Origin of the sequence: Pseudomonas sp. SWRI92 (genome assembly GCF_014268685.1) — a bacterium.
Classification (GTDB): domain Bacteria; phylum Pseudomonadota; class Gammaproteobacteria; order Pseudomonadales; family Pseudomonadaceae; genus Aquipseudomonas; species Aquipseudomonas marvdashtae.
Genome location: NZ_JABWQY010000002.1, coordinates 228926 through 344268, shown reverse-complemented (window position 1 = coordinate 344268; position 115343 = coordinate 228926). Strand labels below are relative to the sequence as shown.

At 60.7% G+C, this 115343-nt stretch carries 98 protein-coding genes (1 of these 98 cut by a window edge); 54 read left to right on the top strand and 44 right to left on the bottom strand.

Going from position 1 to position 115343, the window contains the following annotated elements; genetic code table 11:
* Positions 1 to 118: 118 nt before the first annotated feature.
* The 6 genes from exbB to HU762_RS04820 all read left to right on the top strand — a co-directional run bounded on the left by exbB (position 119) and on the right by HU762_RS04820 (position 7037).
* Positions 119 to 1096, top strand: a complete 978-nt coding sequence (exbB, locus tag HU762_RS04845; protein ID WP_186633658.1) for a tonB-system energizer ExbB — start codon at positions 119 to 121, stop codon at positions 1094 to 1096.
* Positions 1097 to 1102: 6 nt separating this feature from the next.
* Positions 1103 to 1531 (top strand): TonB system transport protein ExbD, encoded by a 429-nt coding sequence (gene exbD, locus HU762_RS04840; protein ID WP_186615187.1) that lies wholly within the window; start codon positions 1103 to 1105, stop codon positions 1529 to 1531.
* On the top strand, positions 1528 to 2283 hold the full coding sequence (locus HU762_RS04835) for an energy transducer TonB (protein ID WP_186633655.1): 756 nt from the start codon (positions 1528 to 1530) through the stop codon (positions 2281 to 2283). Before exbD ends, HU762_RS04835 begins: the two co-directional genes overlap by 4 nt.
* 271 nt (positions 2284 to 2554) lie before the next feature.
* Positions 2555 to 3475: a hydrogen peroxide-inducible genes activator gene (locus tag HU762_RS04830; RefSeq protein WP_186615182.1), complete on the top strand. Its 921-nt coding sequence runs from the start codon at positions 2555 to 2557 to the stop codon at positions 3473 to 3475.
* Positions 3476 to 3484: 9 nt separating this feature from the next.
* The gene (gene recG, locus HU762_RS04825) at positions 3485 to 5560 is read left to right on the top strand and encodes an ATP-dependent DNA helicase RecG (RefSeq protein ID WP_186633652.1); all 2076 of its coding nucleotides are present in this window, start codon (positions 3485 to 3487) and stop codon (positions 5558 to 5560) included.
* Positions 5561 to 5639: 79 nt separating this feature from the next.
* On the top strand, positions 5640 to 7037 hold the full coding sequence (locus tag HU762_RS04820; RefSeq protein ID WP_186633649.1) for an aminoacyl-tRNA deacylase and HDOD domain-containing protein: 1398 nt from the start codon (positions 5640 to 5642) through the stop codon (positions 7035 to 7037).
* A gap of 230 nt (positions 7038 to 7267) precedes the next feature.
* On the opposite strand, the gene HU762_RS04815 is transcribed toward HU762_RS04820, so the two are convergent.
* A complete protein-coding gene (locus HU762_RS04815) occupies positions 7268 to 7645 on the bottom strand; it encodes a helicase (protein ID WP_186633646.1) in 378 nt (125 codons plus the stop codon).
* A gap of 461 nt (positions 7646 to 8106) precedes the next feature.
* On the opposite strand from HU762_RS04815, the gene HU762_RS04810 reads away from it, so the two are divergent.
* Positions 8107 to 8490, top strand: coding sequence for a DUF6124 family protein (locus HU762_RS04810; RefSeq protein ID WP_186633643.1), 384 nt, complete (start codon positions 8107 to 8109; stop codon positions 8488 to 8490).
* A gap of 365 nt (positions 8491 to 8855) precedes the next feature.
* Here HU762_RS04810 and tagQ read toward each other — a convergent pair whose 3' ends face one another.
* The 12 genes from tagQ to tagH all read right to left on the bottom strand — a co-directional run bounded on the left by tagQ (position 8856) and on the right by tagH (position 26120).
* On the bottom strand, positions 8856 to 9794 hold the full coding sequence (tagQ, locus tag HU762_RS04805; RefSeq protein ID WP_186633641.1) for a type VI secretion system-associated lipoprotein TagQ: 939 nt from the start codon (positions 9792 to 9794) through the stop codon (positions 8856 to 8858).
* An 85-nt stretch (positions 9795 to 9879) separates the two neighbouring features.
* On the bottom strand, positions 9880 to 11622 hold the full coding sequence (locus tag HU762_RS04800; protein ID WP_186634424.1) for an SUMF1/EgtB/PvdO family nonheme iron enzyme: 1743 nt from the start codon (positions 11620 to 11622) through the stop codon (positions 9880 to 9882).
* On the bottom strand, positions 11600 to 12796 hold the full coding sequence (locus HU762_RS04795) for an ABC transporter permease (protein ID WP_186633638.1): 1197 nt from the start codon (positions 12794 to 12796) through the stop codon (positions 11600 to 11602). The genes HU762_RS04800 and HU762_RS04795 overlap by 23 nt, the downstream gene beginning before the upstream one ends.
* Positions 12796 to 13512, bottom strand: coding sequence for an ABC transporter ATP-binding protein (locus HU762_RS04790; protein ID WP_186634427.1), 717 nt, complete (start codon positions 13510 to 13512; stop codon positions 12796 to 12798). The genes HU762_RS04795 and HU762_RS04790 overlap by 1 nt, the downstream gene beginning before the upstream one ends.
* Entirely contained in the window at positions 13512 to 16595 is a 3084-nt protein-coding gene (locus HU762_RS04785; RefSeq protein ID WP_186633635.1) for a serine/threonine-protein kinase, read from the bottom strand. The genes HU762_RS04790 and HU762_RS04785 overlap by 1 nt, the downstream gene beginning before the upstream one ends.
* A complete protein-coding gene (locus tag HU762_RS04780; RefSeq protein ID WP_186633632.1) occupies positions 16592 to 17323 on the bottom strand; it encodes a protein phosphatase 2C domain-containing protein in 732 nt (243 codons plus the stop codon). Before HU762_RS04780 ends, HU762_RS04785 begins: the two co-directional genes overlap by 4 nt.
* The gene (gene tagF / locus HU762_RS04775; RefSeq protein WP_186633629.1) at positions 17324 to 17977 is read right to left on the bottom strand and encodes a type VI secretion system-associated protein TagF; all 654 of its coding nucleotides are present in this window, start codon (positions 17975 to 17977) and stop codon (positions 17324 to 17326) included.
* A complete protein-coding gene (tssM, locus tag HU762_RS04770; protein WP_186633626.1) occupies positions 17974 to 21474 on the bottom strand; it encodes a type VI secretion system membrane subunit TssM in 3501 nt (1166 codons plus the stop codon). Before tssM ends, tagF begins: the two co-directional genes overlap by 4 nt.
* Positions 21471 to 22781 carry a DotU family type VI secretion system protein gene (locus HU762_RS04765; RefSeq protein ID WP_186633623.1) on the bottom strand — a complete coding sequence of 437 codons (1311 nt, stop codon included), beginning with the start codon at positions 22779 to 22781 and terminating at the stop codon, positions 21471 to 21473. The genes tssM and HU762_RS04765 overlap by 4 nt, the downstream gene beginning before the upstream one ends.
* A 6-nt stretch (positions 22782 to 22787) precedes the next feature.
* Entirely contained in the window at positions 22788 to 24122 is a 1335-nt protein-coding gene (gene tssK, locus HU762_RS04760) for a type VI secretion system baseplate subunit TssK (RefSeq protein ID WP_186633621.1), read from the bottom strand.
* A 15-nt stretch (positions 24123 to 24137) separates the two neighbouring features.
* Complete coding sequence (gene tssJ, locus HU762_RS04755) at positions 24138 to 24644, bottom strand: type VI secretion system lipoprotein TssJ (RefSeq protein WP_186633618.1); 507 nt, start codon at positions 24642 to 24644, stop codon at positions 24138 to 24140.
* Between the two features lie 69 nt (positions 24645 to 24713).
* A complete protein-coding gene (tagH, locus tag HU762_RS04750; protein ID WP_186633615.1) occupies positions 24714 to 26120 on the bottom strand; it encodes a type VI secretion system-associated FHA domain protein TagH in 1407 nt (468 codons plus the stop codon).
* 402 nt (positions 26121 to 26522) lie between these two features.
* On the opposite strand from tagH, the gene tssA reads away from it, so the two are divergent.
* The 16 genes from tssA to HU762_RS04670 all read left to right on the top strand — a co-directional run bounded on the left by tssA (position 26523) and on the right by HU762_RS04670 (position 46546).
* Positions 26523 to 27548, top strand: a complete 1026-nt coding sequence (gene tssA / locus HU762_RS04745; protein ID WP_186633612.1) for a type VI secretion system protein TssA — start codon at positions 26523 to 26525, stop codon at positions 27546 to 27548.
* An 80-nt stretch (positions 27549 to 27628) separates the two neighbouring features.
* On the top strand, positions 27629 to 28144 hold the full coding sequence (gene tssB, locus HU762_RS04740) for a type VI secretion system contractile sheath small subunit (RefSeq protein WP_186633609.1): 516 nt from the start codon (positions 27629 to 27631) through the stop codon (positions 28142 to 28144).
* A gap of 12 nt (positions 28145 to 28156) precedes the next feature.
* Positions 28157 to 29653: a type VI secretion system contractile sheath large subunit gene (gene tssC / locus HU762_RS04735; RefSeq protein WP_186615148.1), complete on the top strand. Its 1497-nt coding sequence runs from the start codon at positions 28157 to 28159 to the stop codon at positions 29651 to 29653.
* Between the two features lie 155 nt (positions 29654 to 29808).
* Positions 29809 to 30297 carry a type VI secretion system tube protein Hcp gene (locus HU762_RS04730; RefSeq protein WP_186633606.1) on the top strand — a complete coding sequence of 163 codons (489 nt, stop codon included), beginning with the start codon at positions 29809 to 29811 and terminating at the stop codon, positions 30295 to 30297.
* Positions 30298 to 30378: 81 nt separating this feature from the next.
* Complete coding sequence (locus HU762_RS04725) at positions 30379 to 30834, top strand: type VI secretion system amidase effector protein Tae4 (RefSeq protein ID WP_186633603.1); 456 nt, start codon at positions 30379 to 30381, stop codon at positions 30832 to 30834.
* Positions 30831 to 31280: a hypothetical protein gene (locus tag HU762_RS04720; protein ID WP_186633599.1), complete on the top strand. Its 450-nt coding sequence runs from the start codon at positions 30831 to 30833 to the stop codon at positions 31278 to 31280. The genes HU762_RS04725 and HU762_RS04720 overlap by 4 nt, the downstream gene beginning before the upstream one ends.
* The gene (gene tssE / locus HU762_RS04715; RefSeq protein WP_186615140.1) at positions 31274 to 31786 is read left to right on the top strand and encodes a type VI secretion system baseplate subunit TssE; all 513 of its coding nucleotides are present in this window, start codon (positions 31274 to 31276) and stop codon (positions 31784 to 31786) included. Before HU762_RS04720 ends, tssE begins: the two co-directional genes overlap by 7 nt.
* Positions 31783 to 33642, top strand: a complete 1860-nt coding sequence (gene tssF / locus HU762_RS04710) for a type VI secretion system baseplate subunit TssF (protein WP_186633596.1) — start codon at positions 31783 to 31785, stop codon at positions 33640 to 33642. Before tssE ends, tssF begins: the two co-directional genes overlap by 4 nt.
* Positions 33606 to 34658 (top strand): type VI secretion system baseplate subunit TssG, encoded by a 1053-nt coding sequence (gene tssG / locus HU762_RS04705; RefSeq protein WP_186633593.1) that lies wholly within the window; start codon positions 33606 to 33608, stop codon positions 34656 to 34658. Before tssF ends, tssG begins: the two co-directional genes overlap by 37 nt.
* Entirely contained in the window at positions 34651 to 37341 is a 2691-nt protein-coding gene (gene tssH, locus HU762_RS04700) for a type VI secretion system ATPase TssH (protein WP_186633591.1), read from the top strand. Before tssG ends, tssH begins: the two co-directional genes overlap by 8 nt.
* A gap of 90 nt (positions 37342 to 37431) precedes the next feature.
* Positions 37432 to 39369, top strand: coding sequence for a type VI secretion system Vgr family protein (locus HU762_RS04695; protein ID WP_186633588.1), 1938 nt, complete (start codon positions 37432 to 37434; stop codon positions 39367 to 39369).
* 18 nt (positions 39370 to 39387) lie between these two features.
* Complete coding sequence (locus HU762_RS04690; RefSeq protein WP_186633585.1) at positions 39388 to 39825, top strand: DcrB-related protein; 438 nt, start codon at positions 39388 to 39390, stop codon at positions 39823 to 39825.
* Positions 39826 to 39834: 9 nt separating this feature from the next.
* The gene (locus tag HU762_RS04685; RefSeq protein ID WP_186633580.1) at positions 39835 to 44313 is read left to right on the top strand and encodes an RHS repeat-associated core domain-containing protein; all 4479 of its coding nucleotides are present in this window, start codon (positions 39835 to 39837) and stop codon (positions 44311 to 44313) included.
* Between the two features lie 33 nt (positions 44314 to 44346).
* Complete coding sequence (locus tag HU762_RS04680) at positions 44347 to 44934, top strand: hypothetical protein (RefSeq protein ID WP_186633578.1); 588 nt, start codon at positions 44347 to 44349, stop codon at positions 44932 to 44934.
* Positions 44935 to 44971: 37 nt separating this feature from the next.
* Positions 44972 to 45637, top strand: a complete 666-nt coding sequence (locus tag HU762_RS04675; protein ID WP_186633575.1) for a hypothetical protein — start codon at positions 44972 to 44974, stop codon at positions 45635 to 45637.
* Between the two features lie 549 nt (positions 45638 to 46186).
* Positions 46187 to 46546, top strand: a complete 360-nt coding sequence (locus HU762_RS04670) for a DUF6124 family protein (RefSeq protein WP_186633572.1) — start codon at positions 46187 to 46189, stop codon at positions 46544 to 46546.
* An 11-nt stretch (positions 46547 to 46557) separates the two neighbouring features.
* On the opposite strand, the gene HU762_RS04665 is transcribed toward HU762_RS04670, so the two are convergent.
* Positions 46558 to 47208 (bottom strand): HAD family hydrolase, encoded by a 651-nt coding sequence (locus HU762_RS04665; protein ID WP_186633569.1) that lies wholly within the window; start codon positions 47206 to 47208, stop codon positions 46558 to 46560.
* 28 nt (positions 47209 to 47236) lie between these two features.
* Positions 47237 to 47782, bottom strand: coding sequence for a gamma carbonic anhydrase family protein (locus HU762_RS04660; RefSeq protein WP_186633566.1), 546 nt, complete (start codon positions 47780 to 47782; stop codon positions 47237 to 47239).
* A gap of 99 nt (positions 47783 to 47881) precedes the next feature.
* Here HU762_RS04660 and prlC point away from each other — a divergent pair, with 99 nt between their 5' ends.
* From prlC to HU762_RS04645, 3 genes are all read left to right on the top strand, one after another.
* Positions 47882 to 49933 carry an oligopeptidase A gene (prlC, locus tag HU762_RS04655; RefSeq protein WP_346656828.1) on the top strand — a complete coding sequence of 684 codons (2052 nt, stop codon included), beginning with the start codon at positions 47882 to 47884 and terminating at the stop codon, positions 49931 to 49933.
* Positions 49930 to 50208, top strand: coding sequence for a YheV family putative zinc ribbon protein (locus HU762_RS04650; RefSeq protein ID WP_186633560.1), 279 nt, complete (start codon positions 49930 to 49932; stop codon positions 50206 to 50208). Before prlC ends, HU762_RS04650 begins: the two co-directional genes overlap by 4 nt.
* A 115-nt stretch (positions 50209 to 50323) precedes the next feature.
* Positions 50324 to 52339, top strand: a complete 2016-nt coding sequence (locus HU762_RS04645) for a M3 family metallopeptidase (protein ID WP_186633557.1) — start codon at positions 50324 to 50326, stop codon at positions 52337 to 52339.
* Here HU762_RS04645 and HU762_RS04640 read toward each other — a convergent pair.
* The gene (locus HU762_RS04640) at positions 52315 to 52989 is read right to left on the bottom strand and encodes a tyrosine-protein phosphatase (protein WP_186633554.1); all 675 of its coding nucleotides are present in this window, start codon (positions 52987 to 52989) and stop codon (positions 52315 to 52317) included. The two genes, HU762_RS04645 and HU762_RS04640, sit on opposite strands and share 25 nt — an antisense overlap.
* Positions 52990 to 53168: 179 nt before the next feature.
* Here HU762_RS04640 and HU762_RS04635 point away from each other — a divergent pair, with 179 nt between their 5' ends.
* From HU762_RS04635 to HU762_RS04625, 3 genes are all read left to right on the top strand, one after another.
* A complete protein-coding gene (locus HU762_RS04635) occupies positions 53169 to 54227 on the top strand; it encodes a PA0069 family radical SAM protein (protein ID WP_186633551.1) in 1059 nt (352 codons plus the stop codon).
* 212 nt (positions 54228 to 54439) lie between these two features.
* On the top strand, positions 54440 to 55171 hold the full coding sequence (locus HU762_RS04630; RefSeq protein ID WP_186615599.1) for a carbonic anhydrase: 732 nt from the start codon (positions 54440 to 54442) through the stop codon (positions 55169 to 55171).
* Positions 55172 to 55262: 91 nt separating this feature from the next.
* Positions 55263 to 56792 (top strand): SulP family inorganic anion transporter, encoded by a 1530-nt coding sequence (locus tag HU762_RS04625; RefSeq protein ID WP_186633548.1) that lies wholly within the window; start codon positions 55263 to 55265, stop codon positions 56790 to 56792.
* Between the two features lie 64 nt (positions 56793 to 56856).
* Here HU762_RS04625 and HU762_RS04620 read toward each other — a convergent pair whose 3' ends face one another.
* Positions 56857 to 57507: a hypothetical protein gene (locus tag HU762_RS04620; RefSeq protein ID WP_186633545.1), complete on the bottom strand. Its 651-nt coding sequence runs from the start codon at positions 57505 to 57507 to the stop codon at positions 56857 to 56859.
* 374 nt (positions 57508 to 57881) lie between these two features.
* On the opposite strand from HU762_RS04620, the gene coxB reads away from it, so the two are divergent.
* The 4 genes from coxB to HU762_RS04600 all read left to right on the top strand — a co-directional run bounded on the left by coxB (position 57882) and on the right by HU762_RS04600 (position 62187).
* Positions 57882 to 59009 carry a cytochrome c oxidase subunit II gene (coxB, locus tag HU762_RS04615; protein ID WP_186633542.1) on the top strand — a complete coding sequence of 376 codons (1128 nt, stop codon included), beginning with the start codon at positions 57882 to 57884 and terminating at the stop codon, positions 59007 to 59009.
* 82 nt (positions 59010 to 59091) lie between these two features.
* Positions 59092 to 60684 carry a cytochrome c oxidase subunit I gene (gene ctaD / locus HU762_RS04610; RefSeq protein WP_135843045.1) on the top strand — a complete coding sequence of 531 codons (1593 nt, stop codon included), beginning with the start codon at positions 59092 to 59094 and terminating at the stop codon, positions 60682 to 60684.
* 39 nt (positions 60685 to 60723) lie between these two features.
* Positions 60724 to 61275 (top strand): cytochrome c oxidase assembly protein, encoded by a 552-nt coding sequence (locus HU762_RS04605; RefSeq protein WP_186633539.1) that lies wholly within the window; start codon positions 60724 to 60726, stop codon positions 61273 to 61275.
* A 24-nt stretch (positions 61276 to 61299) separates the two neighbouring features.
* On the top strand, positions 61300 to 62187 hold the full coding sequence (locus HU762_RS04600; RefSeq protein ID WP_186633536.1) for a cytochrome c oxidase subunit 3: 888 nt from the start codon (positions 61300 to 61302) through the stop codon (positions 62185 to 62187).
* Positions 62188 to 62211: 24 nt separating this feature from the next.
* On the opposite strand, the gene HU762_RS04595 is transcribed toward HU762_RS04600, so the two are convergent.
* A complete protein-coding gene (locus HU762_RS04595) occupies positions 62212 to 62415 on the bottom strand; it encodes a twin transmembrane helix small protein (RefSeq protein ID WP_186633533.1) in 204 nt (67 codons plus the stop codon).
* 70 nt (positions 62416 to 62485) lie between these two features.
* Here HU762_RS04595 and HU762_RS04590 point away from each other — a divergent pair, with 70 nt between their 5' ends.
* From HU762_RS04590 to HU762_RS04570, 5 genes are read left to right on the top strand one after another with little or no spacing between them, the layout of a single operon-like run.
* Complete coding sequence (locus HU762_RS04590; protein ID WP_186633530.1) at positions 62486 to 63223, top strand: SURF1 family protein; 738 nt, start codon at positions 62486 to 62488, stop codon at positions 63221 to 63223.
* The gene (locus HU762_RS04585; RefSeq protein ID WP_186633528.1) at positions 63189 to 63782 is read left to right on the top strand and encodes a hypothetical protein; all 594 of its coding nucleotides are present in this window, start codon (positions 63189 to 63191) and stop codon (positions 63780 to 63782) included. Before HU762_RS04590 ends, HU762_RS04585 begins: the two co-directional genes overlap by 35 nt.
* Before the next feature lie 10 nt (positions 63783 to 63792).
* Positions 63793 to 64872, top strand: coding sequence for a COX15/CtaA family protein (locus tag HU762_RS04580; RefSeq protein ID WP_186633526.1), 1080 nt, complete (start codon positions 63793 to 63795; stop codon positions 64870 to 64872).
* A complete protein-coding gene (cyoE, locus tag HU762_RS04575; RefSeq protein ID WP_186633523.1) occupies positions 64860 to 65759 on the top strand; it encodes a heme o synthase in 900 nt (299 codons plus the stop codon). Before HU762_RS04580 ends, cyoE begins: the two co-directional genes overlap by 13 nt.
* Complete coding sequence (locus HU762_RS04570; protein ID WP_186633520.1) at positions 65756 to 66391, top strand: SCO family protein; 636 nt, start codon at positions 65756 to 65758, stop codon at positions 66389 to 66391. Before cyoE ends, HU762_RS04570 begins: the two co-directional genes overlap by 4 nt.
* A 523-nt stretch (positions 66392 to 66914) precedes the next feature.
* Here HU762_RS04570 and HU762_RS04565 read toward each other — a convergent pair.
* The 4 genes from HU762_RS04565 to HU762_RS04550 form a co-directional block, all read right to left on the bottom strand.
* The gene (locus HU762_RS04565; protein ID WP_186633517.1) at positions 66915 to 67727 is read right to left on the bottom strand and encodes an alpha/beta hydrolase; all 813 of its coding nucleotides are present in this window, start codon (positions 67725 to 67727) and stop codon (positions 66915 to 66917) included.
* 43 nt (positions 67728 to 67770) lie between these two features.
* Complete coding sequence (locus tag HU762_RS04560; RefSeq protein ID WP_186633514.1) at positions 67771 to 68661, bottom strand: alpha/beta hydrolase; 891 nt, start codon at positions 68659 to 68661, stop codon at positions 67771 to 67773.
* 211 nt (positions 68662 to 68872) lie between these two features.
* Positions 68873 to 70186 (bottom strand): ATP-binding protein, encoded by a 1314-nt coding sequence (locus HU762_RS04555; RefSeq protein ID WP_186633511.1) that lies wholly within the window; start codon positions 70184 to 70186, stop codon positions 68873 to 68875.
* Entirely contained in the window at positions 70183 to 70923 is a 741-nt protein-coding gene (locus HU762_RS04550; RefSeq protein WP_018600898.1) for a response regulator, read from the bottom strand. The genes HU762_RS04555 and HU762_RS04550 overlap by 4 nt, the downstream gene beginning before the upstream one ends.
* 285 nt (positions 70924 to 71208) lie before the next feature.
* On the opposite strand from HU762_RS04550, the gene HU762_RS04545 reads away from it, so the two are divergent.
* The gene (locus tag HU762_RS04545) at positions 71209 to 71475 is read left to right on the top strand and encodes a DUF2790 domain-containing protein (protein ID WP_186633508.1); all 267 of its coding nucleotides are present in this window, start codon (positions 71209 to 71211) and stop codon (positions 71473 to 71475) included.
* A gap of 50 nt (positions 71476 to 71525) precedes the next feature.
* Here HU762_RS04545 and HU762_RS04540 read toward each other — a convergent pair whose 3' ends face one another.
* From HU762_RS04540 to HU762_RS04530, 3 genes are all read right to left on the bottom strand, one after another.
* On the bottom strand, positions 71526 to 72689 hold the full coding sequence (locus HU762_RS04540) for an ATP-binding protein (protein ID WP_186633505.1): 1164 nt from the start codon (positions 72687 to 72689) through the stop codon (positions 71526 to 71528).
* A 308-nt stretch (positions 72690 to 72997) separates the two neighbouring features.
* Positions 72998 to 74983 (bottom strand): M10 family metallopeptidase C-terminal domain-containing protein, encoded by a 1986-nt coding sequence (locus tag HU762_RS04535; protein WP_186633502.1) that lies wholly within the window; start codon positions 74981 to 74983, stop codon positions 72998 to 73000.
* Between the two features lie 62 nt (positions 74984 to 75045).
* Positions 75046 to 75288, bottom strand: coding sequence for a hypothetical protein (locus tag HU762_RS04530; RefSeq protein WP_186633499.1), 243 nt, complete (start codon positions 75286 to 75288; stop codon positions 75046 to 75048).
* Positions 75289 to 75789: 501 nt separating this feature from the next.
* Between HU762_RS04530 and HU762_RS04525 the strand changes: the two genes are divergently transcribed.
* Positions 75790 to 76152, top strand: coding sequence for a DUF6124 family protein (locus HU762_RS04525; protein WP_186633496.1), 363 nt, complete (start codon positions 75790 to 75792; stop codon positions 76150 to 76152).
* Positions 76153 to 76243: 91 nt separating this feature from the next.
* Here HU762_RS04525 and HU762_RS04520 read toward each other — a convergent pair whose 3' ends face one another.
* The 9 genes from HU762_RS04520 to def form a co-directional block, all read right to left on the bottom strand.
* Positions 76244 to 77059, bottom strand: coding sequence for a hypothetical protein (locus HU762_RS04520; RefSeq protein WP_186633493.1), 816 nt, complete (start codon positions 77057 to 77059; stop codon positions 76244 to 76246).
* Positions 77060 to 77197: 138 nt separating this feature from the next.
* Complete coding sequence (locus tag HU762_RS04515) at positions 77198 to 77947, bottom strand: hypothetical protein (protein ID WP_186633491.1); 750 nt, start codon at positions 77945 to 77947, stop codon at positions 77198 to 77200.
* 111 nt (positions 77948 to 78058) lie between these two features.
* Positions 78059 to 80476: a helicase-related protein gene (locus tag HU762_RS04510; protein ID WP_186634416.1), complete on the bottom strand. Its 2418-nt coding sequence runs from the start codon at positions 80474 to 80476 to the stop codon at positions 78059 to 78061.
* Between the two features lie 437 nt (positions 80477 to 80913).
* On the bottom strand, positions 80914 to 83154 hold the full coding sequence (locus HU762_RS26680) for a hypothetical protein (RefSeq protein WP_238340350.1): 2241 nt from the start codon (positions 83152 to 83154) through the stop codon (positions 80914 to 80916).
* A 672-nt stretch (positions 83155 to 83826) separates the two neighbouring features.
* Positions 83827 to 84138, bottom strand: a complete 312-nt coding sequence (locus tag HU762_RS04495; RefSeq protein ID WP_186633488.1) for a tetratricopeptide repeat protein — start codon at positions 84136 to 84138, stop codon at positions 83827 to 83829.
* Between the two features lie 164 nt (positions 84139 to 84302).
* Positions 84303 to 85676 carry a Trk system potassium transporter TrkA gene (trkA, locus tag HU762_RS04490; RefSeq protein ID WP_186633485.1) on the bottom strand — a complete coding sequence of 458 codons (1374 nt, stop codon included), beginning with the start codon at positions 85674 to 85676 and terminating at the stop codon, positions 84303 to 84305.
* A gap of 22 nt (positions 85677 to 85698) precedes the next feature.
* Positions 85699 to 87009, bottom strand: a complete 1311-nt coding sequence (gene rsmB, locus HU762_RS04485) for a 16S rRNA (cytosine(967)-C(5))-methyltransferase RsmB (RefSeq protein ID WP_186633482.1) — start codon at positions 87007 to 87009, stop codon at positions 85699 to 85701.
* Positions 87006 to 87965 carry a methionyl-tRNA formyltransferase gene (gene fmt / locus HU762_RS04480; protein ID WP_186633479.1) on the bottom strand — a complete coding sequence of 320 codons (960 nt, stop codon included), beginning with the start codon at positions 87963 to 87965 and terminating at the stop codon, positions 87006 to 87008. Before fmt ends, rsmB begins: the two co-directional genes overlap by 4 nt.
* 71 nt (positions 87966 to 88036) lie before the next feature.
* Complete coding sequence (gene def, locus HU762_RS04475; protein WP_053126951.1) at positions 88037 to 88543, bottom strand: peptide deformylase; 507 nt, start codon at positions 88541 to 88543, stop codon at positions 88037 to 88039.
* Between the two features lie 169 nt (positions 88544 to 88712).
* On the opposite strand from def, the gene HU762_RS04470 reads away from it, so the two are divergent.
* The 3 genes from HU762_RS04470 to HU762_RS04460 all read left to right on the top strand — a co-directional run bounded on the left by HU762_RS04470 (position 88713) and on the right by HU762_RS04460 (position 91551).
* Entirely contained in the window at positions 88713 to 89738 is a 1026-nt protein-coding gene (locus HU762_RS04470) for a LysM domain-containing protein (protein WP_186633476.1), read from the top strand.
* 80 nt (positions 89739 to 89818) lie between these two features.
* Positions 89819 to 90919, top strand: a complete 1101-nt coding sequence (gene dprA, locus HU762_RS04465; protein WP_186633473.1) for a DNA-processing protein DprA — start codon at positions 89819 to 89821, stop codon at positions 90917 to 90919.
* Positions 90920 to 90993: 74 nt separating this feature from the next.
* Positions 90994 to 91551 carry an L-threonylcarbamoyladenylate synthase gene (locus HU762_RS04460; RefSeq protein ID WP_186633470.1) on the top strand — a complete coding sequence of 186 codons (558 nt, stop codon included), beginning with the start codon at positions 90994 to 90996 and terminating at the stop codon, positions 91549 to 91551.
* A gap of 48 nt (positions 91552 to 91599) precedes the next feature.
* Here HU762_RS04460 and HU762_RS04455 read toward each other — a convergent pair whose 3' ends face one another.
* Positions 91600 to 92577, bottom strand: coding sequence for an NADPH:quinone reductase (locus tag HU762_RS04455; RefSeq protein ID WP_186633467.1), 978 nt, complete (start codon positions 92575 to 92577; stop codon positions 91600 to 91602).
* A gap of 165 nt (positions 92578 to 92742) precedes the next feature.
* Between HU762_RS04455 and hemF the strand changes: the two genes are divergently transcribed.
* On the top strand, positions 92743 to 93657 hold the full coding sequence (gene hemF, locus HU762_RS04450) for an oxygen-dependent coproporphyrinogen oxidase (RefSeq protein WP_186633464.1): 915 nt from the start codon (positions 92743 to 92745) through the stop codon (positions 93655 to 93657).
* A 12-nt stretch (positions 93658 to 93669) separates the two neighbouring features.
* Positions 93670 to 94500: a shikimate dehydrogenase gene (gene aroE, locus HU762_RS04445; protein ID WP_186633461.1), complete on the top strand. Its 831-nt coding sequence runs from the start codon at positions 93670 to 93672 to the stop codon at positions 94498 to 94500.
* Here aroE and HU762_RS04440 read toward each other — a convergent pair.
* The 3 genes from HU762_RS04440 to betC all read right to left on the bottom strand — a co-directional run bounded on the left by HU762_RS04440 (position 94490) and on the right by betC (position 98610).
* Positions 94490 to 96058, bottom strand: a complete 1569-nt coding sequence (locus tag HU762_RS04440; RefSeq protein ID WP_186633458.1) for a SulP family inorganic anion transporter — start codon at positions 96056 to 96058, stop codon at positions 94490 to 94492. The genes aroE and HU762_RS04440 overlap by 11 nt on opposite strands.
* 98 nt (positions 96059 to 96156) lie before the next feature.
* Positions 96157 to 97077 carry a choline ABC transporter substrate-binding protein gene (gene choX / locus HU762_RS04435; RefSeq protein ID WP_186633455.1) on the bottom strand — a complete coding sequence of 307 codons (921 nt, stop codon included), beginning with the start codon at positions 97075 to 97077 and terminating at the stop codon, positions 96157 to 96159.
* A 15-nt stretch (positions 97078 to 97092) separates the two neighbouring features.
* Entirely contained in the window at positions 97093 to 98610 is a 1518-nt protein-coding gene (gene betC, locus HU762_RS04430; protein WP_186633452.1) for a choline-sulfatase, read from the bottom strand.
* Between the two features lie 114 nt (positions 98611 to 98724).
* Between betC and HU762_RS04425 the strand changes: the two genes are divergently transcribed.
* Positions 98725 to 99672, top strand: coding sequence for a LysR family transcriptional regulator (locus tag HU762_RS04425; protein ID WP_186633449.1), 948 nt, complete (start codon positions 98725 to 98727; stop codon positions 99670 to 99672).
* Between the two features lie 5 nt (positions 99673 to 99677).
* Here the strand turns inward: HU762_RS04425 and HU762_RS04420 are convergent, their stop codons facing one another.
* Positions 99678 to 100337, bottom strand: coding sequence for an NAD(P)H-binding protein (locus tag HU762_RS04420; protein WP_186633446.1), 660 nt, complete (start codon positions 100335 to 100337; stop codon positions 99678 to 99680).
* Between the two features lie 86 nt (positions 100338 to 100423).
* Between HU762_RS04420 and HU762_RS04415 the strand changes: the two genes are divergently transcribed.
* From HU762_RS04415 to HU762_RS04390, 6 genes are all read left to right on the top strand, one after another.
* Positions 100424 to 100762 (top strand): DOPA 4,5-dioxygenase family protein, encoded by a 339-nt coding sequence (locus tag HU762_RS04415; protein ID WP_186633444.1) that lies wholly within the window; start codon positions 100424 to 100426, stop codon positions 100760 to 100762.
* Between the two features lie 642 nt (positions 100763 to 101404).
* Complete coding sequence (locus tag HU762_RS04410) at positions 101405 to 102712, top strand: CitMHS family transporter (protein ID WP_186633441.1); 1308 nt, start codon at positions 101405 to 101407, stop codon at positions 102710 to 102712.
* 79 nt (positions 102713 to 102791) lie between these two features.
* Positions 102792 to 103559 (top strand): TerC family protein, encoded by a 768-nt coding sequence (locus HU762_RS04405; protein WP_186633438.1) that lies wholly within the window; start codon positions 102792 to 102794, stop codon positions 103557 to 103559.
* 248 nt (positions 103560 to 103807) lie between these two features.
* Positions 103808 to 105466: a Na/Pi cotransporter family protein gene (locus HU762_RS04400; RefSeq protein WP_186633433.1), complete on the top strand. Its 1659-nt coding sequence runs from the start codon at positions 103808 to 103810 to the stop codon at positions 105464 to 105466.
* A gap of 168 nt (positions 105467 to 105634) precedes the next feature.
* A complete protein-coding gene (locus HU762_RS04395) occupies positions 105635 to 107023 on the top strand; it encodes an insulinase family protein (RefSeq protein ID WP_186633431.1) in 1389 nt (462 codons plus the stop codon).
* Between the two features lie 55 nt (positions 107024 to 107078).
* Positions 107079 to 108086 (top strand): DUF5924 family protein, encoded by a 1008-nt coding sequence (locus tag HU762_RS04390; protein ID WP_186633428.1) that lies wholly within the window; start codon positions 107079 to 107081, stop codon positions 108084 to 108086.
* A gap of 10 nt (positions 108087 to 108096) precedes the next feature.
* Here the strand turns inward: HU762_RS04390 and HU762_RS04385 are convergent, their stop codons facing one another.
* From HU762_RS04385 to HU762_RS04365, 5 genes are all read right to left on the bottom strand, one after another.
* On the bottom strand, positions 108097 to 109326 hold the full coding sequence (locus HU762_RS04385; RefSeq protein WP_186633425.1) for a spore maturation protein: 1230 nt from the start codon (positions 109324 to 109326) through the stop codon (positions 108097 to 108099).
* A gap of 119 nt (positions 109327 to 109445) precedes the next feature.
* On the bottom strand, positions 109446 to 110777 hold the full coding sequence (gene gltP, locus HU762_RS04380; RefSeq protein WP_186633422.1) for a glutamate/aspartate:proton symporter GltP: 1332 nt from the start codon (positions 110775 to 110777) through the stop codon (positions 109446 to 109448).
* A gap of 698 nt (positions 110778 to 111475) precedes the next feature.
* On the bottom strand, positions 111476 to 111940 hold the full coding sequence (locus HU762_RS04375) for an inhibitor of vertebrate lysozyme family protein (protein WP_186633419.1): 465 nt from the start codon (positions 111938 to 111940) through the stop codon (positions 111476 to 111478).
* A gap of 2 nt (positions 111941 to 111942) precedes the next feature.
* Positions 111943 to 112107, bottom strand: coding sequence for a DUF1328 domain-containing protein (locus HU762_RS04370; protein WP_003177151.1), 165 nt, complete (start codon positions 112105 to 112107; stop codon positions 111943 to 111945).
* Positions 112108 to 112187: 80 nt separating this feature from the next.
* Positions 112188 to 112475 (bottom strand): hypothetical protein, encoded by a 288-nt coding sequence (locus HU762_RS04365; protein ID WP_186633416.1) that lies wholly within the window; start codon positions 112473 to 112475, stop codon positions 112188 to 112190.
* Between the two features lie 439 nt (positions 112476 to 112914).
* Here HU762_RS04365 and algB point away from each other — a divergent pair, with 439 nt between their 5' ends.
* Together algB and HU762_RS04355 are read left to right on the top strand one after the other, a co-directional pair.
* Positions 112915 to 114261 (top strand): sigma-54-dependent response regulator transcription factor AlgB, encoded by a 1347-nt coding sequence (gene algB, locus HU762_RS04360; protein WP_186614204.1) that lies wholly within the window; start codon positions 112915 to 112917, stop codon positions 114259 to 114261.
* Positions 114262 to 114271: 10 nt separating this feature from the next.
* Positions 114272 to 115343 carry the 5' portion of an ATP-binding protein gene (locus tag HU762_RS04355; RefSeq protein WP_186633413.1) on the top strand. It continues 719 nt past the right edge of the window, so 1072 of the gene's 1791 nt are visible here — the first part of the coding sequence; the start codon lies at positions 114272 to 114274; the stop codon falls past the right edge of the window.

The window sequence follows — 115343 nt, the reverse complement described above, 5'->3', positions numbered from 1 at the left end:
AGTTACTGTATTACTTTTGTTAACAAGAATTACTTGCAATAATGCGTACCACTTTTGTTCTCGGCCTCACGAGGCCTGGAAGAGCATCAACCTTCTTTTTTTCTCAGGTCCGGCCAGCATGACACGCTCACTCTTCTCCGCTTCGCCAACCAACCGCCCTCGCGCCTGGAGCGCCACGGCGGCCTTGCTGCTTAGCCTGCTGTTGGCGCCCGGCGCTTTTGCCGACGCGCAAACGCCGGCCACCGCTCCCGCCACGGGGCCAGCCGCTACCCAGGCGCCGACCGATGCTGCCGCTCCCGTAGCGACGCCAGCAGCCACCGACCCGACCCAGGCCGTGGAAGCCAGCGCCGCAGACGCCCCTCAAGTGCTCGAAGCCGATAACACCTTGGGCATGGCCCACGACCTGTCGCCTTGGGGCATGTACCAGAATGCCGACATCATCGTCAAAGCCGTAATGATCGGCCTCGCCATCGCCTCGATCATCACCTGGACCATCTGGATCGCCAAAGGCTTCGAGCTGCTGGGCGCCAAGCGTCGCCTGCGGGGTGAAATCGCTGCGCTGAAAAAAGCCACCACCCTCAAGGAAGCCAGCGCCACCGCTGCGAAGGAAGGCACCCTCGCCAACCTGTTGGTGCACGACGCGCTCGAAGAAATGCAGCTATCGGCCAACAGCCGCGAGAAAGAAGGCATTAAGGAACGCGTGAGCTTCCGCCTCGAGCGCCTGGTCGCCGCCTGCGGCCGCAACATGAGCAGCGGCACCGGCGTGCTTGCCACCATCGGCTCCACCGCACCGTTTGTCGGCCTGTTCGGCACCGTCTGGGGGATCATGAACAGCTTCATCGGCATCGCCAAGACCCAGACCACCAACCTCGCCGTCGTAGCCCCCGGCATCGCCGAAGCCCTGCTGGCAACGGCACTGGGCTTGGTCGCGGCAATCCCGGCCGTGGTCATTTACAACGTTTTCGCCCGCTCCATCGCTGGCTACAAGGCGCAGGTGTCCGATGCTTCGGCCGAAGTCCTGCTGCTGGTCAGCCGCGATCTGGATCACCTGCCGCCCGAGCGCGGCGCGCAACCGCACATGGTGAAAGTGGGGTAATCGGCCATGGGCCTGCATTTGAAAGAAGGCGCAGACGACGATCTGGCCGAGAACCACGAAATCAACGTCACGCCGTTCATCGACGTGATGCTGGTGCTGTTGATCATCTTCATGGTGGCCGCCCCGCTCGCCACCGTGGACATCAAGGTTGATCTCCCCGCGTCGACGGCCAAGCCGTCGCCACGCCCTGAGAAACCGGTGTTCTTGAGCGTCAAGGCCGACCAGCGCCTGTTCCTGGGCGAAGACGAAATCAAGGTCGAAAGCCTCGGCGCGACCCTGGATGCCAAGACCCAGGGCAAAAAAGACACGACGATCTTCTTCCAGGCCGACAAAGGCGTCGATTACGGCGACTTGATGAGTGTGATGGACGCCCTGCGCGGTGCCGGCTACTTGAAAGTCGGCCTGGTCGGACTCGAGACGGCGCCGAAGAAATGATCACGACGCGCCAAAAGCTGACGCGTTACAGCGGTAGCCTGGCCGTGGTGCTGGGCGTGCATGCGCTTGCCATCGCGCTGGCGCTGAACTGGACGACACGTGCGCCCATCGAATTGCCTCCCCAGGCGATGATGGTCGAACTGGCGCCAGTTCCCGCGCCACCACCGCCTGCGCCACCGAAAGTCGTCACACCGCCGCAACCTCCTGAGCCGGTCGAAGAATTGCCGCTGCCTAAACTGGCCGAAGCACCGAAGGCGGAAATCGCCGTGCCCAAGCCGGTCAAGCCCAAGCCCAAGCCACAACCGCCCAAGCCCAAGCCAGTGGAGAAAAAGCCGGAGCCGCCCAAGGAACCGCCGTCGGAGCAGAAACCCAGCGACACTCAGCCAACCCAGGCCCCGACCGAAAAATCCGCGCAACCTGCCCCTGGCCCGTCCCCGGCACAGATGGCGGCCAAGGCCAGTTGGCAAGGCACGCTGCTCGCGCATCTGGGCAAATACAAGAAATACCCGGCCAGCGCCCAGGCACGCGGTAAAGAAGGCATGAACCGCCTGCGGTTCGTGGTGGATGCCGAAGGCAACGTCGTGTCTTTCGAACTGGTGGGCAAGTCAGGCAACGCCGATCTGGACCGGGCCACCCTGGAAATGATCCGTCGCGCCCAGCCGCTGCCCAAGCCACCGGCCGATCTGCTGACCAACGGCACGGTGGAACTGACGGCACCGTTCCTCTATTCCATCGACAAGCGCCGGCGCTGATTTCAAATTGCAAGCCCCTGTTACAGGGGCTTCTTGTTTTGTGGCGAGGGGATTTATCCCCGCTGGGGTGCGCAGCCCTAAAAACAGCTGACATTACCTTCCGGACGGCCTGCCGACAGTCCTATTTTGGGGGGGCTTCGCACCCCAACGGGGATAAATCCCCTCGCCACATCAGGCATTCGCCAGTGTCACACCGCGCCCGCAGTCTGATAACGTGCGTCTATCGATTGCAGCCGGTATGCTTGGCTCGCAACTTCACGGACGTTTCGCCATGACCCTCACAGAATTACGCTACATCGTGACCCTCGCCCAGGAGCAGCACTTCGGCCATGCGGCCGAGCGTTGCCACGTCAGCCAGCCGACGCTCTCGGTGGGTGTGAAAAAGCTTGAAGACGAACTCGGTGTGCTGATTTTCGAGCGCAGCAAAAGCGCGGTGCGCCTGACGCCGGTTGGCGAAGGCATCGTCGCTCAAGCGCAGAAAGTGCTGGAGCAGGCCCAAGGCATTCGCGAACTGGCCCAGGCCGGCAAGAACCAACTGACTGCCCCGCTGAAAGTCGGCGCGATCTACACCGTCGGCCCGTACCTGTTCCCACACCTGATCCCGCAACTGCACCGGGTCGCCCCGCAGATGCCGTTGTACATCGAAGAAAACTTCACGCACGTACTACGCGACAAGCTGCGCAACGGCGAACTGGACGCGATCATCATCGCCCTGCCGTTCAACGAAGCCGATGTCCTGACCCTGCCGCTCTACGACGAGCCGTTCTATGTCTTGATGCCAGCGCAACATCCGTGGACTCAGAAAAAAACCATCGACGCTGCCCTGCTCAACGACAAGAGCCTGCTGTTGCTCGGTGAAGGCCACTGCTTCCGCGACCAGGTGCTCGAAGCCTGCCCTACACTGACCAAGGGCAGCGAAGGCGCTAAGCACACCACCGTGGAATCCAGCTCCTTGGAAACCATTCGCCACATGGTCGCCTCGGGCCTGGGCATTTCGATCCTGCCGCTGTCGGCGGTGGACAGCCATCACTACGCCCCAGGCGTGATCGAAGTCCGTCCGCTGACCGCCCCCGTGCCGTTCCGCACCGTTGCCATCGCCTGGCGCGCCAGCTTCCCGCGACCCAAGGCCATCGAGATCCTCGCCGACTCGATCCGCCTGTGCTCCGTGGCCAAGCCCCCCGCCGCCAAGTAAGCCGCTGCCATGACTGAGCTGTCGAAAGTGCCGGTGACGACACTCAAGGGTGTCGGTGAAGCCATGGCCGAGAAACTGGCCAAGGTCGGCCTGGAAACCCTTCAGGACGTGCTGTTTCACCTGCCGCTGCGTTATCAGGATCGCACCCGCGTGGTGCCCATCGGTCATTTGCGGCCGGGGCAGGATGCAGTGGTGGAAGGCACCGTCAGCGGCGCCGATGTGGTCATGGGTCGCCGGCGCAGCCTGGTGGTGCGCCTGCAGGACGGCACCGGCGGGCTCAGCCTGCGCTTCTATCATTTCAGCAACGCGCAAAAGGAAGGTCTCAAGCGCGGCACCCGCGTGCGCTGCTACGGTGAGGCGCGGCCCGGTGCCTCCGGGCTGGAGATCTATCACCCGGAATACCGCGCCATCACCGGTGACGAACCGCCGCCTGTGGCTGAAACCCTGACGCCGGTCTACCCGCTCACCGAAGGCCTGACCCAACAACGCCTGCGCCAGCTCTGCCAGCAGACCCTGACCCTGCTCGGCCCCACCAGCCTGCCCGACTGGCTGCCCAAGGAACTGGCGCGCGATTACCATTTGGCGCCGCTGGCCGACGCGATTCGCTATTTGCACCACCCGCCCGCCGATGCCGACGTCGAAGAACTCGCCCTCGGGCATCACTGGGCCCAGCATCGCCTGGCTTTTGAAGAATTGCTGACTCATCAACTGTCGCAACAACGCCTGCGCGAAAGCCTGCGTTCGCTGCGCGCACCGGCCATGCCCAAGGCAAAAAAGCTGCCGACCCGATACCTGGCCAATCTCGGTTTCACCCCCACCGGCGCCCAGCAACGGGTCGGCAATGAAATCGCCTATGACCTGAGCCAACCCGAGCCGATGCTGCGGTTGATCCAGGGCGACGTCGGCGCTGGCAAGACCGTGGTCGCCGCCCTAGCCGCGTTGCAGGCCTTGGAGGCCGGTTATCAGGTGGCGTTGATGGCGCCCACCGAGATCCTGGCCGAGCAGCATTTCATCACCTTCCAGCGCTGGCTCGAACCCTTGGGCATCGAAGTGGCCTGGCTGGCCGGCAAGCTCAAGGGCAAGAACCGCGTCGCCGCCTTGGCGCAGATCGCCGCAGGCGCGCCGATGGTGGTCGGTACCCACGCCTTGTTCCAGGACGAGGTGCAATTCAAGAACCTGGCCCTGGTGATCATCGACGAACAGCACCGTTTCGGCGTCCAGCAGCGCTTGGCCCTGCGGCAGAAAGGCGTGGGCGGACGCATGTGTCCCCATCAGTTGATCATGACTGCGACACCGATCCCGCGGACCCTGGCGATGAGCGCCTACGCCGACCTCGACACCTCGATCCTCGACGAACTGCCCCCCGGTCGCACGCCAGTCAACACCGTGCTGGTCACCGACACCCGACGGGTCGAAGTAATCGAGCGCGTGCGCGGCGCCTGCGCCGAAGGCAGGCAAGCCTATTGGGTGTGCACGTTGATCGAAGAGTCGGAAGAGCTGACCTGCCAGGCGGCCGAAACCACTTACGAAGACCTGACCGCCGCCCTCGGCGAGTTGAAGGTCGGGCTGATTCATGGCCGCATGAAGCCCGCCGAGAAAGCCGCGGTCATGGCCGAATTCAAAGCCGGAGCCCTGCAATTGCTGGTCGCCACTACAGTGATCGAGGTTGGTGTCGATGTGCCCAATGCCAGCCTTATGATCATCGAGAACCCCGAGCGCCTGGGCCTGGCGCAGCTGCATCAGCTGCGTGGTCGGGTTGGCCGGGGCAGCGCCGCCAGCCATTGCGTCTTGTTGTACCACCCGCCGCTGTCCCAGATCGGTCGCCAGCGGCTGGGGATCATGCGCGAAACCAACGACGGTTTTGTCATCGCGGAAAAAGACCTTGAATTGCGCGGTCCCGGCGAAATGCTCGGCACGCGCCAGACGGGTCTGCTTCAATTCAAGGTGGCCGACCTGATGCGCGACGCCGATCTGCTCCCGGCAGTACGCGACGCCGCCCAGGCATTGCTCGAACGCTGGCCCGACCACGTCAGCCCGCTGCTGGACCGCTGGCTGCGTCACGGGCAGCAATACGGCCAAGTGTGAGCACGCGCTCAGTTTTCTGGACGCGCCCGCTGGACAAGCTGGTTATACTGACCAACTTGTAGGAAAACGGATACAGACCATGACTGAAGCTGCCCTCGTCCCCGAAACTCCGCACGCTCCGTCTGTTATTCGGCAGTTGCTCGAGAAATTGGGCATCGCCTTTGACGAAGTCATCGAGCGACCGGGCCTCAACCCCGCTCGCAAAGTGCAGGCCGTGCTGTTGCACGATGCCGTGGGCGCGCTCATGGTCCTGTTTCCGCAAAACCAGCTGCTGGACCTCAACCGGCTGGCCGAGCTTACCGGTCGTAAACTCACGGCGGTGCCAACCGAACGCCTGGAACGGATGCTCGGCAAGCACAGCCTGAGCCTGCTCCCCGGCCTGCCAGCGCTGACCAGCTCCCCTTGCCTGTACGAAGAAGGCCTGCTGCGCGAACCGAAGCTGCTGATCAACTCGGGCGAGCCGGGGTTGCTGCTGGAAGTCACCAGCGAAGCCTTCAAGACCATGCTCACCAAGGCCAGCGCCGCAACATTCGGCGAGCCTGTGAGCAACATCACTCCTAACCTGGACCGCCCGGACGACGACCGCAAGGAAATCACCCTGGCCGTGCAGGCATTCACCGCGCGGCGCATCCAGCAGCGGCTGGAAGAAACCATTGAGATTCCGCCGCTGGCCGAAACCGCGCAGAAGATCATCAAGCTGCGGGTCGACCCTGACGCGACCATCGACGACATCACTGGCGTGGTGGAAACCGACCCTGCGCTGGCCGCGCAAGTGGTGAGCTGGGCTGCGTCGCCTTACTACGCCTCCCCGGGCAAGATTCGCTCGGTGGAAGACGCCATTGTCCGGGTGCTGGGCTTCGACCTGGTGATCAACCTGGCGCTGGGCCTGGCCCTGGGCAAGACCCTGAGCCTGCCCAAGGATCACCCGCAACACACCACGCCGTACTGGCAGCAGTCGATCTACACCGCCGCCGTGATTGAAGGCCTGACCCGCGCCATGCCGCGCGCCCAGCGCCCCGAAGGCGGCCTGACCTACCTGTCGGGCCTGCTGCACAACTTCGGTTATCTGCTGCTGGCCCACGTGTTCCCGCCGCACTTCTCGTTGATCTGCCGGCACCTGGAGGTCAACCCGCACCTGTGCCACAGCTACGTGGAACAGCATCTGCTGGGGATCAGTCGCGAACAGATCGGCGCCTGGCTGATGCGCTACTGGGACATGCCCGACGAACTGGCCACCGCCCTGCGCTTCCAGCACGACCCGCACTACGACGGCGAATACGCCGCCTACCCGAACCTCGTCTGCCTGGCCGTGCGCCTGCTGCGCTCACGCAGCATCGGCTCCGGCCCTGACGAAGACATCCCCGACGCGTTGCTCGAACGCGTGGGGCTGACTCGGGAAAAGGCCAATGACGTGGTCAGCAAAGTGCTTGAAGCTGAAACGCTGCTGCGGGAACTGGCTTCGCAGTTCAGCCATTGATCTGACCAGAAGCGGAACGCGGAGCGTCCCTGGCGACATTCCCACGCAGAGCGTGGGAACGATCGAGGTTGTAGGCTGGCTGATGGGCTTTTGTGGCGAGGGAGCTTGCTCCCGCTCGGCTGCGCAGCAGTCGCAAAACCTGCAGACGCGGTCCGCCTGGAGCACCGCGTCAATCCCATGGGTCGCTGCGCAGCCCAGCGGGAGCAAGCTCCCTCGCCACTATGGCTTCACTAGGCTTTAGGCTTCCTCGGCTTCAAATATTTCATCAGCCCCTGAAACCAGATCACCAGCGCCGGGTTGCCTTTGATCTGGATCGACTTGTCCTGAATCCCCGTCATGAATGCCAGTTGCTTGTTCTTCGCCTGCATCGTGGCGAAACCGTAGCCTGCATCCTTGAATGCGATGGCGAAGGCCGGCGTTGGGTAAACACCCGACTGGCTGGTGATGCGCTGGTTCTTCACGGTGAAGTGGCGGGCGACCCTGCCGTCCAGGGTTTGCAGCTGGAACACCAATTCCTTGTCACCCAATTGCTGCTGGAAAGCAGGGTTGGTGCGGCTGGCCTTGCCCATCAACCACCCCAGCATCCACAACAAGAAACGAAATTTCATCGGCACAGCCTCGTGAGAAAAATGAACGGCTGGCGCAGTTTAGCGATTCCCCAGCGGAACGCCATCATCGAATCAGTTTAGCGGGAGATAGGCCTTATTTTGCGCATGATGACCGCCAAGTCACGTTTAGAAGTGGCATTCGCTGACCTTCAACTTCTTCGGACATTTCCTTCAAGACGCCGGGCTGTTCATGAACTAGGCAGCACTTCGAAGCAGGGCTAACCTCTGTTCGTCACCGCAAAAAACGGTGACCCGGACGTGCAAGTCCGATCTCAGGTGCATTCGGTTATGGCTATTCGTCGTGCATTTTTCTATGCTCGCCGATCGTTATGGCGGCTGCGCGTGGGAGACCTTCGGGTCTGCCGGGTACCTGAGACCGGTCTTGCACACCTACGTACAGCTGCCACCTTTATTCGAAGTGCAATCGAATGGTGTCGGCTCCATCTCTCAGGAGCTTCACTATGTTCAAGGCAACTCCGAATCCCCCGCAAAACGAACACAAATCCCGCGTCGAAAAACTCGAAGAAAAACGCCTCGAAGACGCCACCAACCGCGCCCTCGACTACTACCTAAAACCCCAGCCCGCCCCGCCGCCGGAACCCGACAAAGACCAGCTCTTCATCGTCTCCCCGCACATCGACACCGAAACCCTGCTCGCCAACGCCTCCGAAGACCTGCTGTCGATCAGCACCATCGCCGCCGACCTGGCCGACGACATCGACGACTCACGCCGCTGCGTCGCCCTGGCGATCAGCCGCATGGCCGACGGGGTTAAGTTGTTGGTTGAGCGAGCGTTGGATCATTTGGAAACAAGGGAAACAGTGGCGCCTGGCGCCGAGGGATAGTGCTTGCGACGCCTTTGGGGGAAACCCCCGCAATTGGATCGAAGTATGACAAGAGAGACAGGTCGGCTATAAGGCCGCCTCGCGGTGGACGTTGATCTCGGCGCCCCGTTAACCACGCTGGCCGAACGCAGGTATTGCGCAGTGGGCATCCCGGCATGGATGCCGGGATAGCCGCGCTGGACCATGGATGGTCCTTCGCGGCGGGCCCACGGAGCAATGCCTGCGTTCGGGCACACCGAGCCTAGGCGAGGTGCCGAGTGGTGGGGCAAGACCTTTTGGTTACTTTTGGGGCGTCTGCCAAAAGTGACACGCCGTAAGGGCGTAACCGCCAGCCGCCATCACCGCAGCAATGGATATGCTCTCAATCAAACATTCGGGCAAGGCACCGGTGCCCAATCACCCAGGTCCGGGCTCTTGCACATGCTGTTCACCTGAGTGGTGCCGGCATTGGCGATCTGCTTGCTTTGATCCTGCTTAGCCTTGGCGTCCTGCAAGGTCTTCTCAGTAGCGACCGCTTCTTTCGGAACGGTTGGCAAATCCTTCTTCTTCGCCGGCTGTACGATCTTCTTTTTCTTGTTGGTGGTCTGAGCCACAACCTGGGTAGTGTCAGCCGTCGCTACGGTCACCACGTCAGTACGCTGCACACCCACTTGCTGCAGATCTTTCTCATAAGCCTGGGTGTAGTTGTTCAGGTCTTCGGACGCCTTGCCGTTCACCGCGACGATCAGGTCATTCGACTCTTTCAGGCCAGCAACGATTTCTGCCAGGCGCTTGCGGCCCTCAGTGTCATTGACGGTCTTGGCCTTGCGGTCGGCAACCAATTTGCTGAACGCGTTCTGGTAGCACTGCTGCGAGGTCCTGGCGTAGGCGGTGCTGCGGTCAATGTCCGAAGCGCTTTTGCTGACGTCGGCAGCGTAAGAGGCGATGCGCATGTTGTCATCGGCGATCTGCTTCTGGCGCTCGGTGTAGTAACCGGCTGCACCGCCGGCCAGTGCGCCGCCAGCAGCACCGATGGCGGCGTTGCGACCACGGTCTTCCTTGTCAGCGGTCAGGGCGCCCAACAGTGCACCGCCAACAGCGCCAACGGCTGCGCCGGTGACGACCGACTTGGTCATGCTGCCTTCGGTTGCACGCAAGTGCTGCACCGGCTCGTAGCAGTTCGGGTAGTACTCGACCTTGGTGCTCGAGGCGACCTTGGAAGTCGGCGACGTGGCGCAACCGGTCAGTACAGTGCTGAAGCCGACAGCGACCATCAGCAAGTGACGCTTGGAAACCGAAGCAAAAGGTTTACGGGAGAAAAGCATAGTTGTGTTCTCTTTTAAGTGTTGACCAGCTCAGCACGGCGCTATCGCCGCCTGAGTCCCTTCCAAGCTCGCTGACAACGAACACTCAAGACCGCTGAGCGCTCGATGCGAGCAATTCCTTCAATATCGCCGCCGGGTCGGCTCGTTTTTGCTGACGATAATCCCCGACATGACGAACGAATAACGTTGCACGCGCCACCAGGCTCTTGCCCAGTACCGGTTTGCGCTCCAATTCTTCCTTGATGCGCTGGAACTGCGCCTGGATCACGGCATCGGTGTAGCGCGTGCCGGTTGCCAGGTTGTCGATGTAGATCGCCACCGCGCCATCCAGCGCGCTACGGCCGTTGTCGATGGCCGTGGCAAACAGTTGGGCGCTGGCCTCATCCTTGGCGTCCAAGGCGATCTGCCGACTGTTCTGCAAATTGGTCAGGCGAATGTTGTAGTTGTTGATCGTCTCGGCCACCAGGGCCGAAGACTGGATCAGGTTGCCCGCCGCTTCCTCGCGCTGCTGGGCGATAAGCGAGACGTTGCGCTTGAGTTCTTCGTTGACCAGCCCGAGTTCGGCTTGCAAGCGCGGATCGGCGCTGGCGGCAATGATGCTGTCCAGGCGCTTGGTCGGGTCGTCGGCGTCGTCGATGGCGTCGGTCAGTGAGGCGAGCCGCCCCTCTTTCTGCCATTGGGCAAACAGTTCCTTGTAGCGCGAGCGCGGTGCGGACAAGGCACCGACGGCCACGCGGAACCCGGTGGTTTCGTTGCTTTGCTCGGTGCCATCGGCGGCGAACAACGGGTACTCGCGGCGCATGCCGGTAAACAGCGTGCCCTCGCCTTCCAGGTAATTGCCGCCCTTGACCACGAAGCCGCCATAGGCGCCCTGGCGGCGACCGGCGTGCACCAATTGAAAGGATTCCTGGACCATCTCGGCTGCGTTACCCACCACGTCGAACAAACCAATCGGGTTCGACAATTTGGTGCCGATGGGCATCAGCCGCGCTGCCTGGCCGGTGCCGCCGGCGACTTGGTTGAACACCGCCCAATCGGCCAGCGGTCCGTCGCTTTCACTGCCTTCCAGGCGCCGGGGGAACAGGCGTCCTTCCAGGTCCTGGCGGCTGACGGCGTGGCCGCCACGGGCGGCGAACTCCCATTCCACTTCGGTAGGCAGGCGCACGAAGCCCAACCCGCCGTCTTCCGCGGAGCTGCCGCGCCCGCTCACTGGCAGCAAGTCCTTGTGGTATTTCATCAGCCAGGCGCTGTACACCGCCGAGAAACGCTCGGCCTCGAACTTCGACAGTTTCACCTTGGGCAACCGCCCGGCCATGCCTTGGGGCAGCTCGGCCAGCAGCGCCTCGCAGGCCGGCGCGGGCTCACCGCTGGCCAGCGATTGCGCCTGGGCCATGACCTGGGCGTACTGGCGGGCGGTGACTTCGTATTTGCCGATGAAGTACAGCATCGGCTTGAGCGGCGTCTTGGCGTCGGTCTTGGGCATCAACGGCGTGATGGTCTTGTTCCAATCCTTCGGCAAGTCCTTGAGGGTGAACTGGCCGTTGATGAAATCGCGCCGGTAGCCGGAAATGAACGACTGCTGATAACCCGCCTCGCCTTCGCTGAACGGGTAGCCGAGGCTGATCTCGCGGTCGTCCAGGGTGCCCTGGGCGAGGATGTAGACGTAGCGGAACACCATCTGCCCTTCGCACGGCAGCGGCAGGCTGACGTCGTCGGGCAATGGCTTGGGGTTGTCCAGCTTGTCCGTGGCCTCATCAGCCCATGTCAGGCTGGCCAGGCTCAGCGCCACGGCGGCGCCCAATAACTTATACATCGCGAATTCCTTCAGACGCCTGGATGCGCGCCACCCGCCAGCCACCGCAGGCCGCCGCGACGGCGCTGATGCCGAGCACGGCCACCAGGGCCAAGGTGTAGTGACGCACCAGCAGATGGCTGGCGTATTCGCCGGGCATCTGCGCAAATAAATGATTCAGGCCCGACTGTGCCAGGCCATACAGGCCGGCACTCAGCAGGGCGGCAAACGTGGCGCTGTAGAGCGCCTGCAACACCACGAACAACAACAGCGCCGCCGTGGACACACCCAACAGGCGCAACACCGACAACTCCCGGCGCTTGCGTTCGACTGCTGCGAGGGCACCGGCAAAAATCGCCGCGAACGCGCCAGCCAAGGCCAACCCGGCGATGATCCAAAATACGATCGACAGATTGCGGCTCAACGATTGCACTTGTGCGATGGTCTGGGCCTGGGTCGATACCAGCAGGTTCTGCCCAACAAAATACTGGCGCAGCGGCTCGACATCGCCAAGGCTGCGGGCATACAAGCGAAACGCCGGATAGACCCGCTGCCCGGCCTCTCCCACCGCGTCGCCCGGCCAGCCGAACGCGGGCACGGCGCGACCGTCGCGGTAATCCTCGGCAGCCTCCAGCAATGCCAGCGGGGCAAACAGGCCGTCCCGGGCGAAGGCTTCCAGTGGCAGCACATGCAGCACTTGCACGCGGGTACGCTGCGCCTCGCTGCGGCCGGCCACTTGCCGACCGAAGCTGGCCTGCAACCAATCGCCGGCCTTGGCCCCGAGTTTTTCCGCGGCGGTCTGGCTGAGCACCACTTGTTCCAAGCCTTGAGGCACCGGCCGTTGATCGAACAGAGGATCACCCGCCGCCGTTGGAATCATCTCGACCGTGACGACCGTCGCCTCGGTGGACAAATCTGCCGTGGCCGCGATCTGCCGGGTGCGCGGCAAGGCGAAGGCGACGTCGCTGCGCTGCCCCAACTGCTCGACGAGTCCGGCGCTGAAACGACCGCCGCCCAACGGGATGATTTCCCGGGTGGCCGGATCGTTCTGCAAGCGTTCGGTCAAGCTACTGACCAGGCCGAACTTGAGGCCGAACAACACCAGCAACGGCGCCACCACGGCCACCAACGCCAGCACCGAACAGGCCGACAGCCAGGCGTCGTTGCGATAGTCCTGCCAGGCCAGGGAAGCCACCAGCGCGCCGCGCATCAGCAAGCCTCCCCGAGTGTGGCGGTGACGCCGCCGTCCGTGTCGCGACGGCAACTGATACGCCGCACCTGCAAACCGCTGGCGCGGGCCAGCGCCTCGTCGTGAGTGGCGACCACGCAGGCCACGCCGTGTTCGCGGGCCTGGCTCACCAGCAGTTGCATGACACGCTCGGCATTCAGCGGATCCAGCGCGGCGGTCGGCTCATCCGCCAGCAGCAGGCGCGGCCCGTGGGCCAAGGCACGGGCGCAGCTGACCCGCTGGCGCTGGCCGACGGAAAGGTCCGCCGGTTTCTTGTCCAGTTGATCGGCAATGTCCAATTGTCCGGCCAGGCGCTTCACGCTGCCGTCATCCTTCAAACCCAGCAGTTTGCGCGACAACTCGATGTTCCCGCGTACGTCCAGGAAGCCCAACAGGCCACCGGCCTGCAGAACATAACCCAGGTGACGACTGCGCAGCTCGGCCAAGGTGTCCTGTTGCGACGCACGCCACAATCTGGCGATGTCCAGCGGCGCGCTGGCGGGGGTGAAGTCGAACTGAGCGGCCTGATCCGGCGCCAGCACCAATGCCAGTAAATCGAGCAACGTGCTCTTGCCGCACCCGCTAGGGCCGACCACCGCCAGATGTTCACCGCCGCGCAATTGCAGCCGTGGAATCACCAGGCTGTAGCGCTGGCTGCCGGCGCCCCGGCTTTTGTGCACTGCGCTCAGGTTCAGCATCACGGCAGCGTCGACAACGGAACGCGGTACAAGGCATCGCCCGGCTCGGCATCGCCGAAGCGCACCCAGTTGGCGAGGTCATTGTGGAAGGTTTCGTAGAGGCGGATTTTCGATTCCAGCTCGTCGATAAAGTCTTCCTGCTCGGCCACGCTCAAGGACAGCCACAAGTCCTGGGTCATGCTCAGCGATTTGCTGCGGTACGGCAGCCCCTCCAAGTACTCGCCGAGAACTCCGCCGTTGGCGAGGTTGCCGCCCTTGCGCAAGGCCGATGGGTCGCGGCTCATATAGGCGCTGGCGCTGGCGATTTCCTGGAAGAAATCCTTGGGCGAACTCTGGGTCTTGCGGGCCGCATCGACGATCAGCTTCAGCGACTGCTGCAGGTCGTTGAGTTGCAGCTTGGTGAGCATCACGCAGACCTGGAACGCCGGCAGCGCCGGGTTGGTCAGGTCGCGGTCGGCGGTCCAGGCGCTGACCAGCTGCGGCGCCTGGCTGGCGGATTTGCGCCCGAGAAAATCCATGTGCATCGCGTAGCCGACCGCTGCCGATTTGTCGGCCAGGCTTGGCGCGGCGCTGAGTAACGGTACGCTCTGCGGCTTGTTGCTGCGCACTTGATGGACGAGGTCGGCGAACACCGAGCCGATCTCGTCGACGCGTTCGCCGAACTTGCGCACATCGGCGCCCGGCACCGGAATGTACAGGTCACCGATTTGCGGGTTGGCGTCGGCGGTCAGTGTGCGGTACTGGACCTGCGCGCCGGCATGGGTTTTCTTGCCGGCGTCGCTGAGCAGGTGCAGGGCGTAGATCTTGATCTGCTTGCCCAACGCCGCCTGGCGCACTTCGGCTTCGTTCATTTGCGTGGCGGCAAACGGGTCGTTCTTGCGCAGCGCACCGGCGTCGGTGACCAGCAGGATCAAACGGCCGCCGTAACCGGACCAGTCCATGCCCTCCACCGCTTCCATGACGCCGGCAAACGCATCTTCGTTGAACGAATGACTCGACACGGTGGAGGCCTTGACCTGCCGCGCCATTTCCAGGAAGCGTTGTGGGTCGCGACCCTGTTCCAGGGTGATCAAGGTTTTGGCGGTGTACTCCAGGCCCGGGGTTTTCTTGGTACTGCTGCGAAAACCCACCATGGCGAAGCTGACGCTGTCCAACTCGCCACGTTCGCCGATGCGGGTTTGCAGTTGATGCACCACGTCGCGGACCTGATCGATGTAGGGCTGCATCGACACGGTGGTGTCCACCACCAACACCACGGCGGTGCGGAACGCATCGGCATTGGCGGCGGTGATCGGCGTGTTGGTCGCGGCTTTTTGCGCACTGCCGGGGTCGATGGAGGCCACGTTCAGCAACTGCACCGGCTGGCCGTTATCGTCGAAGCTTTCGCGGGAATCGAAGATCGGCAACAGGTAGAACTGATTCTGCGGTACGGCGCTGGCGGCCGGCTCCAGGGCCAGCACTTGCTGATTGTCCTGGGGATTGTGCTGGGCTTTGAGCAGCGCATTCTTGGCGGCTGACGGGTTCGCCAGCAGCTTCTCCACTTCGCCGGGCTGGCGCAGGAACATCACCGGCGCACGGCCGGAGCGCTCGGTGAACTTGAGCACCAGGCTCTGCTTCCAATCGCTGACCTGGGCGGCGGGCAGCCAGCCGTCGCTGCGCCCGTCGGTGGCCGCGCCGACCCGCACCCACGCGCCGCCGTCGACGTCCTTGCGCTGGTAGACGTACAGCACCGAAAACGCCGGCAATGCCTTGCCCGGCGCGGCGCCCGGTTCGGCGGCCAGCTTGGCCCCCGGTTTGCTGAGCACGCGCTGGAACAGGGTTTTCTTGCCGGCCATCAACAGCGGGCGCTGGCCACCGTCGGCCTCGGGCGCCACGGGCGGCGTCACCGGTGGCGCCACGGGAGGTTTGGCCGGCGGCGCTTCAGGTGTTTTTTCGGCTGTCTTGTAGACGGGAGGCGTTGAAACCACGGGCGGCTTCGTCGCTTTTGCGTCATCACCCGACAACCACCAATAACCCGCGCCACCCAACGCCAGGGCTACCGCCACCGCAACGGCAGCGAGGGCGAACACCGGGCCTTTGCGTTGCTCCGAGACCGTGGAGTGCGGCGTCGGTTTGATCGGCGGCGGGACAGGCTTGGGTTGTGGCTGTGATTGCGGTTGCGCCGGGCCGCTGGGAATGTCGATGGACATCGGCGTCAGGCCCGCCAAGTCGTCCACGGCAGGCGGCGTGGCCGGCAGTTCAAACGACAACGGCCGGATCAGCGTCGCTTGCACCGATGCCTCAGGCAGGTTATCCAACGCCCGCAACAACGCCGTCGCATCCGGGAAGCGCTCCGCCGGGTCCTTCGCCAGCAACTTGCGCAACACGTCCTGATAGCGACCGTGGTGCACCGGCAATTCCGGCAAGGGCTCGGTCAGGTGCGCCAGGGCCGTGGAGAGTGCGTCGTTGCCAGTGTACGGCAGTTTGCCGACGAGGATTTCGTAGAGCACCACGCCCAGGGCATACAGGTCGGCGCGGCCATCGATATCCTGCCCGCGCGCCTGTTCCGGGCTCATGTAGCTGGGCGTGCCGACGGCAAAGCCGGCCTGGGTGAATTGGGTGCGGTCATCCAGGGACTTGGCGATGCCGAAGTCCGAGAGCACCGCCGTGCCGTCGGCGCGGAAGAGGATGTTGGCCGGCTTGACGTCCCGGTGCACCAGCCCCAAACCGTGGGCATAACCCAGGGCCGAGGCGATCTGGCGGATGTAGGTCAGGCCCTGCTCCGGCGTCAGGCCCGCGGCGATGCGTTCCTTGAGCGTGCCGTTGGGCAGGTATTCCATCGCCATGTAGTACAGCTCACCGACATTGCCGATGTCATGGATGGTGACGGTGTGCGGATGCGACAAACGCGCCAGGGTCTTGCCCTCGCGCAAAAAACGCTCGCAGAAGGTCGGGTCGGCGGCCAGGGCGGCGGCCATGACTTTCAACGCCACCTTGCGCTCCAGCGAACGCTGGGTCGCCAGGTACACGCTGGCCATCGCGCCTTCGCCGATCGGCCCTTCAATGTCGTAGCCGGGGATGACAATGTTCAGGGTCAAGCTCATGACGGCACCTTCACAACGACCACGGTGATGTTGTCCGGCGCACCGCGCATCAAGCCCAGGGACACCAGGCTGCTGGCAATTTCGCCGGGCTCGTCGTGGCTCAGCACTTCGCGGATTTCTTCGTCTTCGACGGTCTTGGTCAAGCCGTCGCTGCACAACAGGTAGCTGTCGCCAGGTACCAGCAGCAACTCGGTCATCGCCAGGTTCAGTTGCCCCTCGACGCCAATGGCGCGGGTGACGATGTTGGCCCGTGGATGCACCCGCGCCTCGGCTTCGCTGAGCAGGCCGCTGTCCTGCAAATCCTGGACGTAGCTGTGGTCCCGGGAAATGCCGTCGAGCACGCCGTTGCGCAGGCGATACAAGCGGCTGTCACCGGCCCACAGGCACATGCCGCGCAAGTCGCGGGTGGCCAGCACCACCACGGTGCTGCCCATCATGGTCACGCCACGGTTGGCGGTTTCTTCACGCACGGCGGCGTTGACCCGCAGCAGGTCGCTTTGCAGCGCCGCGACGTATTCGTCCAAAGAACGACCCACGGCAATGCCGCGCAGGCTGTCGACGATCAGGCTGCTGACGTAGTCGCCCGCCGCGTGCCCGCCCATGCCGTCGGCGACCACCCACAGGCCGTTTTCCGGCAGGTCCAGGCAGGCATCTTCGTTGACCTGGCGGACCATGCCGACATGGCTCTTGCTTGCCGACTTGAAGGTTTTTCCAGCACTTGGACGCATCTACACAACACCTTCTTGGCCGAGCAAAAATTGCGCAAAATCGGCGGCGGCTGGCAATCCCTGGCACCGCATCAAACCGGGCGCGATGCGCTCCGAACCCTGGCCCCACCACAGGCTGACGCCTTCACAGGCCGACTCGGCCAGGGCGCTCATCCGTCGTTGCGGGTCAGTGGCATCGAAACGATGCAGGCTGGCGAAGCGGCTGCTTGGCGTGCGCGGCAGGCATATCGGGCTGCCGAGGGTTTCCAGCTGTTCGTTGAACGCCTCGAAACTGGCCTCCACGCTCAACGTGCTCAGCAGCAAATTCTCGACCCGCTCGAACCAATCGTCCGCACCACCGACCACCGAGGCCGGGTCCGCCTCCGGGTCGAGCAACACCGCGACGGACAGCGGAAAATAGCGCCCGACCCGGTCGATGCTCGGCATCACCACACCCACGGCGGCGTCCGGTCCGCACACGCCGGGCGCGACCATGAAGCGCCACAGCGGACTGACCAGGTAGGCATCCAGCCAGCGCTCGCCGAGGCTGGTCTGGCTGGCGAGCAAACCCGCCGCCAGCCACGAATCCCACGGGGCGATAAAGCTCTGCGGCAAGCCACGGCTGACGAAATCCCCGCGGCTGGCCAACTTTCCATAGAAACCCGGTGTACTCATAGACGCTCCGGCAGGCTGAAGCCACTGAGCACCCGGCTCTTGAACGGGTTGAAGGCGCTGTTGGCCCGCAGCTCATAAGAAGCACTGGCGCCATCGACCCGCAGCCGCAGGTTGAAGCGGTCCGGAGAATTGCCGGCAGTCAGGTCCGATTGCTCCAGCAGGCGGAACCAGGCCCATGGCCCGTCCAGGGTGATACCGGAACGACCGCTGGACGACGGCGGCATGATCGAGATCCGCACCACGCCGATGCTGCCGGGGTTCGGCCACTGCATGGCGGTCGGCCGGCTCGGGCCGTGGTCATAGCTCAACTGCTGGCCGTCGAGGTCGAGCAGGAACTGGGTGATGGTCGAGTCCATCGCCACCGGCTTGAGTTCGAAACGCACCATCGGCTGGGTGCCACCGGAACGGAAGAACGCATCGCGAATGGTCGCCGCGCGCTGGAACGTTTGCAGCACGCCTGGAGAAATACCGAGCTTCTGCGCCGCGCCCGGCTGCCAGCGCCAGGTCTGGGTCGAGGTGTCGACGTAGGGTTGCAGGTATTTGCGGAAGTAGTTGTCCATCACCCCGCCAACGCCGAAGAACTGGCCGAAGTCATCCAGCGTCGCGTCCCGCGCGCTGCCTGGCGACATCGGATAGCGTCCGGCCAGGGACTGGCGATAGATGTTCACCACTTCGCTGGTCCACGCCGCATTCAGTTGATTGCGCACCCCACCCATCATGGTGTTGGTGGTGGAGTTGACCACCGACTTGACCAACCCTTGCACCAGCGGCGGCTGGCGTTCGGCGTTGAGGCTGACGCGGGTAGCGGCGGCCGATGCCTGGTTCTTGGCTTCACCGAGCAAGGCGTCGCCGCTGGCGCCGACCATGGCACTGACCTGCACGTACAGGGCGTTCATGTCCGCCAGCAAGCCGTCGATGGCCGCCGGTTCGCCTTCGCTTTTGCTGACGATGCTGTTGAGCTCGGCAAAATGCGCGGTGATCGGGTCATCGCTGGTCGTCGGCGCGTTTGGCGTGGCCTGCTCCTGGCCGAGCAAGCTGCCCAGGCGTTCCTTGAGCTTGTCCACACCGTCGCCCGCCGGCACGCCTTGGGCGGCCAGCAAGCGTTCGTCCTGTTGCAGATCGGTTTCCTTCGCCACCGCCACCAACAGTTTTTTCAACGGCGAGGTCGGGCCGGAAAGCACCCGCAGCACATCGGCGGCCTGGGCCACGCTGGTGATCGGCACGAAGTCGATGTCGGCCAGCAAGGCGTCCCATTGGCGCTGGTAGTCCTGGAAATACAGGCGACGCACGTCGGCGGCCAGGCTGGCGACGTTTTGTTGATCAGCCTCTTCATGACCCAACACCCATTGCTCTTCGGCGAGGGTGCCGGTCTGGCTCAGGCTGCTGAGCAAGAAGCCCTGGCGGTAGCCCTTGACGGTGAAGAACCCGCTCAACGGCTCGCCCAGCGGCTTGCCGCTCTTGCGGCTGAACACCAGCGCCGCATCGCGCCCGGCGGCTTCGTTGATGCGGAAGTCCGGGATGCCTTCAGGCAGCTTCTGGCGCTTGATGCGGTCGTAGACGCGCTGCGCCACCGGCAGTTGTTGCAACTGGCGGCGCAAGTCTTCGATCAGGCGTGGGTCCAGGCGCGCGGTCGGCGGACGCCGTTCGAACAGCGCCTGCAAATGCCCGCTCAGGGCCTGGCGCTGCTCGGCGGGCAAATCCCGCGGCAGGCTGCGATCCCAATCCAGGGCGATCCAGGCCTTGATGAAGTCGGCGTCGTAATGCTCGTTGTCGGCAAGCATCAGGTAGGCCTTCAGCCCTTCGTAGAGGAAGTCCGAATTGCCGCCGCTGTGCAACTGCTCTTCGATACGTGTCAGCAGCCGTGGCGCGAACACCGCAATCAACAGCTTGCGATAGACGCTGCCGGACTCGGCTTCGAGCATGTCGCCCTGATACAAACCCAGGCCTTCGGCCCAGTCCGGAGCGTCGTCGGCCAGGTGCTTCACGGCGTTGAGCAGCGGCAATACTGCAAGCACATCGCGCTGTGCCGGGCTGAGGTTCTGCACGGTCTGGCCCAGTGGCGCGACCTTTTGGTCGACCTGGGCAATGTAGGCCTGATTGGCGCGATAGCTGACCCACCACAAGGTGCTGACCACCAGCACCAGCACGACGGTGGAGGCCAGCACACCGCGGGCGATCCATTTGCGCCGACGCTCGACTTTCGGGTCGACGCCTACCAACCCGCGCTCGGCGAAGGCCACGGCGGTGAAGAGCTTCTCGATGAAATAACTGCGACCGGTGCCGGTCTGGCGCGCCAGGTGCTGGCGGTCCAGGTTCATGCTCTGGGCCATGGAGCCGATCAGGCGATCGATCGGGCTGCCCTCCTGGGTACCGCTGGTGAAATACACACCGCGCAGCAACACGCGCTCTTCAAAGGCGTTGGGCTTGAATACGCCGTCGAGGAAGCTTTGCAGGCAATCCTTCAGCGCGCCGAACTGCTGCGGGAAACCGTAGATCAAGTCGCGCCGCGCCGGGTCGCGCTCTTGTTGCAGGCGTTCGACCAAGCGGTCGTTGAGGCGCTGCTCCAGCAGGGTGAACTCACTTTGCAGATGCGCCAGTGGGCTGTCGTTGCTCTTGCCGTCATCCAGGGCGAAGGTCATGCCCCAGACCTGGGCGCGCTCCTCCTTGCTCAGGTTGTCGAAGTACTCCATGAAGCCGGGCACCAGGTCGAGCTTGGTGAGCATCAGGTACACCGGGAAACGCACGCCCAATTGGCTGTACAACTCCTGGATGCGCAAGCGGATCGCCGCAGCGTGGGCGGCGCGCTCGGCGTCGCTGCCGAGCAACAGGTCCGACAGGCTGATGGCGATGAACGCGCCATCGATCGGGCGTCGGGCCCGTTGTTTTTTCAGCAGGCCGAGGAAGCCCAGCCACGCGGCCTTATCGACCGTCGCGTCGCTGTCCTGGGTGGTGTAGCGGCCGGCGGTGTCGAGCAAAACCGCCTGGTCGGTGAACCACCAATCGCAATTACGCGTGCCGCCCACGCCACGCACCGAACCGGCACCCAGTTGCGCGGCCAGCGGGAAATGCAGCCCGGAATTGACCAGCGCGGTGGTCTTGCCCGAACCCGGCGGACCGATGATCACGTACCACGGCAACTCATAAAGGTTGCGACGCTCGTCGCCGCCCAGCTTGGCTTTCTTGAGCAAGGCCAAGGCTTCGTCCATGCGCTGGCGCAGGGTTTCGAGTTCTTCGGCGGTGGCGACGCTGGTCGGGTCCGGAGGGGTTTGCTCGGCCAGGCTGCGCATGACTTCGGCGGCCTGCCGACGGGCCTGGATGATGCGGAACACGCGGTAGGCAATCCATACCGCGAACACCAGGATGATCAGCGCCCAGCGGCGGCCTTCGGGAACCAGCCAATCGAGCAGCGGGCCGACGAACCAGATGATCAGGCTCAGGGCGATCAGGCCCAGCAACGGGATGACCCAGCGGATCATAAAACTGAAAAACGCCTTCACTCGACCCCCTCCGCCAACACTGTGATTTCAACCCGACGATTACGCGCACGCCCTTCGGTCGTGGCATTGGAAGCCAACGGCTCGGTGTCGCTGCGACCCTCGGCGCTGAAGCGCTCGGGTTGGCCGGTCTTGGCCGAAAGAATGTCCAGCACCGACCTGGCCCGCGCTTCGGACAAGGCCCAGTTGGACGGGAACCGGAGCGTGGCGATAGGACGATTGTCGCTGTGGCCGGTGACCAGGACCTGGCCCTTGACCTTGCGCACCGCGTCAGCGATTCGCAGCATCAACGGCTGGAAATCATCCTTGATGCTGGCGCTGCCCGAGGCGAACAGTTCATCGCCACGGATCGTCACCACGGAACGGTCCACCGCGTCTTCCACGGCAATCCGCCCTGCCCTGATTTCATCGGCGAGGAAACCGGCCAGGCGTGGACGCTCGATCACCTTCGGCTGCACCACTGGACGGTCGATGGTCTGCACCGGGATCTCGCCCAGGAAATGAATGTTCTTGAACACCGGTTCGGCGTCAGAGGCCAGCTTCATGCGCAGGCCGAACAGCAGCGCCAGCAGCAGGGCCACGCCGATGGCCACGGCAATCCACGGCGGCATGAACTGCGCCAGGCGATCACGAGCCACGGTGACGCCACGCCAATGCGGCGACAGCTCGCGCTCGTGGTCGCCACGCGCGCTGCGAATGACGCCAGCGGTGCGCTCACGCAATGCTTCGAGTTGGCTGCGGCCGTCGTTCATCACCCGATAACGGCCTTCGAATCCGAGGCACATGCACAGGTACAGAAGCTCCAGCAGGTACAAGCGCTCGCGAGGGCTTTGCAGGCAATGCTCCAGCAGCTGGAAGACTTTTTCGCCGCCCCAGGCTTCGTTGTGCACGGTGATCAACAAGCTCTGCTTGCCCCAGTCGCTGGCACCGCCCCACGGCGTGCTCAGCACGGCTTCGTCCAGCGCGGTGCACAAGGCGTAGCGGGCCAGCAACACCTCGTTGCGCACCACGCCGGCGGCCTCGGCGCGCTCTTCGAACTGGCGAAGGTAGGCGAGCAGCTGCGCACGCAAACTGGCCGGCGCCGGGTGGGCGATGGTGCTGCGCAGGCGCGTCAACAGCGCCAGCAGCGGGCCGGCGGCGCTTTCCAGCGGGTTGAGGCCCTGGGCCTTGCCGGTCAGGACGGGCGCGGCCGGCATCGACAGCGGCGCCGGCGAGGGTGCCGGTTGCCCCCGTCCCGGGTCCGGGCGGAAAGGGTCCGCGCCACGGCCACCGGGTGTCGGCATGAACTGGGTACGATCGTCGTTGCTCATCGCGGTTTATCCTCGGATCGCCCAGAAAGCCAGGTTCAGCCCCGGGAACTGGCCGGCGATGTGGAACGCGAAGCCGCCGGAGTTGCTCAATTGCTGCCAGTGATCGCTGCCCCGGTCGAGTTCGTAGTAGGTGGAACCGGCGTGGTACGGCAACTGCCGTGGCGCTACCGGCAACGGCAGCAGGCCGATGCCCGGCAGTTGCAGGTTGACCAGGTCGCGGATGTGTTCCACCGAACCCACCTTGCTCTGCTGGCCGAAGCGGCCGCGCAGGGTTTCGGCCGGCACGTCGGCGCGCACCACCAGGATGAAGCTGGCGCTGTCGAGCAAGGTCTTGTCGGCCAGCATCGCCACGTGGATGCCGTAGGCTTTCTCGACAATCGGGATCGGCGTGGCCCTGCTGTCGATCAGCATCGACAGGGCCTCGCGCAGGGCCTGCATCACCGGCGCGTAGCTCAGCGCCAGGTCGTCGTGTTGGTATTGCGGGTATTGCTGCGGTCGTCGCCCGGACGCGGTAAAGGTCGAGAACTCCCCGGCCAGGCTCACCAGTTCACTGTAGAAACGCTCAGGGTGCAGCGGCGTCACTTGGCTGAGGTGTTGAATCAACGGCTGGGCACGGTTGACCAGCTGCAACAGCATGAAATCGGCGATCTCCGAGGCACCGCCGGCGCCGGAAGCCACCACGCGCCCGGCCAGGGCTTCACCGCGCTGGTGCAGCAGGCCCAGCAGTTCACTGCGAAACGCCGTCAGCGGCTTGGAGGCCGCCACATCGAGCAGCGGTGGGATGTAAGTGTCATCGAGCACCAAGGCGCGATCGGCGCGTTTTTCCTTGATGCGCACCACGCCAATCGCGGCGTAATCGCCGAGGCCATCCTGGGCCGTCAACAAGCGCAGCGCCCGTGAACCCACGGCCACCGGCGCACGGTTTTCGAACGGTGCGTTGTCGTCGCGCACTTCGCAGACCTGGCTCACGTAGCGCGCGGCACCGAGGGTTTCACCTTCATCGACGGTGTCGCGGGCACCGGCACGCTTGAGCGGCAGGGCCAGGTACACCACGCCGTCGCGCAGGCTGTCGTCGACATTCAGCGGCGTCGGCGCGAGGTCATCCTGGGGAATGTTGAACGGGGTGCCATCCGGTAACAGGCCGCGTGCCGAAATGATCGCCAGCTTGCCCTGGGCCAACAGGCCCTGGTCGATCAGCAATTCGGAAAAACCCCAGGCACCGGCCGACAATGGACGGCTGCGAGCGTCGATAAGGTTTTCCAGGTAACGGTCATGCTGCTGGAAGTGCTGCGTTCCAATGAACATGCCTTCCGACCAGACCACGCGATTGTTCCAGGACATGGGGGCTCCGATTGCTTATTGGGCAGGGCTGGATGGGGGGACGACAACGGCGCTGCGTACGGCGCGCACGTCGAGGCTGATCTGGTATTCGGTGTATTGGCGCGCCGGGACATTCATCACCGTGCGCCACAGCGACTGGTCCAGCTCGCGATAGCCCACCAGTATTCCAATGTGACGGGTGGCCGGGTCGAGGTCGCGTTGCAGGCTCAACTGTTGGTTGGGCTGGATCAGTACTTCGTCCTGGTCGATCAGGTCGGTGCCCAGCGTTGCCTGGGCCCGTTCGGCCAAGGCGAAATAATCGGCACGGCCGAAGGTCGCGGCATTCTTGAGCTCGAAGATACGCACCCGGACCGGTGCCGGCTGGCCAGTGGCGCCGGGGTTGAGGCCGGAGATGGCGTGAAAGTGCAGCTCGACCGCCGCGGTATCGGCCTGGGCCTCTTCGGGCTCGGGTGCGGCCGCATCCTTGGCGCACGCCGTCAGCAGCAGCGCTGTGGCGACGACGAGTAAAAACCTGGGAATCATCCTGCGTCCTCAATGACGTTTGAGCTATCCGTTGTGTGCGTTATGAAAAGTGTCTTGGCCCGGCGACGCTCAAGGGCGTCGCTGTCGTGTGCTGTGTTCTTCGTAGGCACGGCTGAATTCACGACCGAACAGGTCCTGGAAATCTTCCTGGGCCTCGCGGGAGATGTTGCTGTAGAGCTCAGTGAATTGCTGCCAGTACTGGGCCTGTCGCGAACCGCTGAAAATACCCGACAGTCCGCCGGGCTTGCCCATGCGCGCCTCCAACTGCGCCGGCTCGAAACGCGCCAGCAGGTGTTTGATCGCCGCTTCCACGCCGGCCATCACCGCCAGTTGGTGGGCACGCAAATCATCGAAACTGTCGCGTACCGCCACGTCCGGGGCCATGAACGCCTGGTTGCCGTGGCGCAACAGCAACAGCAGCGCCTCGTCGACATTGGGAGCGAACTTCAACGGGTTGTTTTCCACCGGCTGGATCATCGTCTGCTGGATGCGGAACTCGCCCTTGAGGCTGCTACGGGCGCGCAGTACATCGATCAGTCCCTCGACCATCAGCCGATAGCTACGCCCGATGCTCTCCATCTGCGCTTCGGCCTGGGCCTTGTCCAATCGCAACTGATCCAGTCCGGCGCCACGCAGGAAGGCTTGCAGCAAGTCCGGCTGGGGAGCATCAATGGGAGTAATCGGCGCTTCGCGCACAGGCGCAGGCTCGACTGGCGAGCTGGCTTCAGCCAGTGGAGCTGGCGGCACGGCAACGGGCTCAACCACCGGCTGCGGCGCGACGGCGATGGGCGCCACCGGCATCGGTGCGGGCTTGTCGCTGAACAGGTCCCAGTCATCCGGGATCACTGGAGCAGACGTCATTGCCACGGGCTCAACCACTGGCGGCGGGCTTGGGCGGGGAACTGGTGTAGGCGGACGAAAATCATGCTGCTCGGCCGGCACATGGTCAGGCTGAGGGGCTGGGGGGACGCTGGTCGGGGCAAGGAAGTCGAACAAATCAGGCAGCGTGTCCATGGCCGACACGCCTTGGAATTGCGCGGGCACGGACACGGGCATCGGCGACGGCGAGTTCACTGGAGCATTCTGGCGTCCCATCAAGGCTTCGAAACTGCTGGGCGCTTCGGCAAACGGATTGCTGTCGGTCACCGGCAGGTTGAAGTCCACCCGCGCCTGAATCTCATAGTCGCCAATGCGGATTATTTCGCCATCCTGCAGCGGCTCGCTGTTTCCTTTGCGCAGGCGAATACCGGCCTTGACCAATTCCACACCGTTAGTACTGTTATCGGTCAGGTAATAACGTCCGTCCTTGTATTGGATAACGCAATGTTTACCCGAGACCAAACGCTCCGGATCCGGCAATACCCAGTCATTATCGGAACTACGGCCAATTGCCATCATTCCCTGGTCCAGCGTCTTTTCAGAACACTGGCCGGGGGTAATCTTGTGATAACTAGTGATAGTCAAACACAGCGGCATTTCGCCTCCTTGCTGAATACTTCTTGTCGGCGGCGATACATCGGGCCTAAGCCACGAACGCGCCAACAAACCTTGCCAACCACCGCGAAACGGCTTTTTGCCAGCATGATTGCTGATCTTAACCGGCTTGCGTGACAAAAAACCTGCATCAGTACCTACTCAGACCTGCGAGTCGCGCGGGTTGTTAAGCACCTCACAACTGTCACATCGGCGAAATAGCTTACCTTGACAACGGATAAGTACTACACCAAAAATGCACAACTTCTTGAATATACATGATGGCACTATAAGATCATTGCGCATTTATAGCGCCATTACCGTCAAGGAACATGTGAAGTTTCATCCGAAACTTTCGTGTGCACTGCCCGACTTCTTCAGCGGGTGATAGGGAGATCGATCCAAGTGGATGTGCCTTTGTTGCTCGCCGCCGTTTCCGCGAATTCGCCTTGCGGTGAAGACTTGGAATATGACGCGGATTTCTTGCGCCTGGAACGCGATTCCCGAGGCCAGCCCGAGCGCAGCATGGGCGACTCGATCCTGCCGGCCGAACCCCCTGAATGGCGCAGCATCCAGCAGCAAAGCCTGGACCTGCTGCAACGCAGCAAAGACCTGCGCATCACCCATTTCCTGTTGCAAAGCTCCCTGGCCCTGGAAGGCATTCCCGGCCTTGCCCGCGTATTGACGTTGATCAGCGAATTGCTCAAGCAATACTGGGCCGACCTGCATCCACGCCTGGATGCTGATGACGACAACGATCCTACCGTGCGCATCAATGCCCTCGCCGGCCTGACGTCGGACGTCACCATTCGCCTGCTGCGCGAAAGCATCCTGGCCCGCTCCCGGACCTTTGGTGCCGTCAGCCTGCGCGCCGCCGCCAACGCCAGCGGCCTGCAAAGTTTTGCCGATGAAAGCCTTGGTGCCGAGCAGCTCGCCGGCGCCCTGCTCGACAGCGATCCCGAGCAGTTGGAAGTCATCCGCGCCGCCCTGCTGGAAGCCCGCAGCGCCGCCGAAGCCATTGAACAGCAGGTCAGCGACCAGGTCGGTTCCGCCCAAGGCGTGGACCTCGGCCCGTTGAAACAGCCGCTGAAAATGGCCTTGCAGATTCTCGGTCAGTTCGCCCCGCAGAGCGGCGACGGCGCTTTGGCTGATCCTGTCGAACCAGACAGCGCCGCGCCGGTTGAATACGCCAGCGCCCCCAGCGCGCCGCGCAGTACCGTCCCGGGAGAAATCAACAACCGCGACGACGTCTTGCGCAGCCTGGATCGGATCCTCGCGTACTACACCCGTCATGAGCCCTCCAGCCCGCTGCCGGTGCTGTTGAATCGGGCCAAGAATCTGGTGCACGCCGACTTCGCGGCCATCGTGCGCAACCTGATTCCCGACGGCATGAGTCAATTTGAAAACCTGCGCGGCCCAGATAGCGAATAAAAGCCAGCGGATCACGCAGTCACGTCATAGGTACCCCCGATGACGCCAACACCGTCGCTCAAGCGACCAGGAGCAGCAACGTGGCGAAGCAAAGTTCTCAGAAATTCATCGCGCGCAACCGCGCGCCTCGAGTGCAGATCGAGTACGACGTCGAGCTCTACGGCGCCGAGAAGAAGGTCCAGTTGCCCTTCGTCATGGGGGTGATGGCCGACCTCGCCGGCAAGCCTGCCGAGCCTCTGGCACCCGTGGCCGACCGCAAGTTCCTCGAGATCGACGTCGACAATTTCGACTCGCGCCTCAAGGCCATGCAACCTCGCGTGGCGTTCCACGTGCCGAACGAACTGACTGGCGAAGGCAACCTGAGCCTGGACCTGACCTTCGAAAGCATGGACGACTTCAGCCCTGCGGCCGTGGCTCGCAAGATCGATTCGCTGAACAAGCTGCTCGAAGCGCGCACCCAACTGGCCAACCTGCTGACCTACATGGACGGCAAGACCGGTGCCGAGGAAATCATCATGAAGGCGATCAAGGACCCAGCGCTGTTGCAAGCCCTGGCGAGCGCGCCGAAGCCCGCCGACGCTGAGCCCAAGGCTTAAGGACTAACGATCATGAACGATTTGGTACGCGACAATCAGCCCCAGAACCTGGGCGCCACCGAAGAAACCAGCGAGTTCGCCTCGCTGTTGATGCAAGAATTCAAACCCAAGACCGAGCGCGCCCGCGAAGCGGTCGAGACCGCCGTGCGGACCTTGGCCGAACAGGCCCTGGCGCAGACCGACCTGGTGTCCAACGACGCCATCAAGTCGATCGAGTCGATCATCGCCGCCATCGACGCCAAGCTCACCGCCCAGGTCAACCAAGTCATCCACCACCCCGACTTCCAGCAACTGGAAAGCGCCTGGCGTGGCCTGCACTACCTGGTCAACAACACCGAGACCGATGAGCAGCTCAAGATTCGCGTGCTCAACGTCTCCAAGACCGACCTGCACAAGACCCTGAAGAAATTCAAGGGCACCGCGTGGGACCAGAGCCCGATCTTCAAGAAGATGTACGAAGAAGAATACGGCCAGTTCGGCGGCGAGCCTTACGGCTGCCTGGTCGGCGACTACTACTTCGACCAGTCCCCGCCGGACGTGGAACTGCTGGGCGAGCTGTCGAAAGTCTGCGCCGCCATGCACGCACCATTCATTGCCGCCGCCTCGCCGACCGTGATGGGCATGGGCTCGTGGCAGGAACTGTCGAACCCGCGCGACCTGACCAAGATCTTCACCACCCCGGAATACGCCGGCTGGCGTTCGCTGCGCGAATCGGAAGACTCGCGCTACATCGGCCTGACCATGCCACGTTTCCTGGCACGCCTGCCGTACGGCGCCAAGACCGACCCGGTGGAAGCCTTCGCTTTCGAAGAAAGCACCGACGGTGCCGACAGCTCCAAATACACCTGGGCCAACGCTGCCTACGCGATGGCAGTGAACATCAACCGTTCGTTCAAACACTTCGGCTGGTGCTCGCGCATCCGTGGCGTGGAGTCGGGCGGTGAAGTAGAGAACCTGCCGGCCCACACCTTCCCGACCGATGACGGCGGCGTGGACATGAAGTGCCCGACCGAGATCGCCATTTCGGACCGCCGTGAAGCGGAACTGGCGAAGAACGGTTTCATGCCGCTGCTGCACAAGAAAAACACCGACTTCGCCGCGTTCATCGGCGCCCAGTCGTTGCAAAAGCCAGCCGAATACGACGACCCGGACGCCACCGCCAACGCCAACCTGGCCGCGCGCCTGCCGTACCTGTTCGCCACCTGCCGCTTCGCCCATTACCTGAAGTGCATCGTGCGCGACAAGATCGGTTCCTTCAAAGAGAAGGACGAGATGCAGCGCTGGTTGCAGGACTGGATCCTCAACTACGTCGACGGCGACCCGGCGCACTCCACCGAGACCACCAAGGCCCAGCATCCATTGGCTGCCGCTGAAGTGATCGTCGAAGAAGTCGAAGGCAACCCGGGGTACTACAACTCCAAGTTCTACCTGCGCCCGCACTACCAGCTCGAAGGGCTGACCGTGTCGCTGCGCCTGGTATCGAAACTGCCGTCGGCCAAGGGCGCATAACACCGACCTTGACTCGCTCGTTCCCACGCTCTGCGTGGGAATACCGCCCGGGACGCTCCGCGTCCCAGCGACGCAGACCGTCACAAGATGCGTTACCACGCAGAGCGTAGGAACGATCACCAAATCAAGTGGCCAGTGCCACACAGGGAGAAAACATGGCTGTTGATATTTTCATCAAGATCGGCGACATCAAGGGCGAGTCCATGGACAAGGCCCACAAGGACGAGATCGACGTCCTGAACTGGAGCTGGGGCATGTCCCAGACCGGCAACATGCATGTTGGCAGTGGCGGTGGTGCGGGCAAGGTGAGCATCCAGGACCTGTCGCTGACCAAGTACGTCGACAAGGCTTCGCCGAACCTGATGATGCACTGCGCCAGCGGCAAGCACGTCGACAAGGTCAAGCTGACCGTGCGCAAGGCCGGTGGCGAAAGCCAGGTCGAGTACATGATCATCAACCTGGAAGAAGTGCTGATCACGTCCCTGAGCACTGGCGGTTCGGGCGGCGATGATCGCCTGACCGAAAACGTCACCCTGAACTTCGCCAAGGTGATGGTGGACTACCAGCCGCAGAAAGCCGACGGCACCAAGGAAGGCGGGCCGGTCAAGTTCGGCTGGAACATCCGTCAGAACGTCAAGGTGTAATCGAACACGCCCCCGGCGCCACGCGCCGGGGGTGTTTGGTGCTTGCTCGCAACCAATCCTTTCCCCTCCGGTGTCTGAGTCATGGCCAAGCCTGCGTTTATCAATTTGTGGAAAGCCTATTCCGATTTGCTGGTCACCCATCCCGACGCGAAACCTTGCGACGGCCCTTGGGCGAACCAATGCGCGATTCGCATGAGCATCACGCTCAATACCGAACTGACCATCAAGGTCAACAAGTCCACCTACACCGAACCCAAATGTGCCCATGGGCATGCTCGTGGGGCCGAGTCATTGGCAAATTGGCTGTGGAAACATCATCTGGGCCGCCCGTTGATCCTTGGCGGAACGGCCGCGGACCGGCGCAAGCTGCAAGACAAGACCGGCCTGATTTTCTTCAAGGATTGTTTCCAGCAAGTGGGAGAAGCCTCGGAAGGTCGCACCGGCGATCATATCGACCTCTGGAACCGTGGCCTGACCCTAGGCTATGACGATCCGGCCTATCGATCCCGAGCGATCTGGTTCTGGGAGCTCGTATGATCAAGGCCCATTGCGCGATATGGGTCGGCTGCCTGTTGACCAGCCTGACCGCCTGTGCCCAGCAGCAATCGCCATCGGCAATCTCCTCCGTCCCGGTGGAGCATGTCGTCTCGATGGGCGGGCAAACGCTGACTTTGGAGAACAACCAGGCGCGCTGCGCGCTGCGCAAACCCGACCAGACCCTGATGCCACTCGACTTGGCCTGGCCCTGCCAGTTCAGGGTCGATCGACAAGGCAAACCCCACGTTGAGACCTTCGGTGAGGTGCCTATTGTCATCGTTGTCCATGTATCTGCTGGCCCCCATAACAATCAGGAGTGTCGATCCGAGTATCGCGCCATACGCCAGATCAATGGACAACTCGAACCCTCGATAATCGCTCGTACCGCCAGCTGCATGACTGGCACAGGTGACCAGAAGAATTACACGGGCCTTTTCACTTGGTAACCGAAATCGCCACCCGCGATCGCCTGCAACCGTCCCTGCTGGACCGGCTGACCGACGACGATCCGAGCAACCCCAAGGAAAGCGCCGACAAGCGTGTGCTCTCCCTGACCCAGCTGAAAGCCTCGGTGCTGCGGGATCTGGCGTGGCTGCTCAACACCACGTCTTTGCTTGACGCCGACGCCACGCTGCATACTCCGGCGGGCACCTCGGTGGTGAATTTCGGGCTGCCGGCACTGGCGGGCAACAGTGCTTCGAACATCGATGTTCCCGCGCTGGAAAGCCTGATCCACCAAGCCATCGCCACGTTCGAGCCGCGCATCCTGCGCCACACCCTGCGCGTGCGGGCCCGGGCGACCGCCGAGATGAACCATAACGCCTTGAGTTTCGAGATCGAAGGCGACCTCTGGGCCCAGCCGGTGCCGCTGCGCCTGATGCTGCAAACCGACCTGGACCTGGAAACCGGTCACGTGCGGGTGGTCAACGCCGACCAGCGGAGACGGCCATGAACCCGCGCCTGCTCGAGCTGTACAACCAGGAACTGCACCACGTGCGCGAAAGCGCGGCGGAGTTCGCCAAGGAATACCCGAAGATCGCCAGTCGGCTGACCCTGGCCGGCATGGACTGCGCCGACCCCTACGTCGAGCGCCTGCTGGAAGGCTTTGCCTATTTGACGGCGCGGGTGCAGCTCAAGCTCGACGCCGAATACCCGACCTTCACCCACAATTTGTTGGAAATCGCCTACCCGCACTACCTTGCGCCGACGCCGTCGATGACCGTGGTGCAGATGCAGGCCGACCCGGACGAAGGCTCGCTGAGCAGTGGATTCCCGCTGCCTCGCGACACCATCCTGCGCGCCGCCCTGGGTCGTGAATCACAGACCTGCTGCGAGTACCGCACCGCTCACGCGGTGACGTTGTGGCCGTTGCAGGTCAGCCAGGCCGAGTATTTCGGCAACCCGTCCGCCGTGCTCGGGCGCCTGGCCGCCAGCGAACCGAAAGCCAAGGCCGGGCTGCGCCTGACCCTGCGCACTGGCGCCGAGCTGCCGTTCAACAGCCTGGCCCTGGACAACCTGCCGCTGTACTTGAGCGGCGCTGACGAACAACCGTTCCGCCTTTACGAACAACTGTTGAGTAACGCCTGCGCGGTGTTCGCTCGCCAGCCGGGCGGCGATTGGGTCGAACGGCTGCCGCAGGATGCGTTGCGCTCCCAGGGCTTCGATGACGCCGAGGCCGCGCTGCCAGTGGTGCCGCGGGCGTTCCAGGGCTATCGCTTGCTACAGGAATATTTCGCCCTGCCGCACCGCTTCCTGTTTGTCGATTTCACCCAGCTCGGCCGTGCGGTCAAGCGCTGCGATGGCCAGGAGCTGGAATTGATCGTGCTGTTCGACCGCCACGATCCGAGCCTGGAAGGCAGCGTCGGCGCCTCGCAATTCCTGCCGTTCTGCACCCCGGCGATCAATCTGTTTCCCAAGCGCCTGGACCGCATTCACTTGTCGGACCGAGTCAACGAACACCACGTGATCGCCGACCGCACCCGGCCGATGGATTTCGAGGTGCATTCGCTGACCGGTCTGACCGGTCATGGCACCGGGCCGGAGCAGCCGTTCCTGCCGTTCTATGCGGTGCGCGATCCGTCCCGCTATGGCCGCGACCAGGCTTACTACACCGTAAGGCGCGAACCGCGCGTGCTGTCCAGCGATCAGCGGCGCAATGGTCCGCGCTCGACTTACGTCGGCAGCGAGACCTTCGTCAGCCTGGTGGACAGTCAGCAGGCGCCCTATCGCAACGACTTGCGCCAACTGGGCGTCACCGCTTTGTGCACCAACCGCGACCTGCCGCTGTTCATGAGCGTGGGCAACGGCAAGACCGACTTCACCCTCGCCGACAGCGCGCCGGTCGGCGCCGTGCGCTGTGTGGCAGGTCCCAGTCGTCCACGGGCCAGCCATGCCCATGACGCCAAGGCCTGGCGGTTGATCAGCCAGTTGTCGCTGAACTACTTGTCGCTGAGCGAGCAAGGCCAAGGCGCCGCCGCCCTGCGCGAACTGCTGCGCCTGTACGGCGACAGCAATGACGCGGCGCTGCAATTGCAGATCGAAGGCCTGCGCGAAGTCAGCAGCAAGGCCTGCACCCGGCGCTTGCCGATGCCTGGGCCGATCGTGTTCGGTCGTGGCTTGGAGATCACTCTGGAATTCGATGAAAACGCGTTTCGCGGCACCGGGGTGTTCCTGCTCGGCGCAGTGTTCGAGCGCTTCCTGGCACGCTACGTGTCGATCAACAGTTTTACCGAGACGGTGATCCGTACCACCGAACGCGGCGAGATCATGCGATGGAAAGCCAAGCCCGGACGTCGTCCGACCCTGTAAGTACCCTGGAGGCGATGCACCAGGAACCCTGGGAATACGATTTCTTCCAGGCGTTGCGGCGCATCGAGTGCGAATCCCCCGAGCTGCCGCGCCTGGGCCATTCCCTGCGCCTGGCCGATGACCCGTTGCGTCTCGGACAACAGGCCGAATGCACCTTCGCCCCGGCGACTTTGGCCTCGGTACAACCGGGCGTCGACGGCACGCCGGCGCGCCTGGAGCAATTCTTCTTCGGCCTCGGCGGCCCCAACGGCCCGATGCCGCTGCACATCACTGAATACGTGCGCGAACGCCAGCGCAACAATGGCGACAGCACCAGCAAACGCTTCCTCGATGTGTTCCACCATCGCCTGCTCAGCCTGTTCTACCGGGCCTGGGCCGAAGCACGGCCAACCGTCAGCCATGATCGTCCGGACGACGATTATTGGTCGGCGCGCCTGGCGGCACTCAGCGGCCGGGGCATGCCGAGCCTGCTCGATCAGGGGCTGATCCCCGACACGGCGAAGCTGCATTACAGCGGCCACCTCTCGGCGCAAACGCGCTACCCGGACGGCTTGAAGGCGATTCTCGGTGAGTACTTCGGCTTGCCGGTGGAGATCGAAGAATACGTCGGCCAATGGCTGGAACTGCCGGAGCGCAGCCGCGTCGGTGTCAGCGCTCATCAACTGGGCATGGATTTCTGCCTGGGTCGTTTCGTCTGGGATCGCCAGCACAAATTCCGCATCCGCCTGGGCCCGCTCAAGCTCGTCGACTACATGGGCATGCTCCCTGGCAGCCAACCGTTCAACGAACTGGTGGCCTGGGTCGCCGAATACCTGGGCCATGAACTGGACTGGGATTTGAACCTGGTCCTGGAGCAGCCTGAAGTCCCGGCGCTACAACTCAATGGGCGTTTCCGCCTGGGTTTCAACACCTGGCTGGGACGCCCCGAAACAGATGCCAACGATCTAATACTGGCCCGGCACTACGCCGATCAGGCCAACACCTCACAGACCTCAAGGAGCCATGAGCATGGGTGAAATCAGTCGCGCCGCGTTGTTCGGCAAACTCAACAGCGTGGCCTACAAAGCCATCGAAGCCGCCACCGTGTTCTGCAAGCTGCGCGGTAACCCCTATGTGGAACTGGCCCACTGGTTTCATCAGTTGCTGCAACTGCAGGATTCGGACCTGCACCGCATCATCCGCCAGTTCAACATTGAGCCGGCGCGCCTGGCCCGTGACCTGACCGAAGCACTGGACCGTCTGCCACGGGGTTCGACGTCGATCACCGACCTGTCCTCCCATGTGGAAGAAGCGGTGGAACGCGGCTGGGTCTACGGCAGCCTGATGTTCGGCGAGAGCCAGGTGCGCACCGGTTACCTGGTGCTGGGCATCCTCAAGACCCCAAGCCTGCGCCACGCGCTGCTGGGCCTGTCGTCGGAGTTCGACAAGGTCAAGGTCGAAGCCCTGAGCGAGCGCTTTGACGAATACGTCGGCGACTCGCCGGAAAACGCCCTGACCGCCAGCGACGGCTTCAATGCCGGCGCCGTGCCGGGCGAAGCCAGCGGCGCCATGGCCCCAGCCGCCATGGGCAAGCAGGAAGCCCTCAAGCGCTTTACCGTCGACCTCACCGAGCAGGCCCGCAGCGGCAAGCTCGACCCCATCGTCGGCCGTGACGAAGAGATCCGCCAACTGGTGGACATCCTCATGCGCCGCCGGCAGAACAACCCGATCCTCACCGGCGAAGCCGGCGTGGGCAAGACCGCCGTGGTCGAAGGCTTTGCCCTGCGCATCGTCGCCGGCGACGTGCCGCCGGCCCTCAAGGACGTGGAACTGCGCAGCCTCGACGTGGGCCTGTTGCAGGCCGGCGCGAGCATGAAAGGTGAATTCGAACAGCGCCTGCGCCAGGTCATCGAAGACGTCCAGGCCTCGCCCAAGCCGATCATTCTGTTCATCGACGAAGCCCACACCCTGGTGGGTGCCGGTGGCGCCGCCGGCACGGGCGATGCGGCCAACCTGCTCAAGCCGGCCCTGGCCCGCGGCACCTTGCGCACCGTGGCCGCCACGACCTGGGCCGAGTACAAGAAGCACATCGAAAAAGACCCGGCCCTGACCCGGCGTTTCCAAGTGGTGCAAGTGGCTGAGCCTTCGGAAGACAAGGCCCTGCTGATGATGCGCGGCGTGGCCTCGACCATGGAAAAACACCACCAGGTGCAGATCCTCGACGAAGCCCTGGAAGCCTCGGTCAAGCTGTCCCACCGCTACATTCCCGCGCGCCAGCTGCCGGACAAATCCGTAAGCCTGCTGGACACCGCCTGCGCCCGCGTCGCCATCAGCCTGCACGCCGTGCCGGCCGAAGTGGACGACAGCCGTCGGCGCATCGAAGCCCTGGAAACCGAACTGCAGATCATCGCCCGTGAGCACGCGATTGGCGTGGTCATCGGCACTCGCCAGACCCACAGCGAAAGCCTGTTGAGCGCCGAGCGTGAACGCCTGGCCGAACTGGAAAGCCGCTGGGCCGAAGAGAAAACCCTGGTGGACGAGTTGCTGGAAACCCGCGCCACCCTGCGCGAACGCGTCGGCGTGGTGGACAGCGAAGACAACAGCGAAGCTTCTGACAACGAAAGCCACCAACTGCGCGAGAAACTGGTGGACCTGCAACAGCGCCTGACCGCCCTGCAAGGCGAAACCCCGCTGATCCTGCCGACCGTGGATTACCAGGCCGTGGCCTCGGTGGTCGCCGACTGGACCGGTATCCCGGTGGGCCGCATGGCCCGCAACGAACTGGAAACCGTGCTCAACCTCGACCAGCACCTGAAAAAACGCATCATCGGCCAGGATCACGCCTTGCAGATGATCGCCAAGCGCATCCAGACCTCCCGCGCCGGCCTCGACAACCCGAGCAAGCCCATTGGCGTGTTCATGCTCGCCGGCACCTCCGGCGTGGGCAAGACCGAAACCGCCCTGGCCCTGGCCGAAGCCATGTACGGCGGCGAGCAGAACGTCATCACCATCAACATGAGCGAGTTCCAGGAAGCCCACACCGTATCCACCCTCAAGGGCGCGCCACCGGGTTACATCGGCTACGGCGAAGGCGGCGTGCTGACCGAAGCCGTGCGGCGCAAACCGTACAGCGTGGTGCTGCTGGACGAGGTGGAAAAAGCTCACCCGGACGTCCACGAGATTTTCTTCCAAGTGTTCGACAAAGGCGTGATGGAGGACGGCGAAGGCCGGGTGATCGACTTCAAGAACACCTTGATCCTGCTGACCACCAACGCCGGCACCGAGTTGATTGCCCAGGTCTGCAAGGACCCGCAGAACGTGCCCGAGCCGGAAGAAATCGCCAAGGCCCTGCGCCAGCCGCTGCTGGAGATCTTCCCGCCGGCATTGCTCGGACGCCTGGTGACGATTCCGTACTACCCGCTCAGCGACGAGATGCTCAAGGCCATCACCCGCCTGCAACTCAACCGCATCAAGAAGCGCGTGGAGAGCACCCACAAAGTGGCCTTCGACTACGACGACGCGGTGATCGACCTGATCGTCTCGCGTTGCACCGAAACCGAAAGCGGCGGGCGCATGATCGATACCATGCTGACCAACAGCCTGCTGCCGGACATGAGCCGCGAGTTCCTGACCCGCATGCTTGAAGGCAAAGCCTTGGCCGGCGTACGGATCAGCGCTCGGGATAATGAATTGCAATACGATTTCAGCGACGCGGCCTGACCTGCAGGAACGCGATAACCATGTGGGCGCGCGCTTGCGCCCACATGGAACTCGGCGCCGTCAGCTAATACAACTTGCACGGGACACTCGATGTTATTCAACCAAGCCTCACGCCTGGCAAAAATCACCAGCCCCCTGGGACCCGAGGTGCTGTTGCTCAAGGACATGGGTGGCGGCGAAGAGCTGGGGCGGCTGTTCAACTATGAGTTGCAGCTGCACTCGCTGGACAACGCCATCGATCTCAACCAGGTGCTCGGCAAGCCCATGTGCGTGAGCGTTCAACTGGATGGCGGTGGTGAGCGGCATTTCCACGGCATCGTTGCGCGCTTCAGCCAAAACATCGACCAAGGCCAGTTCGCCAGCTACCAGGCCACGCTGCGACCATGGCTGTGGCTGCTGACGCGCACCTCCGACTGCCGGATTTTCCAGAACCTGACCATCCCGCAGATCATCAAGCAGGTGTTCCGCGACCTCGGTTTCTCGGACTTTGAAGACGCCCTCAGCCGCCCGTATCGCGAGTGGGAATACTGCGTCCAGTACCGCGAGACCAGCTTCGATTTCGTCAGTCGCCTGATGGAACAGGAAGGCATCTACTACTTCTTCCGCCACGAGCAGGGTCGCCATGTGCTGGTGCTGGCCGACGCCTATGGCGCGCACACCACCGTGCCCGGCTACGGTTCGGTGCCTTATTATCCGAAGAACGAGCAGCAGCGCGAACGCGATCATATTCACGACTGGCACCTGGCCCAGGAAGTCCAGCCCGGCTCGCTGGAGCTTAACGACTACGACTTCCAGCGCCCCAGCGCCCGCATCGATGTGCGCTCGGCCATGCCGCGCCCGCATGCCGCTGGTGACTATCCGCTGTATGACTACCCCGGCACCTACGTGCAAAGCGAAGATGGCGAACATTATGCGCGCACCCGCATCGAAGCCTTGCAGACCCTGCATGAGCAGGTCGAGCTGGCGGGCAACGCCCGCGGCCTGGGTTCGGGGCACCTGTTCAGCCTCACCGGCTTCACTCGCCAGGACCAGAATCGCGAATACCTGATCGTCGGCGCGCGTTACTACGTCTCCCAGGAGAGCGGTGAATCCGGTGTCGGCGCGCCTTCGGCGCAATTCGAAAGCAGCCTGACCTGCATCGACGCCCAGCACAGCTTTCGCCCGATGGCGATTACCCACCGCCCCATCGTCAAGGGACCGCAAACCGCCTTGGTGGTCGGCCCCAAGGGCGAGGAAATCTGGACCGATCAGTTCGGCCGGGTGAAGGTGCATTTCTATTGGGACCGTCACGACCAGTCCAACGAAAACAGCTCCTGCTGGATCCGCGTTTCGCAATCCTGGGCGGGTAAAAACTGGGGTTCGATGCAGATTCCGCGCATCGGCCAGGAAGTCATCGTCAGCTTCCTCGAAGGCGACCCGGACCGGCCGATCATCACCGGCCGCGTCTACAACGCCGAGCAGACCGTGCCCTACGACCTGCCGGAAAACGCCACCCAGAGCGGTATGAAAAGTCGTTCCAGCAAGGGCGGTACGCCGGCGAACTTCAACGAAATCCGCATGGAAGACAAAAAAGGCGCAGAGCAGTTGTACATCCATGCCGAGCGCAACCAGGACATCGTGGTCGAGGTGGATGAAAGCCATTCGGTGGGCCACGACCGCAACAAAAGCATCGGCCACAACGAGACGGTGACCATCGGCAACAACCGGCTGCGTATCGTCAAGCAGGAAGACATCCTGTCCGTGGGCCAGCGCAAGACCGACAGTATCAGCCAGAGCTACGTCATCGAAGTGGGCGAGAACCTGCGCCTGGTCTGCGGAGAAAGCATCCTGGAGCTCAACGCCAGCGGCCAGATCAACCTGACCGGCGTGCAAATCAGCTTCTATGCCAGCGGCGATGCCGAGTTCAACACCGGCGGCGTGCTGCACCTGAACAACGGCGGCGGTCCCGGCGCCACCCCGGACGGCCAGGGCGTCAAGGCAAGCATCGACGCCAACGTCGCCGCCGCGTTCCCGCCGCCCAAGGGCTAACCACGAGATATATGCCCCATGACTTACCGTCTCAACGAATTCCAGCTCCAGCTACCGCCCAGCGAACTGCTGGACGCCTCGATCAACATCCTCAAGTTCCCCGAATTGGGTACGTCCTTGATCGTCAGCCGCAGCCTGTTGGCCGAGGGTGAAACCTTGCAAAGCAACCTGGATGACCAGCTCAAGCGCCTGGAAAAACAAGTCCAGGACCTGCGCTGCCAACCAGGCGCCACGTTGCGTGTGGGGGCCAATCAGGAAGTCGAAGCCATCGAACTGCGCAGCCAGTTCAACAAGGGCAACGAAAAGGTCTTCCAGTTTCAATTGGCGCTGGTACTGCCAGGTACTCGCAAAATGCTTGCCTTGAGTTACGTGAAGGCCGAGAAGCTGGGGGATGCTGAGGCGGCACATTGGGCGACGATCAAGGGTTCGCTGATATTCGACGCTCCGGCCGGATGAGCAACGTGCATGTCTGACGCACTCTGGGCCGCCCGACTGGGCGATGCGTTGAACCACACCTCGATGATGGCCGACATCCTCGGCGGCGTGCTGGAAGTGGCGGCGAACATTGCAATCACGGCCGTGGCGACGGCTGCCGTAGTGGCGGCCACGGGTATTACCGTGGTCACCGGCGGGCTGGGTTGCTTCGTCCTCGGCTTGGTGGTGGGCACGATTGTCGGCCTGGCCATGAGCAAGACCGGGGCCGACAAGGGCCTGAGTAATATATGCGAGGGCATCGGCAACGCCCTCTTTCCGCCCACGGTGCAGGCCAACATTCTTACCGGCTCCACCGACACCCTCACCAACAACATCCCCGCCGCTCGCGCCGCCGGAGCGATTGAGTCCCACGTTGCCCCCGCCGGTACGGAGCTGGAGGCCCCCGAGCCTGACGAAGAACCCAGCTACCTGGACATGGCCGGGAATTTTTTCTCGCAGATGTGGCGCCCCACCGTTGCCTCGCCCGCCCCTGGCGCCGTGCCCAAGCCGGAAGACTTGGTCATCTGCATGAAGCACCCGCCGATGCCACCGCAGTTCATGGCCGAAGGCTCGGACAAAGTCACCATCAACGGCCAGCCCGCCGTGCGCAGCGGTGACCGCAGCACCTGCGATGCGACGGTGGTGTCGTCCGGGCTGATTTCCCCTGACGTGACCATTGGCGGTGGTTCGGTGGTGGTGCGCGAGATTCGCAGCGGCAAGACGCCGGGCGTGGGCCTGGCGGTCACCGCGCTGCTGATGCTCAAGGGCGGCAAAGGCAAGTTCTTCAGCAAGCTGCCGTGCATGTTGGTGGGCGGCGCGGTGTCCATGGCCGCCAGCAGCGCGGCGAACGCGGCCGCCAATGCGGCCATGGGTTCGTCGAACCCGGTGCACGCCGCCACCGGCGCCAAGGTGCTGGGCGGTGACGAAGACCTGGATTTCGTCCTGCCCGGCATCTTGCCCATCGACTGGCAGCGCGTGTACAACAGCCGCGACGAACGCCGCGACAGTTTGTTCGGCGCCGGCTGGAGCGTCGCCTACGAAGTCCAAGTGGAAATCCTGCCCCACCCCGAGGGCGGCGAAACCCTGATCTATACCGACGAACAGGGCAGGCCCATCGACATGGGCTCCATCCCCTTGGGCGGCGCGGTGTTTAGCGCCGGCGAAGGCCTGGCCGTGCGCCGCCATGTGAACGGGCAATTGCTGATCGAGAGCGAAGACGGCCTGTACCGTTTGTTCGAACCTTCGCCAGCCAACCCATCACACTTGCGCCTGAGCCAACTGGGCGACCGCAACGACAACCGCATCCACCTCGACTACGACGACGCCGGACGCCTGGTGCGACTGCGCGACACCTTCGACCTGGTGCAGGTCGAGCTGATCCGCGCAGGCGAACGCGTCGCCCACATCGAGCGCCTCTACCCCGACCAATCCCGCGAAGTGCTGGTCAGCTACGCCTACGACGCGGCGAACACCCTCGCCGAAGTGAGCGACGCCACCGGCCAGCTGCAACGGCGCTTCAGCTACGACGCCGGGCAACGAATGGTCGAGCACCAGTTGCCCACCGGCCTGCATTGCTTTTACGAATGGGCCTTGATCGACGACCAGGAATGGCGCGTGGTCCGCCACTGGACCGACGAAGGCGACGCCTACCAGTTCGACTATGACCTCAAGGCTGGCATCACCCGCATCAGCGACAGCCTGCAACGGGTCAGCATTCGGTACTGGAACAGCCAGCACCAGATCACCCAGTACAGCGACAACCTCGGCCAGACCTGGTTGTTCGAATGGAACGATGAGCGCCAGTTGCTCAGCGCCACCGATCCACAGGGCGGCCAGTATCAATTCAGCTACGACGACGCCGGCAACCTGATCAGCGAAACCGACCCGTTGGGCCGCAGCGAATCCACCCTCTGGCTCGAACACTGGGCCCTGCCGCTGGTGGACACCGACGCCGCCGGCCAAAGCTGGAAGTACCGCTACGATCAACGCGGCAACTGCACGGCGCAAACCAACCCGCTGGGCCACATCACCCGCTACCGCTACGACGCCCACGGCCAGGTCGTGGAAATCATCGACGCCACCGGCAAAAGCAAAAAGCTACGCTGGAACCCGTTCGGCCAATTGGTGGAACACGTCGATTGCTCGGGTTACCCGACGCGTTTCAGTTATGACCAGCGGGGTTATTTACAGGTCATTACCGATCCGCTTGGCGAACGGATAACCTTCACCTACGACACCATGGGCAGAATCCTCAGCCGCCAGTTGCCCGATGGTCGTATCGAGCATTTTCAGCGCAATCTCTGCGGGCAACTGACGGCGCATACCAATCCGTCTGGCCATACCACCCATTATCAGTACAGCCCTCGCGGCCGAATTCACCAGCGAACGGATGCCCACGGTCGCAACGTGCAGTTCAGCTATGACCACTACGCACGACTGCAATCGCTGACCAACGAGAACGGCGAGCGTTATCGGTTTGCCTGGGATGCCAATGATCGTCTGGTCGAGCAGACGGATCTTGATGGGAGCGCCCATCGTTATGACTACGATGTACTCAACAGCATTACCCGCGTCACCTCGCTGCCTGCGCAATATGGTGACGGGCTCGGTGTCGTCCCGCAAACACCGCAAGCACCCATTATTCATTGTCTGGAGCGTGACGCCGTGGGGCGTCTGGTTGCCAAGATTACAGATGATGGCCGCACCGAATACACCTACGATCCGCTGGACCGACTCATCGCAATTACGTTCAGGGATACCCAGGGCCACGAACAGAAGCTGGCTTACCTCTATGACGCCGTGGGCCAGCCACTCGAAGAGCAAAGCTCAGCCGGCAGCTTGAAACATCGCTACGACGAACTCGGCAATCTCATCCAGACCCAACTGGCCGATGGCCGCTGGATCAACCGCCTGTATTACGGCAGCGGCCACCTGCACCAGATCAACCTCGACGGCCAGGTCGTCTGCGACTTCGAGCGTGATCGGTTGCATCGTGAGGTCCTTCGCACCCAGGGTCAGATCAATACCAGGACTGAATATGATCGTGGAGGGCGCTTGCGTTCACGCGTTCGACGTTCAAACAGCCAGCCACGGTCATTGCCTGGAACGGGGCAAACACATTTCGAATTCGACCCTGGCGACAACCTGATAAGCCGCCTCGAACAAAAAAAAGGTGCTACGTCTCGACAACTGTTTCACTACGACGCCACCGATCGAATCATTGCCAGCCAAAACATCGCTCAAGGGCAGCATGAAGCTTTTGCCTATGATGCGGCAGCCAACCTGTTGGACGGCCCGCAACCCAGTGCCGGCCTGGTCGTGCATAACAAATTATTGACCTACCAAGACAAACGTTATCGGTATGACGGCTTCGGTCGACTGATCGAAAAACGCAGTGCTAGCCGAGGGGTTCAACGATTCAAGTACGACGCTGAAAGCAGAGTGATCGAAGTACGAAACCAGCATGCCGCCCGCGAAACCATCGTCACGATGAGCTATGACCCGTTAGGTCGTCGCATTGAAAAAACCGAGCGAGACAGCCATGGCTATCCATTAGGCACCACTCGCTTTGTCTGGGACGGTTTGCAACTGGTCCAGGAACACCGCAATAGCCAGACCAGCCTGTACCTCTACGAAGATGAAAGCTATGAGCCGCTGGCACGCGTAGATGGCATTGGGGCCCTGCAAAAGGTCAGGTACTACCACAACGACCCCAACGGGTTGCCGCAAGAATTGACCGAACAGGACGGGCGCCGCGTCTGGCAGGCCAGCTATTACGTTTGGGGTAATACCGCCGAAGAAATTCGCGAGCCTTACTACATCGAAGAACAGAACCTGAGGTTCCTGGGACAATACCTGGACCGGGAAACCGGGTTGCACTACAACACGTTCAGATTTTACGACCCTGACATCGGTCGGTTTATTACGCCGGACCCCATAGGACTCGCTGGGGGCCTGAATCTCTATCAGTATGGCCCTAACCCAATGGGCTGGAGTGACGCATGGGGGCTGGCGGGCAGTCCGACCACAGCGACCCACATCACCTACTTGGGCGTCGATAAGGCGACAGGAAAACCCTACGTAGGCTATGCCAGCATGCAAGGCAAGCAGGTAGGTTCAGACGTGCTGAACTATCGCTATGGATCAAACTTTGACCGCTTTGGTGGCCAGGCACCTCAAGTCCTGCATACCGCCTACGGACAGGACGGCAAGGACACTACCCGAGGACTCGAGCAACGCGTTTATGAAGGCTTGGGTGGAAAAGACGGCACCGCCAACGCACAGAACCCAGTCGGCAAAGGCAATGCCCGAAGGGACAAATACCTGGCGGCGGCGGATAAACATCTGTCCAAGACACCGGCAGGCAAGGCGCTGGATAAACGTATCAAAGCGGCAAATAAAGCCATAGCCAAAGCCGCCGCCAAAGGGGCCAGCAAAGGTCGAGGAGCACGGGCAGGCCGGTGCTCGTGAGCATCATCAATATATTCGGAATGGAGTGAACCCATGGCCAAGCGCATCACCTTGAAGGAAGGCGATCTAGTCAGCCTCAAACTGCGAGACGATTTATACACCTTGGGTCAAATGACCAAGCATTCAGTCATGCGTTTTTACGACGTGAAAAGCGAGGATGGCACCTGGCCCGACCTCGTACTGGATAACAGCATGATTTTATTCAGCGGCTTCGTAGGGAAAGTGATTACCCAACGGCTGGCGGTGGAAAAACTAACCTGCACAACCTCCTTGATCCTGTCAGACCATGAACGTTATTGGCTCAGGCCACACGTCAACTTCGAAGGTGGTTTCCCGTTTCGGGGCGCCGACCTGATCGATATCGGCACAGATTGCGCTGCCGATTACAGCTTGGTGCCCGCACTGAAAGAAGATCTGACGCTTTCGAAAAACCGCGACGTCATTGAGAAATACGAGCTCACCAATATGTGGGGGGATGAAGACTTGAGCGACAGGTTGTGCCGCTATTTCGATACTGGCGTTAACCGCGACGATCTGAAGTTCGAAGTCTTCCCAGGGCTTTGGACGGACCGTGAGAGCCTAAGGCCGTTAACCCGCCGCTTACCTGTGCCGCTTCGATAGACCGGCGGCGTGAGCGGGCTTTAAGGCATTCAAGACCATGATCTTAAAAGAAATCTACCTGTACCCCGACTTGGGCGAATTCAGCGACGAAATTATTCATCCGTTTCGCGACCAAAGCCGCTCGATCTGCAATTTTCTTGAGCGCCACCTGAGTGCAGAAAAATTCGAAACGCCGAACTTCAAGAAAATCTGCTTTGTCGGCACGCGCCAAGCCGTCGACGAGCCCTATGTAAACTCCAGCGGCGCGCTCATCGTCAATGTCAGCCTGGATACCGAACAGTATAAAAAATGCACATCGCTCAACGAGCTCAATGAGCTCTTTATACAACTGTTGATGGAAGGCCTGGAAAAATGCCGCCCACACATTGCCTTGCCCCTTGATTTGCTGAAAAACGCAATGGATGAGTTCCGCCGCAACCACTATAAAAACGAGTGGACTTTCAAGCAGAAAAAAATAAAAGGGTCTGACTATGTCTGCGCCCTGGAGTGCCAGTTAACCATTGACTGCTTCCTCATGAACCTTAAGGTCTTGAGGAAAGACACAGCAGTACTCGATAAAGAAATTCTGCGAACCGCACCCGACGAAATAGCGTTCGGTCCGTACCTCAAAGACCTCAAGGAAGAAGGCGGCAGAATCAAGGTCATCGACAAATCGGGCGTGGCCTTCTACACCACCACGGTTTCTAGCTTGGACAAGCTTTGACAGCTGTCCAAAGGGCGAAATGCCGATCGAGCCAACACCACAGGGCCTGATCCGAAACACAGATCTCGTGGCGAGGGAGCTTGCTCCCGCTGGGTGGCGAAGCCGCCCCAAAAAGGCCGGCGCATTCCTACAGAAAAACCGCTGCGCCATTGAGCGAGAGCACGCTTCCTTGCCCCAAATCCTGGGCATTACGAAGGCTTGTTTATTCCCCCTCCGCAACGCTTCCGCCAAGCTACGAATCCTTGCGCCATTGCCTACAACTACGCCAGAATCCGCCCGCTTGTGCGCCTTGCCGATGGGTTCTATCGTTTCCCTGCCACTGCCCATCAGTGGTCGGGCTTGGCGGCCCGGTACACGAAAGGCGCAACAACCCCTCAACGTGATTGCGATGCCTCTGGCATTGGCACTCCCATGTTATGGCGGGTTGCGCAAGGATCCCTTCGGGGATACCGGGTTCCTTTCGTTCCGGTCCGCCAACCTTGTGTAATCCGTCACCCCATCTGCTTGGCGGCAGACGGTGATGGTTCCTCTTACGAAAGGAGCTGCACCATGTTCAAAATCACACCGAATCCCCCAGAAGCAGATCGCACCTCTGCGTCCACTCAATCCAAGACCAAGAAACAAGACGAAGCAGAAAAGCGCGCCTTGGATTACTACCTGCTACCGCAACCGGAAAAGTCCGACGAGGCATCCAAACCGGACCAGCTCTTCACCGTGTCAAAAAAAGCCGACAACGAATGCCTGCTCGCCAACCTCAGCGAAAACCTGGCATCCGCCGACGCGATGATCAGCAACCTGGCCTTTGACCTGGAAGGCCCCCGCCGCCACATTGCCCTCGGCATCCAGCAACTGATCGAACTGAGTTCAATGCTGGCCAGCCGTGTGCTGGATAACGTCGACCCACGCTAATCGCCACACCGTCACCCCCGCAAAAACGCCCGGTGCAACTCATCCAGCGTCTGGAAATGATGCACCGGGTTTTCAGCGCTCAGCTCTTCGAAACTGCCAAACCCGTACCCCACCGCCGCCGCGTCCAGGCCGTTGCTGCGGGCGCCGATCAGGTCGTGTTTGCGGTCGCCGATCATCAGGGTGTTGCTCGGGTCGAGGTTTTCTTCGGCCATCAGGTGAGCGATAAGCTCGACTTTATTGGTGCGGGTGCCGTCCAGTTCGCTGCCGTAGATCACCTTGAAGTGTCGGGCGAAGTCGAAATGGCGGGCGATTTCCCGGGCGAAGACCCAGGGCTTGGACGTGGCGATGTACAGCTGCCGACCCTGGCCGCCGAGGGTTTCCAGCAGGGGCAGCACTCCGTCGAAGACGCGGTTTTCGTAAAGGCCGGTGACCTTGAAGCGTTCACGATAGAAGTTCACCGCTTCCCAGGCCTTCGCTTCGTCGAAGTCATAAAACTGCATGAACGCCTGCAACAGCGGCGGACCGATGAAGTGTTCGAGGCGGGTCAGGTCGGGCTCATCGATGCCCAGTTTGCTCAAGGCGAACTGGATCGAACGAGTGATGCCTTCCCGTGGGTCGGTGAGGGTGCCGTCGAGGTCGAACAGTACGGTTTGGTAGTGCATGAAAAATCCTGGGCAATGGCGGGACGGTTCAGGGCTGGTCGTAGCCTTCGGCCAGATGCAGATCCTTGAGTTTTACGTAGTTCGCCGCGCTGTAGGTGAAAAAGGCCCGCTCCTTATCGGTCAGCGGCCGGACCTGCTTCACCGGGCTGCCGACATAAAGGAAGCCGCTTTCCAGGCGTTTGCCCGGCGGCACGAGGCTGCCAGCACCGATGATCACGTCATCCTCGACCACGGCGCCGTCCATGACGATGCTGCCCATGCCGATGAGGATCCGGCTGCCGACGGAGCAGCCATGGAGCATGACCTTGTGGGCGATGGTCACGTCGTCGCCAATCAGCAACGGGAATCCATCGGGGTTGAACGGACCGGCGTGGGTGATGTGCAGCACGCAGCCGTCCTGGACACTGGTGCGGGCGCCGATGCGGATGCGGTGCATGTCGCCGCGAATGACCGTCAGCGGCCAGATGGAGCTGTCTTCGCCGATTTCGACGTCGCCGATCACCACCGCGGTGCTGTCGACAAAAGCCCCACGGGCAAGCCGCGGGCTGTGGTTCTGGTACGTGCGAAGGGTCACGATAGGCTCTCTCTTATCCGGTGATAGGCGCTGCTAGCTGCGGTGAACGTCGATTGTAATTAAGATGGGCGCATGTTTCTTCCAGCCAAGGTGTCAACCGTGAGCGTGAACAACCCTCTTTTGCAGCCCTACGACCTGCCACCATTCTCGGCGATCCGTGCCGAACACGTGCAACCGGCCATCGAGCAGATTCTGGCTGACAACCGTGCCGCCATCGCCGAAATCCTCAAGACCCAAGTCCAGCAGCCTACCTGGGCCGGCCTGGTATTGGCGATGGACGAGCTCAATGATCGCCTGGGCGCTGCCTGGAGCCCGGTCAGTCACCTGAACGCCGTGCGCAACAGCCCGGAACTGCGTGAAGCCTACGAGGCTTGCCTGCCGGCGCTGAGTGCCTATTCCACCGAACTGGGCCAGAACCGCGAGCTGTTCCAAGCGTTCGAAGCCCTGGCGAACAGCCCCGAGGCCGCCGGTTTCGATGTGGCGCAGAAAACCATCCTGGAACATTCCCTGCGCGACTTCCGCCTGTCGGGTATCGACCTGCCGCCCGAGCAGCAGAAGCGCTACGCCGAAGTGCAGAGCAAACTGTCCGAGCTGGGCAGCCGCTTCTCCAACCAACTGCTGGACGCGACCCAGGCCTGGACCAAGCACGTCACAGACGAAGCCGCCCTCGCCGGCCTGACCGACTCGGCCAAGGCGCAAATGGCCGCCGCGGCCCAGGCCAAAGGGCTGGACGGCTGGCTGATCAACCTGGAATTCCCCAGCTATTACGCCGTGATGACCTACGCCGAAGACCGCGCCCTGCGCGAAGAAGTCTACGCGGCCTACTGCACCCGCGCTTCGGACCAAGGCCCGAATGCTGGCCAGAACGACAACGGTCCGGTGATGGAGCAGATCCTCGACCTGCGCCAGGAACTGGCCAAGCTGCTGGGTTTTGCCAACTTCGCGGAACTGAGCCTGGCAACCAAAATGGCCGAATCCAGCAATCAGGTGCTCAGCTTCCTGCGCGACCTGGCCAAGCGCAGCAAACCGTTCGCCGCCCAGGACCTGGAACAACTGAAAGCCTACGCCGCCGAACAGGGCTGCCCCGACCTGCAAAGCTGGGACAGCGGTTTCTACGGTGAAAAACTCCGCCAGCAGCGTTACAGCGTCGCCCAGGAAGCCCTGCGCGCCTACTTCCCGATCGACAAGGTGTTGAGCGGCCTGTTCGCCATCGTCCAGCGCCTCTATGGCATCGAGATCGCCGAGTTGAAAGGCTTCGACAGCTGGCACCCGGATGTGCGCCTGTTTGAAATCAAGGAGAACGGCCAGCACGTTGGTCGCTTCTTCTTCGACCTCTACGCCCGCGCCAACAAGCGTGGCGGTGCCTGGATGGACGGTGCCCGCGACCGTCGTCGCACCTTCGAGGGCGTCCTGCAAAGCCCCGTTGCCAACCTGGTGTGCAACTTCACCCCGGCTGACAGTGGCAAGCCGGCACTGCTGACCCATGACGAAGTCACCACCCTGTTCCACGAGTTCGGCCATGGCTTGCACCATCTGCTGACCCGCGTCGAACATGCCGGCGTGTCCGGCATCAACGGCGTCGCCTGGGACGCCGTCGAGCTGCCGAGTCAGTTCATGGAAAACTGGTGCTGGGAGCCCGAAGGCCTGGCGCTGATTTCCGGCCATTATGAAACCGGCGAACCGCTGCCCCAGGACCTGCTGGAGAAAATGCTCGCGGCGAAAAACTTCCAATCGGGCCTGATGATGGTCCGCCAGTTGGAATTCTCGCTGTTCGACTTCGAATTGCACGCCACCCACGGCGACGGCCGCAGCGTGCTGCAAGTGCTCGAAGGCGTGCGCGACGAGGTGTCGGTGATGCGCCCACCGGCCTACAACCGCTTCCCGAACAGCTTTGCGCATATCTTCGCCGGCGGCTACGCGGCGGGTTATTACAGCTACAAGTGGGCAGAAGTGCTGTCGGCCGATGCCTTCTCCAAATTCGAGGAAGACGGCGTGCTCAATGCCGACACCGGTCGCGCCTTCCGCGAGGCGATCCTGGCCCGTGGCGGCTCCCAGGAACCGATGGTGCTGTTCGTCGACTTCCGTGGCCGTGAGCCGTCGATTGACGCACTCTTGCGCCATAGCGGCCTGACCGAGGACGCGGCAGCATGAGCGAGGGGCCTGTGATTACCAAGCGACGCTTTATCGCCGGGGCGGTCTGCCCGGCATGCAGCGAGCCGGACAAGCTGATGATGTGGAACGAAGATGGCGTGCCGCACCGTGAATGTGTGGCCTGCGGTTATTCCGACACACTCAACGAGCAAGGCCTGTCGGTGCCCAAGGAATTGGGCACCCGGGTCAACACCTCGGCGCTGAAGACACCCGACGTGAAGGTCCAGGCGGTACAGTTTTTCCCCAACCCCAAGTTGAAGAAAAAAACCGACTGAAATCTTCGGCATCACCTTCCGGGCCGCCTGGCCCGGAAGCGATACTTATATACCGCCGCGTCAACCCCTTCCTCTTCAGACTGGTCCGACACGTTCAGACTGACAGGAAGTCTCCATGCACCCCACCGAAAACCCGCTGTTACAGCGCCATGACCTGCCGCCTTTTTCCAAGATCCAAGCCGAACACTTTTCCCCGGCCCTCGATCGGATAATCACCGAGAGCCGCGCCAAAGTCGCCGAGATCATCAAGACCCAAGCACCCTTTCCCACGTGGGACGATTTGGTGCTGGCCATGGATGAAATTCATGCGCGACTCAAGGGATTTGGTTATGTGCTGGAGCGCTTGGCTACCACCAGGACCGAAGAAGCCTGGGAACAGGTTTCGCTCGACTGCACCCCACGCTTGCAGCAGTTCAAGCGGTCGTTGAGGCAGAACCCCGAGCTGTTTCAGCTCTATCAACGCTTGGCGGACAGCGAGATCGCCAAGCATTTCTCCTCGGTGAGAACGAGAACCCTGGAAAAGATCCTCAGGCAGTTTCGCCGCGACGGACTGGGGTCCGATTCGCAGCCGGCCCTGAAGGACTTGCAACTGCGCATCCAAGGCGCCCGTAGCCTGTTCCTGGAACATTTGCATGAGGCCAACAAAGCCTGGAGCAGGACGTTTGACGACCCAGCCCGATTGAGTGGCCTGCCGCTTTCCTTCAGGCAGCGAATGGCCGAGCAGGCTCGTGAACAGGGGCGCACGGGATGGTTGCTGACCCTCAATGAGGAATCGTTTCGCATCGTCATGCGTTACGCGGACGATGCCGTGCTGCGCAAGCAGGTATATGTCGCCTACAGCACGCGCGCGTCCGATCAAGGGCCACATGCCGGCGTGTACGACAACGGCGATGTGCTGTGGCAGTTGCTCAGGGATCGTCATGAGTTGGCCACCCTGCTGGGCTATTCGAATTACGCTCAGTTGGCGCTAGAACCGGAACAAGCTCGGTCGCCGGAAGAGGTCCAGGCATTCCTGCAAGGCATGCTGCAACAGCAGGAAAGCGTGTTTATCGAAGACGCCGCGCAGTTGCAGGCATTTGCTGAAACCCAAGGTTTCAGCGGGCTGCAGCCCTGGAATTACCGATATCTGGCGCAAAAACTCCGCCATCGAATGACGGGCGTCTCGGAACAGACCGTCAGCGCCTGGTTTGAGTTGGAGTCGACATTTTCACAGCTATTGCTGATGGCAAAGGACCTGTTCGGCGTGGACATCATCGAACGTCGGGACGTGGCTACTTGGCATCCGCAGGTGCGCCTTCTTGAGGTTCGCGAACGGGGCGAGATCCTCGGCTACCTATATTTCGATCCGTTCGAGGACGCCAACCAGGATAGCTACCCCAACACCAGCACCCTGCGAAACCGCCGCATCACCGCCGAGGGACGGCCCCGCTATCCGATTGCCACGCTGCACGGCTGGTTGCCGCGTGTTCCTGGTGACAGCCCCGTGCTGCTGGACCATCGTCAACTGCGAGTGCTTTTTCACGAGCTGGGCCATTGCTTGCACCATGTGTTGAGCCTGGTCGAGTACCGTGCGGTGTCGGGCATTTCCGAACTGTCCCGGGATGCCGCCGAATTTGCTGGCGTATTGTTCGAACAATGGTGTTTCTCCAAGGAATGCCTGGTTCGGTTGTCCAGGCATTACCAAACTGGCGCGCCCCTGCCAGAGCCGATCGCCGATCAGTTGCTGGCATACCTCGGCATGCAGACCAGTTGGGACACGGCTGCGTTCTTGCGCGATGCCTTATTCGACATGGAGCTGCACCGCAGCCATGGCGACGGCCGAACGGCCCAGCAGGTATTTGATCAAGTCAACGCCCAAGTCGGGCATCTACCGGTGTTTGCAAACGAACGCTGGCCCAACGGCCTGGATTACATCGTCACGGGGTACGCCGCCGGCATCTATGCCTATGCCTGGTCGAAACGGCTGGCCGACATTGTGTTCAAGCGATTCAAACGCAACGGGCTATACGATAGGGAGACGGCCAAAGCCTTGCGCGAGGCGATCTTCGAACGGGGCGATTCACGGCCGCTGTCCGAGTCCATCGCCGCGTTCCTGCAAGCGACCGATCATCGTGCCGGCGCGGGCTCCTGAGGGTCGAGGTGGTGTGCGGTGGTCGTTGAGTTCACCCAGCTTTTCAACGAGCAGAGCGCGAAGACGCTGGTGCTGCAATCGCCGTTCTTCAAGGCGAGACGAAGCTTATCCACATCAGCCTGCATCACATACCGAACGCCATCCTTGAAGTGGTGGCTGTCGCCGAATCCGCCTTCGGTCATTTCGTCCAGGGCGTCTTCCTTGCTCCAGCCCTGGACGACCACCCTGTACATGGCGGCCACCAACCCGGTGCGGTCCGAGCCGTGCTTGCAATGCATCAGCACCGGGCCGTTGGCCTCGGCGGCCTGGACGGCGCGCAAGGCGTTGAGGATGTCGCTGTCGTCGACGTGATTGGTGCGATAAGGCAACTGCACTTGCCGGATGCCAGAGGTCGACAACCAGTTGGCATCCGAGTCGGGCAGGAATGTGATGACGGTGCCGATATTGAATTTGGCCAGCAAGGGCAATGCAGCGCCGTCCGGCAAGGCGCTGCGATAAAGCGTGGGCGACATCTGGAACAGGTGGTAGCGCTCGGCCACTGGCTGGGCCCATTCATCGGGCCTCTGCGCACCATCAGCGGCTTGCGCCCCGGAGTCGGCCACCGCGAGCAAGGCCAGGCAGAGCATCAACACGGAGAAGCGCTTGGACATGACGTTAACCAGCAAGTTGGAAAGGCTGCAGTCTCGGCTCGCTCCGGTTAAAGACCTGTGAGAAAGATGTCAACGCGCTGTGAATCAGCCAGGGGCCGAGGGCGCGGCCTGCCGAATGGCACTGGCCTAAACCGGATTTGCGCAATACTGTATGCACATACAGTTTTCGGAGTATCCCCATGTCCGTCTCCCTACCGCCCCGCGGTCGCGGCACCGCCACCAACCCGCATAACCGCTTCGCCCCGAGTCGTTCGGTGGTTGAGGATGACGGTTGGTACCAGGAAGTCCCGCCCACCCAAGGCACCGAGGTGCGCATCGAAACGGCGAAGACCATCATCACCCGCAATACCTCGCCGGACATTTCGTTCGACCGCTCGATCAATCCTTACCGTGGCTGCGAACATGGCTGTATTTATTGCTACGCGCGGCCCAGCCATGCCTATTGGGACATGTCGCCCGGACTCGATTTCGAAACGAAGCTGATCGCCAAGACCAACGCCGCCGATGTACTGGAAGAACAATTATCCAAGCGCGGCTATCAATGCGCACCGATCGCCCTGGGCTCCAACACCGACCCCTACCAGCCGATCGAGCGCGAGCAACGGATTACCCGCCGAATCCTTGAAGTGCTGCTGCGCTATCGGCATCCAGTGACCATCGTCACTAAAGGTTCGCTGGTCCTGCGGGACTTGGACCTACTGACCGAGCTGGCGCAACAGCGCCTGGTCAAGGTGATGATCAGCCTCACCACCCTGGACGATGAGCTCAAACGTATCCTCGAACCGCGCGCGGCAGCACCCAAGGCGCGCTTGCGGGCGATCAAGGTGATGCGCGAGGCGGGCATCGCGGTCGGCGTGCTGTGCGCGCCGATCATCCCGATGATCAATGACAGCGAAATCGAAAGCCTGCTGACCGAAGCCCGGGCCGCCGGCGCGCAGACCGCCTCCTACGTCATGTTGCGCCTGCCGCTGGAAGTGGCGCCGCTGTTTGAAGAGTGGCTGCAGGCGCACTATCCGCAACGCGCCGCTCACGTGCTCAGCCTGGTGCGCCAGAGCCGCGGCGGTGAGCTGTACGACAGCCGGTTTGGTGCGCGAATGCGCGGCGAGGGACCGTTTGCCGACCTGTTGGCCCAGCGCTTCAGCAAAATGCTGAAGCGTTTGAGCTTTGATCGACGCGATAGCTACAATCTTGACTGCGATGCGTTCTGTCCGCCGGGCCGACAGATGTCATTGATTTAACTGCAATTGGCCTTAAATTGAATCTTTGGCCATGGCTGGACAAACGCGCCGGAACGGCCTGTTTATGCCTTGTAAGACACGGTTTAGAGCCTTCGATTCAGTTTGAGTTAAGTTTCGGCGGCTACCTTGTTCAGCGAGTGACTGACGGGTCGGGCATCTCGACCTGGATGTTTTTTAACCAGCCACTGGCGTAACCGTCAAGAGGATGAATTATGAGTGACAAGGATAAACAGCCGTTGGCTGCGTCGGCTTCAGCCCAACCCGAGGCGGAAACCGCCGATGCAGCGCTGCAGCATATAGTTGACGGCTTTTTGCATTTCCATCACGAGATCTTTCCCCAGCAGGAAGAACTCTTCAAGAAACTCGCCACCGCCCAGACACCACGGGCGATGTTCATCACGTGCGCCGATTCGCGCATCGTGCCCGAGCTGATTACCCATAGCTCCCCCGGCGACCTGTTCGTGACCCGTAACGTCGGTAACGTCGTTCCACCTTATGGGCAAATGAACGGCGGCGTTTCCACCGCCATCGAATACGCCGTGCTGGCCCTCGGTGTGCAACACATCATCGTCTGCGGCCATTCCGATTGCGGCGCGATGCGTGCGGTGCTCAATCCCGACACCCTGGAAAAAATGCCCACGGTAAAAGCCTGGCTGCGCCACGCCGAAGTGGCCAAGACCATGGTTCACGACAACTGCCCGTGCGGTGATGAGAAGCAGACCATGCCCATCCTCACCGAAGAGAACGTGATCGCGCAGTTGCAGCATTTGCGAACGCACCCCTCGGTGGCTTCTCGCATGGCCAGCGGCCAGTTGTTCATCCATGGCTGGGTGTACAACATCGAGACCAGCGAGATCAAAGCCTTCGACGCGGACCGCGGCTGTTTCCTGCCGCTCGATGGCAGCCACCCGATACCGGTGGCGACGCCCAAAGCGCGCTTCTAAGCGCTCCTAAAAATCCTTGCATGGTTCGAGCCTTCCCGCTTTTTCGCGGGCGGGCCTCGCCATGCCTGAAGAAATCTTCGGGAGAGTCGCCATGCGTGCTGCTCAATTAAAAGCTGTTCTGCCACGGGAGCTCTTGGCTTCCGTGGTTGTGTTTCTGGTGGCGCTGCCCTTGTGCATGGGCATCGCCATCGCGTCCGGGCTGCCGCCCGCCAAAGGTCTGATCACCGGCATCATCGGTGGGCTGGTGGTCGGTTTCCTGGCCGGTTCCAAGCTGCAAGTCAGCGGTCCAGCCGCCGGCCTGGCGGTGTTGGTCTTCGAGCTGGTGCGCCAGCATGGCGTGGCAATGCTCGGGCCGATCCTGCTGCTGGCCGGTCTTCTGCAGCTATTGGCCGGACGCTTTCGCCTCGGTTGCTGGTTCCGGGTCACCGCGCCTGCGGTGGTGTACGGCATGCTGGCCGGTATCGGCGTGCTGATCATTTTGTCCCAGGTCCATGTGATGCTCGACGCAGCGCCCAAGCCCTCGGGACTGGATAACCTGGCGGCGTTCCCCGCGGCAGTGGCCCAGGCTTTGCCGTCGTTCGGCTGGCAGGCGGGTCTGCTCGGTCTTTCGACAATTGCCGTGATGTGGCTGTGGGAAAAATTTCGTCCGCACAGTCTGCGCTTCGTTCCCGGCGCCCTGCTCGGCGTCGGCCTGGCAACGGTTGCGAGCCTGTTGCTGGCGTTGCAGGTCAAGCGCGTGGAAGTCCCAGAAAATATGGCCGAAGCCATCGACTGGCTGCGCCCGGCCGATCTGCTGAACCTGGCCGACCCGTCGGTACTGATCGCGGCGTTCGCCGTCGCTTTCATCGCCAGCGCCGAAACCTTGCTCTCGGCCGCCGCCGTGGACCGAATGCACAGCGGCGAGCGCGCCGATTTCGACCGCGAACTGTCCGCCCAAGGTATCGGCAACATGCTCTGTGGCTTGCTCGGCGCCCTGCCGATGACGGGTGTGATTGTGCGCAGTTCCGCCAACGTGCAGGCCGGCGCAACCACGCGGATGTCGACGATCTTCCACGGCCTGTGGCTGCTGCTCTTCGTGCTCCTGTTGTCCAGCGTGCTGCAAAGCATTCCGGTGGCGAGCCTGGCGGGCGTGTTGGTGTACACCGGTTTCAAACTGGTGGACCTCAAGGCGTTTCGCAGTCTGGGCCGTTATGGGCGGATGCCGATGTTTACCTACGCCGCGACGGCGCTGGCAATTATCTTCACCGACCTGCTGACCGGCGTGCTGATCGGTTTCGGCCTGACCTTGGCGAAACTGGCGTGGAAAGCCTCGCGCCTGAAGATCAGCCTGATCGATCTGCCCCAGGACGGTGAGATGGAATTGCGCCTGGTGGGCGCGGCAACCTTCCTGAAGGTACCCGCGCTGACCCAAGTGCTGAATGCCGTACCGGAAGGCGCGACCGTGCATGTGCCGCTCAACAACCTGAGCTACATCGACCACTCGTGCCTGGAACTGCTGGAGGAATGGGGCCGGGCGAATGCCAGCAAGGGTTCGAAGCTGTTGATTGAATCGCGCGGACTCAAGCGCCGGCTGGAAGGACGATTGCGTACAACCGTTGGGGTGGGCGCAACGGCTTCCTGACATCTCCATCAAGAACCCTGGAAGCGAGCTGGCTCGCTTCCAGGGTTCTCGCTGTCGCTACGGATCAAGCCGCCGGCTGATCCAACTCCAGACCCACGCCCAAGCGGCGTGACATGCACGGCCAGCGCTTCCAGGCCGCGCCGGTTTCCGGGCTGCTGAGTTTCTCGCGGTAGGTTTCTACCGACTCCAATGCAAACGTCTCGTCGTTGAGCATCTCATCGAACGTGTGATGCACCACCTCATCGAGTTGGTTGGCAAATGCCTCGCCGATCAACTGGTGCGCAATCAGGTTGGCTACCGTCATGTCCAAGGGGATCAGTGGCTGGCCGAAATGCTTGATGTACAGGTCGTTGACCTCTTCGACAAACCGGTGCGCCAGGTAAGCTTCGTCCAACAGGCTGTCGAGCCCGACATGCCCGGCCATGATTGTCGGCGGCTGGAGGAAGTACTGTTCGGCAATTTTCAGTACGGGTTTGATTTGCGACTCGATACCTGCCTCCTTGGCGACGTCATTGGCGGCGTCCAGCAGGTCGGGCACTTCTTCGATGTAGGCAGCGACAAACCGCGCCAAGACGTCATTGGCGTCGGCGTCCGGCAATTGGATGGCACGGTGCAGGCTCGGCAGCTGGGCCGTCAGTTGGCGGCTCAACAGGCCGGTCTCGGCCTCGTGTTGTTGGGCTTTTTGGATCTGCTCGCGCAATGCGGCGGTGTTCATGACAACTCCAGGAAACAACGGCAATGAAATAGGAATGACATAACTTAGCTGGCGCAAATCGACTCCTAAGACCTATTTTTCATAACTGCCCCTTCCTTGATGCGTCGCTGTTATATCGGTTTGCCATCACTCAGGTTCGCATCCTTCTCCATTCGTGGGCTCTAGCGCAAGCCCCGGCTGTTTCAAACGATTTACGCCATCGCGTTGCGAGGTTGCAGGTGCTGTCTATACTCGGGTTGGAATGGAGTTAGCTGATGACACCCGATTGCAAGTGCAGCAAGGCGCGGCGAGTCAAGTAAGCAGTCTGCAATAGCCGATCCCTTGCCGCAGGCGTTAAGCCTACGGGATAACAAGAACGATAAGGGGAACCCGCAATGACGCGACATCCACACGTATGGATGGGCCTCCTGTTGTGGTCGATTTTCAGTCAGGCACAAGCGGCCTGGACTGTGAATATGGCGCCTGGAGCGACACAGATCAGCAACGCAGTATTCGACCTGCACATGACCATCTTCTGGATTTGTGTGGTCATCGGGGTCATCGTCTTCGGCGCCATGTTCTGGTCGATGATGATGCACCGCCGCTCAACCGGCCAGAATGCCGCGCACTTCCACGAAAACACCCGCGTCGAAATCCTCTGGACCATCGTGCCCCTGCTGATCCTGGTGGCCATGGCGGTTCCGGCGACCGCCACCCTGATCAAGATGTACGACTCCAGCGAGTCGGAAATCGATATCCAGGTCACTGGCTATCAATGGAAGTGGCATTACAAATACCTGGGCCAGGACGTCGAGTTCTTCAGCAACCTGGCGACCCCCGCCGAACAAATCCATAACCAGAGCGCCAAGGGCGAGCATTACCTGCTGGAAGTCGACAAGCCGCTGGTGCTGCCGGTCGATGCCAAGGTGCGCTTTCTGGTGACCTCCGCCGACGTGATCCACTCCTGGTGGGTGCCGGCCTTCGCGGTCAAGCGCGACGCCATTCCCGGGTTCGTCAACGAAGCCTGGACCCGTGTCGACAAGCCCGGCCTGTATCGCGGCCAATGCGCCGAACTGTGCGGCAAGGACCACGGGTTCATGCCGATCGTGGTGGAGGTCAAGAGCAAGCCCGACTACGAGAAATGGCTGGGCGAACGCAAGGCCGAAGCCGCGCAGCTCAAGGAGCTGACCAGCAAGGAATGGACGCGCGAAGAACTCGTCGAGCGTGGCGACAAGGTCTATCACACCACCTGCGTGGCCTGTCACCAGGCCGAAGGCCAGGGCCTGCCGCCGATGTTCCCAGCGCTCAAGGGCTCGAAAATCGCCACAGGGCCGATCAAGGATCACCTGGACATCGTCTTCCACGGCAAGCCCGGCACCTCCATGGCGGCGTTCGGCAAGCAGTTGTCGGAAGTCGATATTGCCGCCGTCGTGACCTATGAACGCAACGCCTGGGGCAACAACAAGGGCGACATGGTGACGCCTAAAGAAGTGCTGGAACTCAAACAGGCGGACAGCCAATGAGCCGGCCTGACGTTTGTTCCCGTAACCGGTCGGGGCTCATCGTCCCGCACCGTCCAGCCCACTCGTTCGAAGGAGACAGGACATGAGTGCTGTGATCGATGACCACGGTCATGCCGGTGCCGACCACGCCCACGGCCCCGCCAAGGGCCTGATGCGCTGGGTACTGACCACCAACCACAAGGATATCGGCACGCTGTACCTGTGGTTCGCGTTCTCGATGTTCCTGTTGGGCGGCTCGTTCGCCATGGTGATCCGCGCCGAGCTGTTCCAGCCTGGCCTGCAGATCGTCCAGCCGGAGTTCTTCAACCAGATGACCACCATGCACGGCTTGGTGATGGTCTTCGGCGCGGTCATGCCGGCGTTCGTTGGTCTGGCCAACTGGATGATCCCGCTGATGATCGGCGCGCCGGACATGGCCCTGCCGCGCATGAACAACTTCAGTTTCTGGTTGCTGCCGGCGGCGTTCCTGATGCTGGTGTCGACGTTGTTCACCCCCGGCGGCGGGCCTAACTTCGGCTGGACCTTCTATGCCCCGCTGTCCACCACCTACGCGCCGGAAAGCGTGACGTTCTTCATCTTTGCCATCCACCTGATGGGCATCAGCTCGATCATGGGCGCGATCAACGTGGTCGCCACCATTCTCAACCTGCGTGCCCCAGGCATGACCTTGATGAAGATGCCACTGTTCGTCTGGACCTGGCTGATCACCGCATTCCTGCTGATCGCGGTAATGCCAGTGCTGGCCGGTTGCGTGACGATGATGCTGATGGACATCCACTTCGGCACCAGTTTCTTCAGTGCCGCCGGTGGTGGTGACCCGGTCTTGTTCCAGCACGTGTTCTGGTTCTTCGGCCACCCCGAGGTGTACATCATGATCCTGCCGGCTTTCGGTGCCGTCAGCTCGATCATCCCGGCCTTTTCCCGCAAGCCGCTGTTCGGCTACACCTCGATGGTCTACGCGACGGCCGCGATTGCGTTCCTGTCGTTTATCGTCTGGGCGCACCACATGTTCGTGGTCGGCATCCCCCTGGTGGGCGAGCTGTTCTTCATGTACGCCACCCTGCTGATCGCCGTGCCTACCGGGGTGAAGGTGTTCAACTGGGCGAGCACCATGTGGCAAGGCTCGCTGACGTTCGAGACGCCGATGCTGTTTGCCGTGGCGTTTGTGATCCTGTTTTCCATCGGCGGGTTCTCCGGGCTGATGCTGGCCATCGCCCCGGCGGACTTCCAGTACCAGGACACCTACTTCGTGGTTGCGCACTTCCACTACGTGCTGGTGCCTGGCGCGATCTTCGGGATCTTCGCCTCGGCCTACTACTGGCTGCCGAAATGGACCGGCCACATGTACGACGAAACCCTCGGCAAGCTGCATTTCTGGCTGTCGTTCGTCGGCATGAACCTGGCGTTCTTCCCGATGCACTTCGTCGGCCTGGCCGGCATGCCTCGACGCATTCCCGACTACAACCTGCAGTTCGCCGACTTCAACATGGTCTCGTCCATCGGCGCGTTCATGTTCGGCACCACGCAGATCTTCTTCCTGTTCATCGTGATCAAGACCATCCGTGGCGGCGAGCCGGCACCGGCCAAGCCGTGGGATGGCGCCGAAGGGTTGGAGTGGAGCGTGCCGTCGCCGGCGCCGTATCACACCTTCACCACGCCGCCGGAAGTGAAATGAACACCGCTCCCCTAGGGTTTTCGATGAGGGCCGGACGCCATGGCTGATTCGATTTCACTGAAAAAACTGGTCACCCGCCTGCTGCTGGTGGTGGTGGCCATGTTCATCTTCGGGTTTGCCCTGGTGCCGATCTACGACGTGATGTGCAAGGCGTTCGGCATCAACGGCAAGACCGGCGGGCAGTACGAAGGCGAGCAGACCGTCGACGAATCGCGGCAGGTGCGGGTGCAGTTCCTGTCGACCAATTCCGTGGACATGGTCTGGGACTTCTACCCCAAGGGCGATCAATTGGTGGTCCAGCCGGGGGTGGTCAACGAGATGGTGTTCGTCGCCCACAACCCCACCAACCGGCCGATGAGTGCCCAGGCGGTACCGAGCATCGCACCGAGCAACGCCGCGGCGTATTTCCACAAGACCGAATGTTTTTGTTTTACCCAGCAAGTGCTGCAACCCGGCGAACGCATCGAAATGCCCATGCGCTTCATCGTCGACCGGGACATGCCCAAGGAAGTGAAGCACCTGACGCTGTCCTACACGCTGTTCGACATCACTGCCCGTCATCCACCGGTGGCCGTAAACACTGAGCGATAGCGTGCCCGATAAGGAGAACAATAAATGGCAACTCATGAACACTATTACGTTCCGGCCCAGAGCAAATGGCCGATCATCGCCACGGTCGGGATGTTCGTCACGGTGTATGGCCTGGCAACCTGGTTCAACGACCTGAAAGCCGACCGCCCGGACTCCAACGGCCCGCTGATCTTTTTCGTCGGCGGCCTGCTGGTGGCCTACATGCTGTTCGGCTGGTTCGGCGCGGTCATCAAGGAAAGCCGCGCCGGGTTGTACAGCGCACAGCTCGATCGCTCTTTCCGCTGGGGCATGAGCTGGTTCATCTTTTCCGAAGTGATGTTCTTCATCGCCTTCTTCGGTGCGCTGTTCTATGTGCGCACGATCTCGGCGCCGGGATTGGCCGGAGAAGGCAGCAAGGGCTTGTCGGAGATGCTCTGGCCGAACTTCGAGTACGTCTGGCCGCTGCTGAACAACCCCGATCCGAAACTCTTCCCACCGCCCAAGGACGTGATCAGTCCCTGGGGCCTGCCGCTGCTCAACACCATCCTGCTGGTCACCTCCAGCGTCACCGTGACCATCGCCCACCATGCCCTGAAAAAAGGTCATCGCGGTGCGCTGAAAATCTGGCTGGCGATCACCGTGCTGCTGGGTTGCGCCTTCCTGGGCTTCCAGGCCGAGGAATACATCCACGCCTATAAAGAGCTGGGCCTGACCTTGGGCTCGGGGATCTACGGCGCGACGTTCTTCATGCTCACCGGGTTCCACGGCGCCCACGTCACCATCGGCACGATCATTTTGTTCGTGATGCTGATGCGCGTCATGCGCGGGCATTTCGACAACGAGCACCAGTTCGGCTTCGAGGCCGCGAGCTGGTACTGGCACTTCGTCGATGTGGTGTGGATCGGCTTGTTCTTCTTCGTCTACATACTTTGAAGCAACCGTTATCAGGGCGGCTCTTTACCAAGGAGCATGCGACACCAATTGGCCGCTGAAAAAGCCCCAGGCGATCAAGCCGACGGTGACGACGGCCAAGCTGACTCGAATCGCCAGGGCGATGACCAGGCGATTGGAATTGCTTTCGTCCTTGACCAGAAAAAACAGGCCGCTGAACAGGCTGGCAACCGTGGCGATCAGCATCAGGGCGATGGCTGCTTTGAGCATTAGGGACACTCCGGGGGGACGCGATGCACGTGAGTATAGCTATCTCGTTCAACAGCTTTTGGACGGCGCCATGAAAGGCTTCCGGCCGGGCATCGTGCCGTCATTGGTGGTCGCCGTGCTGGTGCCGGTGATGGTGTGCCTGGGGTTCTGGCAATTGAGCCGGGGCGAACAGAAGCGCGTGCTCATGGACACCTACGCCGAGCGTCGCGTGGCGGCGCCGATGGACAGTGCCGAACTGCAACGCACGGCGGACCCGGCCTTTCGCCCCGTCAGCCTGCACGGCCAGTTCGACGCCGAGCACAGCCTGCTGCTGGATAACCGCCAGCACGACGGCAAGGTCGGGGTCGAGTTGCTGCAACCGTTCCTCGACCATGCCACCGGACTGTGGCTGCTGGTCAATCGTGGCTGGCTGCCGTGGCCTGATCGCCGCACCCCGCCGGTCTTCAGCACCCCCGGACAAACGGTCGACTTGCAGGCGTGGGTCTATGTCGCGCCTGGCGCCACGTTCCAATTGCATGCCGACCCGGCCAGCGCACCGTGGCCGCGACTGGTCACCACCGTCGAGCCGGACAAGCTCTGGGCCGAACTGGGCCGCGGCGGCTTCGCCTACGAACTGAGACAACAAAGCGGCCCCGGCGCCTACCGGACCGATTGGCCGGTCGTGGCCATGGGGCCGGAAAAACACCTCGGTTATGCCGTGCAGTGGTTTGCCATGGCGGCGGCACTGTTCGGTCTTTTCCTTTATCTCGGATGGCACAACGCAGGGAGACACCATGGGCACCACCATGAATCCAACCAACATGTCTGAGGCACCCACGGCGCGCAGCCGGCGCAAGGGGCGCGTGCAATTGCTGTTGATTGTGCTGGGCGTGATCGGCCCGATGATCCTGGCCACCGGCATGTACAAATTCCAGTTCTGGGTGCCCGACAGCCGCAGCTACCACGGCGAGCTGATTGGCAATGGCCAGACCCGCGCGGAGATTGGCGTACAGGCCGACGAGCAACGCTGGCAGATCTTGGTGACGGCGCCGCAGGCGTGTTCGGTGGACTGCCGGCAATTGGTCTACCTGGCCCGGCAGGTACAGATCGGCCTGGGCCGCGAGGCCGGACGCGCCAGCCACGCGCTGGCGATTGCGCAACCGCTGGACGCCGAATACGACGCCCAACTGCTGCGCGAATATCCGCAATTGCAGCGCTACCCGCTGGACCTCCCGGCGTATCAGAAAGGCGCCCAGGGTTCCGGCGGCGCCCAGCTGTGGATTATCGACCCCCACAGCAACCTGGTGCTGCGCTACGACGCCCGGGTCAAGGGCAAGGACCTGCTCAACGATCTGCGGCACCTGCTGAAATTGTCCAACATCGGATAAGGGCATCGACATGGCCAAGCCAGGATTTCGCCTCGCGCTGTTTGCCACGCTGCTGGCATTGATTGTCGTACTGTTGGGCGCCTACACCCGCCTGACTCACGCCGGCCTCGGTTGCCCCGATTGGCCCGGTTGCTACGGTTTCATCAGCGTGCCAAAGGGCGAAGCCCAACTGGCCCATGCCGAACTGCATTTTCCCGATGCTCCGGTGGAAGCCCATAAAGGCTGGAACGAGATGGTCCATCGCTATTTCGCTGGAGCCTTGGGGCTGATGATTACCGCGCTGGCCGCCCGGGCCTGGATGAACCGTCGCCGGCCCGGCCAGCCTTTGAAATTGCCGCTGTTCTTGCTGGCGGTGGTATTCGCCCAAGCGGCGTTCGGCATGTGGACCGTGACGCTCAAGCTTTGGCCGCAAGTGGTCACCGGGCATTTGCTGGGCGGATTCGCGACCTTGAGCCTGCTGTTCCTGTTGACGCTGAGATTGTCTGGCGTATTACCCGCGCTGACCGTGCCCAAGCGCCTGCAACATTGGGCCACCGCCGGACTGCTGTTGGTGATTGGCCAGATTGCCCTGGGCGGCTGGGTCAGTTCCAACTATGCCGCCGTGGCGTGCATCGACTTTCCGACCTGCCACGGCCAATGGATGCCGCCCGCCGATTTCGCCAATGGCTTTCACCTGACCCAGCACATCGGCCCGAATTACCTGGGCGGGCAACTGGACAGCGACGCCCGCACCGCCATCCATGTGACTCATCGCATCGGCGCAGTGCTGGTGACGCTCGTGCTGCTGGGACTGGCCTGGCAGCTGAAAACGGTGGGCATGACCCGACTGGCGGGGCTGGTTCTCACCGCGCTCGCCGCGCAAATCACCTTGGGTATCAGCAACGTCATATTTCACTTGCCGCTGCCGGTGGCCGTGGCGCACAACGCCGGGGGCGCAGCGCTGTTGCTGACCTTGGTGCTGGTCAACTATCACGCCCGGACCAGCCTGGTCCGGGTCAAGCATCAGGTCCCGCTGCGCTGGCGCTTCAACCCGCACAAACACAGCGTCGGGCCCATCACGATTAAAGGAGCGATGCCATGGCAACCTTGACCGGCGAACGCCACAGCCAGGCGATCTGGCGCGATTACCTGGAGCTGACCAAGCCGAAAGTAGTGGTGCTGATGCTGATCACCTCGCTGGTCGGTATGTTCCTCGCCACCCGTGCCGGCGTGCCGTGGACGGTGCTGGTGTTCGGCAACCTGGGGATTGCGCTGTGCGCCGGTGGCGCGGCGGCGGTCAATCATGTGGTGGACCGGCGCATCGACGCGGTGATGGCCCGTACCCACAAGCGACCGCTGGCCGAGGGCCGGGTCTCACCGGCCGCCGCACTGACCTTCGCACTGGCCCTGGCGGTGGCCGGCCAGGCGATGCTGCTGGCATTCACCAACCCGCTGACGGCCTGGCTGACCCTCGCCTCGTTGCTAGGGTATGCGGTGGTCTATACCGGTTTCCTGAAACGGGCGACGCCACAGAACATCGTCATCGGCGGCCTCGCTGGCGCCGCGCCGCCACTGCTGGGCTGGGTCGCGGCCACCGGTCATGTCAGCGCCGAACCGCTGCTGCTGGTGCTGATCATCTTCGCCTGGACCCCGCCGCATTTCTGGGCGCTGGCGATTCATCGCAAAGAGGAATACGCCAAGGCAGATATCCCGATGCTGCCGGTGACCCACGGCGAGCACTACACCAAGATCCACATCCTGCTGTACACCCTGGTGCTGCTGGCGGTGAGCCTGTTGCCATTCGTGATCCAGATGAGCGGGATGCTCTACCTGATTTGTGCCTTGGTGCTGGGTGCCAGGTTCCTGCAATGGGCCGTGGTGCTGTACCGTGGCAGTCGGCCGCACGCGGCGATCAATACGTTCAAGTACTCTATCTGGTACTTGTTCCTGCTGTTCATCGCCCTGCTTGTTGATCACTACCTACTGTTGAGCCTATGACTCGAACCCATAAAACCGTCTTCATCCTTGCGGCCGTGATCGCAGTGATCCTCGGCCTGACCATCAATAAAGTGCTTTCCAGCAAAGGCCAGGGCGACCCGACCGCGCTGATCGACGCCGGCATCATCCTGTTGCCGCAAAGCCGCAACCTGCCGGACGTGAAAATGACCGACCAGGACGGCCAGCCGGTGGCGATGGATGGCTTGAAAGACAAATGGAGCCTGCTGTTCTTCGGCTACACCTTCTGCCCCGACATCTGCCCGACCACCCTCGCCCAACTGCGCCAGATCAAGAGCGAACTGCCGCCAGAGGCTGTGGATAAGTTGCAGATCGTGCTGGTGAGCGTCGACCCGAACCGCGACACCCCCAAGCAGCTCAAACAGTACCTGGGCTATTTCGACCCGCAATTCAAAGGCCTGACCGCTTCATCCGTCGAAGACCTGCAGAAACTGGCGAATGCGGTGAGCATCCCGTTCATTCCGGCGGACACCAGCAAGCCCAACTACACGGTTGATCACAGCGGCAACCTCGCCGTGATTGGCCCGGACGGCACCCAGCGTGGGTTTATTCGCGCGCCGTTGAATAACCAGAAGTTGGTGGCGCAGTTGCCGGAGATGCTGAAACACAAATAAACGATGCAAGACCCGTGGCGAGGGAGCTTGCTCCCGCTCGGCTGCGCAGCAGTCGCAAAACCGGACAATGCGGTTTGCCTGAAAAAACGCAGGGGCCTGCTGCGCAGGCCAGCGGGAGCAAGCTCCCTCGCCACAAAAGCTGCTCTGCGCCAGGTCGCTCTACAGGCCCTGACCCTGCCGATCATTCCCACGCTCCTGCGTGGGAATGTCGCCAGGGACGCTCCGCGTTCCGCTTCTGGAAGGTGACGCAGAGCGTCACGGGATGCATTCCCACGCAGAGCGTGGGAACGATCAAAGGCCAAGTCGCACACATCCAGCCTGGGGTGTGCAGATACTGCATCCCCCCTGTGGAAATACAGTATCCGCAACACCCCGATCCCCGTGGCGAGGGAGCTTGCTCCCGCTCGGCTGCGCAGCAGCCGCAAAACCGGACAATGCGGTTTGCCTGGAGATTTCCCCAACGAAAAAAACCCGACGTCTTGCGCCGGGTTTTTGGTTCTTCTCGAAGGCCCGCTTTAAGTAATCACCCCTTGGAACTGGCCTGAGCCGCTTCAATGATCAGCTCTGCAACTTTCTCCGGATTGGACGTCATCACTACATGGGAGGCGCCCTGGACAGTGACGGTCTTTTTCGAGCCCGCGCGTTCGGCCATGAACTTCAAGGCGGCCTCAGGGATGTTTTTGTCCGCCGAGCCGTAGATGAACCAGGACGGCAGTTTTTTCCAGGCCGGGTCGCCAGACGCTTCCTTCAATGCCGCCTCGCTGATGGGGCGTTGTGTAGCAGCCATCAGGGCGGAGTCCGCCGCTGGAACGTCGGCGGCAAACTGTTGGCCGAACTTGTCCTGCTGGATGTAGAGATCTTTATTGCCATCGTCCAACTGCACCGGAGCGGCCAAGGTCGGGCCGAGGGTGCCGCCAGGGTAGCGACCGGACAGTTCGATGGCGGTTTCACCTTTGTCCGGCGCGAAGGCTGCGACGTAGACCAGTCCCTTGACCTTGGGGTTGTTGTGCACGGCGTTAGTGATCACGGCTCCGCCATAGGAGTGGCCCACCAGGATCACCGGGCCGGCGGTGTGCTCGACGATGTCGGCGACATAATCGGCGTCCTGCTTCACGCCGCGCAGCGGGTTGGCCGCGGCAACGACCGGATAGCCCTGGGTCAGCAACTGAGCGGCAACGCCATTCCAACTGGACGATTCGGCGAAGGCGCCATGCACCAGCACGATGGTGGGCTTGGTGGCGTCAGGTTGCGCGGCGGTTGCGTTTTGAACTGATGTCAGCGCCAGCGCAGCGGTGATGGTGACGGCCAACAGCGATTTGAGATTGAGCATGATCATTCCTTTTTTCATTGATTGGAGGGGTGACGCTGCAGCGATGGGTTCACTTGGCCAGGAAATCCAACAGATCCTGATTGAGGCGGTCTTTGTGGGTGTCGGTCAGGCCGTGCGGCGCACCCGGATAGACGATCAACTCGGCGTTCTGCACCAGTCTGGCGGCGGCATGGGCGGAGGCGTCGATCGGGACGATCTGGTCATCGTCGCCATGCACGATCAGTGTCGGCACATCGAACTTGGCCAAGTCGGCACGGAAGTCTGTCGCCGAGAACGCCGCGATGCAGTCGTAAGTGTTTTTGTGGCCCGCTTGCATGCCCTGCACCCAGAACGAATCGATCAGCCCCTGGGAGACGTTCGCCCCGTCGCGGTTGAAGCCAAAGAACGGGCCGGACGCGATGTCGCGATACAGCTGCGAGCGGTTATCCAGCGAGGCCTTGCGCAGGCCGTCGAACACTTCGATCGGCAGGCCGCCTGGGTAGTCTTCAGTCTTGAGCATCATTGGCGGAACGGCGCTGATCAGTGCGGCCTTCTTCACCCGATCGGTACCGTGGCGGCCGATGTAGCGGGTGATTTCGCCACCGCCAGTCGAGAAACCCACCAGGGTGACGTCGTTAAGATCCAGGGCGTTGATCAACGCGGCCAGGTCGTCGGCGTAGTGATCCATGTCGTTACCTTCCCACGGCTGGCTGGAACGACCATGGCCGCGGCGGTCGTGGGCGATCACTCGATAGCCTTGGTCCGCCAGGAACAGCATCTGTGATTCCCAGCTATCGGAATTCAGCGGCCAGCCATGGCTGAAGGTGACGACTGGCCCATCTTTCGGACCCCAGTCCTTGTAGTAGAGCTGTACGCCGTCCTGGGTGGTGATGTAGCTGCCGGCCTGGGCTTGGGTTTGGGCTTGGTTGCCTGCTTGAGCGAGGGAGGACTGGGTATTCATGGCAAGATCTCCTTAGGTCAGGGCTCGCCATTCGGGGGATCCGATGGCGAGTTGATGGGGAGCATTCTTGCAGCGGCATGTATACCGGAGATGTTCGACACCCGGCCGTTATGCGTTCTTTTGAGTCTGTAGATGCGCTGGATACAGTGGCTTACAAATGCATTCCAATGAGTCGTAAAAAAGGCTGCACCTGACGTGCAGCCAGCGCGGCCTACCGATCGACGCCGAAGTCGAGGGTCACGCAAAGACCGCCGCCGTCGCGGTTGCGCAGGCTCAGTGAACCACCAATCGCGACGGTCAACTGCTGGGCGATGGCCAGGCCCAGGCCGGTGCCGCCAGAGCTGCGGTTGCGTGAGCTTTCCACCCGATAGAACGGCTTGACCACCTCGGCCAGGATCTCCTCAGGAATGCCCGGGCCTCGATCAAGCACGCTGATGGAAACGCCGGTGCTCGCATCGCCGCTGATTTCCACCTCGGCGGTGCCGGCGTACTTCAGCGCGTTATCCACCAGATTCACCAGAACACGCCGCAGCGCATGGGGTCTTGTCTCGATGATCGCACCGTTCTGGCCACGCAGGCTGACCTCCCGACCGGTGTCCTGGTAGTCGCACACCAGGCTTTCCAGAAAAGAATCCAGACTGATGCGGCAACTGGTCTCCGTCGCACCATGGACGCTGCGCGCATAAGCGACGCCCTCACGCACCAAGTGCTCGATCTCGTTCAGGTCGTTGCCCAGTTTGTCTTTCTCGACCGAGTCGTCCATGAACTCGGCGCGCAGCTTCATGCGCGTGATGGGCGTCTGCAAGTCATGGGAAATGGCCGCCAACAACTGCATGCGCTCTTTCAGGTAAGCGGCAATGCGCGCCTGCATGCTGTTGAAGGCGCGGGCGGCGTAGGCCACTTCCCGTGGACCGGTTTCATCCAACTGCACCGGATGGGTGTTCGGGTCGAGGTTCTCGACCGCCTCGGCCAGGCGGCTGAGCGGGCGTATCGCGATCCGCACGGCAAGCCAGGTGCAGCCGATCATCAACAGCAACTGACCGAACAGGGCAAAGGGCAACCAGGGCGACAACGGCCTGACCGAGGGACGCACATCGATGGTGACTGGGCTGCCGTCAGCCAGTCGCACCTGGGCTTGGAAATGCTGGCGTGGGCCCGGGATTTCGACAATGGTCAGGTCATAGTTGCGGCCCAGCGAGACTTGAAGGGATTGCGCCGCCGTCGCCGCGAGGTCGTTCGAAGTGAGTGGAATGCCGGGATCGTGTTCGCGCAGCAAATAGTCATAGTTGCGACGCTGCAGGCGTTTGGTCCATTCCAAGCGCTCGTCGGCAGGCAGGCGATCAAGGATGGCGATGGAGGTCGCCGTGTCGTGCTCGAAATTGCCCAACATCGCCGTCTTGGTACTTTCGTAGCGTTCGTAGTACTGGGCTGCGAACGTCAGGGCCTGGGCCAGTATCAGACCGACCAGGAACACCAGCCACAGCCGCGAGGCCAGCGTGCGAGGCCATTGCAACGCGAGTTTCATGCCTGCTCCTCAAGCATTTCGACCGCAAAGGTAAAGACGTAGCCTTCATTGCGCACCGTCTTCAAGTAGAGCGGTTCGCGGGCGTCATCCAGCAAGCGCTGGCGCACGCGGCTGACCAGCAGATCAATGGAACGGTCGAAAATGTCCGCGTCACGGCCCTGCGTCAGGTTGAGCAACTGGTCACGGCTCAGCACCCGCTGGGGATGATCAAGAAATACCCGCAGCAGCCGGTACTCGGCGCCGCTCAGCGAGACCAGCGTGTCGTCTTCATCGAGCAGATGGCGGGCGGTGGTGTCGAGGCGCCACCGGCCGAACTTGAGCATGCGGCCGCTTTCGCTGACAACAAAGTTGGGCGGCAGCATGCGGGTCCGTCGAAGCACCGCGTTGATGCGCGCCAGCAGCTCCCGGGCCGCGAAGGGTTTGGCCAGATAGTCGTCGGCGCCCATTTCCAGGCCAATGATGCGATCGGTCTCGTCGCTGCGAGCCGTCAGCATCAGCACCGGTGTCGCCTTATGCTTGCCAGCGCGCAGTTCGCGGCACAGCAACAGCCCGTCATCCCCCGGCATCATGATGTCGAGCACGATCAGATCCACCTGATTGGCTTCGAGAAAGGCCCGCATCTGACGGCCATCGGCGACGACGGTGGTGCGCAAACCGTTCTTCACCAAGTAGTTGCCGACCAGCTCCCTGATCTCCCGATCATCATCCACGATCAATACGTGATCGACATGTTCCATGCCCAGCTCTCCGAAATGCGCGCATCTGTTGCGCAGTGTGACGATGCCCGGTTGCCGGTTGGCGACGCACCGTCGTTCAGCTTGTCCAGCCCGAGATCAAGCCAGAACCAAGCAAAAACAGTGGCGATTGTATCGATCTGTATCGCAATTCACCTCAGATACGTACGCATCCAATCACGGCGTTTTTCGACACAGCCGAGATACCTCACGGGCCTTTAATGAGCGCCGTCGAGACAACAAACATCGCCTCGACGAAGCCATCGAACTCATTGAAGGGAAACGACCATGAACCTGAAGACCATCGCTACTGCTTGCCTGATCACCGCTTTGAGCGCCGGCGCATTACCCGCCTTGGCCCAGGATAAAGCGGCCGGCGAAAGCTATTCCTACGGTACCCACCTGGACATCGACAAAGTGATCTCGCTGACGGAAGACAGCAGTCAGAATTGCGGGTTGGTGAATGCGCAAATCACCTACCTTGATTCGATGGGTGAGCGGAAAGCCCTGACGTATCTCAAGCACGCGGCCAGCTGCAACAATGAAGGGAGCTGAGGGGCAGGGGTGTGGCGAGGAAATATTCCCCTCGCCACCCACTGCTGCGTTCATTCCTGGCGACGCATATATTCCGCGAAAAGTGGAACCGTAAAATTGAGGTAACCGTGATCGGTGCTGTAGATCATTCCCTTGGAAATGATGTTGGCCCGAGTCGGTCCCAGTGATGATTGAGGACGTCCCATCGCCTTCGCAATATCAGCGATGGCATAGGGGCCGTCGCCGAGCTCGGACATGGTCTTCACAAACTGCACTTCAGAAGGTGTAAGCCGATCGATGCGGACCCTGAAGAAACCTGCATCAAGAGAAGCTAATGTTTCGGAATAAGAATGTTCGACATCATCAACAGTGATTTCAGGCCCCTCGGCGATGTTCCATGCCGTGGATGCCCACTCTTGAAGAAAGAACGGATAGCCCTGCGTCCGATCGACAATGCTGTCCAGCGCTGCTGCGTCGATAGAAGCCTCCTCCTCCAAGATCGGCTTTTGAACGGCTTGAGTCGCCGACGGTTGATCAAGCGCCCCCACCTCCGGGTAAAGGAAAAGCCGCTCGGCATATGACTTCGCCTCGCCCGCCAGCCGAGCAACTTGCGGAAGACCTGCACCGACCAGCAGAACCGGAAGCCCTTCTTGCGACATGCGATGGATAGAGACAATCAGTGCCGATAGATCGGCTTCGGTGAGGTATTGGACTTCATCAATGAGAAGAATCCAGCCTTTGCCGGCGGCCTGTGCCGCTTCACCTATTACAGTAAAAAGATCTGGAAGATCGTATTGAAGATTCCCGCTGTCCGCGAGTCCAGGCTCCGGCTCAACACCAATCTCAATACCGCCAACATCAATCTTGAAGATTGACGCAAAGCTGCGGAGTCCTTTCAGCCCACGGTTAGCAATTTGCTTGGCAGCCTCAAGGCTGGAAAGCGCACGCATGACTTTTCGCATTTCAGGATAAAGAAGACGTGCAAGGCTTTCACGTTCTGGCGACTCTACCTTGGAGACATAAAGACCTTCCTCCTTCGCAATTCTTCCTATCTCGTTCAACAGGACCGTCTTACCCGTGCCTCTTAAGCCAAGAAGCATGATGGAGCGAGCACTTCGCCCATTGAGGGCTCGTCCACAGGCAACTCTTGCCGCCTCAAGAATTAAGTCGCGCCCCGCCAGTTCAGGGGGCCTGCTTCCAGCGCCGGGCGCAAACGGATTACGGTAGGGATCCATGTCGGCCTCATAAAAATATCAAAATCTACTGAAAGATAGTTAACGCTAGCTTATTTAGCTAGCCCTGGCTATGTATCGCTAGCATCTAGTATGGGATCAAATTTTTTCCAATGTTAGATCCGCCCCTTTTCAGTGGGAAGGGGGCGTGGCTCGTATGGCTAAGAGATTGGCGGGCCCCGTGTGAAACGAGCGTGGATGCGTTTGCAAACCAAGCGGCATTCGGTTTTTTTCGCAAATGGCAGCAGTCGAGCTGTTGCTTCATAGCGCCTTGGACCGCCCGGAAAGCGGCCCAAGGCAAGGAATAATCTTTACGCCAGGGAGTCAGCCACGCCGATCAATTTAAAGACGTCCTCTTCCGGGGGCTCGGCGAAAATGATGTTCAAGTTACGGTAACCGGAGTGGTCCCCTACCAGGCTCAACTCGAATCGAGCCCCGGAGGCGTCGGCTTCGTAGCTCTTTAAGTAAGTCAGGTTCTTGGCTTCATTGAAAACCACGTCCAGCGTGCCGTTGTAACCATTGCCCAGACGGGTAAAGCCCAGGACAGACAAATCGATCGTGTCTTCCCCCACCGTATAGTCGAACAGGCGATCGGTGTGGTTTTCGGTGGCGGTACGGTAGCTGTCGCTCAGGGCATCGAAGCGGAACACATCGTTATTGCCGCCACCCGCCAATAGGTCCCGGCCCGCTCCGCCAACCAATACATCATTACCGAGCGCTCCATAAAGGCGATCGTCGCCCGCGAGCCCTTCGATGATTTCGCCTCGAGCGTTGCCTTGTAAACGATCGGTCTCTTCGGTGCCCATCAACCTGGCTTGCTGGAACAGGAGGTTGGTTTCATTCAGCGCTTGGCCCAAGTTACCGTCGAAGACCACTTCGAAGCGTTCCCCATCGGCATTGGCCTCAAAACTTTTGAGGTAGGTCCGCGTCCCGCTTTCATTGACGCGTATCGCCAGTGTTCCGTCATAGCCATTGCCCAGCCCGAGGAAGCCCAGGGAGGAAAGGTCCAGCGTATCGGTGCTGGGGTCGAAGTCGGTGATTCGGTCGCTATGGGCCGCGGTTGCGGTTCGGTAACTGTCTGCGACTGATTGGTAATGGAACGTATCGGCCCCGGCGGCGCCCGTCAGCAGGTCACGACCTTGCTGGCCATCGAGCAGATCGTTGCCGGCCCCGCCAGAGATCGCATCGTCGAACGAGGCGGTACCGAGCAAGAAGTCATCATCGCGGCCACCGTCGAGGTGGTAATAGCCGTCGTCGGGATTGCCAAAGCTGTGGTCCAGGCTACCGTCGGGGTTCAACTGAACCAAGGCAGCCAAATAGCCGTCCGCGCGGGTACCTTGGCTTCCACCAATCAATAGCCTGCCATCGGCCAGCACGATCATGTCGGCGACTGCGAAAGGAGCGCTTTCCGAGCCCCAGCGTACCTGGCCCTGATCACCGAAATCGGTGTCGAGCGAGCCGTCGGCGTTGAGTCGAATGATGGTCGCCACCCCGCCCAAGGCGCCCGCCAGCAGGATCTTGCCGTCGTCCTGGATGACGAGGGCCTCTGCATGAACATCCAGGGCCAGGCTGCCGCCGTTGGCAAAGCTGCCGTCCAGCGTACCGTCGGGGTTCAGGCGGGTCAGGGTAGCTTGCCCGGTGATCAATACCTTCCCGTCTCCCTGCAGCGAAACGTCGATCGTGCGGCTGGGGTGAATGCCGACGGACGCTGGCAGATGCAGGACCCCAGCCTCTGCAAAAGACGAAACCAAGGCCCCCGTCGCGTCGAAGCGAGCGATATAGATCTCCCCAGAGGGATACGCGGCGCTTGCGAAAAAGCTGCCGTCGCGTTGCACGGAGAACGACGCTTGCTGGCCTAGATCTTCATTCCAGTAGAAAGGCACTGTCGCAGCGCCGCCGTTCCCGAAAGTCGTATCGAGGCTGCCGTCAGCCAAGGTACGACTGACGCCCGACACCCAGGCATCGCCGACTTTCACGTAGCGCGCCACCAGGTAACCCCCTCCCGGCTGCACGGCGCCATTACCGCCGTCCTCGATATCGAGCGCCACCGGGAGCAGGGATTTACCGTCTCCACTGTAATTGCGGTCCAGGCTACCGTCGGCATTGAACCGGACCAGGCTGGCGGTGAAGCCGGAATCTTCTTCGCCTCCCAGTCCCAGGCGACTAAAAGCGCCAAGCCAGATCGCACCGTCCGGATCGACCGTGATACCTGCGATCTTGTCCGAGCCCCATAAGGTCGTGGCGACCATGCCGGTGTTCCGCGCAGCTGAAGCGGCGGGCGAAATGCTCTGGCTCATGTCCATGCCTCCGATAGGTATCTGGGGGAAAAACTATAGACATGGCTTGGTCGGGTTGCCACTCAGCCAACCTCCTCAAACCGCCGCCGCTTCATGAACAACCCCATCCCTATCGCCACGGCAAAAATCGACAGCAACCCCAGGTCAAACCCCAACACGCGGGTCTGACCGGCCAAAACACAGCCAACCGCACCCGCCACCACCAACACCACGCCTAGCCACTTGCGTAGCAGATAGGGTTTGAGGAATCGATCGAGCAGAAAGGACACCACCAAGGCAATGACCAATTGTGTAAGTTCGGACATATACGTCTCCGGTCAGGCCTTGATGATCAGTGTCGAGAGAGTGCGTTGCGGGCCGCATCGCCCGCATCCTTTTAGGGTCGCGATTCTCTGCAAGCGGCGGATTGGATTCAATCATTTCGTATTGCTGGACTGAGCAAAACAACCCACCTGCATCGCCAAAACACTCCTCTCCTACAGCCCCCGCCTACAACGTCCATCTAGCTACGTATCCTTGCGCCTTTGCCTACAACTACGCCAGAATCCGCCGGCTTGTGCGCCTTGTTCCTGGGTTCTATTGTCGTCCTGCCACTGCCCATCAGTGGTCGGGTTTAGTAGCCCGGTTCACATCTCGGTTGTACAAGTCTCATCAGTTCAGGTGTTTGCCTGTTCTCGATGGTGGCTGTGCGCATGGCGCCTTCGGGCGCGCCGGGTTTGATGTGATCACCGGTCTACTAACCTGCGCACAGCCGCCACCCTTTCGTTTAGTAGCGAGATGGTGCGGCCCACATTTGGATCACATCGATGTTCAAAATAACTCCGAATCCACCGGAAACAGGTTCCACCCCACAATCCGCGAAATCCAAAGCCAAGCAGCAAGACGAAACCACCAAACGCGTGCTCGATCACTACTTGCGGCCGAAACCGGATAAATCCAAAGACGACCCCAAACCGGGGCAGCTGTATGCCGTCGTGAAAGGCCTCGATAACGAATGCCTGCTCGCCAACCTCAGTGAGACGCTGGCTTCGGCTGATGCCATGGTGAGTGACCTGGCGTTTGACCTTGAGGGATCGAGGCGTCATGTGGCGCAGGGGATCCAGCAGTTGATTGAGCTGAGTTCGTTGCTGGCGAATCGGGTGCTGGATAACGTGGAGCCTCGGCAGTAGGCAAGGGTTTGCCAATGGAAAAGCCCGGCGTTTGCGCCGGGTTTTGGTTCCGTCATACGGTTAAAAATCAAACACGCCCCTTTTTATTGCTTTAGGTCGTAGCGGTGTCGTTGCTTTCACTGTGCCCAGCGAGCCAACTCTCATAGTTCTTCTCATCAGGCAAAAGTCCCGCCTCGCTCGCCGCCCTCATATCCACAGAGCAGATGCGAATCTCTTCACGGGCTAGCCTCTTATACCTAGACGAGCAACGCTCTCCTTGACTCTTCAAATACTCGCAAGTTTTTAATGCGAAAAAAACGACGTCATCACAGTATAGAAAGATAGCCTTCACGGTGTCGCCGTATTCATTATTCACATTACCATCGACCGGAAGTCCAAAGTACAAATCCTCAAATTTGAAGTCCTTCGGAAAATCCCCATTCTTAATGTTATCCAGAATGCTATTTCGTAGATCAATGGTGGCATTGAGATTATCTATAGCTTCTATTAGCGCCATAATCGCACGGTATGCCTTTCCTGAGGACTGGTCCAATAGCAATTGGTTGAGCGAGGCAACTGGTGAGCTCATTCCCTGCAAACGCATTAGCATGGGTGAGACCTGGAGTATTCCTCTTGGTGCAGGAGCGTTCTTGTACTGCTTCAGTCGCTCAAGGTCTTCATCATAAGAACATTTAAGTGGCGAAATTTGCTGTCGCTTCATTGCAAGAGCCACATTAATAACAGACAACCCAAGCATTACCCCACGATTAGATGATCGTATTTCACGCAGTAATTCGTCTCGAAGTTTATTATTAGCTGCGTTTCGCTGCGCAGCCCATGCACCAAAATATGCGCCAGCGAGAGCCCCCATCAAACTTATAAAAAAAGGAGACTCAAAAAAAACACTCAGAGATACCCAGCTCGGCATTAAGGGGACGCTCTTCCAAAAAACACCAGCTATTGGCTCCCATAATTCCGCCACTTAATCACCCGCCATAATTTCAATACTATTTACTCAATGAAAAACACATCAAGGGAATAAAGGAACATACTTATGTTCTTACATTTAGTCTGCCCTCTTCTCCCCAGCCAACCCAGTTGAGAATCCCTCAACTAGAACGGCAGATGTCATTCGCTCTTTCAAATCGTTTGCAAATTTTCTAATCAACATCACATCCCTTTCAAGCATATCGAACTCAACCATCAAGGTTTCGCCTGTTACGGACGTGCCGTTTCGGTGAACAATGTCATGCCGTCGCTCAATTACGGCCTCCAATGGACCTATGTCGATGCCCCTTCCCGCTTCATCAAACATCAACCCGAAAACATTTTTAACCGTTTTTAGGTTATGAAATACGTCCTTAGAAAGCCCTTCGATAACTAGACCTTTTAAGCCGCCCTCTGACTCGAGCACTTTTCTCCACCCATCCTTTTTGATCGTGCCGCTCGGATCGTATTGCTGGGTTATTCTTATGGAAAAGTTGCTATATTGAGTAGTCAATGCTACAAGCGACTGACTAATGTATGATTCAAATAGCGTAATAGAGTGCGAGTACGCCATACTGTACACCACACGTTTGAAATTATGCTCACTGTTGAGTCTGGCCACATCCATTATGTTCTCTAGCTGGGTTAACAGCAGCGCATAGTAGCCGCAGTGAGGAAAAGACTGGTCGAATTCAAGTGAAGGAGGTATTAGCGTTCCGTGTCCATAAAAAAGTGGAGACGAATTGTCGAACACCAAACCACCGAGCGCGCAAAGCGCTTCATCTCGTTCATTGCAGAGCCCAATCAAGTGATCCTTGATTCTTGACATTCTATAAACTCATATTTAGGTGCATTAATAAGAAAGGGGCTTAGGGTAAAATAAGAACCTTACCGCTTTTCCTAACTAAACTTTCGGCGCCTAGATGCACAGTGTGTGAACTCAGCGCTGCTGCGTCCAGCCTGCCGCAGCCCAATCCAAATTCTCAGGTATCAAATAGCGGTTGCTGGCATCGGCCAGTCGCTGGTTAGCCATCTCTTCTGCAACTTTGAAAAGCAATTTTGAGGCTTCAGTCTCGGGGCACAGTGTGCTGTGCTCGGCAAGGGCCAGCAGCCATTGACTGGCTTTTGCAGGGTTCAGTTTGGCTTTGCCTTCATTAACCTGAATAGCTACAAACTCTTGCCGCATACGTTTCCCTTGGGGGCCCTGCCAGCGCAACATGGCGCCGAGCAGAGCCTCCCCTTCTAATTCTGGTGCTTTGAGCATCGCGCTCAAACCTCCAAAGTCGTATTCACAGGCTTTACCCAGCAGGTACTGCATAAGTTTAGAACTAAGGTCGAGCATGTGCGTGTCGGGCCGGTTTGCAGCCAACAAGCGATCCAAGGTCACATCCATACGTTGCGAGACTTCTGGGGAGAGTCCCATATCGCGCATTACCTGCTCGGACAATCGAATACGCAAAAGCCGATCTTTATGGCTGCGCTCCGCTACCTCTATACCCAATTGCTCGAACATCCCCACCACAAAGCTGTAGAGGTGCTCGGCAGTGATTTCTAACTCGTCGCGTAGCTCATTTGGATTGCTGGTAGCTGCATGGGCAAACAGTTCCCGTTGTTTGACGGCAGCAGTACGGGCCTGCTTTAACGCTTCATCGATACGCTCTCGGGTTCGGTCAATGCCGAGCTTAGTCGCTTGTTGCAAGATGTCTTCTACATCAATCAACTCGGCCAGTTGACCGAGGATTTCGTCTTTCAAACCATCATTGAATTCATGCTGCTGGACCTCGGCGAGGTCAGTCACCACACTGTCGATTCGTTCATACATCAGGTCAACGATATTTTGATCTAGGCTGTCGGTTTGCTGGATGTTGAACACGACAACCTTCTTTTTCTGACCATAGCGATACAGGCGGCCAATTCGCTGTACGAGACGCATGGGGTTCCAAGGTAAGTCGTAGTTCACCATGATGTGGCACTTGCTCTGGAGGTTGATGCCTTCTCCACCAGCCTCAGTTGAGATCAGAAAGCGCCCTTGCTCTTCAAAGCGTTTAATGGCTTCACCTCGTTCAGCATGTTGCATGGAGCCATTGATTAGCTCGACCTGACCGGGGCCATAATGCTTAGCCAAGGCATCCCGCAGATAATTCTGAGTGGTGCGGTATTCGGTAAAAATCAGCACTTTCTCGTTAGGATTAGCTGCGTAAATTTTCCCGATGATTTCGTCAATGAACCGCTTTAGTTTGAGGTCGCTGGCCTTCAGTACAGCGGCCTCTTCAATGAGGTCTTTCAGCAATTGGATTTCACCGGCGAAGAACTCACGTGCATCGCTGGTGAACTGCTCTTCCCACTCACCGAGGTAGCGCTCATCGCTGGGCTCGTCTGTGGAAGTACCATTTGCTTGATCGTCGAGTAAGCGCTGAAGACGATTACACAGGGCTCGATGAATGGCTGCTGCGCTGGAGGCCGCTAGCTTTCGATAAACCGTCATGACGAATCCAATGGTGTTTCCTGTACGGCCTAACGACTCGCCCGCGGCATAGCCCTTGCGCAGATAGTTCTGAAGCGTCTTATCGAACTCGACGGACTCGAGGCTGCTGGGCACCTTCAAAGCCTTGGTGATCTTGCCTTGGAAGATGAAGTTTCCTTCTGCGTCGGTTACGTCGGCTTTATGGTTTCGAAATACCATGTCGTGCAGAATTTCAGGCTTCAAGTTGAGTGCCATCAGTTCGGTACGGCGCTCAGGACGCAGTAGCTCTAGCAGTGCCACGAACTTGTCTTGCATGCCCTGGTGAGGAGTCGCGCTCAGCAGCAACATGTGCTTGGTTTGGCTGCGTAACCTCTTCGCTAAATCATAACGCTCAGAGCTTTCTAGTTTTTGTCCATACTGGCGGCGGCTGAGTCGGTGTCCTTCGTCAAAAATCACCAGATCCCAAGGCTCTGCCTGCAGCAAGCTTTCCAAGTGGTTTTCTTGCTTAAGCCGATCCATGGACCCGATGACACAGTCGTGCATCTTCCATTGCCGGGGTTCATTGATGAAAAAGTCTTCGCCATAGATCTCGAAGTCTTCGATCTTGAACTTGTGAAAAAGCTCTTCCTGCCATTGCTTGGTCAGCCCAGCGGGCGTGATTAGTAGGATACGTTTGACTAAGTCTCGTTGCCGCAGGGCATGCAGCAGCATGCCGGTCTCGATGGTCTTACCCAAACCTACATCGTCCGCAATCAACCAGTTGAAGTTACCGGAGGCGAGGATATGGTGCACTAAGTGGATCTGGTGAGGCAGTGGCTCAATTTCCAGATGGGAAAGGGCACCAGTGTTTTCATTCCAAACTTTTATGGCGTGGGCAAGCATACGCAGCCGCATACGCTCGGCATCGTGTGCTTCACCTTTGCTGGCAGTGACAAACCGATGTTTAACACCTTTCACCTGACGCAGATATTGATAAGGCAGCCAATGGCGCTCACCGCGTTCAGGAAAATCGACCAGTACTTGCTCGCTGCCTGCCAAAGTACGCTGCTGCATGATGATGCCGTGCCCCAGCGAGCGAACTCCACTACCAGGGGTTTCGTCGACCACGTCCATGCCATTTTGAAAGCCTGAGCGCACGGCAGATGCGTCGACATACGACAACATCCTCTCAGGACTGAACCAGTGAACCTGAAGCTGATTCTCGGCCTCTCTGGCAATGGCCATTTTGACGATGCCCCGACGTTCATTCTGGCCACCGGGTAATATTTGTCTGACCCAGCAGCCTGAAACGTGGGTAAATTTGAAAGGCTTCATAGACTAATCCCTTATCCTTACGGCTCAATGCTTGCCGAAGACTGGTCGGCGTTTTGTAACTGTAAGGCAGATGCGAGCGGCGCTGCTGCCCATTGAGGCGGTGCTTTATCTGCATCGTTGTTAATGCTCTCTTCCTCGGCCTCAATGTTGCTAGGTATCTCCGCGACACTAGCCTCTTTATTTGAGCGCTTTTCGGCATTAAGCGAAGGCGTTTCTTCAATTGGTGGCTTATCACTGAAGTAGCAACCGGGCTCCTGTGGGTGCTTGGTTTGAAATACGCCATAGGCCCTAAGGATCTCTGTTTTTTCAAACTCCAGTGTGTCGCACAGCCCCAGGTCGCTGTATTCCTCAGCAGGGAGTTCATGAGGATCACAGAAATCAAAGGGCTGGTTAGCAGGCAAGCAGCCTTCCAAATTGGCAAACCTGAACCACAGATATCGGGCAAACGCTTTAAATGCGCGACGAAGAGTGGAGTTCTCGTACCACGATGTAAAAAGACTTACGAGGAAGACTTCGATTTCTTCAACCTGTGGCAGAGATTCAAAGGAGCGGACAATCAGCAAGGCTGTTGGCCAGGACAGCACGTAGTGGGTCAGGCGACTGCTACCGGTTTTATCAAATGAGATCCAGTAAATATCATTTTCAGACCAGATCACTTTGAGATGGGCAGCTAGGATTAATTCGTCAGGGATGAGCCCTTTTTCGATTTCTCTCTCAAGGGCCAACCGGGTCTGCGCCCAACCGCTCATAACGAAAATCTGTTGGATCAGAGGCAGCGTACTGAGCGGCCAATTGGCCTTTCCAATTAATTCAGCGGCTTTTTGAAGTGCGCGTTCTTCGCGGGAAAGTTTGTCAGCAGGCCCATCGTCGGACTCGTTAGCCTGCGCCTCGTCGCCATCAAAGACTTCATCTGGGTCAAAAGCGTAAGCCGCATAATCGTCTTCAAGAGCACGAAAATCGTCTACGACACTATGAATATCTTCGTGCTCAGCCTCAGGTTCGAAGATCGATAGTCCCTGCAGATCATGATCGAAGTCGAAGTGGAAGTGATCTTCCTGATCTTCAAGCCCAAAGGTTGGCAGGGGGAAAGTAGGAGAGTTTAGCTCTAGGTCGGTGAGCGGGAGGTATTCGACATCCTTATCCTCATCGTCATCTTCATCGTTGTCACAAGATATTTCGTCGTGAGCTTGTGAGGTGAAAGCAGGAACCTCCATCCCTGACAATGTCGCTGGCCGCAATCGAAACTCATCAGAATCCAGTAGGTCTGGGTCGCTCAAATCTGTTGGTTGAAAAGAAATTATTGAACGCCCCGATTTGTTGAGTACCTTAACTTTGGCTAACCCTTCTTCAGGCTCCGTCTCCTTCCGTGGTTGAGCGAGCTTGAGAATGGTTTTTTTTGAGGCGGACTGGGTGTTCTCGTCTCCTGCCGCATGCTCATCAGAATAATGGTCTGTGGCAGCAGGAGCCGTATCAGAGGCATCATCGACCTCAGATTCATCTAGGATTTCCGTAGCTTGGGATTGCACCGATTCTGATTGTTCCACCCACCAGCCGTCAGTTTTCAACGAGGGATATTGAGAAGCCGCATGCTGAATGAAGGTAAACGAATCATCGGCTGTCTCGGCCAACGCCTTATTTGTCGGAGCTGCTGGGTTTCCTAGCGGTGTCAGATACTCAGCTGAATCATTGAGAAATTTTAGATCAATATCCGTTGGCAGATCGTCTGTCAGTTCTTCAGGCTCAATCTCAACAAAAGCCTGATGTTGGCGTCTGAGGACGAGAGCACGCTGCATGACCTTAGCCCCTTCTATGGGGCGGCTTTGCAATATGTACACACGGCTTAGCAGATTTAGGAATTCAGGCTCTTCAAACGTATCATTAGCTTCTAGGAGGAGCGACTCGGCAGCCTGCAACTTGCCAGACGCGACGAGGTCGTTTATATCTTTGATGAGCTGTTCTTTGCCGCGTAGCTTGCTCTTAATCGAGAGCATTTGCGGTGCGCGATGTTTTTTGAAGTGGAGAATCCGCTCAAGCCTGCGCTGGATATCATCCGCTGACTGGTGACTTTTCAAGAATTCGGTAAGAAGCGCTCTGGCGGTGGCCTGCTGCCCTTGCGTAATCAGAAGCGAAATGGCTTGAAGTAATCCTTCGAAGGAGTGCCCTTTAAGGCACGTACGAATCTTCGCCTCCAGCTCTTTGGGATCCGAAACGGCGTAGCTCCACAGTTCGTCTAATAGCGCTTTCCAGTCCAGTTCCATACCTACTCCGTGGCGACCCAGCCTAGCCCTGTGCAAAATCGCGGCGCGGTAAGGCCAGCACCGCACGTAGGTATAAGGCCTGTTCTTCCCCAACAGTAACCGGACCGACCGTGTGGGTAAAGGCACTCAGCCATCAAAACGTTAATTTGTTTCCACACGGCGACCGCTTGCTCGTTGTCGGATTCGGATTACATCAATGCCTCTGGGAAAAGGAGACGGAAAGCGAGAAGGTCTATCTAACGGGCCGAATGACTGCTCCTTGGCCGATTGTGTTGAAAAAGTCGGCTTTTCCGAAACACTCGAATATTGATGGACGAAAACACCTCAGTTGCACGCGGCTACGTGAAACCCGAGTCCTGAACTGTCTGCCAAAAATTCAGATTTCAATCTCAGGCGCGTACTTTTCTCGCCCGGAATTCGAAGCCGACTTTTTCAACAGAATCGGCCGAAAGCAGACATTTATTAAGAAAAGTCATTGTTAATCATTGATATATCAGACAGACCGCTCTAACTGTTTGGGGCCGCTACGCAGCCCAGCGGGGATGGATCCCCTCGCCACAGGGGTTTTGTGTGTTGACTGTTTGGCGGGCTGGTATTGAGAACGCGGTGGGCTTTTTGTGGGTGCTTCGCACTCAAGCGGGAGCAAGCTCCCACGCCACAGGTGCGTGGCGTTCAGGAATGGCGATCCAGCTTTTTCAGGAACACAGTCATTTCTTTTTCGGCCTGCTTATCGCCATGTCCCCGGGCCGCTTCCAAACCTTGTTCCCAGGCTTGGCGGGCCGCCGCAGCATCGCCCTGGCCCTGATGAGCCTTGCCCAGCAGTTTCCACGCCGCCGAATACTTGGGGTCGAATTCGACGCAGCGTTGGAGGTGTTCGGCGGCGCGGGGGAAGTCGCCTAGGTCGAGGTAGCCTTTGCCCAGGCCGAAGCGCAGCAGGGAGTTGTCCACACCCTTGGCGAGCATTTTTTCCAGGGAGTCGAGCATGGGGCGTCCTTATCGGTTGTGTCAGTGATTGACCGGTTGAGATCGTTCCCACGCTCTGCGTGGGAATGCCTCTACGGACGCTCTGCGTTCGGCTCTTGAGGGAACGCGGAGCGTCCCGGGCTGCATTCCCACGCGGAGCGTGGGAACGATCAGTACGGTGGGGGTTAGAAAAAACTCAACCCCACATGGAACAGCTTCTCGACGTCGCGAATGTGCTTCTTGTCCACCAGGAACAGGATCACATGGTCGCCCGTCTGGATCACGGTGCCGTCATGGGCGATCAGCACTTGTTCGTCGCGGATGATCGCGCCGATGGTGGTGCCGGGCGGCAGGCCGATGTCGCGGATGGCTTTGCCGATCACTTTGCTGGATTTGGCGTCGCCGTGGGCAATGGCCTCGATGGCTTCGGCCGCGCCGCGGCGCAGGGAGTGGACGCTGACGATGTCGCCGCGGCGTACGTGGGCGAGCAAGGTGCCGATGGTTGCCAGTTGCGGGCTGATGGCGATGTCGATGTCGCCGCCCTGGATCAGGTCGACGTAGGCCGGGTTGTTGATGATGGTCATGACCTTCTTCGCGCCCAGGCGCTTGGCCAGTAGCGACGACATGATGTTGGCTTCGTCGTCGTTGGTCAGGGCCAGGAAGATGTCGGCGTCGGCGATGTTTTCTTCCAGCAGCAGGTCGCGGTCGGAGGCGCTGCCTTGCAGCACCACGGTGCTGTCGAGGGTGTCGGAGAGGTAGCGGCAGCGCGCCGGGTTCATTTCGATGATCTTGACTTGGTAGCGGCTTTCGATGGCTTCGGCCAGGCGTTCGCCGATCTGGCCGCCGCCGGCGATGACGATGCGCTTGTAGTTCTCGTCGAGGCGGCGCATTTCGCTCATGACTGCGCGAATATTCGCCTTGGCGGCGATGAAGAATACTTCGTCGTCGGCTTCGATCACCGTGTCGCCTTGGGGCAGGATCGGCCGGTCACGGCGGAAAATCGCGGCGACGCGGGTTTCTACATTCGGCATGTGCTCGCGCAGTTGGCGCAGTTGCTGGCCCACCAACGGGCCGCCGTAGTAGGCCTTGACCGCCACCAGTTGCGCCTTGCCTTCGGCGAAGTCGATCACCTGCAAGGCGCCGGGGTGTTCGATCAGGCGCTTGATGTAGTTGGTCACCACCTGTTCGGGGCTGATCAGCACATCCACCGGGATCGCTTCGTTGTCGAAGAGGTCGGCGCGAGTCAGGTACGCCGCTTCGCGCACCCGGGCGATTTTGGTCGGGGTGTGGAACAGCGTGTGGGCGACCTGGCAGGCGACCATGTTGGTTTCGTCGCTGTTGGTCACGGCCACGAGCATGTCGGCGTCGTCGGCTCCGGCCTGGCGCAGCACGGTCGGCAACGAGCCGCGCCCCTGCACCGTGCGGATGTCGAGACGGTCGCCGAGGTCGCGCAGGCGTTCGCCGTCGGTGTCGACCACGGTGATGTCGTTGGCCTCGCTGGCCAGATGTTCCGCCAGCGAACCGCCGACCTGCCCTGCACCGAGGATGATGATTTTCATCCAGTCACTCCTATCGAATCGGTTAACCGCGTGCGGCGGCGATCTTGATCAGCTTGGCGTAGTAGAACCCGTCATGCCCGCCTTCCTGGGCCAGCAATTGCCGGCCGTGGGGCTGCTTGAGCCCGGCCTGGGTGGCGATGTCCAGCTCCCGGGCGCCCGGCGTGCGAGCCAGAAACGCTTCGATCACTTCGGTGTTCTCGGTCGGCAAGGTCGAGCAGGTGGCGTACAGCAACATGCCGCCCACGTCGAGGGTCAGCCATAAAGCGTCGAGCAATTCACCTTGCAACTGCGCCAACGCGGCGATGTCGTCCGGTTGGCGGGTGAGCTTGATGTCGGGATGGCGACGAATGACCCCAGTGGCCGAGCAAGGCGCGTCGAGCAGGATGCGCTGGAACGGCTTGCCGTCCCACCAGGCGGCCGTGTTGCGACCGTCGGCGGCGAACAGCTCGGCGTCCAGGCCCAGGCGTGCAAGGTTTTCCTTCACCCGCACCAGGCGCTTGGCCTCCAGGTCCACCGCCACCACGCCGGCCAGCTTCGGTTCGGCCTCGAGGATGTGACAGGTCTTGCCCCCCGGCGCGCAGCAGGCGTCCAGCACCCGTTGGCCAGGCGCGAGTTCTAGCAGGTCGGCGGCCAGTTGGGCGGCTTCGTCCTGGACGCTGATCCAGCCCTCGGCAAAACCCGGCAATGCACGTACGTCGCCCGGAGTTTCCAGGACGATGCCGTCGCGGCTGTACTGGCATGGGATGGCCGGGATGCCGGCCTCGCCCAGTAACGCCAGGTAGGCATCGCGGCTGTGATGACGGCGATTGACCCGCAGGATCATCGGCGGATGGGCGTTGTTGGCGGCGCAGATGGCTTCCCATTGCTCGGGCCAGAACGCCTTGAGGGATTTCTGCAACCAGCGCGGGTGGGCGGTGCGCACCACCGGGTCGTGCTCCAGCTCGGCCAGCAGGGTTTCGCTTTCCCGCTGGGCGCGGCGCAACACGGCGTTGATCAGGGCCTTGGCCCAGGGCTTTTTCAGCTTGTCGGCGCAGCCCACGGTTTCGCCGATGGCGGCGTGGGCCGGGACGCGGGTGTAGAGCAGTTGATAGAGCCCCACCAGCAGCAGCGCTTCGACGTCGGCGTCGGCGGCCTTGAACGGTTTCTGCAACAGCTTGGCCGCGAGGGCCGAGAGGCGCGGTTGCCAGCGGGCGGTGCCGAACGCCAGGTCCTGAGTGAAACCGCGATCACGGTCTTCGACCTTGTCCAGTTGGGTCGGCAAGGAACTGTTCAGCGAGGCTTTGCCGCTGAGGACGGCGGCAAGTGCCTTGGCGGCGGCCAGACGCGGGTTCATGAGGCGTCCACCGCTTGGCCGAGATGGGTGCCGACGGCAAATTTCTCACGACGGCTGTTGAACAGGTCGCTGAAGTTCAGCGCCTTGCCGCCGGGCAGTTGCAGACGGGTCAGACACAATGCCTGATCGCCACAAGCGACGATGAGGCCGTCCTTGCTGGCGCTGAGGATTTCTCCCGGCGCACCCTTCCCTTCGGCACAACTGGCCGCCAGCACTTTGAGGGCTTCGCCGTTCAAGGTGCTGTGGCAGATCGGCCACGGGTTGAAGGCCCGAACCAGGCGCTCCAGCTCGACGGCTGGGCGGCTCCAGTCGATGCGGGCTTCGTCTTTGTTCAGTTTGTGCGCGTAGGTGGCAAGGCTGTCGTCCTGCACTTCGCCTTCCAACGTGCCAGCGGCCAGGCCGGCAATGGCTTCGACCACGGCGGACGGGCCGATCAGCGCGAGGCGGTCGTGCAGGCTGCCGCCGGTGTCGTCGGCGCTGATGGGGGTGCTGGCCTTGAGCAGCATCGGCCCGGTGTCCAGGCCGGCTTCCATGCGCATCACGGTCACGCCGCTCTCGGCATCGCCCGCTTCCACGGCGCGCTGGATCGGCGCGGCACCGCGCCAGCGCGGCAGCAGCGAGGCGTGGCTGTTGATGCAACCCAGGCGCGGGATGTCCAGCACCACTTGCGGCAGGATCAGGCCGTAGGCGACCACTACCATCAAGTCCGGTTTCAGGGCTGCCAGTTCGGCCTGGGCCTGGGCATCGCGCAGGGTCGGCGGCTGCAACACGGTGATGCCATGTTCCAAGGCCAGTTGCTTGACTGGGCTGGGCATCAGTTTTTGCCCGCGACCGGCCGGCCGGTCCGGCTGGGTGTAGACCGCGACGATCTCGTGGGGGCTGGCCAGCAGGGCCTTGAGGTGTTCGGCGGCAAATTCGGGAGTGCCGGCAAAGACGATGCGCAGTGGCTCAGTCATGGGAAGCTCTCAGTTACAAAGCAGTCGCAAAAAGAAAAAGGCTTGCCGCAGCAAGCCTTTGAAGAAGGGCATCAAGCGTTCTGGCGATGGATCTTTTCCAGTTTTTTCTTGATCCGGTCACGCTTGAGATTAGACAGGTAATCGACGAACAGCTTGCCGTTGAGGTGGTCACACTCGTGCTGAATGCACACCGCCAGAAGGCCTTCGGCGATCAGTTCGTAAGGCTGGCCGTCACGGTCCAGGGCCTTGATCTTGACCTTTTGCGGGCGGTCGACGTTTTCGTAGAAGCCCGGCACCGAGAGGCAGCCTTCCTGGTATTGCTCCATCTCGTCGGTCAGGGTTTCGAACTCGGGGTTGATGAACACCCGCGGCTCGCTGCGGTCTTCGGAGAGGTCCATGACGACGATACGCTTGTGCACGTTGACCTGGGTCGCGGCGAGGCCGATGCCTGGCGCCTCATACATTGTTTCAAACATGTCATCGACCAGCTGACGCACTTCGTCGTCCACTACGGCCACCGGTTTGGCGATAGTGCGCAGGCGCGGGTCCGGAAATTCGAGAATGTTCAAAATGGCCATAAGCTTGATAAATGCACGTGTGAGGTAAAGTCGGGTGGCTGGCCTGGCGTGTCTTGGGATGCAGGCTACCGTTGTAAAACGATGCGCTTGTGGAGAATAGCTCCTTGAGCAGCGAGCCACGGGGGCTCTGGCGTTTTACGCGAACGCACATAATAAAGGGATTCACCGCATGAGGAAATCACTACTCGCCCTGCTGCTCCTGGCCTCGGCCGGTATCGCGCACGGGCAAGTGCAACTTCGGGAAGGTTTTCCGCAGCAATACACAGTGGTCCAGGGGGATACGCTGTGGGACATTTCCGGCAAATACCTGCGCGAACCCTGGAAATGGCCCGAGCTTTGGCAGGCCAACTCGCAGATCGAAAACCCCAACCTGATCTATCCGGGCGACACCCTGTCGCTGGTCTACGTCAACGGCCAGCCACGGCTGACGCTCAATCGCGGCGTCTCGCGCGGCACCATCAAATTATCGCCGCGCGTGCGCAGTTCGCCGGTAGCCGACGCCATCCCCAGCATTCCCCTGCAAGCCATCAACAGTTTTTTGCTGAGCAACCGCATCGTCGACACAGCGGAAGCCTTCAACACGGCGCCGTATATCGTCGCAGGCGATGCCGAGCGCGTGCTCAGCGGCACCGGTGATCGTATCTTCGCCCGCGGCGATTTCGATCCGAGCCAGCCGGCGTACGGCATCTTCCGCCAGGGCAAGGTCTACACCGACCCTGAGACCAAGGAATTTTTGGGCATCAACGCCGATGACATTGGCAGCGGCGAGATCATCGCCACCGAAGGCGACGTCACCACTTTGGCCCTGCAACGCACCACGCAAGAGGTGCGCCTCGGTGATCGCCTGTTCAGCGGCGAAGAACGCTCGATCAATTCGACGTTCATGCCCAGCGCGCCGAAATCCGACATCAATGGCTTGATTCTCGACGTGCCACGGGGTGTAACGCAGATCGGCGCGCTGGACGTGGTCACCCTGAACAAGGGGCGGCGCGACGGGCTGGCCGAAGGCAACGTCCTGGCCGTGATGAAGACCGGCGAAACGGTGCGTGATCGGATCACCGGCGCGCCGGTGAAGATCCCCGACGAGCGCGCCGGCCTGCTGATGGTGTTCCGCACCTACGACAAGCTCAGTTATGGCCTGGTCCTGTATGCCTCGCGGTCGCTGGCGGTGCTCGACAAGGTGCGCAATCCATAACGGGTCTCACAAGTTACCAACAGAGTTATCCACAGCTTGTCCTCGTTTGAACGGGGTCACTAACGATCAAGGATTGATCTATGCCATTGCCTGAATCCGCTTCGGTTCCGCCTGCGGAACTGGAGGCCCGTCTGTGCTTGCATCGCTTGCCGGACCTGGGACCTAGACGCTTCATGACCCTGATGGAAGCTTTCGGCTCAGCCTCCAAAGCTATCAGCGCTCCCGCCAGCGCATGGCGCGCACTGGGATTGCCCGCCCAGTGCGCCGAGGCCCGGCGCCTTGCGGAAATCCGTGACGGCGCCGCTCATGCGATGGCCTGGCTAGAGGGCCAGGCCCAGCATTTGTTGATGTGGGACCAGCCAGACTACCCGGCACTGCTGGCGCAGATCAGCGGCGCGCCACCGCTGCTGTTCGTGGCTGGCGACCCGACGATTCTGGAAAAACCGCAGCTGGCGATGGTTGGCAGTCGCCGGGCATCGCGTCCGGGCATGGACACGGCGGCGGCATTTTCCCGAAGCCTGGCCGGGGCCGGATTTGTCATCACCAGCGGCTTGGCCTTGGGCATCGACGCGGCCGCTCATCAAGCCGCGTTGGATGTCGGCGGGCAAACCATCGGTGTGCTGGGCACGGGTCTTGAAAATTTTTATCCACAGCGCAATCGCCGGCTGGCGGAAGCGATGATCGCCCAGGGTAGCGCGGTGCTTTCGGAGTTCCCGCTGGACGCGCCGCCTCACGCCAGCAACTTCCCGCGCCGCAATCGAATCATCAGCGGCTTGTCCCTTGGCGTGCTCGTGGTCGAGGCCAGTGTCGCCAGTGGTTCGCTGATCACTGCGCGCCTGGCGGCGGAACAGGGCCGCGAGGTGTATGCGATTCCGGGGTCGATCCATCACCCCGGCGCCCGGGGCTGCCATCAACTGATCCGTGACGGCGCGGCGCTGGTGGAAACCGTCGAGCACATCCTCGAAGCCTTGCGGGGTTGGCAGCGGCTACCCGTCGGTGCGGAGCCGACACCGGTGACGCACCCGCTGTTGCGCCTGCTCCATGCGGCGCCGTTGACCAGTGAGGCATTGGCCGATGCCAGCGGCTGGGGCTTGTCCAAGGTCCTGGCGGCGTTGACCGATCTGGAAATGGAGGGACGAGCAACGTGTGAGCACGGGCGCTGGTTCGCGCGAACAAGCTAGGTTTTGCTTGCTAGGTTTTATGGGGAAGATCGGTAAACTGCGCACAGCCTTATTTGCGTTGCGGAGAATCTTTCATGGTCAACAGTTGGCGTGTGCAACAAGCCGCGCGAGAAATTCGCGCCGGGGCGGTGATTGCCTATCCAACCGAAGCGGTCTGGGGCCTGGGTTGCGACCCATGGAATGAGGACGCGGTGGAACGCCTGTTGGCGATCAAGTCCCGTCGGCCCGACAAGGGGCTGATACTGGTGGCCGACAATATCCGCCAGTTCGACTTTCTGTTCGAGGACTTCCCCGAAACCTGGATGGACCGCATGGCCAGCACCTGGCCTGGGCCCAATACCTGGCTGGTGCCGCACCAGGACATGCTGCCGGAATGGATCACCGGCGTGCACAACACCGTCGCGCTGCGGGTCAGCGATCATCCCATTGTTCGTGATTTATGCTCGTTGGTCGGGCCGCTTGTCTCCACCTCGGCCAACCCCCAAGGCCGCCCGGCGGCCAGGACGCGGATCCGCGTCGAGCAATATTTCCGTGGGCAGATCGATCTGGTGCTGGGCGGCAATCTGGGCGGACGCAAGAACCCGAGCGTGATTCGCGACCTGGCGACCGGGCAGATTGTTCGGCCAGACTAGATACCTTGTGGCGAGGGAGCCTGCTCGCTCGCCACAAGAGCATTTGGCTCAAGGTAAAAGTATGGTCGACCCCGTCGTGCGCCGTGCCGACAGTTCGGTATGGGCCTTGGCCGCGTCCGCCAGGGGAAAACGCTGGTTGATGTCCACCACGACCTTGCCGCTGGCGATCATGGCGAACAGTTCATCGGCCATGCGTTGCAGGTTTTCGGCGTTGTTGGCGTAGGTCGCCAGGGTCGGGCGCGTGACGTACAGCGAGCCCTTGGCCGAGAGAACTCCCAGGTTCACGCCGTCTACCGCACCGGATGCGTTGCCGAAGCTCACCACCAGGCCACGGGGGGCGGTGCAGTCGAGTGAAGTCAGCCAGGTGTCCTTGCCGACGCCGTCGTACACCACCGGGACCTTCTTGCCGTCAGTCATTTCCAACACGCGCTGTACGACGTTTTCCTTGCTGTAATCGATGACTTCCCAGGCGCCGTGGGATTTGGCGATGGCGGCTTTTTCCGCCGAGCTGACGGTGCCGATCAGCTTCACGCCCAAGGCCTTGGCCCACTGGCAGGCCAGGGAACCCACGCCACCGGCGGCGGCATGGAACAACACGGTTTCGCCGCCCTTGAGCTCGTAGGTCTGACGCAGCAAGTACTGCACGGTCAGGCCCTTGAGCATCACGCCGGCGGCCTGTTCGAAACTGATCGCCTCAGGCAGATGAACCAGATTGGCTTCAGGCAATACGTGCACATCGCTGTAGGCGCCCAGCGGCCCGCTGCCATAAGCCACGCGGTCGCCGACCTTGAAGCGAGTCACGTCCGACCCGACGGCCTCGACCACACCCGCTCCTTCGGCGCCGAGCCCCGACGGCAGGGCCGGTGGCGGATAAAGACCGCTGCGATAATAGGTGTCGATGAAATTCAGGCCGACCGCCCGGTTGCTGACGCGCACCTGCTGCGGACCTGGCTCGGCGGGCGAGTACTCCACGTACTCAAGCACTTCCGGACCGCCGTGGGAACTGAACTGGATACGTTTGGCCATCTTCACCTTCTCCTTATCGTGGGACTTTTTACCAAGCCTGCTATCGGACTCCTAAGCTTGATCTTCGTCAACTGTGGTGTGAGTGGATGCGGTGTTATCCTGTGCGCCCATTTTGCCGGCGACCCTTTGTGCGTCGCGTAACGTAGCCCTGATCAAGGTGATGTCATGACTACTCGCACCAAGGCCGTGAAAGCCTATCTGCTCGACCTGCAGGATCGCATCTGCGCAGCCCTGGAAACCGAGGACGGCGGCACTCGCTTCGTCGAGGATGCCTGGACCCGCCCCGCTGGCGGCGGTGGTCGTACACGAGTCATTGAAAACGGCGCGGTGATCGAAAAGGGCGGCGTCAACTTTTCCCACGTCTTCGGCAGCGGCCTCCCACCGTCGGCCAGCGCCCACCGGCCGGAACTGGCCGGGCGCGGCTTCGAGGCCCTGGGCGTGTCGTTGGTGATCCATCCGCACAATCCGCACATTCCAACGTCCCACGCCAACGTGCGCTTTTTCATCGCTGAAAAGGAAGGTGAAGAACCCGTCTGGTGGTTTGGCGGCGGCTTCGACCTGACCCCTTACTACGGCGTCGAAGAAGATTGCGTGCACTGGCACCGCATCGCCCAGCAGGCCTGCGAGCCGTTCGGCCCGGACGTGTATTCGCGCTACAAAGCCTGGTGCGACAGCTATTTCCACATCAAGCATCGAAACGAGCCCCGGGGCATCGGCGGCCTGTTTTTCGATGACCTGAACGCGTGGGACTTCGACACCAGCTTCGCCTTCATGCGCGCCATCGGCGATGCCTACATCGAGGCTTACCTGCCTATCGTGCGTCGCCGCAAGCACGACCCGTATACCGCCCAGCAACGCGAGTTCCAGGAATTCCGCCGTGGGCGCTATGTGGAATTCAACCTGGTGTATGACCGCGGCACCCTGTTCGGCCTGCAGTCGGGCGGCCGCACCGAGTCGATCCTGATGTCGCTGCCACCGCAGGTCCGCTGGAGCTACGACTGGAAAGCCGAACCGGGCAGCGAAGAGGCGCGGTTGACCGAATACTTCCTGCAGGATCGCGATTGGCTGGCGACAGCCTGAACAGGGGACACCATGGACCGCTACGTTGTAATGGGTAACCCGATCGGCCACAGCAAGTCGCCGTTGATCCATCGCCTGTTTGCCGAGCAGACCGGGCAGGCGCTGGACTACACCACGTTGCTGGCGCCCCTGGGGGATTTCGCCGGTTGCGCACGGGCATTTTTCCTCGAGGGTCGTGGGGCGAATGTCACCGTGCCGTTCAAGGAAGACGCCTTCCGTTTGGCCGACAGCCTGACCAAACGTGCGCAGCGGGCCGGGGCGGTCAATACCTTGAGCAAGCTGGCCGACGGCAGCCTGTTGGGTGACAACACCGACGGCGCCGGGCTGGTGCGGGACCTGATCGTCAACGCCGGTTTCAGCCTCAAGGGCAAGCGCATCCTGTTGCTGGGTGCCGGCGGCGCGGTACGGGGGGCCTTGGAACCGCTGCTGGCAGAAGCGCCGGCCTCGGTGATCATTGCCAATCGGACGGTGGAAAAAGCCGAGAGGCTGGCCGAACTGTTCGCCGACCTCGGGCCGGTCTCGGCGAGCGATTTCGCCTGGTTGAGAGAACCGGTGGACTTGATTATCAACGCTACGTCCGCCAGCCTGTCAGGCGATGTACCGCCGATTGCCGGAAGTTTGATCGAACCCGGCAAGACCTTTTGCTACGACATGATGTATGGCAAGGAACCGACTTCGTTCTGTCGCTGGGCCAGGGAGCAAGGCGCGGCGGTGGCGATGGATGGCTTGGGCATGCTCGCCGAACAAGCGGGTGAAGCGTTCTTCCTGTGGCGTGGCGTGCGCCCGGACACCGCGCCGGTGCTGGCGGAGTTGCGTCGTCAGCTCGCGGCGGTCAGTCCCTGAAAAGGATCGGGCATCGCTCCGGTCCTTCCAGCTTCAATAATTCCTCTACCACCTGTGGCCTTGCCCCGCGCAAGGTCAGGCTGCGCCCCTGGCCGCGCAAGCGACGGGCCTCCTGGTGGAGCATTTCCACGCCGGAATAATCGATGAAGTTGATCTGCTGGGCATCAATCACCACCTGTTGCGCGGTCATGCGTTGCAAGCGCACTTGCAGATAATGGCTGGCGCCGAAAAAGATCGAGCCGCCCACTCGCAGGACATCCGCCTCGCCTTCGCGAAATTGCTGCACCCGCGGCTGTGAGGTGCGCTTGAGATAAAAGAACAGCGAGGCCAGTACGCCGGCATAAATGGCGGTTTGCAGTTCGAGCAGCAGCGTGGCCAGGCAGGTCAGGCCCATGACCAGGAATTCCGAGCGACTCACGCGGTACAACGCACGGATACCCCGGTGGTCCACCAGGCCCCAGGCGATCAGCAAGATACTGCCGGCCATGGCGGGAATGGGAATGTGCGCGATCAGTTTCGCCCCGGCGACTGCAAACAACGCCACCCACAAAGCCGAGAACACGCCGGCCAGGGGTGAGCGCGCGCCCGCTTCATAACTGAGGCCGGAACGGGTGAAGGAACCGGCTGACAGTGATCCGGCAAAAAAACCTCCGACGATATTGGAAAGCCCCTGCGCCCGGACTTCCTGGTTCGCATCGAGCAATTGCCCGGAGCGCACCGACAGCGAACGGGCAATGGACAGGCTGGTCACCAACCCGAGCATGCCCACCGCCACGGCACCGGGCAGCAGGCGCAGGATCAACTCGAGGTCCAATGGCAGCGGGGTGAACGGTGGCAGGCGCCCGGCGAAGGCGCTGACCAGCGCCACATGCCCGAACATCCCAGGCCACAACCAGACCACCAGGCTGCTGATGACCAAAGTTATCAATAGGCTCGGCCAACGCGGCAGCAAGCGCTTGAGCACGACTCCCACCACCAGCGTCCCCAGACCCAGCAGCAACGAAGGTTTATCCACAGCCCCGATGTGGCTGAACAACATGAGCAGGCTCTTCAGGGCTGTGGCTTCATTCGGCAAGTCCAGGCCCAGCAGGTTCGGCAACTGCCCCAGCGCAATGACAATCGCCGCACCCAGCGTAAAACCCAGCACCACCGAGTGCGAAACAAAATTGACCAGCGCCCCGAAACGCAACAGTCCAAGCAGCCATTGGAAAATTCCCGCCAACACCGTCAGTAACAGGATCAACATGATGTAGTCCTGGCTAGCGGGCACGGCCAAAGGGCTGACAGTGGCGTACAGGACAATGGAGATCGCTGCCGTGGGACCACAGATCAAGTGCCACGACGAGCCCCACAGGCAGGCGATCAGCACCGGCACGATCGCCGCGTACAAGCCGTACTCCGGCGGCAAACCGGCAATCAGGGCGTAGGCAATGGACTGCGGCAACGCGAGAATCGCGCCGCTGAGGCCGACGATCAGGTCACGGCCGACACTGGCCCGGGTCTGCCGAGGAAGCCAGCTCAGGAAAGGGAAAAGCGAATGGCGGGTGGGGATTGCCATGGGGCCTCAAAAAACGGGGTTTGGCGCAAGAGTATCAGGTGAGCCAATGTGGCGAGGGAGCTTGCTCCGTCGCCACAAAAGCCGGCTCGCCATTATGCCTAGAGCTTGGCCTTCACCGCCGCCAGCGCATCCTTGCCATCAACGGTCTTCACGCCGTCCAGCCATTTATCCAGCACCGCCGGATTAGCTTTGATCCAGGCCTTGGCCGCTTCGGCGTTGCTGACCTTCTTGTTCACCACTTCGGCCATGATGCTGTTTTCCATTTCCTGGGTGAAGCTCAGGTTGGTCAGCAGCTTGCCGACGTTCGGGCAGGCCTGTGCATAACCTTTGCGCGTCAGCGTGTAGACGCTGCCGGTGTCGCCGAAGTATTTCTCGCCGCCCTTGAGGTAATGCATCTTCAGTTGCACATTCATCGGGTGCGGGGTCCAGCCGAGGAAGGTCACGAATTTCTGTTTCTTCACGGCCCGGGAGACTTCCGCCAGCATCGCCTGCTCGCTGGATTCCACCAGTTTCCAGTCACCCATGCTGAAATCGTTGGTCTTGATGATCTCCTTGAGCGAAAGGTTGGCCGGGGCGCCAGAGCCGATGCCGTAGATCTTCTTATCGAATTTGTCGGCGAACTTGTTCAGGTCGGCAAAGTTATGCACACCCGCATCCCAGACATAGTCCGGCACCGCCAAAGTGAATTCGGTGCCATCCAGGTTTTTTGCCAGTTGCGTGACGTCACCGTTGGCGACGAATTTGTCATAGAAACCCTGCTGCGCAGGCATCCAGTTACCCAGGAATACATCAACCTGGCCGTCCTTGAGCCCGCCAAAGGTGATCGGCACGGCCAGGGTGTCGACCTTGGGCTTGTAGCCCATGCCTTCCAGCAGGAAACCGGTAATGGCATTGGTCGCGGCGATGTCGCTCCAGCCCGGATCGGCCATCTTCACCGTCTCGCAACTCTGCTCGGCCCACGCCGACACACTGCTCAACGCCAACAGCCCGGCGGTCAGTACTGTGGATAACTTTTGCATGTGCTTCCCCTTACGTTATTGGTTTATTGGGCAGGGTTGTGGATAACGGGCCTTGCGCTCCAGGTCGTCCAGGTCGATGTGGTTGCGCATGTATTGCTGACTGGCATCGACCAGCGGCTGGTGGTCCCAGCTCTTGAGTTTGCCCAGGGTCAACGCCTGGGCGACAAAACGTCGGCGCCGCTGGCTGGCGAGCACCTGTTGGTGAATGGCTGGAATATCCCATTTGGCCCGCGCTTGAGCGAGAAAATCAGCCAACAGGGATTGATGCTCAGGTGAATGGCTGAGGTCTTCCAGTTCCTTCGGATCATTGCGCACATCAAACAGCAGGCAAGGGTCATCCTCGCTGTAGATAAATTTCCACGGGCCGCGACGGATCATCATCAAAGGGCTGATGGTGCCTTCGGCCATGTACTCACCAAAGACCTCGTCATGTCCGCCCTGCCCTTGCAGGTGCGGCACCAGCGAGCGACCGTCCAGCGGCAATCCCGGTTCCAGCGTACCGCCGGCCAGTTCAACCAAGGTCGGCAGCAAGTCGGCGGTGGACACTGCGGCGCCGACGCGGCCACTGGCGAACTGGCCCGGCGCGCTGATCAATAGTGGTACGCGCGCGGCCATTTCGAACCAGTGCATTTTGTACCAGAGGCCCTTTTCCCCAAGCATGTCCCCGTGATCGCCGGAGAACACGATGATGGTGTCATCCAGCAGACCGGTTTCTTCCAGGGTTTGCAGTAACTTGCCCACATTACTGTCGATGTAGCTGCAGGCACCAAAGTAGGCGCGACGGGCGTCGCGAATCTTATCCACAGGCAACGGCTTGTCCCACAGGTCGTAGACTTTCAACAGACGCTGGGAGTGTGGATCAAGCTCAGCCTGGTCGGGGGTTTGCGGCAGCGGGATGTCTTTGTCGTCATACAAATCCCAGAACGCCTTGGGAATCGTGTACGGATCGTGTGGGTGCGTCATCGATACGGTCAGGCAAAACGGTTGGTCGCCGTCTTCGCGAATGTGATCGAACAGGTATTGCTGGGCCTTGAACACCACCTCTTCGTCGAAATCCAGCTGATTGGTGCGCACGCAGGGCCCGGCCTGCAACACCGAGGACATGTTGTGATACCAACTCGGCCGTACATCCGGCTCATCCCAATTCACGGCCCAACCGTAATCGGCCGGGTAAATGTCACTGGTGAGGCGTTCCTCATAGCCGTGCAACTGGTCCGGCCCGCAAAAATGCATCTTGCCGGACAGCGCCGTACGATAGCCGAGGCGGCGCAGGTAATGGGCATAAGTCGGAACGTCCGCAGGGAAGTCCGCCGCGTTGTCGTAGGCGCCGATCTTGCTCGGCAACTGGCCGCTCACCAATGTAAAACGCGACGGCGCGCAGAGCGGACTGTTGCAATACGCAGCGTCGAACACGACGCCCTGCTCGGCCAGGCGTGACAGATTCGGCAGCTTGATCGGCGACGGACCGTAGATCGGCAACATTGGCGCGGCCATTTGATCGGCCATGATAAAAAGAATGTTCTTGCGCTTCATGTATTCGCGGCATTCCATAGTGAGCGGTTATGCGATATTGCTGCGATTGAGCATGTAGCCCATGCTCTTTGGGGTAAAGCCCATGCAAGATAATGACTAGGATAAGCACAGCTTATGTATGACGCCTTGGGTGACCTGTCCCTGGACCTGTTCCGCACCTTCGAATCAGCGGCTCGCCAGCAAAGCTTCACGGCAGCCGCGATTGAGCTGGGTACCACACAACCGGCCATCAGCCAGCAGATCAAACGATTGGAGGAACAACTCGGCGCACGGTTGTTCGATCGCATCTACCGAGGCATCGAATTGACCGAGGCCGGTTCGATTCTGTTCGAACAGGTCCAGGCCGGCTTGCAGAGCATCGACGCCGGGCTCAACGCGATCACTGCCCAGCACCAGCACGAGGTGCTGCAAGTCGCGACGGACTTTGCCTTCGCCGCTTACTGGTTGATGCCACGCCTGCATCGATTTCATGCAGCCAACCCACAGGTGGACGTTAGCCTGGTGACCAGCGAGCGCAACCACAACATGCTGCGCACGGATATTGACGTTGCGGTCCTGTTCGGCGACGGTCGCTTCAAACAGGGCGAAAGTCGTTGGCTTTTCAGCGAAGAAGTCTATCCCGTATGCAGCCCGCTGCTGCTCAAGGAACGCCCCCTGCCCTTGCCGGCCCAGGCCCTGTCGGAATTCCCCTTGCTGCATTTGCGCGGCGGCAGCAGCAGCTGGTTCGAGTGGAGTGGCGTATTCCGTGAGCTGGGCATCACGTCGCTGCCAGCTCCCGGTCAATTGCGCTTCGACAACTACACGCTACTTATCCAGGCGGCAATCGGCGGCCAAGGCGTCGCCATCGGCTGGCGACACCTTGTGGATAACTTGCTGGCGCAGGGGCTGCTGTGCCGACCGATCGCCGAGACGGTGCTTTCCCGGCTGGGGTACTACGTGGTCCTGCCCCAGCGTAAGCGCCGTGGCGTGCTGATCAAGTTGTTCGTGGATTGGCTGATGGAAGAACAGGCCAATAGTGCGGAGTCGTTGACGGGGTTGCCGCTGCCTTCTATTGCGGTTTGAGCACCTCAAGTAGCCGAGACAAAGCTGACATGCTCACCGATGTGCAGATTGAGGCGCAGTTCGTCGGCAATGCCGACCGCTACACGGCTCAGGCGCTCCAGGGATTCGGCCATGCCGGGCTCCAGGCTGGTGCTGACGTGGCTGAAATGTTCGATGCTCAACCCCTGCACGGCATAAGGCGCATTGACGAGTGTCCATTGCAGGGCACTGTTTTTCAGGGCATCAAGGATTTCTTCGGCGGCGTGGCGCTGCAAGTCATCGTCTGTCTGCTCTTCTTCCAGCACGGCAAAATTGCCCACCAGGAACAGCCGGGGAATCTTCACCGCCTGCATGCCAGCAATTAGCGCATCCACAGCCAGGACCTGCTCCACAGGACCGGGGATGAGCGTGCGCTCCACTTGTTCGCTGTTCATTGGCAGTCCCGGCGCGTTCAACAGGCACACCACAGCGTTGGCGCCGGCGACGCTCTGCTTGACTCGTTCGGGGTCGAAGAGATCCCCGGTCTTGGCGCGCAGGCCCGGGCGCGGCGCCAGGGCGGTAAGATCATCCAAAATGGCGATGACTTCATGCTGACGTCGCAGCATTTCAGCCATCAACGCACTGCCGAGGCTGCTCATGGCACCGTAAAGCACCACTTTAATGACCGGGGTTTCGGCGTTTTTCATTGGCTGACTTTCCTTTTCTACAGCGTGTAATGGCTCTGACCCGTGGTTTACCGCGAGGGTTCGGCTGGTCTTTCGAGGAGTGACAGATGCAACGGATCAAGGGCTATCACGCCCACGTATATTTCGACGCAGAAACTCTCGAGCAGGCGCGAGCCCTGTGCGAGGAAGCGGCGCAGCTGTTTACGCTGAAAATGGGCCGCGTCCATCAGCGTCCGGTCGGCCCGCATCCGGACTGGAGTTGTCAGTTGGCGTTCGATCCGCAGTACATCGGCGTCGTCTTGCCGTGGCTGGCCCTCAACCGCAAGGGGCTGGTGATTTTCATGCACCCGGAGACTGGCGATGACCTGGCCGATCACACTGATCATGCGATCTGGATGGGCGCGGTGCGGCCGCTGAATCTTTCGGCATTTGAAGTGAAACGCTGATTGTTTTTGTGGCGAGGGGATTTATCCCCGCTGGGGCGCGAAGCGGCCCCTAAATCTGTCATCGCGCAATTTTTTTGATCGTTCCCACGCTCTGCGTGGGAATGCATCCCGTGACGCTCTGCGTCACCTTCCAGAAGCGGAACGCGGAGCGTCCCGGGCGACATTCCCACGCAGGAGCGTGGGAACGATCGGTATGTATTTCCAGCCTTAAAAATCAGATGGTTGCAATTTGTTCCATGAGAGCTTGCTCCCGCTCGGTCGCGCAGCGGCCGCAAAATCATGGGGCCGCTGCGCAGCCCAGCGGGAGCAAGCTCCCTCGCCACAACAGCACAACAGCACAACAGCACAACAGCAATCCATCAGCAACACAGGCACGCTTGGCCAATCATCAGCCATTTTTGTGGCGAAAGGCTGCTGAAAGCTTGCGCGATTAGGATCGCCTCACCTACCGGCAATAGACCGGTGGCCTAAAACGAGTCTTCGTTAGCTCGTGCGGCCCTTTTAACAACAACAATGGTGATTCTGATGTCCGCTGCTTCCCGTCCCGCTGCACCCACTCCATCCGTCCCCCTCGTGCTTTGCATTTCGCGCTGACCTGTCCGGTTCGCATTTCATAGCCGCGCCACGCCTGGAGTATTTCCCATGCTGACTTTCCTTGGCTTCGCCATGGTCATCACGTTCATGTTCCTGATCATGACCAAGCGCCTGTCCGCGCTGATCGCCCTGATCATCATCCCGATCCTGTTCGCCCTGTTCGGTGGCTTCGCGCCGAAAATCGGCCCGATGATGCTCGAAGGCATCACCAAGCTCGCCCCGACCGGGGTGATGCTGATGTTCGCGATTCTCTATTTTGCCCTGATGATCGACTCCGGCCTGTTCGACCCGGCCGTGCGCAAGATCCTCAAGCTGGTCAAGGGCGACCCGTTGAAAGTTTCGGTCGGTACCGCCGTCCTGGCGCTCGTCGTTTCCCTCGATGGTGACGGCGCGACCACTTATATGATCTGCGTAGCCGCGATGCTGCCGCTCTACAGCCGCATCGGCATGAGCCCACGCATCATGGCCGGCCTGATCATCCTCGCCGGCGGCGTCATGAACATGACCCCGTGGGGTGGCCCGACCGCCCGGGCAGCCAGTGCGCTGCATGTGGATCCGTCCGACATCTTTGTGCCGATGATCCCAGCGATGCTGGCCGGCGTCGTGGCGATCCTGGCGATTGCCTATATGTACGGCAAACGCGAGCGTGCCCGCCTGGGTGAATTGCACCTGGCCGGTGATGAAATGGACCACAGCGAAATCAGCGTTTCGCAGTTTCCGGATGCCCGCCGTCCGAAGTTGATCTGGTTCAACGGCGCGCTGACCCTGGCCCTGATGTGCACCCTGATTGCCGGCTTGCTGCCATTGCCCGTGCTATTCATGGTGGCTTTCAGCATTGCGATGATCGTCAACTACCCATGCCTGCAACAGCAGAAAGACCGCGTCGCGGCGCACGCCGGCAGCGTGTTGGCGGTGGTCGGGCTGATTTTCGCGGCGGGGATTTTCACCGGCATCCTGACCGGCACCGGCATGGTCGATGCCATGTCCAAGAGCTTGCTGGCGGTTATTCCGGAGTTCCTCGGTCCTTACCTGGCGGTCATTACCGCGCTGGTGAGCATGCCGTTCACTTTCTTCATGTCGAACGATGCATTTTATTACGGGGTGTTACCGGTTTTGGCCGAAGCCGCCAGCCATTACGGCATCACCGCCGTCGAAATGGCCCGTGCTTCCATCGTCGGCCAGCCCGTTCACCTGCTGAGCCCGCTGGTTCCGTCGACTTACCTGCTGGTGGCGCTGGCCGGGATCGAGTTCGGCGATCACCAACGCTTCACCTTGAAGTGGGCAGTGCTGGTTTGCCTGTGCATAATGTTCGCCGCCTTGCTGATGGGGATTTTTCCGCTGTTCAGCACTCTATAAAAGCATCGCCCGCTGCGGCGCCCCTGTCGGACAACCGAAGGGGCACGGCGCGGCCTAACACTCGCTCAAAGGAACTCACATGGAATGGCTGACCAACCCGGAAATATGGGTTGCCTTCTTTACCCTGACCGCCCTGGAAATCGTCCTGGGCATCGATAACATCATCATGATCTCGATCCTGGTCAGCCGCATGCCCAAGCACATGCAGGCGCGCACCCGGATTTTCGGCCTGGCCTTGGCCATGATCACGCGGATCCTGTTGCTGCTGTCCATTACCTGGGTCATGCGCCTGACGGCCGATCTGTTCGAAGTGTTCGGCCAGGGCATTTCCGGTCGTGACCTGATCCTGTTCTTCGGTGGCCTGTTCCTGCTGTGGAAAAGCTCCCAGGAGATGTACCACGCGCTGGAAGGTGAAGACGAAACCAACGATGAGCCTTCGGGCAAGGGCGGCAGCTTCATCTACACCATCGTCCAGATCGCGATCATCGACATCGTGTTCTCGCTGGATTCGGTGATCACCGCAGTCGGCATGGTCTCCCATGTCCCGGTGATGGTGGCGGCAATCATCGTGGCTGTGCTGGTGATGATGCTGGCGGCGGGTACTATCAGCAGCTTCATCGACAAGCATCCGTCGCTGAAGATGCTGGCGCTGTCGTTCCTGCTGGTGGTCGGTACCGTGCTGATCGCCGAGTCGTTCGAGGTGCATGTGCCAAAAGGCTACGTCTACTTCGCGATGGCGTTTTCGCTGGCGGTGGAAGCGATCAACATCAAGATGCGTATCGCCATGGCGCGCAAGCGCAAGCAACAGGATCCGGTGAAACTGCGCAAGGATTTTCCCGGTCAGTAATGGTGTAGGGCGATAAACAAAGGGGCTCTTGGAGCCCCTTTTTCATACCTGCAGATAAGTGAGCTGTTGCGCAACATTCAAGATCCGCAACGTCCTTGCCGAAACCGTCTTATGACAGTTTTGTTTCAAACGATTCTTTAGCTGTGCAATGCTGGCGCCCGAACCGTTCGCCAACTACAGCTTAAGTACAAGTAGAACGATGTGGCACCGTCAATTTGTCCCGTTGGGACGCTAACAGGGGGCTCCTCATGCTGACCCTGCTGAATCTACTCTCCGCCGTGGCCTTGCTGATCTGGGGCACACATATCGTCCGTACCGGCATTTTGCGGGTCTACGGCTCGAACCTGCGCCATGTCATTGGCCAGAACATGTCCAAGCGCTGGCTGGCGTTTATCGCAGGGATCATGGTCACGGCCATGGTCCAGAGCAGCAATGCCACGGCGATGCTTGTTACGTCCTTCGTCGGCCAAGGGCTGATGACGCTGACCCCTGCCCTGGCGACCATGCTCGGTGCGGATGTCGGCACCGCCTTGATGGCCCGCGTGCTTACCCTGGACCTGTCGTGGTTGTCACCGCTGCTGATTTTCCTCGGGGTGATTTTCTTTCTGTCGCGCAAGCAGACCCGTGTCGGGCAAATGGGCCGGGTCGGCATCGGCCTCGGCCTGATCATCCTGGCCCTGCAATTGATCGTCGAAGCCGCTGCGCCGATCACCCAGGCCCAGGGCGTGAAAGTGATTTTCGCCTCGCTGACCGGCGACATCCTGCTCGATGCCTTGGTCGGCGCGCTGTTCGCCATGATTTCCTATTCCAGCCTGGCGGCCGTGTTGCTGACCGCGACACTGGCGGGCGCCGCCGTGATCAGTTTGCCAGTGGCCATCGGCCTGGTGATCGGTGCCAACATCGGCAGCGGCATCCTGGCCTTCCTCAGCACCAGCATGCAGAACGCCGCCGGACGCCAAGTAGCGCTGGGCAGCCTGCTGTACAAGCTGATCGGCCTGGTGCTGATCATTCCGGTGCTCGATCCACTGGTGGGCTGGCTGGACAGTCTGGATTTCAGTCCCCAGGAAACCGTCATTGGCTTCCACTTGCTCTACAACTCCGTGCGTTGCCTGGTCCTGCTGCCAAGCGTGGGACCCATGGGCAGGTTGTGTGCCTGGCTGCTGCCGGAACGTGCGGAAATCAATGGTACGGCCGCGTCTCGGCATCTGGACCCCGCCGCCCTCGCCACCCCGAGCCTGGCGCTGGCGAACGCGGCCCGGGAAACCTTGCGCATCGGCGACCTGATCGAAAACATGCTCGAAGCCATGCTCGGCGTGCTGCGTGGCGAGCAAACGGCAATCACCCAGCAAGTGCGCGGCATGAGCGACGATGTCGAAGCGCTGTGCAGCGCCATCAAGCTTTATATGGCGCAAATGCCGCGTGAGGACCTCAGCGAGCAGGACAGTCGTCGCTGGGCGGAAATCATCGAGCTTGCGATCAATCTCAAGCTGGCCAGCGACCTCATCGAGCGCATGTTGCGCAAGGTCCAGCAACAGAAAACCTCGCAACGTCGATCTTTCTCCGAGGTGGGCCTGGAAGAACTGGCGGGGTTGCACAGCCATCTGATCGCCAACCTGCGCCTGGGGTTGTCGGTGTTCCTCAGCGCCGACCGGGAAAGCGCTCGCCAACTGCTGCGGGAGAAACGGCGTTTTCGCGCACAGGAACGGCGAATGGCCCACGCCCATGTCAGCCGCCTGCACCGCAAGGTCGTGCAGAGTATCGAGACCAGTTCCCTGCACCTGGAGCTGATCGCCGACATGAGGCGCTTGAATTCGCTGTTCTGCGGCAGCGCCTATGTGGTGCTGGAAACCTCGGAGATCGGCGCGCTGGCCGTTGATGAAATTTCCGACATCACGCATTCGCCTTGAACGACTGGCGCCTGGGCCAGTCATTAAAAAGGGCCGGACCTCAAGCCAATCGAGCCAGACTACTCCCACGGTCATGAACACAGCGTAAACCCAAAGTGGGAACGCACCTGCTCGCGATAGGGCTGGTCCGCAATCATGGATCTTCATTCAGCCGCCAGGAAGCTCGCTATGCGTTGCCTGTTACTCGCCCTGCTTTTGTTCGGTTCCCTACCCGTGGCTGCCCTGGACCGGTTCCAGGTCGAAGGCTACACATTGCCCAATGGCATGCAGCTGTTGCTCAAGCCCGGCAACGACCGTGGACACGTGGCGATTCGGCTGGTGGTCGGCGTGGGCCTTGATGATTTCAAGTGCGCCGACAAGGAGCTGCCGCATCTGCTTGAGCACTTGCTGTTCAGCGGTGTCGACGATAGCGGCGAAGGCGGCCTGGAAGAACGCATGCAGGCGTTGGGCGGCGAATGGAACGCCTTTACCAGCAATGCCGATACCACATTCGTTATCGAGGCGCCCGCGAGCAATCAACGCAAGGTCCTGGATTTGTTGCTGGCGCTGCTGACCCGCACCCGCATTGACGACAAGGCCCTGCAAGCGGCCAAACGAGTGGTTGAACGCGAAGACGGCGGGCATTACACCCATCTCCAACGCTGGCTTGATCGCCAGGACATCGGCCACAAGGCCAGCAATCAGTTGGCCGTGGAACTGGGCTTGCGCTGCGCGGAACGGGCCGAAGTCGAGCACCTCACCCTTGCGAAAATCGAGCAGGTGCGCGAGGCCTGGTATGCCCCCAACAACATGACGCTGATTGTCGTCGGCGACCTCGACCGTCTGCTCCCGGCCTATCTGGAGCGTACGTATGGCGAACTCGAACCGGTCGAGCCCAGCGTCCACGCACCGCTGCCGCAAATCCGCTACAGCGCGGTCACCAAACGCAACCTGATCCGCGGCCTGGTCGGCGATGGCGCCAAGCTTCACTGGTTGTTTCCAGAGCCGGTGCTGGAGCAGCAACACGACGAAACCTTCGACTTGCTCAAGGATTACCTGGACTGGGCGCTCTATCGTCAGCTGCGCCTGGCCAACAACCTGTCCTATGGCCCTTGGGCGGAACGGGAAGTGTTGGGTGGCGTCGGCTTCATGGGCCTGAACGCCGACCTGAGCCGCGAGGACCTGCCCCAGGCCGAGCAGGCGCTGGAAGCGCTGCGTACCACCTTGCTCAAGGACGGCCTGGACCCCGAGAGCTTCGTGCGGATCAAACGCGCGGCCATTGCCCATCAATCCTGGGCCGTTCAAGGCAACAGCGCACTGGCCGATTATTACTGGAGCGCGCTGGGCGACTACGAAGACGGCCGCTTCGCCAATCCAGCGGCCCGCTTGCAGGAGGTCAGCCTGGAACAAGCCAACCAGGCCCTGCGCGAGCTCCTCAAGGACCCGGGTTACTTGCGGATCGAGAAGCCGTTGGTCAGTGATGACCAACTGGTCTGGGGATTGGCCACCTTGGTGGCATTGTTACTGTTGCTGCTGGCCTGGCGACTGCGTCGCAGGGCGCGACGGAACCCGGAATGAATGGGCAGTGGTACTCTGTCAGCGATATTTCTACGACTTACTGTGAAACTGCCGAATGCCGAACCTGACTCATTTAATCCAGCGCATCCTCGAATTGATGAAGCGCTACCCAGGGGTCATCGCGCTCGGCGGTTTCATTTCCGGGGTCGGCAGTTTCATGCTGGTGGACCGTCAGCAAGGCCTGGCGACCTGGATCGCCATCATGATGTTGGTGAGCTGGCTCTGGCTGATGCTGGAAAACAGCCTGACCCGGCTGTTCACCAAGATTTTCAAACGGGAGATCCCCCAGCCGCTGTTGCGTTACGCCACGCAGATGATTCACCAGGAAAGCCTGTTTTTCGTCCTGCCGTTTTTCTTCATCACCACCACTTGGAACAGTAGCCAACTGCTGTTTACCGGCCTGCTCGCCGCGGCGGCGCTGGTCTCGATCATCGATCCCCTGTACTACAAATGGCTCGCGCCCCGGCGCTGGGCCTTCCTGGCGCTGCATACGCTGACGCTGTTCGCCGCCCTGCTCACCGCGCTGCCGGTGATCCTGCACCTGACCACCGACCAGAGCTTCAAGCTGGCGCTGGGCATCGCCATGCTGCTGTCGTTCCCAAGCCTGGCCTCGATCTTTCCGATCCGCACCGTGCGCAACGCCCTGGCGATTCTGTGCATCACCTTGGGGATTGGCGCCGCCGGCTGGGTGCTGCGCTCCTGGGTGCCACCCGCCACGCTGTGGATGACCGAAGTCGCGATCAGCACCCAGCTGGAAGACCGCACGCCGGGCGCCAGCCTGAAGGAAGTCAGCGCCGCCCAGATTCGCAGCAATGGCCTGTACGCCTACACCGCCATCAACGCGCCGCGGGGCCTTGATGAGCGGATTTACCACGTCTGGCAATTCAACGGCAAAGAGGTGGACCGTATCGCCCTGGATATTCATGGCGGGCGCAAGGAAGGCTATCGCGCCTGGACCCACAAGCAGAACTTCCCCGGCGACCCGACGGGCAAGTGGCAAGTGCGGGTGCTGACCGAGAATGGCCAGTTGATCGGCGTGTTGCGGTTCAAGGTGAATCCTTGAACCCTGCCCCTCAACCAAAGAACCAGTAGCAAACCCCGATCGCCGCCACCACACCGGCGAGTTCAGCGAGCAACGCGCAGCCCACGGCGTGGCGCGCCCGCTGGATACCCACGGCGCCGAAATAGACCGCCAGCACATAGAACGTGGTTTCGGTACTGCCCTGGATGGTCGCCGCCACCAGGGCCGGGAAGCTGTCCACCCCGGACGTCTTCATGGTTTCGATCAGCATCGCCCGGGCGGCACTGCCGGAAAACGGCTTGACCATGGCGGTCGGCAGCGCATCGACGAAGCGCGTGTCCCAGCCGGCCCACTCCACCAGGTGCCGGATGCCGTCCAAGCCGAAGTCCAGCGCGCCCGAGGCACGCAGCACGCCGACGGCACAGAGCATCGCCACCAGGTACGGCAGGAGGTTCTTCGCAACGTCGAACCCTTCCTTCGCGCCTTCGACAAACGCCTCATACACCTTGACCTTGCGCAGCGCGCCCACCACCAGGAACAGGATGATCAGGCCGAACAGCGTCAGGTTGCCAAGGATCGACGACAGCCCCGCCAACGCTGTGGCCGAGAGCGTCGCCAGCAACGCCATGAAGCCGCCCAGCACCAGCGCACCCGGGATCAGATAAGCCAGCACCACCGGATCCCACAGGCGCAGGCGCTGCATGAAGGCCACCGAAAGCAGCCCCACCAGCGTCGACGCGCTGGTGGCGAGCAGGATCGGCAGGAACACCAAGGTCGGGTCCGGCGCGCCTTGCTGGGCGCGGTACATGAAGATCGTCACCGGCAGCAGTGTCAGCGACGAAGCGTTGAGGACCAGGAACAGGATCTGCGCGTTGCTGGCGATGGTCGGGCTGGGGTTGAGGTCTTGCAAGGCGCGCATGGCCTTGAGGCCGATGGGGGTGGCGGCGTTGTCCAGTCCCAGGCCGTTGGCAGCGAAATTAAGGGTGATCAGGCCGATCGCCGGATGGCCAGCGGGGACTTCCGGCATCAAACGTAAAAACAGCGGGCCGAGGGCCTTGGCCAGCCAATCGACGATGCCGGCTTTTTCCGCGATGCGCAGGAAGCCCAGCCACAGCGTCAAGGTACCAAACAGCAAGACCATGACCTCGACCGAGAGCTTGGCCATGGCGAAGATGCTTTCCACCATGGCCGCGAAAATCCCGGCGTTGCCGCCGATCAGCCACTGCGCCATTGCCGACACGGCCGCCACGATAAAGAAGCCAAGCCACAGGCCATTGAGCATCGGTAAAGTCCCCCGGAAGATGCGGCGAATGATAGCGGGGCTGGCCGAAACGACAAACCCCGGATTTCTCCGGGGTTGGCCTGTACGTTACATACGCTTGCGATGATCCAGGAAATGAATCAACGGTTGGACGTTTCACCGGCCGGCAGCGACTCTTTGCTGCGCCAGTGCGGCAGGGAGTTCCAGTAGCGCTGGCCCTTGGCATCGTCATACATGCCTTCCCAACGGGAAATGACCAGCACGGCCAAGGCGTTGCCGATAACGTTCAGCGCCGTGCGTGCCATGTCCATGACGCGGTCGACACCCGCGATGAACGCCAGGCCCTCCAACGGAATGCCAACACTGCCCAAGGTCGCCAGCAGCACCACGAACGATACGCCCGGCACGCCAGCGATGCCCTTGGAGGTCACCATCAGGGTCAATACCAGCAGCAGTTGCTGGCTGAGGGACAAGTCGATGCCATACAACTGGGCGATGAAAATCGCCGCGATACTTTGATACAGCGTCGAGCCGTCAAGGTTGAAGGAATAACCGGTAGGCACCACGAAGCTGCAAATGGCCTTTGGCGCACCGTACGCTTCCATCTTCTCGATGATGCGCGGCAGCACCGTCTCGGAGCTGGCGGTGGAGTAGGCCAGCACCAGCTCATCCTTGAAGATGCGCATCAGCTTGATCACCGAGAAGCCGAACAGGCGCGCGATCAGGCCGAGCACCACGAAGGCGAAGAACGCGATGGCGACATAAACCAGGATCACCAGCTTCGCCAGCGGCAGCAGGGAAGCGAAACCGAAATTGGCGACGGTCACTGCGATCAGGGCGAACACGCCGATAGGGGCGTATTTCATGATCATGTGAGTGACCTTGAACATGCTTTCCGATACGCCCTGGAACATTCTTACCAGCGGGTCGCGCAGATCCGATTGCAGGCTGGACAACCCGAGGCCGAACAGAACCGAGAAGAAAATGATCGGCAGCATTTCGCCACGCGCGACGGCCGCGAAAATGTTGGAAGGAATCAGGTTGAGAATGGTCTCGACGAACGCATGTTCATGTTGGACTTCAGCGGCGGTGGCCTGGTACTTGGAAATGTCCACAGTTCCCAGGGTGCTCATATCAATGCCATTGCCCGGCTGGAAGAAATTCGCCAGGAGCAAGCCGACGACGATGGCGATCGTGGTGACGACTTCGAAATAAACGATGGTCTTGAAGCCGATCCGCCCTAGCTTCTTCGCATCTCCCACCCCGGCAATGCCGACAATCAGCGAGGAGATGACGATGGGGATCACGATCATCTTGATCAGACGGATAAAGATATCGCCTGCCGGTTGCAGCACGTTGCTGATCCACCAGGCCTTCTCGGCACTGAAGTGGTTGAGCAGCGCGCCGATTGCAATCCCGAGTACCAGACCGATGAGGATCTGCCAGGCGAGGCTTAATTTTGCCTTCTTCATATCATTACCCTTACTTCAGTTGGACTCGGGCAGGGCGCGGACTGACCGCCAATGACGTCAGTAGCCATGCTTCCGCCCCGTACAAGATCACCCGGAGCGCGTACGGCGCGCTTACTGGCAGGCGAAAAAAGGCGCAACTATTGCCATGCAAGGGGGGATCGTCTAATGCCGTAAACGCCTACCCTATGCCGAATCGGCATGAGATTTACAAATCGAAACGTTCGTCCCAAGCGGTTCGGATACGACATTCAATCAGGCATAAACGCCGTCAACCGGCCATTTCAGCGTAGTAGGGCTTGGTTTCGCAGGTAGGAGGATTCGATGAAAGGCTGCCCGGGTAAAGGGCTTTGACCGGCCAAACAGCTTCAGCGCTCTCCGATATACGGTCACGCGCCGATGGTCGTGGCGACCGAGCGAGACAATATGCCGCGGCGTTGTGCCGGGGAGGCCAAAAAATAGCCAACCGCTCTAGCGAAGGGTTTAGCGAACTCAAGCTCTACGCAAGTTCGCCAAGTCTGCGCGACTTTGCGAACTTGCGTTGCAGCTTTTTACCTGACCCGGCCCTTTCGCAGGCACCCCTTGTGCCCGTAGGTCACTCCGACCCTGATGGTCAGAACGTCCCAGCCCCCTGGTCATGCTTAGGCCCTCCTCGGGCTTCGCAGGAAGAAAAGCAGGGCTGCTTTTCTCGTTTCAAGAAATCAGTACCAGTTTGGATCTTTCTTGAGCTGTTCCATTAACAGTTCTTGCATACCTTCATCGGGATTGCCGAGGAAGCGATAGTCCGCATGACGGGTTGGCGACTTGTCGGTCGGGAGGCCCACGGGCACCTCGACCAACATGGCGTAGGCATCGTCCTTGTCGAAACTGACGGCTACGATCAGACGCTTGCTCTTGCAGGTATCCTGGGTTTCGCACAATGGCCCGACCAGGTATTGGTCGCCATCCTCCTCGACCGCATTCATTTGCTCGGAGGCACCGGTCAGGTTCATGACCCACTCCGGCAGACGTTCTTCCTTCTTGACCACTCCCTGCCAGGTCTCACGGTACTGCGGGTCTGCCTGAAGCAGTTGATTGACCCGCATCTGCCCATCATTGGCAGCCATTGCCATGGCGCTGCCGCCCAGTAGCAGGGCGGCGGCCAGTCCTTTGAATGACACGCTCATGATCAGCCTCGGCCGCGACGACCAAAAAAGAAGGAGGCGATGAACATGACCAGGAACACGACAAAGAGAATTTTGGCGATGCCCGTGGCGGTGCCCGCGATACCACCGAAGCCCAGTACTGCGGCGATGATGGCAATGATCAGGAAGGTAATTGCCCAGCTCAACATGGTGATTCTCCTTACGCTTTTCTATTTAGTTAGGGTCTGGCGATGATGGTTCCGGCGTAACGGACAGCCGGTTTATCGAATTAGAAAACCCAGCGCTGTTCACGAGGCATCTCAGTCAACGGCTGCGCCTCGTCGACGGACATCATTCGCATCGAAGCCGAGGCTTGCGCGAGGTTGCCGGCGGCGATGAAATGGGTTTGGGGAGCACGGTACGTCGAGACCAGGGGCGCTTCCGGTTGTTGGCTTTCATGCCAAAGCAACAACTGCTGACCCGCCACAAGCGTGACCAGCAATGCGAGGACGGCCCACAGACCCTGCTGGATATGCAGGGAGGTAATGCGAAACTGGGCGGCACGTTGACGATTCATCCTGAAATTCCTCCGCACCCTAGCGGTGATCTGGTTGAGGCGCTCTAAAACGCCACGTTGATCGGATCATTGCAGTCGGCATGCCAGAAATTTGCTCTCAATAAATGCCTTTAAAATCAACTAGTTAATGGCGCCGCCAAAAGAGCTGAGGGCGCATCCTGCACGATGGGCCAGATGCACGTCGTGCGTTCTGCACGACCCTTCAGAAACTCGGGTATAAGATTCTTTTTGAATTGACAGTCGGAAACGGATGTCGGAATGAGCGAGCCGAACCGTGGGAAGCGAAGAGAAACTAAAAAATTGATGAAAATCAGGCTCTTATATTCAGAACGTCCACAACGAAGCCTTCGATGGGTATTATTCGGTCAGAATCGACCATGCAACTTGCCCGATTTTTCTGACACTAACCATCATCATTCACTAAAGGAGCGTAGGAAAAATGGAATCCGCCACTGAGCATCAAGGCCGCATTCTGCTGGTAGACGATGAGTCCGCCATCCTGCGTACCTTCCGTTATTGCCTGGAAGACGAAGGCTACAGCGTCGCCACCGCCAACAGTGCCGCGCAGGCCGAAGCCCTGCTGCAACGCCAGGTGTTTGACCTGTGCTTCCTTGATTTACGCCTGGGTGAGGACAACGGCCTCGATGTATTGGGACAGATGCGTATCCAGGCGCCCTGGATGCGCGTCGTTATCGTCACCGCCCACTCGGCTGTGGACACCGCCGTCGATGCGATCCAGGCCGGGGCCGCCGATTATCTGGTCAAGCCTTGCAGCCCGGACCAATTGCGCTTGGCGACCGCCAAGCAACTGGAAGTACGCCAGCTGTCCGCCAGGCTCGAAGCATTGGAAGGCGAGGTGCGCAAGCCAAAGGACGGCCTCGATTCCCACAGTCCGGCGATGAAAGTGGTCCTCGAGACTGCCCGTCAGGTTGCCAATACCGACGCGAACATTCTGATCCTCGGCGAGTCCGGCACCGGCAAGGGCGAACTCGCACGGGCCATCCATGGCTGGAGCAAACGCGCGAAAAAATCCTGTGTCACCATCAACTGCCCGTCGTTGACCACCGAACTGATGGAAAGCGAATTGTTCGGTCACAGCCGCGGTGCGTTTACCGGAGCCAGCGAAAGCACGTTGGGTCGGGTCAACCAGGCCGATGGCGGCACGCTGTTTCTTGACGAAATCGGCGATTTTCCCCTGGCTTTACAGCCAAAGTTGTTGCGTTTCATCCAGGACAAAGAGTACGAGCGGGTCGGTGACCCCGTCACCCGTCGGGCCGATGTGCGCATTCTCGCGGCCACCAACCTGAATCTTGAGGACATGGTGCGTGATGGGCGCTTCAGGGAAGATCTGCTGTATCGCCTGAACGTCATTACCTTGCACCTGCCGCCGCTGCGCGAGCGGACCGAGGACATCCTGACCCTCGCCGACCGCTTCCTGGCGCGCTTCGTCAAGGAGTACGCGCGCCCTGCCAGAGGATTCAGCGATGAGGCTCGCGAGGCCCTGCTAGGCTATCGCTGGCCAGGCAATATTCGCGAGCTGCGCAACGTGGTCGAGCGCGCCAGCATCATCTGCCCGCAGGAAAAAGTCGAAATCAGTCATTTGGGCATGGCCGAGCAACCGACCAACAATGCGCCGCGCATTGGCGCCGCGCTGAGCCTGGACGAACTGGAAAAGGCCCACATTGGCGCAGTATTGGCCACCGCCGACACACTCGACCAGGCGGCCAAGACCCTGGGTATCGACGCCTCTACGCTGTACCGCAAACGCAAGCAATACAACCTGTGAGCGGCACCTTATGAAACTGGCGATGAAGCTCCGTACCCGGCTGTTTCTCAGTATTTCGGCGCTGATCACCGTGGCATTGCTGGGATTGTTGCTTGGCCTGGTCAGTGTGTTGCAGATGGCCAATACCCAGGAACAATCGGTACGCGACAACTTCGTCTTGCTGGACCTGGGCCTCAAGTTGCGCCAGACGTTGGGCGATCAACTGATGATCATGCTTGAGGAAAAGCCCGACCTGGCGGCGCTGGAAGAGTCCAAACGCGAGTATTTCGAGTTGTTGGACGAAGGTATCGCCCATGAGCGGGAACTGGATGACCCCGCAACCAGTTTCACCCGCGCCAAGGCTGACTACGTCAGTTTCCTCGAGGCCTTCGATGCCTCTCGCCAGCAACCGACCCAGTTGACCGGCATCCAGGACCTCACTGAAAAATTCAACGTATTGCGTGGAGGCCTGATCGAAGGGTACCGACATGCCCTGAATAACATCGGCGAAACCCAGGACCGCGCCCGCGAACGCGCGCTACTGATTTCCGCCCTGCTGGGGCTGGTGGGGTTGGCGGTGCTGATCATTGGCTTCGTGACTGCCCATGGCATCGCCCGACGTTTCGGCGCACCGATCGAAGCCTTGGCCGCTGCGGCCGATGACATCGGCCAAGGTAATTTCGAGGTGACTCTGCCGGTCTCGTCGGCGGCGGAACTGAATCTTCTGACACGCCGCTTCGGCATCATGGCCCAGGCGCTGCGCGAACATCAGGCGACCAATGTCGATGAATTGCTCGCCGGGCAGCAGCGCCTGCAAGCGGTGCTCGACAGCATTGACGACGGCTTGCTGATGATTGATCGCCAAGGCCGGCTGGAGCATTTGAACCCCGTGGCCCAACGTCAGCTGGGCTGGGACGAGGAGCGTCTGGGCCAAGGCCTGAGCGAGGCGCTTGGACGTGTGGAATTGGATGAAGAGCTGCAACTGGTGTTACGCGGAGGCACACAGGAACGCGCGCCCGATGACTTGAGCATTGAGGTGGATGGCGAGTCGCGAGTGCTGACCTACAGCCTGACACCGGTTATCCATACCCAGGGCCAAATCC

Bases quoted from the DNA above. Each gene is read 5' to 3' on its own strand.
- HU762_RS04390 (WP_186633428.1), top strand. From the start codon at position 107,079: ATGCCGAACCTGACTCATTTAATCCAGCGCATCCTCGAATTGATGAAG.
- HU762_RS04530 (WP_186633499.1), bottom strand. From the start codon at position 75,288: ATGTCCGAACTTACACAATTGGTCATTGCCTTGGTGGTGTCCTTTCTG.
- tagF (WP_186633629.1), bottom strand. From the start codon at position 17,977: ATGAGTACACCGGGTTTCTATGGAAAGTTGGCCAGCCGCGGGGATTTC.
- fmt (WP_186633479.1), bottom strand. From the start codon at position 87,965: ATGACTGAGCCACTGCGCATCGTCTTTGCCGGCACTCCCGAATTTGCC.
- HU762_RS04410 (WP_186633441.1), top strand. From the start codon at position 101,405: ATGCTGACTTTCCTTGGCTTCGCCATGGTCATCACGTTCATGTTCCTG.
- HU762_RS04695 (WP_186633588.1), top strand. From the start codon at position 37,432: ATGTTATTCAACCAAGCCTCACGCCTGGCAAAAATCACCAGCCCCCTG.
- betC (WP_186633452.1), bottom strand. From the start codon at position 98,610: ATGAAGCGCAAGAACATTCTTTTTATCATGGCCGATCAAATGGCCGCG.
- HU762_RS04535 (WP_186633502.1), bottom strand. From the start codon at position 74,983: ATGAGCCAGAGCATTTCGCCCGCCGCTTCAGCTGCGCGGAACACCGGC.
- coxB (WP_186633542.1), top strand. From the start codon at position 57,882: ATGACGCGACATCCACACGTATGGATGGGCCTCCTGTTGTGGTCGATT.
- HU762_RS04765 (WP_186633623.1), bottom strand. From the start codon at position 22,781: ATGAGCAACGACGATCGTACCCAGTTCATGCCGACACCCGGTGGCCGT.
- HU762_RS04405 (WP_186633438.1), top strand. From the start codon at position 102,792: ATGGAATGGCTGACCAACCCGGAAATATGGGTTGCCTTCTTTACCCTG.
- HU762_RS04520 (WP_186633493.1), bottom strand. From the start codon at position 77,059: ATGCCGAGCTGGGTATCTCTGAGTGTTTTTTTTGAGTCTCCTTTTTTT.
- HU762_RS04590 (WP_186633530.1), top strand. From the start codon at position 62,486: ATGAAAGGCTTCCGGCCGGGCATCGTGCCGTCATTGGTGGTCGCCGTG.
- HU762_RS04725 (WP_186633603.1), top strand. From the start codon at position 30,379: ATGGCCAAGCCTGCGTTTATCAATTTGTGGAAAGCCTATTCCGATTTG.
- HU762_RS04640 (WP_186633554.1), bottom strand. From the start codon at position 52,989: ATGTCCAAGCGCTTCTCCGTGTTGATGCTCTGCCTGGCCTTGCTCGCG.
- HU762_RS04395 (WP_186633431.1), top strand. From the start codon at position 105,635: ATGCGTTGCCTGTTACTCGCCCTGCTTTTGTTCGGTTCCCTACCCGTG.
- HU762_RS04795 (WP_186633638.1), bottom strand. From the start codon at position 12,796: ATGCGCGGCGCGCTGGTGGCTTCCCTGGCCTGGCAGGACTATCGCAAC.
- HU762_RS04570 (WP_186633520.1), top strand. From the start codon at position 65,756: ATGACTCGAACCCATAAAACCGTCTTCATCCTTGCGGCCGTGATCGCA.
- HU762_RS04415 (WP_186633444.1), top strand. From the start codon at position 100,424: ATGCAACGGATCAAGGGCTATCACGCCCACGTATATTTCGACGCAGAA.
- HU762_RS04635 (WP_186633551.1), top strand. From the start codon at position 53,169: ATGTCCGTCTCCCTACCGCCCCGCGGTCGCGGCACCGCCACCAACCCG.
- aroE (WP_186633461.1), top strand. From the start codon at position 93,670: ATGGACCGCTACGTTGTAATGGGTAACCCGATCGGCCACAGCAAGTCG.
- exbD (WP_186615187.1), top strand. From the start codon at position 1,103: ATGGGCCTGCATTTGAAAGAAGGCGCAGACGACGATCTGGCCGAGAAC.
- tssF (WP_186633596.1), top strand. From the start codon at position 31,783: ATGAACCCGCGCCTGCTCGAGCTGTACAACCAGGAACTGCACCACGTG.
- HU762_RS04620 (WP_186633545.1), bottom strand. From the start codon at position 57,507: ATGAACACCGCCGCATTGCGCGAGCAGATCCAAAAAGCCCAACAACAC.
- HU762_RS04630 (WP_186615599.1), top strand. From the start codon at position 54,440: ATGAGTGACAAGGATAAACAGCCGTTGGCTGCGTCGGCTTCAGCCCAA.
- HU762_RS04835 (WP_186633655.1), top strand. From the start codon at position 1,528: ATGATCACGACGCGCCAAAAGCTGACGCGTTACAGCGGTAGCCTGGCC.
- HU762_RS04550 (WP_018600898.1), bottom strand. From the start codon at position 70,923: ATGGAACATGTCGATCACGTATTGATCGTGGATGATGATCGGGAGATC.
- HU762_RS04555 (WP_186633511.1), bottom strand. From the start codon at position 70,186: ATGAAACTCGCGTTGCAATGGCCTCGCACGCTGGCCTCGCGGCTGTGG.
- HU762_RS04495 (WP_186633488.1), bottom strand. From the start codon at position 84,138: ATGCTCGACTCCCTGGAAAAAATGCTCGCCAAGGGTGTGGACAACTCC.
- HU762_RS04525 (WP_186633496.1), top strand. From the start codon at position 75,790: ATGTTCAAAATAACTCCGAATCCACCGGAAACAGGTTCCACCCCACAA.
- HU762_RS04460 (WP_186633470.1), top strand. From the start codon at position 90,994: ATGGTCAACAGTTGGCGTGTGCAACAAGCCGCGCGAGAAATTCGCGCC.
- rsmB (WP_186633482.1), bottom strand. From the start codon at position 87,009: ATGAACCCGCGTCTGGCCGCCGCCAAGGCACTTGCCGCCGTCCTCAGC.
- HU762_RS04420 (WP_186633446.1), bottom strand. From the start codon at position 100,337: ATGAAAAACGCCGAAACCCCGGTCATTAAAGTGGTGCTTTACGGTGCC.
- HU762_RS04785 (WP_186633635.1), bottom strand. From the start codon at position 16,595: ATGAGCTTGACCCTGAACATTGTCATCCCCGGCTACGACATTGAAGGG.
- tssC (WP_186615148.1), top strand. From the start codon at position 28,157: ATGAACGATTTGGTACGCGACAATCAGCCCCAGAACCTGGGCGCCACC.
- HU762_RS04685 (WP_186633580.1), top strand. From the start codon at position 39,835: ATGTCTGACGCACTCTGGGCCGCCCGACTGGGCGATGCGTTGAACCAC.
- algB (WP_186614204.1), top strand. From the start codon at position 112,915: ATGGAATCCGCCACTGAGCATCAAGGCCGCATTCTGCTGGTAGACGAT.
- HU762_RS04365 (WP_186633416.1), bottom strand. From the start codon at position 112,475: ATGAATCGTCAACGTGCCGCCCAGTTTCGCATTACCTCCCTGCATATC.
- HU762_RS04730 (WP_186633606.1), top strand. From the start codon at position 29,809: ATGGCTGTTGATATTTTCATCAAGATCGGCGACATCAAGGGCGAGTCC.
- HU762_RS04670 (WP_186633572.1), top strand. From the start codon at position 46,187: ATGTTCAAAATCACACCGAATCCCCCAGAAGCAGATCGCACCTCTGCG.
- tssG (WP_186633593.1), top strand. From the start codon at position 33,606: ATGGAAAGCCAAGCCCGGACGTCGTCCGACCCTGTAAGTACCCTGGAG.
- HU762_RS04605 (WP_186633539.1), top strand. From the start codon at position 60,724: ATGGCTGATTCGATTTCACTGAAAAAACTGGTCACCCGCCTGCTGCTG.
- HU762_RS04780 (WP_186633632.1), bottom strand. From the start codon at position 17,323: ATGCGTCCAAGTGCTGGAAAAACCTTCAAGTCGGCAAGCAAGAGCCAT.
- cyoE (WP_186633523.1), top strand. From the start codon at position 64,860: ATGGCAACCTTGACCGGCGAACGCCACAGCCAGGCGATCTGGCGCGAT.
- HU762_RS04515 (WP_186633491.1), bottom strand. From the start codon at position 77,947: ATGTCAAGAATCAAGGATCACTTGATTGGGCTCTGCAATGAACGAGAT.
- def (WP_053126951.1), bottom strand. From the start codon at position 88,543: ATGGCCATTTTGAACATTCTCGAATTTCCGGACCCGCGCCTGCGCACT.
- tagH (WP_186633615.1), bottom strand. From the start codon at position 26,120: ATGCCGCTGTGTTTGACTATCACTAGTTATCACAAGATTACCCCCGGC.
- exbB (WP_186633658.1), top strand. From the start codon at position 119: ATGACACGCTCACTCTTCTCCGCTTCGCCAACCAACCGCCCTCGCGCC.
- HU762_RS04400 (WP_186633433.1), top strand. From the start codon at position 103,808: ATGCTGACCCTGCTGAATCTACTCTCCGCCGTGGCCTTGCTGATCTGG.
- HU762_RS04375 (WP_186633419.1), bottom strand. From the start codon at position 111,940: ATGAGCGTGTCATTCAAAGGACTGGCCGCCGCCCTGCTACTGGGCGGC.
- HU762_RS04625 (WP_186633548.1), top strand. From the start codon at position 55,263: ATGCGTGCTGCTCAATTAAAAGCTGTTCTGCCACGGGAGCTCTTGGCT.
- HU762_RS04815 (WP_186633646.1), bottom strand. From the start codon at position 7,645: ATGAAATTTCGTTTCTTGTTGTGGATGCTGGGGTGGTTGATGGGCAAG.
- HU762_RS04790 (WP_186634427.1), bottom strand. From the start codon at position 13,512: ATGCTGAACCTGAGCGCAGTGCACAAAAGCCGGGGCGCCGGCAGCCAG.
- gltP (WP_186633422.1), bottom strand. From the start codon at position 110,777: ATGAAGAAGGCAAAATTAAGCCTCGCCTGGCAGATCCTCATCGGTCTG.
- ctaD (WP_135843045.1), top strand. From the start codon at position 59,092: ATGAGTGCTGTGATCGATGACCACGGTCATGCCGGTGCCGACCACGCC.
- HU762_RS04720 (WP_186633599.1), top strand. From the start codon at position 30,831: ATGATCAAGGCCCATTGCGCGATATGGGTCGGCTGCCTGTTGACCAGC.
- HU762_RS04540 (WP_186633505.1), bottom strand. From the start codon at position 72,689: ATGGATCCCTACCGTAATCCGTTTGCGCCCGGCGCTGGAAGCAGGCCC.
- tssK (WP_186633621.1), bottom strand. From the start codon at position 24,122: ATGTCCTGGAACAATCGCGTGGTCTGGTCGGAAGGCATGTTCATTGGA.
- HU762_RS04675 (WP_186633575.1), top strand. From the start codon at position 44,972: ATGATCTTAAAAGAAATCTACCTGTACCCCGACTTGGGCGAATTCAGC.
- HU762_RS04665 (WP_186633569.1), bottom strand. From the start codon at position 47,208: ATGCACTACCAAACCGTACTGTTCGACCTCGACGGCACCCTCACCGAC.
- HU762_RS04680 (WP_186633578.1), top strand. From the start codon at position 44,347: ATGGCCAAGCGCATCACCTTGAAGGAAGGCGATCTAGTCAGCCTCAAA.
- HU762_RS04370 (WP_003177151.1), bottom strand. From the start codon at position 112,107: ATGTTGAGCTGGGCAATTACCTTCCTGATCATTGCCATCATCGCCGCA.
- tssJ (WP_186633618.1), bottom strand. From the start codon at position 24,644: ATGATTCCCAGGTTTTTACTCGTCGTCGCCACAGCGCTGCTGCTGACG.
- HU762_RS04440 (WP_186633458.1), bottom strand. From the start codon at position 96,058: ATGGCAATCCCCACCCGCCATTCGCTTTTCCCTTTCCTGAGCTGGCTT.
- dprA (WP_186633473.1), top strand. From the start codon at position 89,819: ATGCCATTGCCTGAATCCGCTTCGGTTCCGCCTGCGGAACTGGAGGCC.
- HU762_RS04810 (WP_186633643.1), top strand. From the start codon at position 8,107: ATGTTCAAGGCAACTCCGAATCCCCCGCAAAACGAACACAAATCCCGC.
- HU762_RS04510 (WP_186634416.1), bottom strand. From the start codon at position 80,476: ATGCGGCTGCGTATGCTTGCCCACGCCATAAAAGTTTGGAATGAAAAC.
- HU762_RS04820 (WP_186633649.1), top strand. From the start codon at position 5,640: ATGACTGAAGCTGCCCTCGTCCCCGAAACTCCGCACGCTCCGTCTGTT.
- HU762_RS04425 (WP_186633449.1), top strand. From the start codon at position 98,725: ATGTATGACGCCTTGGGTGACCTGTCCCTGGACCTGTTCCGCACCTTC.
- HU762_RS04565 (WP_186633517.1), bottom strand. From the start codon at position 67,727: ATGATCATGCTCAATCTCAAATCGCTGTTGGCCGTCACCATCACCGCT.
- HU762_RS04585 (WP_186633528.1), top strand. From the start codon at position 63,189: ATGGGCACCACCATGAATCCAACCAACATGTCTGAGGCACCCACGGCG.
- HU762_RS04545 (WP_186633508.1), top strand. From the start codon at position 71,209: ATGAACCTGAAGACCATCGCTACTGCTTGCCTGATCACCGCTTTGAGC.
- HU762_RS04470 (WP_186633476.1), top strand. From the start codon at position 88,713: ATGAGGAAATCACTACTCGCCCTGCTGCTCCTGGCCTCGGCCGGTATC.
- hemF (WP_186633464.1), top strand. From the start codon at position 92,743: ATGACTACTCGCACCAAGGCCGTGAAAGCCTATCTGCTCGACCTGCAG.
- HU762_RS04580 (WP_186633526.1), top strand. From the start codon at position 63,793: ATGGCCAAGCCAGGATTTCGCCTCGCGCTGTTTGCCACGCTGCTGGCA.
- trkA (WP_186633485.1), bottom strand. From the start codon at position 85,676: ATGAAAATCATCATCCTCGGTGCAGGGCAGGTCGGCGGTTCGCTGGCG.
- HU762_RS04645 (WP_186633557.1), top strand. From the start codon at position 50,324: ATGCACCCCACCGAAAACCCGCTGTTACAGCGCCATGACCTGCCGCCT.
- HU762_RS04385 (WP_186633425.1), bottom strand. From the start codon at position 109,326: ATGCTCAATGGCCTGTGGCTTGGCTTCTTTATCGTGGCGGCCGTGTCG.
- HU762_RS04455 (WP_186633467.1), bottom strand. From the start codon at position 92,577: ATGGCCAAACGTATCCAGTTCAGTTCCCACGGCGGTCCGGAAGTGCTT.
- HU762_RS04560 (WP_186633514.1), bottom strand. From the start codon at position 68,661: ATGAATACCCAGTCCTCCCTCGCTCAAGCAGGCAACCAAGCCCAAACC.
- recG (WP_186633652.1), top strand. From the start codon at position 3,485: ATGACTGAGCTGTCGAAAGTGCCGGTGACGACACTCAAGGGTGTCGGT.
- HU762_RS04830 (WP_186615182.1), top strand. From the start codon at position 2,555: ATGACCCTCACAGAATTACGCTACATCGTGACCCTCGCCCAGGAGCAG.
- HU762_RS04600 (WP_186633536.1), top strand. From the start codon at position 61,300: ATGGCAACTCATGAACACTATTACGTTCCGGCCCAGAGCAAATGGCCG.
- HU762_RS04690 (WP_186633585.1), top strand. From the start codon at position 39,388: ATGACTTACCGTCTCAACGAATTCCAGCTCCAGCTACCGCCCAGCGAA.
- tssH (WP_186633591.1), top strand. From the start codon at position 34,651: ATGGGTGAAATCAGTCGCGCCGCGTTGTTCGGCAAACTCAACAGCGTG.
- tagQ (WP_186633641.1), bottom strand. From the start codon at position 9,794: ATGCTTTTCTCCCGTAAACCTTTTGCTTCGGTTTCCAAGCGTCACTTG.
- HU762_RS04650 (WP_186633560.1), top strand. From the start codon at position 49,930: ATGAGCGAGGGGCCTGTGATTACCAAGCGACGCTTTATCGCCGGGGCG.
- choX (WP_186633455.1), bottom strand. From the start codon at position 97,077: ATGCAAAAGTTATCCACAGTACTGACCGCCGGGCTGTTGGCGTTGAGC.
- HU762_RS04595 (WP_186633533.1), bottom strand. From the start codon at position 62,415: ATGCTCAAAGCAGCCATCGCCCTGATGCTGATCGCCACGGTTGCCAGC.
- HU762_RS26680 (WP_238340350.1), bottom strand. From the start codon at position 83,154: ATGGAACTGGACTGGAAAGCGCTATTAGACGAACTGTGGAGCTACGCC.